The sequence below is a fragment of the Achromobacter aegrifaciens genome, from assembly GCF_902859735.1.
Taxonomy (GTDB): Bacteria; Pseudomonadota; Gammaproteobacteria; order Burkholderiales; family Burkholderiaceae_B; genus Achromobacter; species Achromobacter aegrifaciens.
The window spans coordinates 1-111411 of record NZ_CADIJY010000010.1; the positions used below are offsets into that span (position 1 = coordinate 1).

Consider the following 111411-nt stretch of genomic DNA (forward strand, 5'->3'; position numbering starts at 1 on the left):
CCGCCGCGGGAGCGTCCGCTGCGGGAACGCCCGCCGCGGGAGCGCCCGCCGCTCCGCCCGCCACGACTCCGGCAGGAACCCCGGCCGTGGACGCCGCCGCGCCTCAGCCGGCGCCCGCGCCCGCTGAATGGAAGGTCGAGCTGGATGCCTTCAATCTGCACGAAGGCGAGGTCTACGTCACCGACGCGGTCAGCAAGCTGGACTACGTGATGACCGGCCTGGCCGCGACGGTCGAGGGCGTGGCCCTGCCGCAGGTGTCCGGCCAGCCCATCAATTTGTGGCTGACCATGGACAACAGCACCGACGGCGGCTGGCTGCGCGCCAAGGGGCCGCTGGTCCTGAAGCCGCTGTCGCTGGAACTGGGCGTGCGCTTGGGCAACATTGCGCTGGCGCCCCTGGCGCCGGCCGTGCGCAACGCGGCGCCGATCGCGCTGCTGGATGGCCGCCTGGCCGCCAGCGCGCAAGTTCATGTGAAGGAAACGAACGGCGCGGTGGATGCATCCGCCAGCGCCGTGCAGGCCGACCTGACCCAATTCAAGGCCCGAGACGAATCCCTCAAGCCCGCCGTGGACATCGCGCTGCAAAGCCTGCGCGTGACCGCCGACCGCCTGGCCATGGGTCCGGGCCAGAGCAATTTCACCCTGGCCGCCGCCGGCATCCAGGGCAATGGCAAGCTCGATCTCAAGGGCGCGTTCACGCCGCAGCCGCTGACGGTGAAAACCTCCGTGGACCTGTCGGAACTGAACGTCGCGTCCTTTGCGCCCTATGCGGCCTCCAGCCTGAACGCCACGGTGCGCGCCATCACGCTGGGCGCCAAGGGCAACGCGGAGTTCGCCGCCGCGGCCGGTTCGGCGCCGATGAAGGCCAGCTGGAAGGGCGGCGTCGAAGTCACCGGCGTGGACCTGCAGGACCGAGTCAACAAGGATGACTTCCTGAACTGGAAGCGCCTGGGCTTTACCGGCATGGACATCTCGGTGGCGGGCGACAAGATCGGCGCCAAGCTGGGCGACATCGCGCTCGAGGATTTCTACGGCCGCGTGCTGCTCAACGCCCAAGGCCGCCTGAATGTCATGGACCTGGTGGCGGCTCCCGGCCAGGCCGGGGGCTCCATCACCCAGGACACCCAGACGCCCGGCCGCAGCGCCGCGCCGCCACCCGCCGCGCCCGCCGCCAAGGGGGGCGGGGGCATGCCGGACATCTCGGTTAACAGCGTCACCTTGAACCGCGGCCGCATGACCTTCACGGACCGCTTCGTCAAGCCCAACTACGTGGCCGAGCTCTCCAGCATCGAAGGTTCGATCACGGCGGTGTCGTCCACCAATCCCCAGCCCGCCAAGGTCAAGGTTACCGGGCGCGTCTACACCACCGCGCCGCTGTCGATCAGCGGGGTGGTGCAGCCTTTCGCCAAGTACCTGTCGCTGGACCTGAAGGCTTCGGCCAAGGGCGTGGACCTGCCGCGCTTCAACACCTATTCGGCCAAGTACGTGGGCTACCCCATCAAGCGCGGCAAGCTCTCGGTGGACCTGGAATACAAGATCAAGGACCGCGCGCTGCAAGCCACCAACCATGTGGTGCTGAACCAGCTGACCTTCGGCGACAAGACCAACAGTCCCGACGCGACCAAGCTGCCGGTGCTGCTGGCCGTGGCCTTGCTGAAGGACTCGCGCGGCAACATCGACATCAACCTGCCGATTTCCGGTTCGCTGGACGATCCGGAGTTCTCGGTGGGCGGCATCGTGGTGCGCGTGCTGCTGAACCTGGTGGTCAAGGCGGTGACTTCGCCCTTCAGTCTGCTGGCCTCGGCCTTCGGCGGCGGGGAAGAACTGTCCTACGTGGAATTTGCGCCTGGCAGCGCGGCGCTGACCGAGGACAGCCTGCAGCGCATCGACACGCTGACCAAGGCGCTGACGGACCGTCCGGCCCTGAAGATGGACATCAGCGGCCGCGCCGATCCCAAGACCGACATGGAAGGCCTGCGCCAGGCCTGGGTCGACGCCAAGATCCGCGCCGCCAAGGCCGCGGACGTCGCGCCGCGCGGCAAGAAGCCGAACCCGGCCGGCGTCGAGGTCTCGGGTGCGGAGCGCGCCAAGTATCTGGAAGAGGTCTACGACGACACGGACATCAAGGACAAGCCGCGCAACTTCATCGGCATGTCCAAATCCGTGCCGGCGGCGCAGATGGAGGAGATGCTGCGCAGCGTGGCGCCGGTGGGCGACGAGCAGTTGCGCCAACTGGCCGATGCGCGCGCGCAGGCGGTTTATGAGAAGCTGCAAGCCCAGGAAGGACTCGCGGATCGCGTGTTCATCGTTGCGCCGCAACTGGACGCGGATGGCATCAAGGACGAGGGGCAACCCTCGCGCGTGGACTTCTCCCTGAAGTGAACCAGGCTGGTCCGGAAGGCGGCGTCCAGCCGCCCCTGCCAGCTTTTTGCCAGGAGATTCTCGATGAATGACCAGGACGCGCACTTCGACAGCCTGCTGCCGCCCCTGCGGCTGAACCGGCGGGGTTTCATGGCCACCACGGTGGCGACGGGGTTTTCGCTGGCGGCCGGACAGGCCGTGGCGCAGACCACGATCACCACGGACGTCAACGGCCTTGTCGCCGGCAAGGTGGACATCCCGGTCAAGGACGGCAAGATGCCGGCATACCGCGCGGCGCCCAAGGGCAAGAAGGACCTGCCCACGATGCTGGTGGTGTCGGAGATTTTCGGGGTGCACGAGTACATCCAGGACGTGTGCCGGCGGCTGGCCCACCAGGGCTATCTGGCCATCGCGCCCGAGCTGTTCGCGCGCCAGGGCGATCCGTCCAAGTACACCGAGATCCCCAAGTTGCAGGCGGAAATCATCGGCAAGGTCCCGGACGCGCAGGTGATGTCCGACCTGGACTCGACCGCGGCCTGGGCCACGTCCAACGGCGGCAATCCGGACCGGCTGGGCATCGTGGGCTTTTGCTGGGGCGGCCGCCAGGTCTGGCTGTACGCGGCCCACAACCCGAAGCTCAAGGCCGGCGCGGCCTGGTACGGCCAGTTGGGCGGGCAGCCTTCGGAACTGAAGCCCAAATCGGTGCTGAGCCAGGTGAACGACCTGAAGGCGAAGGTGCTGGGAGCCTATGGCGGCAAGGACGCCGGGATTTCGATGGCGGACGTGGACAAGATGCGGCTGGAACTGGCGCAGGGGCCGGCGGCGGCGAAGGCTTCGCGGATCGATGTGTATCCGGACGCGCCGCATGCGTTTCATGCGGATTATCGGCCTTCTTATCGGAAGGCTGAGGCGGAGCAGGCTTGGACGCGGATGTTGGATTGGTTCAAGCAGAACGGGCTGTGATCTTCGTGGGTTCGTTTGGGTCTTCTTGGGGCTTGTTGGGCGCTATGAGTGCGCACGAGTCTTCGTAGGTCCCACGAGTCTTCGTAGGTCGCCCGTCGTCGCGGGCGGCGTGGCGGCTCGCGCCCACGATTGCGGTCCGGAGCGTTCGCTCCGGACTCCCCCGTCGTCATCTTCGTCAAGGCCTTCGGCCTTTCCTTCAGATTCCCTTGGGCGCATCGAGGTTGCGAGCCGCCACGCCGCCCGCGCCGACGGGCTGCGTGCGTCTTGGCTTGTTGCGTTGCTAGAGCTGTGGTCGGCGGAGAGTCTTGGGCTGCCCGTATTAATCGGCCGCGCGGGCGGCCGATTAATACATACGTCATTATTTGAAGTGTGATTGTGATCGCTGGCGCGCATGCCTCGATTGGATTTCTTCTGGCGTCGCCGTCAGGGGGGAGGGGCGGTGATGGGTGGCGCGCGGCGGGCAGCCGTTTGCGCATGAAGACCCGTACGCGCGCCACCCATCCGGCTTTGGAGTTCAAGTGGCGATTGACTTGCCAACGGGCTTTGATGGGCCGTCATGAAAAAGTGCCCGTGATATCCACGATCACTCCCCACCAGCGCGCAGCGCCATCGGGAATCGCAAGACACCGCGTAAGCCCCCAGAGGCCGCCCGCGCGGCCGGCCGGGGGCGGGCCCCGCAAGATCCATCGCCAAACCCCACCGGCGGCGAGAACCCTAAGCACACCGTTCGTCCTCGGGGCCAGGAAGTTTCAACCAGCAGAGCCAGTCGCGGCGGCGGGGCCAGAGGCGCGGGGCGTCGATAAGCCCGAGGGAATCTGAAGGAACCGCCGAAGGCGGTGACGAAGATGACGAAGGGGAAGTCCGGAGCGAAGGCTCCGGACCGCAATCGTTGCCCCGCGGCTCTGGCCCCGCCGCCGCGACTGGCGTCTCAAGAAGCTGAACCTTCAGAAACAGAAACAGAACCTGCTACTGCGCCTTCTCCCCCGGCAACCCATCACTAACCTCCGCCAACGCCCTCTTCATATCCTCATACTCCATCACCCTCTCCCCCTGAAACCCGCCCAACACCCCCCGGCACCCGTCCACCCCCGATCGCTTCATCTCTTCCATCATCGCCGTTCCCTGCGCCTGTCCCTTCTGGAACAGCCCGTCATACCCGCCCGAAGGAAAGCCATATTCCTGCGCATACTGCAGCAGGTTCTTGCGGGCCGTGGCCTGGTGCTGGGCCAGATCGGGTTCGGAAGCCCCGCAGGCGCGGGCGGCGCCGTTGGAGGCGCCGGCTGCGATGACGAAGGAGTCGTATTGGGCCTGTTCGGCGGCATCGGGAGCCGCCCAGGCCGTGGCGGCCGAGGTCAGCGCCAGGGCCAGGCCGGTCAAGATCTTGCGCATCGATGAATCTCCGCTAGATGCCCGCCAGCCGGCAGCGCGGCGTGCGCGGGCGGTGATTGCAACCACAACATTATGGCAATCAGCCGTTTCGCGCCCGTGTAGCCTTGGTGTGGAGTCGTTTCAGACTGTGCATCTTTCTTTCCCTGACGCTGGCTGGCCAGCAAGGCGGCCGCGCAGGAACTATGATGGAGCCTGTGGGGCGCTCCTGCCCCAATGCATTGCCCCTATTCCTCCTGGAGATCTACATGACGATCAAAGTCGGCGATCGCGTGCCGGACGGCACCCTGACCGAATTCATCGAAACCGAAACCGCCGGCTGCTCGCTGGGCCCCAACGCGTTCCAGGTCGCCGACCTGACCCGCGGCAAGACCATTGCGCTGTTCGCCCTGCCGGGCGCCTTCACGCCCACCTGCTCGGCCAAGCATCTGCCGGGCTATGTGGAACAGGCTGCGGCCCTGAAGGCCAAGGGCGTCGATGAAATCTGGTGCGTGTCGGTCAACGACGCGTTCGTCATGGGCGCCTGGGGCCGCGAGCAGAAGACCGAAGGCAAGGTCCGCATGCTGGCCGACGGTTCCGCCTTGTGGACCAAGGAACTGGGCCTGGAGCTGGACCTGATCCAGCGCGGCATGGGCGTGCGCTCGCAGCGCTACTCGGCCCTGATCGTCGACGGTGTGGTCAAGCAGCTGAACGTCGAAGGCCCCGGCAAGTTCGAAGTCAGCGACGCCGCCACGATGCTGTCGCAAGTCTGATCCCACGCAGTTCCTGTTTTACCGCTTAGCGCAGCGGGCCGCTTTCGTGGCCTGTTGCGCTGCCGCCAGCAGCGGTTGCCGACGCCATGCTCGCCACCATTTCCTCCTTTTCGTCGCTTTACTTCGCGACCTTGCTGATGCTCATCGGCACGGGTCTGTTCAACACCTATATGGGGCTCAGGCTGACAGCGCAGTCTGTCAGCGAGGTGTGGATCGGCGCCCTGATCGCCGGCTACTACCTGGGCCTGGTGTGCGGCGCCCGCCTGGGGCACAAACTCATCATCCGCGTGGGCCACATCCGGGCGTTTGTCGCCTGTGCGGCGGTGGCCACCAGCATGATCCTGGCCCAGACGCTGGTCGAATCCATGCCGCTGTGGCTGGTGTTCCGCGTCATTTCGGGCATCGTGATGGTGACCGAATTCATGGTCATCGAAAGCTGGCTCAACGAGCAGACCGAAAATCACCAGCGCGGGCGCGTCTTCTCCGTCTACATGGTCGTGTCCGGCCTGGGCACCGTGCTGGGCCAACTGGCCCTGACGGCCTATGCCACGCTGGACCTGCGGCCGCTGACGCTGGTGGCCATGTGCCTGGTGCTGTGCCTGGTGCCTATCGCCGTCACCGCGCGCTCGCACCCGCCCACGCCGCTGCCGGCGCCGCTGGACATACGCTTCTTCATGCGGCGCGTGCCGCTGTCGATGACGGTGTTGTTCGTGGCCGGCAACCTTTCCGGCGCGTTCTATGGCCTGGCGGCCGTCTATGGCGCCAAGCATGGCCTGTCCACCTCGCAGGCGGCGATTTTCGTGGCCGCCGCAGTGACCGCCGGCCTGCTGTCGCAATGGCCCATGGGCTGGCTTTCCGACCGCATCAACCGCGCCGGTCTGATCCGCTTCAATGCGCTGCTGCTGGTGCTGCTGCCGGTGGTCATGTGGGGCTGGATCGTGCTGCCGTACTGGGCGCTGGTGGCCATGTCCTGTGTCTTCGGCGTGCTGCAGTTCACGCTGTACCCGCTGGGCGCGGCGTTCGCCAACGATCACGTGGAATCCGAGCGCCGGGTCAGCCTGTCGGCCGTGCTGCTCATGACCTACGGGGTCGGTGCATGCGTGGGGCCGATGATTGCCGGGGTGCTGATGTCCCTGGCCGGCCCCAGCATGTACTACGTGTTCATCTCCGCCTGCGCCTTGATCCTGGTCTGGCATGTGCGTCCCACGCGCGTCACCGGTGCGCATCAGGTGGAAGAAGCGCCCACGCATTTCGTGCCCATGCCGGACACGCTGCAGAGCTCGCCCGCCGCGGCGGTGCTGGATCCGCGCGTGGATCCAGCAACCGACATCGCCATGGAAATGGTGCAGCCCGAAGTGGCGCCGGTGGCAGCCACTGAGCCGCCCGCTGCGGAACCGCCTGGCGATGCCGCGGCGGATGTGGCGGACGACGCGGCCGAAGACGGCCGCCAGAGGCGCACCGGCACCTGAGGCCGGGGTCGCGTCCTTACCAGGGCGCCATCAGCACGATGGCAGCCAGCGCCAGCGCGATGCCCAGCAGGTTCAGCCGGGTCAGCGGTTCGCGGAAGGCCAGTGCGCCGACCAGCGTGCCCAGGGTGATCACGCCCATGTTCATGGACGCGAACACCAGCGCGGGGTGCTCGGGCAGCGACTGGTGCGCGCGGATGTAGGTCAGGATGTTGCCGAAGTTCGCCAGTCCCAGCGCCGCACCCGCGGCCAGGTGCCGAAGCTGGCAGCGCACCCGGCGCCACAGCAGGTAGCAGAGCATCAGCACCCCGGCGATGAGGAAGGCCAGCAGCAGCCCGCCCGCGAAAGCGGTGCCCGCGCGCGCCATCTGCTTGAACAGGATGTCGATGACGCCATACCCCACCCAGACCACCAGCGGCCACAGCCACATGGCGCGGCTGCTTGCGGCCGTGTCCTCGCCCGGCGTCTGCGCGCGGGGGGCGCGGCGCAGCAGGCAGTACAAGGCGCTGGCGGCCAGCAGGGTCGCGGCCAGCTTGCGGCCGCTTACCGGTTCGCCGAACAGCAGGAAGGCCGCCAGCAGCGGGATGAACAGGGACAGGCGCTGCGCCGCGTCGCTGCGCACGATGCCGGCATGGCGCACGGCCGCCGCCATCGCCAGGAACACGCTGGGCAGCAGTACGCCCAGCGCGGCCAGCACCAGCCACGGCGTCTGTGGGGTCAGCAGCGCCGTCGGGTCCGGGCGCAGCACGGCCCAGCAGAGCAGGGCGGCTACCGCATAGTTCATGGCGATGGCCTGGCGCACGTCGACTTGATAGCGCCGCGCCAGCTTCAGCAGCACGGCCACGGTGACGCTGCAGGCGACGCTGGCCAGCAGGTAGAGGAGGCCGGGAGTCAACGGCATGCCGTGGCGTCGTGGTGCGTGTGCTGGGCGGCGTCGATGCGCATGCCCAGGCGCTGCAGCAGGCGCTGGTCGGCTTCCATCTGCGGATTGGCCGTGGTCAGCAGGGCGTCGCCGTAGAACATGGAGTTGGCGCCCGCCATGAAGCACAGGGCCTGCAACGCGTCATCCATGGCTTCGCGGCCGGCGGACAGGCGCACGGCCGCGCGCGGCATCGCGATGCGGGCCACGGCAATGGTGCGCACGAACTCGAACGGGTCCAGGGCTTCGACGCCGGCCAGCGGCGTGCCTTCCACCTGCACCAGGTTGTTGATCGGCACGGACTCGGGATAGGGCTCCATGTTGGCCAACTGGGCGATCAGGCCGGCGCGCTCGCGGCGCGATTCGCCCATGCCGACGATGCCGCCGCAGCACACGTTGATGCCGGCGTCGCGCACCCGGTCCAGCGTGTCCAGCCGGTCCTGGTAGGTGCGGGTGGAGATGATCTTGCCGTAGAACTCGGGCGAGGTGTCGAGGTTGTGGTTGTAGTAATCCAGGCCGGCGCTCTTGAGCTGTTCGGCCTGGCCCTCGCGCAGCATGCCCAGCGTGACGCAGGTCTCCAGGCCCAGGGCCTTCACCGCGCTGACCATCTCGGCCACCGCCTCCAGGTGGTGCGGCTTGGGGCTGCGCCAGGCGGCGCCCATGCAGAAGCGCTGTGCGCCGCCTTCCTGGGCCTTGCGGGCCGCTGCCACCACGTCCGCCAGGGGCATCAGCTTGTCGGCGTCCAGGCCGGTGTCGTAGTGCGAGGACTGCGGGCAGTAGGCGCAGTCCTCGGGACAGCCGCCGGTCTTGATCGACAGCAGGCTGGACAGCTGGATGGCGTTGGGATCGAAATGAGCGCGGTGCGTCTGCTGCGCCCGGAACACCAGATCCATGAACGGCAACTCGTAGAGCGCCATGATGTCGGCGGCGCTCCAGGCGGGGGCGGCGGTCGGTTTGGCGACGGTCGGGACGGGAATGTAGGCGGTCTGCACGGATGGGCTCCTTTCGGTCTTGCGGGGATCGCGCCGCTTGTCGGGCAAGGGCAGGATCGGCGGATCGTAAGAAGCTGCGCAGGGTTTGCGCAATGCAGGCTGCGTGGCCGAAATTAACGGCCTGTTGCTGTGATTTTTGTGGGAAATGGAAGATTTTGAGGGGCGTCGACTTCTAAGTGGCGCACATCTTCGGGGACGCCGGGCAGTCGTTTATTTTGAATCAAATTGTAAATAGTCGGGGGGTGTCAGCCCTTGGCGCGCTTGTTTCGCGTCTGCGCCTGTTCATGCCCGGTGATGCCGCGGTCGCGCGCCCACACAATGGCCGCGCTGCGGCGGTGCACGCCGATCTTGCTGTAGATCGTGGCCACGTGGTTGCGCACCGTGTTGCGCGACAGCTTCAACTGCCGGGCAATGCCCTCGTCGTCATGGCCTTGACACATCAGGCCCAGCACCTCGCGTTCGCGGGAAGTGAGCTGCGCCAGTTCTGCCACGTCGCGGGTGGCGGGCGCCGGCTCACGCAGTTGCGCCAGCTTTTCGATGACGCTGCGGCTGAACCAGGAAGTGTCCTGCATGACGGCCTCGATCGCCGTCAGCAGTTCCGCCTCGGAGCGCTTGCGTTCCGTGATGTCCTGGACCGCCAGCAGTACGCGCGGCTGCCCGCCGATAGTCACGGGTTCGGCCGACAGCAGGCAATCCAGCCGGCTGCCGTCCCGGGCAGCCAATGCCACCTCGCGGTTGCGGGCGCTTTCACCGCGCTTGAGGCTGGCCTCCAGATCTTCGGCGAGCTGGAGCCCCAATCCGGTCAGCGTCTGGCCTATGCCGTCCTGCGCAGAGGCGCCGGCGGCCGTGGCAAAAGCGTCGTTGAGGTCCAGCGCCAGCAGGGTCTCGCCCTCGCAGACGGCCATGGGCACGGGCGCGAGGCGGAATGTCTTGGAGAAGCGTTCCTCGCTTTCGCGCAGGGCCAGTTCGGTGCGCTTGCGGGCCTCGAGGTCGATGAAGGTGAACAGCATGCATGGCTCGCCCTGCATGTCGATGGGTTGGCCCGCGACGATGACGAACTTCACGCTGCCGTCCGCCAGTTTCAACGCGCCCTCGCGCTGCGCAATGGTCTGCCCCTCGTTGAGGCTGGCGATCGCGTTGTCCTTGTCGTCGCCGCCGTCCAGCACGTCCAGCTCATAGGCCGACCTGCCCACGATGGCGTCGCGTGCATAGCCGGTCATCTCCAGGAAGCCCTGGTTCACCTTCACATAGCGCAGGTCGGACAGGCGGCAGATGAGGGCGGGCGCGGGATTGGCGCCGAAGGCGCGCTCGAAGCGTACTTCGGCATTGATCTGCTCAGTCTGGTCATGCAGGATCAGGACGCGGTAGTCGGTCCCGTCGCTGCCGTCCAGGTTCAGACCGCTGGCGCGTATGTTGCGCAGGAACGCGTCATCGTCCTTGCGTTCCAGGTCCAGCAGCAGTTCGTCGAACGGCTCGGCCGCGGCCAGCAGGTCCAGCGGATATTGGCGCGCTGGCACGCGGTGATGATTGCGGTAGCTGAGGCTGTAGCGCTTGCGGTAGCCGGCTGGCGTGCCGCCCAGTTCATCCAGGTTATCGGTGCCATGCAGCTTGAGCGCGCTGGCATTGGCCCAGGCGATGGCGCCGTCCGCTTCGAGCAGGATGATGCCTTCGTTCAGGCCTGCGATGATGCGTTGCAGATGCTGGCGGTGCGGATGGGGAGCGGCGGCGTTCGCGGTCACGTAGTCCTCTTCTTTTCGCAGGGCACGACGCAAAGAGAATGAAGGCGCACTGAAAGGCTGTCCAGATGGCGAAATGGACGAGTCTGAGCGTAGGGGGCAATGGCGGGGAAGATGGCTGCCGCTAGATGATGCGGGCCGGAATGCAAAAAAGCTCCGGAAACCGGAGCTTTCTATGGCTGGCAAGGCCGAGGCGCTTGCGAACTGCGTGATGTGCTTGGCGGAGCGGACGGGGCTCGAACCCGCGACCCCCGGCGTGACAGGCCGGTATTCTAACCAACTGAACTACCGCTCCGCAGCGGTTTACTCTGACTTCTTCAATGCACTGCGGTGTCAAGGCAGTTTGGTACTACATGCCAGAAAGACTGGCGTCCCCTAGGGGATTCGAACCCCTGTACTCACCGTGAAAGGGTGATGTCCTAGGCCTCTAGACGAAGGGGACCTGAACAAAACAGAACTACTTTACTACCGTACTGCTTACTGGTGGAGGTAAGCGGGATCGAACCGCTGACCTCTTGCATGCCATGCAAGCGCTCTCCCAGCTGAGCTATACCCCCCAGGATCCTCGATGCCCCAAACTACAGACAACAAGGTCTCACACTATATAAAGCAAAAAAGCCCCGAAAACGGAGCTCTTGAAAGACTCTGAGCGAGAGCTTTGGCGGAGCGGACGGGGCTCGAACCCGCGACCCCCGGCGTGACAGGCCGGTATTCTAACCAACTGAACTACCGCTCCGCAGCGGCGTACTCAACTACATTGTCACTTCAACTGCATCACTACATACTGCTGCCAGAAGAACTGGCGTCCCCTAGGGGATTCGAACCCCTGTACTCACCGTGAAAGGGTGATGTCCTAGGCCTCTAGACGAAGGGGACTTGGACTTGCAAACTGGTACTGCATCCTTCGCCGTTGACTGGTGGAGGTAAGCGGGATCGAACCGCTGACCTCTTGCATGCCATGCAAGCGCTCTCCCAGCTGAGCTATACCCCCGTCTTTCTAATCAGCCCGTTCAACGTTTTACGAAACCGAACACACGTTTTACCGAGTGCTTTTTCGTAGTTCGTTGCCGGTTTTGTTTAGTGCCGTTGGCGAAGAAACGAGATTATGCACGAACTAAATTGGGTGTGCAAGTCGCGATGAGGCAAAAAGCTAAAAAGTCGTGAAAAAAAGGGGGCTGGAAGGCATTTTAGGGCCGATTTTGCGCTTTTATTGCTCAGCTTGAGCTAGCGTGATTGATGCAGAAATCAAGTAAATCAAAGACTTGTGAGAATGCTATCGTGAGCGGAAATTTTTTTCGTCGATCCGGCATTTTTTGCGCCGGACCCGCACACACGGACATCGCCATGAGCAGCAAGACTTCGTTCCCCACACGCCCGCTGGGCCAGAGCGGCATGGACATCACCCGCATCGGGCTGGGCGCCTGGGCCATCGGCGGCAGCGGTTGGGCGGTGGGGTGGGGGCCGCAGGACGACGCCGATTCGGTGGCGGCGATCCGCCGGGCCGTCGAGCGCGGCATCAACTGGATCGATACCGCGGCGGTGTACGGCCTGGGGCATTCCGAGGAGATCGTGCGCCGCGCGCTGGCGCAGATGGCGCCTGACGCCCGGCCTTACGTGTTCACCAAATGTGGCCTGACCTGGTCTGCGGAACAGCCGCAGGCGATGCCGCGGCGCACCGGCGCGCCGGCGAGCATCCGGCGCGAAATCGAAGATTCGTTGCGCCGGCTGGGCGTCGAACGCATCGATCTCTATCAGATGCACTGGCCGGCGGGCGATGGCACGCCGCTGGAGGTGTACTGGCAGGAACTGCTGGATCTGAAGCGGGAGGGCAAGGTCAGGGCGGTGGGCCTGTCCAACCACAATCTTGCCCAGCTGCAGCAGGCAGAAGCGCTGGGGCATGTGGATACGCTGCAGCCGCCGTTTTCGGCCATTCAGCGCGCCGCGGGCGCGGAGCTGATTCCGTGGTGCGAACGTAACGGCACGGGCGTGATCGTCTACAGCCCGATGCAGTCCGGCCTGCTGACCGGCGCCTTCAGCGTGGAGCGCGCCCATGCTCTGCCGGCGGATGATTGGCGCGCGCGCAACGCGGAGTTCGCCTCGCCCGGCATCGAGCGCAACCTGGCGCTGGCCGATGCGTTCAAGCCCATCGCCGAACGCCACGGCGCCACGGTGGCGGCCGTGGCGGCGGCCTGGACGCTGGCCTGGCCGGGCGTCACGGGCGCGATCGTGGGCGCCCGCAGCGCGGCTCAGGTGAATGGACTGCTGGGCGCAGCGTCGCTGGAACTGGATGGCGATGACATGGACGCCATCGCGGACGCGATCGAGCGTACCGGCGCCGGAAGCGGGCCGCTGCGCCCGCCCGGGGAGAGCGGGGCGCTGCCGGCGAATCTGTTCGCTTGAGGGCGCCTCAGGCGCGACGCGTCTTGCGGCCGCTGCCGAACGCGGCGATCAGCGCCAGGCCGATCAGGGCCAGTGCCGTCTTGTCGCCAAAGCGGGCGTATGGCGTCAGCCCCGTCATGCCTTGCACGGCCACCGGCAGCACACCGGCCTGCAGCGGCGCGAGCTGGGCCGCGACGCGGCCTTTGGCGTCAATGGCGGCGGTGATGCCGGTGTTGGTGGAGGTCAGCATGGGCCGCGCCGTTTCCATGGTGCGCAGCCGGCCGATTTGCAGATGCTGGCGCAAGGCCCAGGAGTCGCCGAACCAGCCCAGGTTGCTCACGTTCACCAGTATCGTCGCGCCCGGTTCGCCGTTGGGGCCGGGTTGCAGCGCGGGCAACAGGTCGGGGCCGAACAGGTCTTCGTAGCAGATGTTGAACGCGATGTGCTGGCCGCCGACCGCGAAGGGCGTCTGGCGTACCGCGCCGCGATCGAAGTCGCCCAGCGGAATGTTCAGCATGTCGACGAACCAGTGGAATCCGGGCGGCACGTATTCGCCCCAGGGCACCAGGTGGCGCTTGTCGTAGCGCATGGCGGTGGTGCCGGCCACGAGCTGTTCGACCGGGGTATTGCCGTCAAAGCCCATGACGCTGTTGGTGTAGCGCTCGCGGCCATTGACGCGGTCGTGCAGCGGCACGCCCATGGCGATGGTGGTATTGCGCTGGGCGGCCAGGTCGCGCCAGACCGCCCAGACGCGCGGATCCAGCTGGTCCTGGAAGATGGGCAGCACGGTTTCCGGCAAGATGATCAACTGCGGCTCGGGCACGCCGGGAGCCGGCGGCATGGCTGCCAGGTCCAGGTGGCGCACCAGGCTCTGGTCGAGCAGGGCGGGGTCGAACTTCTGCGACTGCTCGATGTTGCCCTGGACCAGGCGCACGTTCAGCGGATCGCCGGACGGCGTGGACCAGTCGATGCGGGACAGCGGCCAGCCAGCGGCGGCCAGGGCCAGCGCGATACCGGCGGCCAGGGCGTGGCGCGAGCCAGTCCCGCTTTTGCGCGAGGGCTGCCAGAGGCTGGCGAGGGCCGCGGCGACGAAGGCGGCCAGGAAGGCCATGCCGTGCACGCCAAGCAACGGCGCCCAGCCTGCGATGGGGCTATCGACTTGCGCGTAACCGATATTGAGCCAGGGAAAGCCCGTAAGCAGCACGGCGCGCAGCCATTCGAAGGCCGCCCACATCGCAGCCCAGGCCAGCGTGCCCGACAGTATGCGGGAGGGCGGAGAGCCCGGCTCCAGCGGCGCGTAGCGGCGCGCCAGCGCGCTGGCCGTGGCCGGGAACAGCGCCAGGAAGGCCGACAGCGCCAGCACCGCGGCCACGGCCAGCGGCGCGGCCAGATCGCCGTAGCGGTGCAGGCTGATGAAAATCCAGTAGAGGCCCAGCGAGTAGCTGGCGAAGCTGAACAGCCAGCCGCGCAGCCAGGCCTGTTTCGCCGAGGGCGCATACAGGGTCACGCGCGCAACGATGGCCAGCATCAGGACCTGTGTGGCCGCCAAGGCCCAATCCGGCAGGGGACCGGGCGAAAAAGTCAGGGCGTGCGCGGCGCCCGCCAGCACCAGGCCGGCGGCGCCGCGCAGTTTATGGCTGCGCGGGGACTGGGTCATGCGTCTTCGGAGGAGCGGGGGGCTTGGGGTGCGGCGTTGCGCTTGACGCGCAGCCAGATGGCGCGGCGCGCGTCGCCGCGGGCCACTTCCAGGCGCAGGCCGTCGAATTCGGCGATGTCGCCGCGGCGCGGGATGCGGCCCAGCTGTCCGCCCATCCAGCCGCCGACGCTGTCGTACTCGTCGTCGGGCAACTGGCAGCCGAACACGTCGTTGAAGTGCGAGATGTCGGTGGCCGCCAGGACGCGCCACTGGTTTTCGCCTTCGGGGAAGATCGAGTCTTCCTCGGTTTCGTCGAATTCGTCTTCGATATCGCCGACGATCTGTTCCAGCACGTCTTCCATCGTCACCAGGCCGGAAATGCCGCCATGCTCATCGATGACGATGGCCTGGTGGTTGCGGCTGGCGCGGAACTCGTGCAGCAGCACGTTCAGGCGCTTGGATTCGGGGATGAAGACGGCGGGCCGCACCAGCGTGCGCACCTCGATGCCGGGTTCCAGCATGCAGCGCAGCAGATCCTTGGCCAGCAGGATGCCGATGATGTTGTCGCGATCGCCTTCGTAGACGGGGAAGCGCGAGTGGGCGGTCTCGATGACCGAGGCGACCAGGTAGGGAATGGGCTGCGTGACGTCCAGCAGATCCATGCGCGAACGCGGGACCATGATGTCGCCCACGGTGCCTTCGGACACGGCGAGCGCGCCCTTGATCATCTTGTAGGATTCCGCGTCGAGCAGTTGGCGTTCGTGCGCGGCTTCCAGAACGGCCTTGATGCCTTCGCGGTCCTCAGGCTCGCGGCGCACGAGGGAAAGCAGGCGGTCTAGAAGGGATTTGGCGGCAGGTTTGGAGGAGCGAGCAGGCGTCGCTTCGGGAGCAGGATAAGGGTCAGACATCGTCCGGGAGGACAAGTTATGGAGGGCCCAGCATAACCGATACTGGCCTGCAATTTGTAACGGCGGCCCTCAAAATGAGGGGAACCGCCGCCATCTGCGCCTTGCTGGACGCCATTTTGCGGCAATTTTTGCCGCCGGGCCGCCCCAAGGCAAAAATCGCCCCCTCGGGGGGCAGCAAGCGCCTAAGGCGCGCAGCGTGGGGGCCAATTTTTCTCAGGGTTGACCCGAGTCCGCGCGTCAGGCTGCCACGTAAGGATCGGCGATGCGCATGGCGGCCAGCGTGGCGGTCTCCAGGGCCTCCATGCGCTTGGCGTCGCGGGCCTTGATGTGGTCGTAGCCCAGCGCGTGCAGCACGCCGTGGATGGTGAGATGGGCGGCGTGGTCCAGGAGCGCCTTGCGCTGTTCGCGGGCCTCGCGCACCAGCACCGGCACGCACATGACGATGTCGCCGCGCGCAACGCCCAGCGGATCCACGCCGTATTCGAAGGTCAGCACATTGGTGGCATAGTCGCGGCCGCGGAAGTCGCGGTTCAGGCGCCGGCCTTCGGCCGCGCCAACCAGCCGCAAGCTCAGCTCCGCCGCGGAAAACGCGACCAGGCCGTCGTCGGCCGCGCCCGCCAGCGCGCGTTCGGCCCAGCGGCGCAGGCGCCAGCGGGGCAGGCGGGCTTCCTCGACGCCGTATTGCACGGACAGGGACAGTTCAGGTTTCATCTTCGGCGGCGCGGTCGTAGGCGTCGACGATGCGGGCGACCAGGGGATGGCGCACGACGTCTCGGCTGGTGAATCGGGTGGTGGCGATGCCCTGCACGTCGTGCAGCACCTTCACCGCATGCGCCAGGCCGCTGTCCTGGCCACGCGGCAAGTCCACCTGCGACGGGTCGCCGGTAATGACCGCCTTGCTGCCGAAGCCGATCCGCGTCAGGAACATCTTCATCTGTTCCGGCGTGGTGTTCTGCGCTTCGTCCAGGATGACGAAGGCGTGGTTGAGCGTGCGGCCGCGCATGTAGGCCAGCGGCGCGATTTCGATGGTCTGCTTTTCGAACAGGCGCTGCACCTTTTCGAAGCCCATCAGGTCGTACAGCGCGTCGTACAGCGGGCGCAGGTACGGGTCCACCTTCTGCGCCAGGTCGCCGGGCAGAAAGCCCAGGCGTTCGCCGGCTTCGACCGCGGGGCGTGTCAGCACCAGGCGTTGCACGGTGTCGCGCTCCATTGCGTCGATGGCGCAGGCCACGGCCAGCCAGGTCTTGCCGGTGCCGGCGGGACCGACGCCGAAGGTGATGTCGTGCTTGAGGATGTTGTTCAGGTAGTCGCGCTGGCGCGGCGTGCGCGGACGCAGGTCGCTGCGCTTGGTGCGCAGGGCGATGCTGTCGCTTTCGTCGTCCAGGGCGGGCAGCGGGTCGGCCTCGCGGGCCTGCTCTTCCTTCAGTTCCTGTTCCTGCCGCCCGACGCCGATCTCGACCAGCCCGAGCTGGATGTCGTCGACCGACAGGGCGCGGTGCACGGCCTGTTCGTGGAAGCGGCGCAGTATCCGGCCGGCGAGTTCCGCGAGTTCGCCTTCGATGGTGACTCGGCTGCCGCGGCGCGAGAGCTTGACGTTCATGCCGTCGGCCAGCTGCCGCAGGTTTTCGTCCAGCGGGCCGCAGAGATTGGCCAGATGGGTGTTGTCGCCGTCCAGGGTGACGACGATGGGCATGCTGCGGCGGGCGCGGGAGCGGGGAGTGGTCATTCGGCCTCTTGGGGAGTGCGGTCCACGTCGGCGACCCGGGCGCGCAGCGAATTGGTGTGCGCTTCGGTGATGATGACGTCGACCATTTGTCCGATGAGCCGCGCGGGCGCGGCGAAGTTCACGATGCGGTTGTTCTCGGTGCGGCCCATCAGTTCGTTCGGGTCGCGGCGCGAGGGGCCTTCGACCAGCAGGCGCTGGCGCGTGCCGACCATGTTGCGGGCGATCGTGGCCGCCTGCTCGTTGATCAGCGCCTGCAGGCGCTGCAGGCGGCGCAGCTTCACGTCTTGCGGCGTGTCGTCGTGCAGGTCGGCGGCGGGCGTGCCCGGGCGGCGCGAATACACGAACGAGAACGAGGTGTCGAAGCCGACGTCCTCGATCAGCTTCATGGTCTTTTCGAAGTCTTCCTCGGTTTCGCCGGGAAAGCCCACGATGAAGTCCGAGGACAGCGTCAGGTCGGGGCGGGCGGCGCGCAGGCGGCGCACCACCGACTTGAATTCCAGGGTGGTGTAGCCGCGCTTCATGGCCGCCAGCACGCGGTCGCTGCCGGCCTGCACCGGCAGGTGCAGGAAGGACACCAGCTTGGGCAGGCGGGCGTAGGCGTCCACCATGCGCTGGGTCATTTCCTTGGGGTGCGAGGTGGTGTAGCGGATGCGCTCGATGCCCGGGATTTCGTGCACGTATTCCAGCAGCATGGCGAAGTCGGCGATCTCGTCGCTGTCGGTCATGCGGCCGCGGTAGGCGTTGACGTTCTGGCCCAGCAGCGTCACTTCCTTCACGCCCTGGTCGGCCAGGTCGGCGACCTCCACCAGCACGTCCTCGAAGGGGCGCGAGACTTCCTCGCCGCGCGTGTAGGGCACGACACAGAAGCTGCAGTACTTGCTACAGCCTTCCATGATGGAGACGAACGCCGTGGCGCCGTCCACGCGGGGCGGCGGCATGTTGTCGAACTTTTCGATCTCGGGGAAGCTGATGTCCACCTGCGAGCGGCCTTCGTCGCGGCGGCGCTTGATCAGGTCGGGCAGGCGATGCAGCGTCTGCGGACCGAACACCACGTCCACGTAGGGCGCGCGCTTGACGATGGCTTCGCCTTCCTGGCTGGCCACGCAGCCGCCCACGCCGATCACCAGGTTGGGATTGGTCTTCTTCAGGTGCTGCACGCGGCCCAGGTCCGAGAAGACCTTTTCCTGCGCCTTCTCGCGCACCGAACAGGTGTTGAACAGGATGACGTCGGCGTCTTCCGGGTTGTCGGTGAGTTCCAGGCCCTGGTCGCCGCGCAGCACGTCGGCCATCTTGTCCGAGTCGTACTCGTTCATCTGGCAGCCGAAGGTGCGGATGTACAGCTTGCGGGGGGAGCCGGCGTCCGCGGCGGGGAGGGCGGCGCTGGCGCCGTCGGGCGCGGCGTCGGCGCGCTTGAGGGTGGTTTCTTGCATGATGGTCGCCGTGACGGGTGTAGATCCCGGGGGCAGAGAATGGTAGGAAACCCGGGATTTTAACCCTTGCCCGCATTTGCTTCTTGGTCTGGCGCGCGCAGGCCGTTACGATAGCGTGCTGGGCTGATTTTGCAGCCCAGGAACGTTTCTCATTTCCCGATAGCGGTATCGATGAACAGCAATCCCCTGACGCCTTCGGCGGCCGCTCCCGTATCCGACGCCTCAGCCAGCCTCACGCCGGACCAGTTCCGCAACCCCTTTTCCGCGCTGACCTGGGTGCTGCTGGGCTGCGCCCTGGCGCTGGCCGCCAGCGCGTGCGCGTTGTGGGTGGACCTGCCGCTGGCGGTGTGGATCAAGCAGTCGGTATCTGAAGGCGTGAACGAATCCTTCGAATGGATCGGTGAACTCGGCGAAAGCGGCCCTTATATCGGCGTGGCGCTGGCCTTCTACGTGATCGGGTTGGTCGGCCTGGCGCGCGGCTGGCGCAATCCTGTGCGCATGAGCTACGCCAGCATGGCGCGCGGCAGCCTGCTGATGCTGTCGACCCTGGCGGTCGGCGGACTGGTGGTGCTGGTGCTCAAGCGTTCGGTGGCGCGGGCGCGTCCCGAGCTGTTCTTCGAAAAAGGCATCTACGGGGTGGGCGAGTCGTTCTCGCGCGCCCAGCTGTACAACTCCTTCCCCTCCAGCCACACCTATGCGGCATTTGCCGTGGCAGTGGTGCTGGGCATCCTGGCGCCGCGCTGGCGCTGGGTCTTCCTGCTGCTGGCGGCGCTGGTGGCGATGAGCCGGCTGGTCAACCTGGACCACTATCTGTCGGACGTGATGACGGCCGCGGGCATTGCGGTGCTGGTCGGGCACGTGCTGGCGCCCCGTGTGCTGGGCGCCGGATATCAGTGGCCTCTGCGCGCGCCCTGGCGCTGGTGGAAGAAATAAGGTCTGCTGTTGCGGACGTTGGGTTGTGCTTCGTAGGTCGCCCGCGACGACGGGCTACGTGCGTCTTGGCTAGTTGCGCTGCTGGAGCTGTGGTCGGGGGCGAGTCGTGGGCTGCCCGTGTTGTTCGGCCGCGCGGGCGGCCGAACAACACATACATGATTCCGGCCAGGGGCGGGCTCCAGACTACGCCTTACGCGAAATTCACCACCACGCGCCGGTTGGTGCGGCTCTTTTTCTCGATCTTCGTAACGATCACCGCGCCGATCTCGCCGGTGTTGGCCACGTGCGTGCCACCACAGGGCTGGCGATCCACGCCCGGGATTTCGACGATGCGTATGCTGGCGGTGCCGGCCGGGGGCGCAGCGCCCACGGTACGCACCAGGTCGGGTTCGGCGGCCAGTTCCTCGGGCGTGATGCAGTTGATGCTGACGCCGGTGCGGGCCTGGATCAAGGCGTTCAGGCGTTCGGTCAGGTCGGCCTTGTCCAGCGTGGATTCGGGCAGGTCGAAGTCGACGCGCGCGGAGTCGGGTGAAATGCTGCAGCCGGTCACGGGGGCGGGCACCAGCGCGCCCAGCAGATGCAGACAGGTGTGCAGGCGCATGAGGCGGTGGCGCCGCGGCCAGTCGATGGTCACCGAGACGCGGTCGCCCACTTGCGGTGCGATGCCGCCTTCCAGCACGTGCAGGATGCGCTTGCGGTCTTCGGCGTAGACGGTGTCGGCAAGCGTCAGCGCGCGGCCGTCGGCCAGCGTCAAAGTGCCGCTGTCTCCCGCCTGGCCGCCGCTGCGCGCGTAGCAGACAGTCTCGTCCAGTTCGACGCCCTCGGGGCTGACCGCGATCACGGTGGCCTCGCATCGGTCCAGGTAAGGGTCTTCGTCGAATCGCTTGCGGGTGGCATTCATGTAAAGGGTCTCCGGATGTTCTGGTTTTTTTTGCAAGGCGGGGCGGACGATCAGGCCAGGATCTTCAGGCCACCGGCCGTTTCGATCTGTGCGCTCAGGCGGGGCGGGCCGTCGACCTGTTCCACCTGGATCAGGTGGTCCGCGCCCAGCCAGGCCAGCCCTTGGCGCAGCAGCCCGGCCTGCGGATGGCTGCCGGACAGTTGCTTGAGTGTGAGGTGCTGGCGCGGCAGGCTGACGCCGGGGTAGTCGGCCACGTCCCACTGGATCAGCGTGGGCAGCAGACCGTCGCCGGCCGCATGGCCCGCTTCGCGCCAGGCGGGCAGGCTGCCGTCGTCGGGCACCGTCAGCCGCCAGCGCAACTGCCCGCGTTCCATGGGAATGGCGGGCGGGATGCGTGCGGGATGCTCCGCCTGCATACGCGTCAGATCCAGCGGCGCTTCGACCCGCGCCGCCCAATGCGCCAGGTAGGGACCCTGGGCGATGCGGGCGCGGACGGCGTCCTGATCCAGCCCGAACCAACGTGGCCGCGCAGGCGCCGGGGCCTGAGGATCGATGGCGATGACTTCGAGGTAGATGCCGCCGGCCATGCCCAGCACCCGGTTGTGGGTGCCCATGCGCGGATGCGCGCCGCCGCCCGAGGGGGCGATGCCGAGCAGTGCTGCGACGTATTCGGTGCCGCTGTCCAGGTCCGCGGCGGCGATGACGAGGTGATCGATGACGAGTTTCATGGTCCGGCTATGGTAGCGAATCCGCGCGGATCCGTACCCGTACAGCGCGACGGGGGCGGGCGGTACAGTGTCAGACGCCCAGGTCCCGGCGCTTCAGCACCCGGTCTATCAGGCCCCATTCCAGCGCTTCCTCCGCGCTCATGTAGCAGTCGCGGTCCAGTGTGCGCTCTACGTCTTCGTAGCTGCGTCCGCAGTGCTGGGCGTAGACGCGCGTGACGCGGTCCTTGGTCCTGCGCATTTCCTCGGCGTGGATGAGCACGTCCGAGGCCTGGCCCTGGAAGCCGCCTAAAGGCTGATGCACGTGCACGCTGGCATTGGCCAGCGCGCATCGTTCGCCGGGTTCGCCCGCCATCAGCAGGAACGAGCCCATGGAGCGCGCCGTGCCCATGCACAGCGTGTGCACCGGCGCAGTGATGAACTGCATGGTGTCGTACATGGCCAGGCCGCTGGTGATGACGCCGCCAGGGGAGTTGATGTAGAGATGGATGGGCTTGGTGGGGTTCTCGGATTCCAGGAACAGCAGCTGGGCGCAGACCAGCGCCGACACCGAGTCGTTGACTTCGCCGTTCAGGAAGATGATGCGGTCGCGCAGCAGTCGCGAATAGATGTCGAAGGACCGCTCGCCGCGGCCGGACTGCTCGACCACCATGGGTACGTATTGCATCACGTCCTGCATGGACGAATCTCCTGGGTTGCGATTGCCTTGCGCTTGGGCCGGGTTCAGGCGGCGCGCATGAGGAAGGGGCCGGCGTCGTTGGCGGCTGGGCGCCCGCGGCGTTCGAACCGCGCGTCGTCCAGCGCGTGGATGATGCGCAGGAGCGTGCGGCCGTCGGCGACGGGCCGGATCTGGAAGGTCACCAGGCTTTCGAGGAAAGGCGGCTCCTCGTCGCGCATGCGGTATTGGATTTCTTCGGCAGGCGTCGCGTCCGCGGGTTCGGCGCTGGCCAGCGCCCGTCCAGGCAGCCATTGCTCGCGGAATTCGGGGATGCTGATGGCGCGCCAGACTTTTTCGGGCGGCGCGTCGAGTTCGTATTCGAGCACGATGTCCTGGGGCGGGTCTTGCGGCGCGGTCGGCTTCATTGGTCCATGTCCTTGAGCAGGGCGTTCAGGGCTTCGATGCGGGCCGGCCAGTAGGCGCGGTACTTCGCCAGCCATCCGGCGATGAGCGCAAGCCCGTCGGGGTCGACTTCATAGTTCACGAAACGGCCTTGTTTTTCCTCGCGCACCAGGCGGGCCTTGCGCAGCACCGCAAGGTGCTGCGACATGGCTGGCTGGCTGATCTCCATGCCGACGCGCAGGGCGCTGGCGTTCATGCCGCCGGCGGCGAGCTTTTCGAAGATGGCACGGCGGGTCGGATCGGCCAGGGCCTTGAAGATGTCGGTTTCGAGCATGACAATACATTAGTCAATACTTATGTATTGGTCAAGCGGAAAGCACCCTGTGCGCGTCCGAGAGCCATTTGCGATCGCGGCTGGCACAATGGCGCCGGACCTGCAGTCGGGAGCGACGCCGTGGCTTTTCTTCTATTCCCCGTCTTGTTCGCGGCCAGCCTGCTGATCAGCCTGGCGGCCGGCGCCGTGCATGGCCGGCGTCTTGGTTGGAAGGCCCCGGCTACGCGGCGGTGGCTGTTCGTGGCGGGATGCCTTGTGCTTTCGTATCTGGTCGGCCTGGCGCTGGTCATTCATGACCCGTACTTTGACGACAACGGGGTGCCTGAATTCATTCCGTGGCGTTTCCGCTGGACCTGGGCCTGGCTCTACGCCGGCTTGCTGCAGTTCGCCGTGGTTCCGAGCGGCTTGGCCCTGCGGTTCCTGGCCAGGCGTAAGACGGCAAGCGCCGCGCAATAAAAAACCCGCCGTGATTGCGGCGGGTTTGTCTTCAAGCGGAAACGGATCAGGCGGCTTCGCCTTCCTCGCCTTCCTTCTTGACCGGCTTGACCAGGTCTTCGCGCTTGACGCCCAGCCACATGGCCAGGGCCGCGGCCACGAACACCGACGAGTAGATGCCGAACCAGATGCCGATGGTCAGGGCCATGGCGAAGTAGTGCAGGGTGGGGCCGCCGAAGAACAGCATGGCCAGCACCATCATCTGCGTGGAACCGTGGGTGATGATGGTCCGGGAGATGGTCTGCGTGATGGCGCTGTTGATGACTTCATGCACGTCCGCCTTGCGGTACTTGCGGAAGTTCTCGCGGATCCGGTCCATGATGACCACGGATTCGTTCACGGAGTAGCCCAGCACCGCCAGCACGCCCGCCAGCACCGACAGCGAAAATTCCCACTGGAAGAAGGCGAAGAAGCCCAGGATGATCACCACGTCGTGCAGGTTGGCGATCACGCCGGCGACGGCGAACTTCCATTCGAAGCGGAAGCCCAGGTAGACCATGATGCCGATGACCACGACCAGCAGGGCCATCAGGCCGTTGTGCAGCAGCTCCTGGCCCACCTGCGGGCCCACGAACTCGACGCGGCGCAGTTCGACGCCGGAGTCGGCGGTCTTCAGCGCGGCCATGACGGTTTCGCTCTGCGTGGCCGAGGTCTGGCCTTCCTGCAACGGCAGGCGGATCATGACGTCGTGCGAGGTGCCGAAGTTCTGCACCTGGAAGTCGGTGTAGCCCAGCTTGGAGACCACGCCGCGCACGTTTTCAAGCTGCGCCGTCTGGGCGTAGTTGACTTCCATGACCGTGCCGCCGGTGAATTCGATCGACAGGAGGAAGCCGCGCGTGACGATGAAGAAAACAGCCGCCAGGAATGTGACGAGGCTGATGATGTTCAGCACCAGCGCGTGGCGCATGAACGGGATGGTGCGGTGAATACGGAAAAATTCCATTTTTCGCCTTAGGCTTTATCTGTGGCGGGCGGCCGGGCCGCCCGCGCTCATGTTCAGTTGGTCTTCGGTTTCCAGACTTCACCGATGGAGATCGACGTGAGCTTCTTCTTGCGGCCGTACCAGAGGTTGGCCAGCGCGCGCACACCCACCACCGACGAGAACATCGAGGTCAGGATGCCCAGCACGTGCACCACGGCGAAGCCCCGGATCGGGCCGGAACCGAAGGCCAGCAGCGCCAGGCCCACGATCAGCGTGGTGAGGTTCGAGTCGAGAATGGTGCCCCATGCGCGTTCGAAGCCGTGATGGATGGCTTGCTGCGGACTTGCGCCTGCGCGCAGTTCCTCGCGTATCCGCTCGTTGATCAGCACGTTCGAGTCGATGGCCATGCCCAGCGTCAGCGCGATTGCCGCGATGCCCGGCAGGGTCAGCGTGGCCTGCAGCATGGACAGCAGCGCCAGCAGCAGCAGCACGTTCATGGTCAGGCCGATCGTGGAGAACACGCCGAACAGGTGGTAGTACAGGATGATGAAGGCAGCGATGGCCAGGAAGCCGTACAGCGTCGAGTAGAAGCCCTTGGCGATGTTGTCCGCGCCCAGGCTCGGGCCGATGGTGCGTTCCTCGATGATGGACATGGGCGCAGCCAGGGCGCCGGCGCGCAGCAGCAGCGCGGTGTCGGCGGCCTCTTCGGAGCTCATGCTGCCCGAGATCTGCACCTGGCCGCCGGCGATTTCGCCGCGGATGACCGGAGCCGTGACCACTTCGCCCTTGCCGTTTTCGAACAGCAGGATGGCCATGCGCTTGCCGATGTTGTCGCGGGTGACGTCGCGGAAAATGCGGGCGCCCTTGGAGTCCAGGGTCAGGTGGACGGCGGCCTGCTGGGTCTGCGAGTCGCGGCCGGGTTGGGCATCCTGCAGGTTTTCACCGGTCAGGATGACCTGGCGGCGGACCAGGATGGGACGGCCGTCGCGGTCGTTGTAGCGTTCAAGGCCGAAGGGCACGCTGCCGCCCAGCAACGCGGCCTGCGCGGCGGGGGAGTCGTCGACCATGCGGATTTCCAGCGTGGCGGTGCGGCCCAGCAGTTCCTTGGCCTTGGCCACGTCCTGCACGCCGGGCAGCTGCACCACGATGCGGTCGGCGCCTTGCTGCTGGATGACCGGTTCGGCCACGCCCAGTTCGTTGATCCGGTTGTGCAGCGTGTTGATGTTCTGCTTGAGCGCGGAATCCTGCACGCGGGTGACGGCGGCCGGGTTCAGCGCAGCCATCAGCAGCGGCTTGCCGTTTTCCATGCGCTCGGTGAATTCCAGGTCGGGCAGGCGGCTGCGCAGCGTGGAAATGGCGCGGTCGCGGTCGTCCGTATTGGCGAAGGTGGCGGCAATGGCCATGCCCGAGCGTTCGACGCCGGCCACGTTGACCTTCTGGTCGCGCAACACGGAGCGCACGTCGGCGGCCAGGGAGTCGTAGCGGGCGGTCAGGGCGCCCTGCATGTCCACTTGCAGCAGGAAGTGCACGCCGCCGCGCAGGTCCAGGCCCAGGTACATCGGCTTGGGCGCGAACCAGCCCAGCGCGCGCATCCAGGCGGGCGAAGCGGGCAGCAGGTTCAGCGCGACCGTGTAGTGGGGGTCGCCGGCGACGGTGTTGAGGGATTTGTCGATCAGGTCGCGCGCCTGCAGCTGCAGGTCGGTCGACGTGAAGCGGGCGCGCACGGTGCCGAGCGTGCCGTTCTGTTCGTAATAGACCCCTTCATTGGGGATCTTGGCGTCGGTCAGGATCTGTTCGACCCGGCTCAGCATGGCGGGATCGACCTTGATCGTGGCCTTGGCGCTGGAAACCTGGACGGCCGGGGATTCGCCGTAGAAGTTGGGAAGCGTGTACAGCAGGCCGATGATGACCGCGACCAGGACCGTAATGTACTTCCAAAGGGGATAGCGGTTCATTGCCGGCTACTTCATGTAAAAGTGATGAAAGGGCCGCCCGGGCGGCAAGCGCGGCGGGCGGCGACAGGGCCATCAAGCAACAGGAGCCCGATGGGGGCTCCTGTGGGACGCTTACAGGGCCTTGATGGTTCCCTTGGGCAGCACGGTCGAGACCGAGGACTTCTGCATGATCACTTCGACCGGCTTGTCGGCCAGTTCGGAGACTTCGACGGTGACGTAGCTGTCGTTGACCTTGGTGACCTTGCCGAGCATGCCGCCGGCGGTGACCACTTCGTCGCCCTTGGCCAGGGCGGCGATCAGGTTGCGGTGTTCCTTCTGGCGCTTCATCTGGGGACGGATCATCAGGAAGTAGAGGATCACGAACATCAGGATGATGGGCAGCATGCCCATCAGCGCGTTACCCTCGGGGGCGGCGGCCTGAGCCACGACGAGGCTGGCGGTATCGATAACGGACATTGAATTCTCCTGCGTTTAGTCTGTTTGGGTGTTTGTATCTAGTGTTTTTCTGCGCCCATCCCCGCGCGAGCCATGGATAGGGCAAGCCGACTATTGTATATAGGTCCTGAAATTCTAATCCACCCCCCGCGCCCGGTCTGCCGCGAACTGCGCGCGCCAGGCGTCGAAGCGGCCTTCGGCGATGGCTTCGCGCATTTCCTTCATGATGGTCAGATAGAAATGCAGGTTGTGCAGGGTGTTCAGGCGCGCGCCGGTGATTTCGTTGGCGCGCTGCAGGTGGTGCAGGTAGGCCCGCGAGAAATTCGCGCAGGTATGGCAGCTGCAGCTGGGGTCCAGCGGTCGGGTGTCGTCGCGGTACTTGGCGTTGCGGATCTTGACGTCGCCAAAGCGCGTGAACAGCCAGCCATTGCGGGCGTTGCGGGTCGGCATGACGCAGTCGAACATGTCGACGCCGCGGCTCACGCCTTCGACCAGGTCTTCCGGCGTGCCTACGCCCATCAGGTAGCGCGGCGCCTGGGCCGGCAGCTTGGGCGTGACATGCGCCAGGATGCGCATCATGTCTTCCTTGGGCTCGCCGACCGACAGGCCGCCGATGGCGTAGCCGTGGAAGCCGATCTCCTGCAGCCCGGCCAGGGATTCGTCGCGCAGGGCTTCGTACATGCCGCCCTGGACGATGCCGAACAGGGCGTTGGGGTTCTGCAGGCGGTCGAACTCCTCGCGTGAGCGGCGCGCCCAGCGCAGCGACATGCGCATGGAGCGGGCGGCCTCTTCGACGGTGGCGGGGCGGCCGTCGATTTCATAGGGCGTGCACTCGTCGAACACCATGACGATGTCGGAATTCAGCGAGCGCTGGATGCGCATGGATTCTTCCGGCGTCAGGAACAGCCGCGCGCCGTCGATCGGGGACGCGAACTTGACGCCTTCCTCGGTGATCTTGCGCATGCCTTGCAGGCTGAACACCTGGAAGCCGCCGGAATCGGTCAGGATGGGCTTGTCCCACTGCATGAAGCCATGCAGGCCGCCATGCTTTTCCATGATTTCCGTGCCCGGGCGCAGCCACAGGTGGAAGGTGTTGCCCAGCACGATCTGCGAGCCGATCTCTTTCAGTTCGTGCGGCATCATGGCCTTGACGCTGCCATAGGTGCCCACAGGCATGAAGATGGGCGTCTCGACCACGCCGTGGTTCAGCGTGATGCGGCCGCGGCGGGCGCCGCCGTCGGTGGCGAGCAGTTCGAAATTCAGTCCGGTCATGGGGCGGGGGACTCGATAAACATGGCGTCGCCATAGCTGAAGAAGCGGTAGCGCTCGGCAACGGCGTGGGCGTAGGCGCGGCGTATCGGTTCTACGCCGGCCAGCGCCGACACCAGCATCAGCAGGGTCGACTGGGGCAGGTGGAAGTTGGTGACCAGGGCGTCGATGACGCGGTACCGGTAACCGGGGGTGATGAAGAGGCGGGTATCGCCCTGGGCGGCGGCCAGCGGCAGGCCGGGGGCGGTGCGCCCTTCGGTCTGGGCGGCGGCGGATTCCAGGGCGCGTACGCTGGTGGTGCCGACGGCGATGACCCGGCCGCCGCGGCTGCGGGCGGCGGCGATCGCGTCGACCGTGGCTTGCGGCACGGTGAACCATTCGGCGTGCATGACGTGGTCGGCCAGGTTGTCCACGCGCACCGGCTGGAAGGTGCCCGCGCCCACGTGCAGCGTGACGAAGGCGCGTTCCACGCCCATCGCGGCCAGGCGGTCCAGCGTGGGTTGGTCGAAATGCAGGCCGGCGGTGGGCGCGGCCACGGCGCCGGGCTCGCGGGCGTAGACCGTTTGGTAGCGCTCGTCGTCGCCGGTGTCGGCTTCGTGCGTGATGTAGGGCGGCAGCGGAGTGGTGCCGTGCGCGTCCAGCAGGTCCAGCACGGGGCCTGGGAAGCGGATGTCGAAGAGTTCGCCTTCGCGGCCCAGCACGGTGGCTTCGAAGGCGTCGGCCAGGCGCAGCACCATGCCCGGACCGGGCGACTTGCTGGCGCGCACATGGGCCAGGACGCGGTCGGGTTCGGTGATGCGTTCGACCAGCACCTCGATCTTGCCGCCAGTGATCTTGTGGCCGTTCAGCCGCGCCTTGATGACGCGGGTGTCGTTGAAGATAAGCAGGTCTTGCGGACGCAGCAGCGAGGCCAGGTCGGCGAACTGCCGGTCGTGCAGCTGGCCCGCGCCGTCCAGGTGCAGCAGGCGGCTGCCGGTGCGTTCGGCGGCGGGCGCCTGGGCGATGAGCTCGGGCGGCAGTTCGTAATTGAAATCGGCGACGGTGAGGGGCTGGGACACGCGGCTATCCGTCCGGCAAGGGCGGCAAAAAGAGGGCGGAAACGGGCCAGGCAGGCCCGGGGCAACCCTGTATTGTAAAGCGCCCGCAAGATCGGGCTGCCGGTCCTGGGGACGGATGGGCCTCCCGGCTGGGTTCAGCGCGCCGGGCTCCAGCCCAGCCGGCGCGAGCAATCCGCGGCCGCCGCCGTCAGCGCCCGCACAGGTTCGCCGTCGGCCGACAGGTCGAATCCCCCGTGCAGTCCCAGGCTGGTGATGGCGCCGGCCAGATGACCCTGGGCATCCAGCACCGGCACCGAGGCCGAATTGATGCCGTGCAGCAGGTGACCGCTGACGCTGGCGTAGCCGCGCTTGCGGGTCGCCTGCCACTGGCGGCGCAGCGCGGCGGCGAGATCGGCGGGCGGTTCAGTCGCATCCAGCTTGCGGGCGGCCTCGGGATCATGCGCCTGCAGCGCCTCCCATTCGGACAGCGCCCGCGGCAGGGCCAGGGCTTCGGGCAGCCACGCGGCGAAGACCCGGCCGGTGGCGCTGTTGAGCAGCGGCAGCACCGAGCCCACCCGCACGTTGACGGTCACCGGCAGCCGCGCGTCGCGCCATTGCACGATGGTGGGACCGTGCTGGCCCCAGACCGAGATGAACACGGTCTGGCCGATGGCGGCGCTCAGGCCGTCCAGGCTGCCGGCCGCCAGCTTCACGAAATCCACTTCGGCCAGCGCCGCCAGTCCGGTGTGCAGCGCCTGCGGGCCCAGCCGGTAGCGGGCGCTGGCCGCGTCCTGCTCCACATAGCCGCGCCGCTCCAGCGACACCAGGTAACGGTGCACCTTGGCGCGCGGCATGTCCAGGCTGCGGCCGAGCTCGGAAACGGACAGGGCGCCGCCCAATTCGGCCAGCCGCGTCAGCACGTCCAGGGCGATTTCGGCTGATTGGATCCCCGTGCTGCTATCTGTTGACATGAGTTTGTCTCTTATTAGAATACGTGTATCACTAAAAAATACAGCGCTTGCCAGTCACTGGCAACGTGGAGACCAGCAAGAACGCAGCCGCGCCGCGCTGCGAGGCCGTTCGGACAAACCCGCAGCGGGCCACCGAGGCGCCCGCCAGCCGGGTTCCCCGCCGTATAAACAGAGTTCCACGCCGTAGCGGATCGGCGCAAAGCATAAGACATCCGCGTATCCAAGGAGACTCCGCATGACCCCTCGTCGTACCCTCATGGCCGCCGCGCTGGCCGCCCTGCTGGCAGCGGGCGCCGCGCCCGCGCTGGCCCAGGTGAAAATCGGCGCCACCCTGTCCACCACCGGTCCCCAGGCCTCGCTGGGCATCCCCGAACGCAACACGATCAGCCTGCTGCCCACCGAGATCGGGGGCGTCAAGGTCGAGTACGTGGTGCTGGACGACGCTTCCGACACCACTCGCGCCGTCAGCAATTCCCACAAGCTGATCTCGGAGAACAAGGTGGACCTGATCGTCGGGTCCACCACCACGCCCAACACCATGGCCATGCTGGACACCGTGGCCAGCGGCGCCACGCCGGTGATTACGCTGGCCTCGTCGGCGCGGCTGATCGAGCCCATGGACGACAAGCGCCGCTGGGTGTTCAAGACTCCGCACTCCGATTCGCTGATGGCCGAGGGCATCGCGCGGCATGCGGCGGCCAACGGCGTGAAGAAGCTGGCCTTCATCGGTTTCAACAACGCGCTGGGCGAAACCTTCTGGGTGGAAATCGAGAAGGCGGCCAAGAAGCATGGCATCGAGGTGGTGGGCAAGGAAGCCTTCGCGCCCACCGACACGTCCGCCGTGGCCCAGACCCTGAAGGTGATCGGCGCGGCGCCTGACGCCGTGGTGGTCGGCGCCTCCGGCACGCCCGCCGCGATGCCGGCGCGGGCGCTGCGCGAACGCGGCTACAAGGGCAAGATCTATTTCAACCACGGCGTGGCCAACAACGACTTCCTGCGGGTCTGCGGCGATGCCTGCGAGGGCGCCTGGGTGCCGGTGGGACCGGTGATGGTGGCCGACCTGCTGCCGGATACCAACCCCGTCAAGTCCACCGCCCAGGCCTTCGCCAAGAAGTATGAAGCGGCAAACGGGGCGGGCAGCGTGTCCCTGTTCGCCGCCTATACCTGGGACGTCGGCCTCTTGCTGCAGCAGGCCATCCCGGTGGCACTGAAGACCGCGAAGCCCGGCACGCCCGAATTCAGGGCGGCGCTGCGCGATGCGCTGGAGAACGTCAAGAACCTGCCCACCGCGACCGGCGTGGTCAACATGAGTCCCACCGACCACAACGGGCTGGATGAGCGGGCGCTGGTGATGGCGACCGTGGCTTCCGGCAAGTGGAGGCTGCAGAAATAAGGAGGAAGGCCCCGGCGTTGCGCATGCAATATGTATCTGCTGCGTCCTCAAGAGGCCTTTTTGCTTGTTCGGGGCTGGCGGTGGGAGGGCCTCCCACGCCGCAATTCGTCCAGGTTTTGTATGCTCTCGGTTTTGCAGGACGAGCAACCGGGTGAGCGTGGCATGACGGGACAAGCGTATAAGCGTAGGGGCGGGCTGAAGCGATGGCTGGCCGGCGGGCTGCTGGCCGCGGTGGCGGGCGCGGCCTGGGCGCAGGTGCCCGGCCTGCCGCCCAACGTGGTGAATGCCTGGAAAGCCAGCAAGCTGCCCGACAGTTCCCTGTCCCTGGTGGTGCAGGAGGTGGGCGGGCCGCGCCTGGTGGCGCTGAACGCCAAGGAGTCGCGCAATCCCGCCTCGGTGATGAAGCTGGTCACGACCTGGGCCGCGTTGTCCGAGCTGGGGCCCAACTACGTCTGGCGCACCGAATTCATGACGGCGCCGGGCGCGCGTCCCGACGCCAAGGGTGTGCTGAGCGGCCCGCTGTACCTGCGGGCTGGCGGCGATCCGCAATTCCTGCTGCAGGACCTGTGGGTGCTGCTGCGCGAACTGCGCCTGCGCGGCGTCAAGCAGATCAATGACCTGATCATCGACCGCAGCATCTTCGGCCAGGTCGCGACCGACCCGGGCGCCTTCGACGGCGCCCCGGACCGGGCCTACAACGCCAGTCCGGACGCCCTGATGGTGGGTTTTGGCGCGATGCGGCTGCTCTTCACGCCGGACCCCGCCGCCAATAAATGGGTGCCACTGATCGATCCGCCGCTGCCGGGCCTGAAGATCGAGGGCCGCGTCGAATGGAGCGATGCCCGTTGCCCGGGCCCCCCGGTGGTGACGACCGAGCCGGTGATCACCCAGCAGGGCGTGACCATCCGCGTGAACGGCAAGGTGGCCGGCTCCTGCGGCGAATTCAGCCTGTATCGCCTGGCGCTGTCCCAGCCCGAGTACGCCACCGAAGTGTTCCGCATGCTCTGGAAGGAGCTGGGCGGCACGTTCAAGGGCCAGGTCCGTTCCGGCATGGTGCCGCCCGACGCGGTGGTGCTGGCCTCGCATGATTCGCCCACGCTGGCCGAGGCGATCCGCCAGATCAACAAGCGCAGCAACAACGTCATGGCGCGCACCTTGCTGCTGACCTTGGGCGCCGAGCGCGGCCGCCGGCCCGCCACGGTCTCCAGCAGCGAAGCCGTGGCCAAGGGGCTGCTGGCCAGGCAGGGCCTGGACATGCCCGAGCTGGTCATCGACAACGGCGCCGGCCTGTCGCGCGACGCGCGGGTGTCGGCCGACAGCCTGGCGTCGATGCTGACCGTGGCCTGGAACTCGCCGGTCATGCCCGAGTACATTTCATCCTTTGCGATCGCGGGAGTGGACGGCACGGTACGTCGTCGCCTCAAGGGCGACGGCACGGCGGGCATGGCCCACCTGAAGACAGGCTCGCTGCGCGACGTGCGTTCCATCGCGGGCTACGTGCTGGGCGCCAGCGGCAAGCGCTACGTGGTGGTCAGCATCGTCAACCATGAACAGGCGGGCGCCGTGCGGGCCTTCGACGACGCCCTGATCGCCTGGCTCACTGAACAATAAACATGCCTCCGCCTCGCCGGCGAGTATCTTCGGATCATCCTGCGGGCGGTCAATAACAATTCCCTTCCAAACCGATTACGATCCTCAAATGTGGCTCGACGGCTGGGCGATGCAAAGCGCGCCGCGCCGTCATGGTTCCGCCTGAGGCGAATACCCTGTCTATCAATACTCTGGAGAGTTACGCACATGCCCGTGCACGAAATCCGCCATCCGCTGATCCGCCACAAGCTCGGGATCATGCGCCGCGCCGACCTCAGCACCAAGAGCTTCCGTGAGCTGTCCCAGGAAGTGGGCGCGCTGCTCACTTATGAAGCGTCCAAGGACCTGCCGCTGGCGCCGGCCACCGTCGAAGGTTGGTGCGGTTCGGTGCAAGTCGAAAAGATCGCCGGCAAGAAGGTCACCGTGGTGCCCATCCTGCGCGCCGGCATCGGCATGCTGGACGGCGTGCTCAGCCTGATTCCGGGCGCCAAGGTCAGCGTGGTGGGCGTGGCCCGCAATGAAGAAACGCTGGAAGCGCATACCTACCTGGAACGCCTGGTGGGCGAACTGGACCAGCGCCTGGCGCTGATCGTCGACCCGATGCTGGCCACCGGCGGTTCGATGGTCGCCGCGATTGACCTGCTCAAGCGCGCGGGCTGCAAGGAAATCCGCGCCCTGGTGCTGGTGGCCGCGCCCGTGGGCATCGATACCGTGCTGGCCAAGCACCCCGACGTGCACATCTACACCGCGTCCATCGACGACGGCCTGAATGAACACGGCTACATCATGCCTGGCCTGGGCGACGCCGGCGACCGCATCTTCGGCACCACGCAGAAGACGGAATAGCGGCCGGGGTACGGCCACGAACAAAAACGCCAGCCCGCAGGCTGGCGTTTTGCATTGGGCCCCCGGCCCCTCAGGCTGCCAGACGCTCCAGGCGTCCGTCCAGGTGCTGGCCGAACCACTGCAATTGCGAAGCCAATCCCGCCACTTCGCCCACGATCAAGAGCGCGGGTGAGCGGATCGCGTGTTCGGCGGCCAGGGCCGGCAGCTGTTCCAGCGTGCCCGAGAGCACGCGTTGCTCGGGCCGGCTGCCGTTCTCGATCAGCGCGAACGGCGTGTCGGGCGAACGGCCGTGGGCCAGCAGGCGGCCGGTCAGCAGATCCAGTTGCCCCACGCCCATGTAGAAAGCCAGGGTTTGCTTTTCGCGGGCCAGGGCAGGCCAGTCCAGGTTGTCCTCGTCTTCGCGGCAATGCGCGGTGACCAGGCGGACGGACTGGGCGTGTTCCCGGTGCGTCAGCGGGATGCCGGCATAGGCCGCACAGGCCAGCGCGGCGGTGATGCCGGGCACCACTTCATAACGCACGCCGTGCGCGCGCAGGTATTCCAGTTCCTCTCCGCCCCGGCCGAAGATGAAGGCGTCGCCGCCCTTGAGCCGCACCACGCGGCGGCCGGCGCGCGCGTGCTCGACCATCAGCCTGTGGATGCGGGCCTGGGTGGCGTTATGGTCTTCGCCGGGCAGCTTGCCGACCGATACGCGCTCGGCGTCGCGGCGCGCCAGCGACATGACGTCGGCGCTGACCAGACGGTCGTGCAGGATGACGTCGGCCTCGTTCAGCGCGCGCAATGCCTTCAGCGTCAGCAGGCCGGGGTCGCCGGGGCCGGCGCCCACCAGCACCACGCTGCCGGCGTCGGGCGTTCGCGGCGCCGCCAAGGCCCCCGCCAACGCGGCTTCGGCCTGGGCCGGCTGCTGCTGGCGCAGGAAGCCGGCAACCGGGCCGTCCAGCAGCCAGTCGTAGAAGCGGCGGCGCGCGCCCAGGTCGGGATGGCTGGCGCGGATGCGCTTGCGGTAGTTCGCGGCCAGTCCGGCCAACTGGCCCAGGGTATGGTCGAACAGCGATTCGATGCGTTCCCGGATGCGCCGCGCCAGCACCGGCGCCACGCCGGACGAGGAAATGGCGACGATGACGGGCGAGCGGTCGACAATGGAGGGCACCTGGAAGGACGACAGCTCAGGATCGTCCACCACGTTGCTGAAGATGCGCCGGGCGCCGGCAGCCTCCGAGACGGCGGCGTTGGTCTCGCGGTCGTCGGTGGCGGCGACCGCCAGCCAGACTTCGTCGAGCCAGGCGGGATCGAATCGGCCGGACAAATGGCGGATGCGGCCTTCGGCGGCCAGCGCGGCCAGGGCGGGCGTCAGTTCCGGCGCTCCCACCAGCACGTCGGCGGAGGCTTCCAGCAGGGACAGCGTCTTGCGTTCGGCGACGGCGCCGCCGCCCACCACCAGGACCAGCCTGTCTTTCAAATCGGCAAAAATCGGGAAAAGCTTCATGAATGCCAGCCTCGGGCGTACCCGGCATAGTGTCGTTGGATCATAGGAAGGGGGCTTCATCCCCACAACTTTTGATTTCTTTGTTCCATATAACCAAAGCTTATTAAGTGGCCTTGCCCAGCCACGCGCTCATTTCCACGACCTCCCGCGCGACTTCGCCCAGCCGCTTCTGGCTTTGCATGGCGCGCTGGCGCAACAGGCCGTGGGCCTCATCCTCGGAAATCGCCCGCGCCTTCATCAGGATGCCCTTGGCCTTTTCCACCCATTGGCGGTCGGCCAGGCGCAATTGCGCTTCGCGCAGTTCTTCGCGCCGCGACTTCTCCATGGCGAAGCGCTCGATCGCCACCGTCAGCAGCGGCTCGATGCGTCCGGCAGGCACGTCGCCGACCACGTAGGCCGCGACGCCTGCGCGCAAGGCGCTGCGTATGGTTTCGCGATTGCCGTTGTCGGTGAACATCACGACCGGGCGGTCGCTGTGTTCGCTGGCCACGCATACGTTCTCCAGCGTGTCGCGGCCGGGGGCGTCGCTGTCTATCAACACCACATCGGGTGCAGCTTGGGCGATGGCGGCGGCCAGATCCATGTCCGGCGCCATTTCGGCCACGACATGTACGCCCGCTGCGGCCAGCGTTTGCCGCAGCGACGCCGCGCGTCCCTCGCCATCGTTGAGCAGCATGACCTTGAGCATGAGATTCCCCCTGATGCTTTCAGTCACGCAAGTTCCATGCCATCGTGTTGCGCCGCGCCGGCCGCCAGTCGCGCACAGCCGCGGAGCGCACTCCGCACGCGGATGGTGCGCTGCCGCAACCGGAGGTGCACCAAGTTGGTTCGCACCCTGTTTTCCGTCAACGCGGAGTGCGCGCCGATTGGCGAGGCAGCGTCAGCGGGGGCGCGGGCTGGCGGCCTTTCAGGCCATGTTTTTTTCTTTCTGGCACAGCGTTTGCTTCAGTGAAAGCGGGCGGCCAACGAAGGTTGCCCGACGCAACGCGCCGCGACCTGCGGCAAGGGACAACGACGTTCCGCAGCGCCACCGGATGGGAATCCGGGGCGCGCGGGACGTTTTTTTTTGCCAGGAGCCATGCATGACGCCATCGACCCGTAGCCCCTCCACAGAAGCCGCCGCGGCCGGGGATCTCAGCGCCAACGCCGCACGCCGTAAATGGCTTTGCGGCACGGCGCGCGCGGTGGCCGGCGCCAGCCTGCTGTCGCTGGTCGATCCGCTGGTGCGTGCCGGCGCCTGGGCCGCCGGCACCGACGCGCCCGAGAAGACCGAGGTCAAGATCGGCTTCATTCCGCTGACCGACTGCGCCTCGGTCGTGATGGCTTCGGTGCTGGGCCTGGACAAGAAGCACGGCGTGACGATCACGCCGTCCAAGGAAGCGTCCTGGGCTGCCGTGCGCGACAAGCTCATGAACGGCGAGCTGGACATGGCCCACGTGCTGTACGGCCTGGTCTACGGCGTGCACCTGGGCATAGGCGGGCCGAAGAAGGACATGGCCGTGCTGATGAGCCTGAACCAGAACGGCCAGGCCATCACGCTGTCGAACAAGCTGCTGGCGGCGGGCGTGCGCGACGGCGAATCGCTGGCCAAGCTGATGGCGTCCGACAAGCGCGAGTACACGTTTGCGCAGACCTTTCCCACCGGCACGCACGCGATGTGGCTTTACTACTGGCTGGCGACCTACGGCATCCATCCCATGAAGGACGCCAAGGTCATCACCGTGCCGCCGCCGCAGATGGTCGCCAACATGCGCGTGGGCAACATGGACGGCTACTGCGTGGGCGAACCCTGGGGGGCGCGCGCCATCCTGGACAAGATCGGCTACACCGCCGTCACTTCGCAGGGCATCTGGACCGACCATCCCGAAAAGGTGCTGGGCACGAGCGCGGACTTCGTGTCGCGCCACCCGAACACCGCGCGCGCAGTCACGGCCGCCATCCTGGAGGCCAGCAAATGGATCGACGCCTCGCCCGCCAACCGCCAGAAAACCGCCGAGACCATCGCGGCCAAGTCCTATGTCAACACGGACGCGAGCGGCATCGTCGATCGCATGCTGGGCCGCTATGACGATGGGCTGGGGAAAAGCTGGACGGACGAGCACGCCATGCGCTTCTACGCCGACGGCGCCGCCAATTTCCCGTATCTGAGCGACGGCATGTGGTTCCTGACGCAGCACAAGCGCTGGGGGCTGCTGAAGGAACATCCCGATTATCTGGCGATGGCGAAACAGATCAACCGGATAGACCTCTACAAGCAGGCCGCGCAGGCCGCTGGCGCGGCGTTGCCGGCCAGCGAGATGCGCACTTCGAAACTCATCGACGGCGTGGTCTGGGACGGCAGCAACCCTGCCGCCTACGCCGACGGATTCAAGGTCAAGGCCTGAGCGCCGATACGAAAGGGGCATGCAATGTCTGACGCAACGAGTATGAGCCGCGGCGATGAACTCCTCGCCCTCTGGCGCGAGCGCCTGGAATCCGCGTTGCGGGCCGTGGTGGGGCCCGTGGCGGGCTTCGCACTGTTTGTGCTGGTGTGGCAGGTGGTGGCGATGCGGATACCGGAGATTCCCACGCCAGGCGTGACCTGGCGCGCTGCCGTCGAGCTGTTTTCCGATCCGTTCTACGACAACGGCCCCAATGACAAAGGCATAGGCTGGAACCTGCTGGCATCGTTGCAGCGCGTGGCGGTGGGCTTCGGCCTGGCCGCGCTGGTCGGCATCCCCGCGGGTTTCGCCATCGGCCGCTATGCGGCGGTGCGGGCAATGTTCTCGCCCATCGTCAGCCTGCTGCGGCCGGTGTCGCCGCTGGCCTGGCTGCCTCTGGGGCTGCTGCTGTTCAAGGCGGCCAACCCGGCCGCCATCTGGGCCATCTTCATCTGTTCGATCTGGCCGATGATCATCAACACCGCGGTCGGCGTGGCGCGCGTGCCGCAGGATTACCTGAACGTGGCGCGGGTGCTGAACCTGTCCGAATGGAAGGTGACCACCAAGGTGCTGCTGCCCGCCGTGCTGCCCTACATGCTGACCGGCGTGCGCCTGTCGATCGGCACCGCGTGGCTGGTGATCGTGGCGGCGGAAATGTTGACCGGCGGCACGGGCATCGGCTTCTGGCTTTGGGACGAATGGAACAACCTGAAGGTGGAGCACATCGTCATCGCCATTTTCGTGATCGGCATCGTCGGGCTGCTGCTGGAAACCCTGCTGGTCGCCCTGGCCCGCCGCTACACCTATACCGAGGAATAGCGCCATGAAGAAATACGTACGCATCGAGCGCGTGGGCCAGACGTTCAACACCCGCAAGGGCGCTTTCGTGGCACTGCGCGACATCGACCTGACCGTGGAGCAGGGCGAGTTCATCACGCTGATCGGCCATTCCGGTTGCGGCAAATCGACCTTGCTCAATCTCATCGCCGGCCTGACCCGCCCCACCAGCGGCGTGCTGCTGTGCGCGGAGCGCGAGATCACGGGCCCCGGCCCGGACCGCGCCGTGGTGTTCCAGAACCATTCGCTGCTGCCCTGGCTGAGCTGCTTCCAGAACGTGTACCTGGCGGTGGAGCGGGTGTTCGGCGCCAAGGAGAAGCGCCCGCAGCTGGTCGAGCGCACACGCGCGGCGCTGGACCTGGTGGGCCTGCTGCCAGCGCAGAACAAGCTGCCGCGCGAGATTTCCGGCGGCATGAAGCAGCGCGTCGGCATCGCGCGTGCGCTGGCGATCGAGCCGGGCGTGCTGCTGATGGACGAGCCCTTTGGCGCGCTCGACGCGCTGACCCGTGCGCACCTGCAGGACGAATTGCTGAAGATCGTCGCCAAGACGCACACCACCACCGTCATGGTCACGCACGACGTCGACGAAGCCGTACTGTTGTCCGACCGCATCGTGATGCTGACCAACGGCCCGGCCGCGACCATCGGCGAAATCCTGCCCGTGCCTTTGTCCCGCCCGCGCGACCGCGTACGGCTGGCCAATGACGCGGCCTATCTGGCGTGCCGGGCCGCGGTGGTCGACTTCCTGCATCGCCGCCATGGCAATCCCGAGCGCTCGCAGGCGGCGCTCCAGGCCAACGCGGCGCTGGATGCGGACCCGCAGCCGCTGGCCGAGGCCGGGGCGTCGCGCGCCGCCGCGTAGGGACCGCCATGGATGCGAAGCAGAAGCTGGTGGTGGTCGGCAACGGCATGGCGGGCATACGCACGCTGGAAGAGCTGCTGAAGCTGACGCCCGACCTGTACGAGATCACGGTATTCGGCGCCGAGCCGCATCCCAACTACAACCGCATTCTGCTGTCGCCGGTGCTGACCGGCGAACAGAGCTTGCAGGATATCGTGCTCAACGATGAGGACTGGTACGTCCGCCACGGCATCCGCCTGTTGTTGAACCGCAAGGTCGTGGGCGTCAACCGCGCCCGTCGTACCGTGCTGGCGGACGATGGGTCAGAGACGCCCTATGACCGGCTGTTGCTGGCCACGGGCTCGAATCCGTTCATTCTGCCGGTGCCCGGTAGTGATCTGGACGGCGTCGTCGCCTTTCGCGATATCGGCGACGTGAACCGGATGATAGAGGCGTCCTCGCGCTACCGGCACGCAGTGGTGATAGGAGGCGGCCTGCTGGGCCTGGAGGCCGCCAACGGCCTGGCCGCGCGCGGCATGGACGTGGCCGTGGTGCATCTGGGGGAAGCGCTGCTGGACAGGCAGCTGGACGGCGGCGCCGCGGCCATGCTGCGCCGCGGCCTGGAGGCGCGCGGCCTGAAGTTCCTGCTGGGGCGCCAGACCCGCGAGATCCTGGGCGGGGCCGACGGGCGGGTGCGTGCGCTGCGCTTCGCGGACGGCGCAGAAATTCCGGCGGACCTGGTGGTGATGGCGGTGGGCGTCAGACCCAACACGGAACTGGCCGAACGTTGCGGGCTGCATGTGAACCGCGGCGTGGTGGTCAGCGACACCTTGCAGACCTATGACCCGCGCATTTACGCGGTGGGTGAGTGCGTGAGCCATCGCGGCACCGCCTATGGGTTGGTCGCGCCCTTGTATGAGCAGGCGAAGGTGGCGGCCAACCATCTGGCGCTGCACGGCATTGGCCGCTACGAAGGCAGCGTGACGTCGACCCGGCTCAAGGTCACCGGCATCGACCTGTTTTCCGCCGGCGATTTCGCCGGAGGGCAACAGACCGAGTCGATCACGCTGGCCGATACGCCTGGCGGCGTCTACAAGAAACTGGTGATCCGCGACGACAAGCTGGTGGGCGCCTGCCTGTACGGCGACACGGCGGATAGCGCCTGGTATGTGCGCTTGATCCGCGAGGGCCGGCGCATCGGCGCATTGCGCGAGCGGCTCATGCACGGCGAAGGCGCGGCGGAGGAATAAGGGATGGACGCGCCCATGATTCGCCGGATCGATATCGCGGACGCGGCGCCGCAAGGCGTGCGCGAAGTGGCGTCGGTATGCTGCTATTGCGGCACCGGCTGCGGCGTGCGGGTGCAAGCGCGCGATGGCGCGGTGCTGCGCGTGCGCGGCGACGAGCAGCATCCCGCCAACCATGGCCGGCTCTGCAGCAAGGGCCTGGCGCTGGCGGACACGGTGCGGCGCGATGGCGCGCGTGTGCTGTCGGCGCAATGGCGCGAGACGCGTGCCCACCCCCGGCGCGCCATCGCGCTGGACCAGGCGCTGGATATCGCCGCGGCCAGGCTGGCCGACGCCATCGCGCAGCATGGCCCGGACGCGGTGGGCTTCTACCTGTCGGGGCAGTTGCTGACCGAGGATTACGCGGTCTTCAACAAGCTGGCTCGCGCGCTGGCCGGCACCAACAACATCGACACCAATTCGCGCCTGTGCATGTCCAGCGCGGTCTCGGGCTACAAGCGCACGCTCGGCGCGGATGCGCCACCGGCCTGCTACGAGGACCTGGACCTGGCGGACACGGTGCTGATCGCCGGCTCCAACATGGCCTATGCGCATCCCGTGCTGTTCCGGCGGCTGGAGGCCGCGCGGGCGCGGCGTCCTGGCATCAAGGTGATCGTCGCGGATCCGCGGCGCACCGATACCGCGGCCTTCGCCGATCTGCACCTGCAGCTGGCGCCGGGTACGGATGTGGCCTTGTTCCACGCCATGCTCAATGTCATGGAGCAGGAGGGGTTGCTGGACCACGGCTACATCCAGCGGCATACGGAAGGCTTCGAGCCTTTGATGGCGCGCGCGCGGCGGTACACGCCGCAAGCGGCGCAAGAGATCTGCGGCGTGCCGGCGGAGGACATCGTCCAGGCGGCGCGCTGGTTCGGCGCGGCCGGCGCGGCGCTGTCGCTCTACACCATGGGCTTGAACCAGTCGACCAGCGGCACCGACAAGAACGCCGCCCTGATACATCTGCATCTGGCGACCGGGCAGATCGGCAAGCCGGGGGCGGGGCCGTTTTCGCTGACGGGGCAGCCCAACGCGATGGGCGGGCGCGAGGCGGGCGGCATGGCCACGCTGCTGCCGGGCCACCGCGATCCCGCGTCCGCGGCCGACCGTGAGGCGACGGCCGCACTGTGGGGCGTGGGCGCCTTGCCGCAGGCGCCGGGCGTCACCGCGCTGGAGATGTTCGACGCGGCGCTGGATGGGCGCATCAAGGTGCTGTGGATCGCGGCCACCAACCCGGCGCAGTCCCTGCCAGACCAGGCCCGGGTGCGCGCGGCGCTGGAGCGCGCCGACTTCGTCATCGTGCAGGAGGCGTATGCAGGCACCGAGACCCTGGCCTACGCCGACCTGGTGCTGCCCGCCGCGACCTGGCCCGAGAAGTCCGGCACCGTGACCAATTCGGAACGGCGCATCAGCCGGGTGCACGCCGCGATCGATCCGCCTGGCGACGCGCTGCCGGACTGGCGGCTGGCACAGGAGGTCGCGCTGCGCCTGGCCGCCCGCATGGCCCCGCCCAAGGCGGCGCTATTCGCCTATCGGGATGAAAGCGAGGTCTTTGCCGAACATGCCCGCACAACCGCGGGCCGGGACCTGGATTACAGCGGGCTGGATTACGCGGCGCTGCATGCGCACGGACCGCAGCAATGGCCGTATCGGCAAGGGCAGGGTACTGCGCGCCTGTATGCCGATGGCATGTTCCCCACCGCCAGCGGACGCGCCCGTTTCTGCGATGTGGATTACCGCCCAGTCGCCGAAGCCGCTACGCAGGAATATCCGCTGCGGCTCACCACCGGCCGCTTGCGCGACCACTGGCACACCATGGCGCGCACATCCCTGGCCCGCGCGCTGACGCAGCATGTCGAGGAACCCTGGGTGTCCATGCATCCCGAGGACATGCGCCGGCTCAAGCTCGAAGCCGGCGCGCTGGCCAGGCTGGCATCGCGCCGGGGTAGTGTGGTGCTACCCGTGCAGGAAGACGACTCGCTGGCAGAGGGACTGGTGTTCCTGCCCATGCATTGGGGCAGCGCCTACATGGCGGGACATGGGGTCAACGCGCTGACCAATCCGGCTGCCGATCCCCTGTCGCGCCAGCCGGAACTCAAGCACAGCGCCGTGTCCGCCGAACCGGCCGGCCTGGCGTGGCAGGCTGCGGGCTGGCTGCAGGGCGACAGCGTCGTGTTGCGCGCGCGGCTGGCGCCCTGGCTGCGGCGCTTCGACTACGCGGTCGTGCTGCCGGCGGGCGCGGGTGGCGTGCGGATGCGTCTGGCAGCCCCCGCCGCGCCGTCGGCAGAGGTCCTGGATGCGATGGCGGATGCGCTGGACCTGCGCCTGCCCGACGTGGCTTTCGACGATCCCGCGCGCGGCCAGATGCGCAGGGTGAAGGTGGAGCAAGGCGCCTTGCGCGGCTTTCTGCTGGCAGGCGATCTGCGGGCGCAGGATGCGCTGTTGTCCTGGGCCGGCGGCGGCGATGCGCCGGCCAGCGTGGCGGCGCTGCTGACCGGACGGATTGCGGGCGCGGTCCGCTCGCGCACGGTCTGTGTCTGCAATGGCGTGAGCGAGGCCGCGATCCTTGCCGGCATCGCCCGGGGCTGCGATCTGGCGGCCTTGAAGACTGCGCTGGGTTGCGGCACCGGCTGCGGTTCCTGCGTGCCGGAGATCCAGGCCCTGATCGGCCGCGCCGCGCGCGCCGCCGCACCGGCATAGCCGCCGCCAGCTTGGCTGCGGCCGACACGTTCCGACACGCGCCGCGTCTCGCAACCGGTGTAGTATCAAGCCAGCCATGCGCCAGGCGCGGGCGGTTTTTATCCGGATTCATGGAGTGGCTTGTGACGATGCGAAAAATGGCATCCCTGGTTTTTACGGTGGGCGCGCTGGGCGCGGCCGCTGCGGCGCAGGCCGGCGTGTGCGATGCGCAGTTCATGCATGACGGCGGCGCGGTGCAACTGACCGGCAGCGGCAATCTGGCGCTGGGCGCCGACCTTACTTTCGCCGAAGTTACAAAAAGCAATGGCGACAACTGCCGCGCGCGCGTGCAGGGCGTGGCCACGTTCAGCTATGCGGGCCTGCCCCCGGGCAAGTCCAAGCTGGATTACCTGATGACGGTCAAGGGCGGCCAGGCTACCTTCCTGCGCTATGCCTCCGCGGGCGAAGCGCCCAAGCCTTCCGAAGGCCAGTTCGACCTGCGCATGCTGGGTCTCTTCGCCTATGACGGCAAACTCAGCGCCGGCCAGAAATTGCCTGGCTCGTCGTTCCGCCTGAAGATCGGCAAAGAGGCGCCCGTCGGCGGCCAGCCCAGCACCACGGTGCGCATCGGCGAGAAAACCGTGGGGCAGAAGACTTCGGTGAGCACCGCGCTGGGCGCGCAGTCCTGCCATCCGATTACCTACACCCGCAATTCGGATCCCACCATGGCCACGTTCCAGGGCCTGACCATTCCCATCCCCGGCATGAACACCACCGTGACGGACTGGTACTGTCCGGCGATCAATCTGGTGATGAAGCAGGACATCGATCAGGGCGGCGTCAAATCCGCCGTTGAGATTACGCAAATCAAGTAGCACACCGTAGCAAGCGCGCCGTGTCTCCCGCATGGCGGCTGGTATGATGGTTCCGTCATTGACACACAACAGGAGCTCAAATAATGGCCACGAGAAAATCCGAAGAAGTCGCAAAAGAAAAACTCATCGACAGTGTCAAGTCCAGCCTGAATGACGCCGAAAGCCTGCTGCGCGAAGCTGCCAGCAGCACGGGCGACAAGGCCAACGAATTGCGCGACCGTGCGCTGACGTCCCTGAAGCGCACGCGTGAAGCCCTGTACGAAGCGCAGGACGCCGTGCTGGAACGCGGCCGCAAGGCTGCCCGCGCGACCGATGACTACGTGCACGACAATCCCTGGCAAGCCATCGGCATCGCAGGCGTGACCGGCCTGCTGCTCGGCTTGCTGATCAGCCGCCGCTGATAGGGCAGGACATCCGGGCGGGCGGCGCGGGCGCAAGGCCGTGCTTCCCGCCCGGCGTCCTTCTCAGCCATGGGTCTACGAAAATCTGTTTTCGGCGTTGCCTCCAGCGTGGTCGGGCTGTTGCGCACGCGCCTGGAATTGCTGGCGCTGGAAGCAGCGGACGAAAAGGCGCGCCTGCTCAAGCTCTTGGGCATGGCGTTTGCTGCGCTGCTGTTCCTGACGCTGGCGGTGCTGGTCTTCACCGTCACGGTCGCGGTGGCGTTCTGGCCCACTGAAGACCGCTATCTGGCCCTGGGCCTGTTGGCGGGTTTCTACGGTCTGGTTGGCGTGGCCTTGCTGGTGGCGGTGCGCCGCGGGCTGGTCTACGGCGCGCCGCCGTTCGCGGCCACGCTCGAAGAGCTTGGGCGCGACGCTGAATTGCTGGATCGGGTGCGCGACGCGCAGGACGACGACGAAGCGCAGGCGCGCCGGCGCGAGGAGGGCTGAAGCATGACGAAAAGGTCTCCCACCGTCGACCGCGCCGTGCGCATCGAACTGCTGCGCGCCCGCGCCGCCATCGAACGCGAATCGCTGGCGCAGAGCATCGCGTCCACCGGACGCAAGCTGGAACCGGCCGCGCTCCTCAGGGGGCTGCTGCCGGGTCTGGCTTCCGGAGGCGCATCGCGCTGGGCCTTGCAGGCAATCAGCCTGGCGCGTCGCTATCCCATCGTCAGTTCATCGCTGTCCGCCATGATCATGCGCGGCGGCAAGCGCTCCAAGCTTCTGAAGATCGCCGGCGGCGCCTTTGTCGGCTGGCAATTGTTCAAGGCCTGGCAGAACTCGCGCCGTGATGATGATCTGGACGCTGGCAAGCGCTGAGGCTGCGGCTTCGCCCAACAAAAAACCCGCCATTGTTTTTGGCGGGTTTTTTTATGCTGGGGCTGGCGCAACGTTCTGCTTGCCGATTCGGGCCAGCCAGAAAGCAAAAGCCCCGGCTCCAGGCCGGGGTGGGTATCAGGTCTTACATGATGGGTCGTAGGCTTGCGCCCATTGGAAGCCATCACCAACCTTACGAAGATTGTATGTATTTCCATCGGCCACCGTCAACGGCGACGGCCTGACCCTTCTTCCAGGTTCGGCGATATGCCCCATACATTGCAGTACCGTCCACTGCTGATCGATACGCTCATCACCAACGAACGCATCGGCAGCTATCAGAGCGTATTCCAGCCGGCGAATGACATGGAGCTGGTGGGGGCGTATCTATGGAATGCGCATGCCTGCGGTGCCCTGTACCCCCTGATGGGCGCGGTAGAGGTCACCCTGCGCAACGCCATCGACCAGGCGCTGGTGGCCGACCTGGGACGATTCTGGTGGGCGGGCGGCAAACTACGCTATCGCTCCTTCGCAGCGGGCGTGGACGCGCCGCACGCGGTGCAGGCCGTGCGCGAGAACTTCGCCAAGGCGACCCGCAACCATGTTGCCGAGCAGCGCCGTCGCCATGCCGCGCGCGGCAACGTGACGCCGCAGCACCATGGCATCATCGCCAAGACGGAATTCTCGACCTGGGAGTTTCTGCTGGACGGGGAGTTCATGGGGCGCGGACTGATCTGGCCCAGGCATTTGTCCGCCGTGTTTCGTGGAAAATGGCCGCTACGCCAGGCTGGCGCGATGCTTGCTCATGTGCACGATCTGGTCGCCACGCTGCGCGACTTCCGCAATCGCCTGTTTCACCATGAGCCGGCTTGGAAGCGCTATGGCGTGCTGACCGAGACGGATGCCGTGCAGCACTTGGAGGAAAAGGCGGCAAAGGCAGAACGTCTGCTGGAACTGATCCACCCGGAAAACCTGCGGCTATTGCAGGCCAATGGCCTATTGCGGAATGCGCGACGGGCTTGCTCGTCGGCTGAAATCAGACGCTTTCAGCATCTGGCGCAGACGCATCGGATCAATTCGTTGGCCGTGCTGACGGGATTGGTTGCGCGCAGTGCGCAGGAGAACAGTGCCTTGGTCGCCCGGCTGGATCCAGGGCAGGATCAGCATTTTCTGATCCTGCCCCGCTGAAATCCAGGTTGCATATCGGAGGGGCGCTGCGCCCGCCCGCTGTTTACAGCCCCAGCTGCCCCCACATCTCATCCACCCGCTTCTTGACGTCCGCATCCATGGTGATGGGGGTGCCCCATTCCCGATTGGTCTCGCCGGGCCATTTGTTGGTGGCGTCCATGCCCATCTTGCCACCCAGGCCGGAGACCGGCGAGGCGAAGTCCAGGTAGTCGATGGGCGTGTTTTCCACCAGCAAGGTGTCGCGCACCGGGTCCATGCGGGTGGTCATCGCCCAGACCACTTCCTTCCAGTCGCGCGGATTGATGTCCTCGTCCACCACCACGATGAACTTGGTGTACATGAACTGGCGCAGGATGCTCCACAGGCCGAACATGACGCGCTTGGCGTGGCCGGCATACTGCTTGCGGATCGACACCACTGCCAGGCGGTAGCTGCAGCCTTCCGGCGGCAGGTAGAAGTCCACGATCTCGGGCAACTGGCGGCGCAGCAGCGGCACGAAGACCTCGTTGAGCGCCACGCCCAGCACGGCGGGCTCGTCGGGCGGCTTGCCGGTGTAGGTGGAGTGGTAGATGGGATTGCGCCGCATCGTGATCCGCTCCACCGTGAAGACGGGGAACCAGTCCTGCTCGTTGTAGTAGCCGGTGTGGTCGCCGTAGGGACCTTCCAGCGCCATTTCGTAATCGGTGTTCGGCGGCGGGTTGACGCCTTCGGGCACGACGGGTGCGATGGCGCGCGGGTCGGATGACGGCAGCAGGTGGCCTTCCAGCACGATCTCGGCCCAGGCCGGCACGGACAGGTCGCTGCCCAGCGCCTTGGCAACCTCGGTGCGGGATCCGCGCAAGAGGCCGGCGAACTGATATTCGGACAGGCTGTCGGGCACCGGCGTGACCGCGCCCAGCGTGGTGGCGGGGTCGGCGCCCAGGGCCACGGCGATGGGGAAGGGCGTGCCGGGATGCGCCAGGGCGTGGTCGCGGAAATCCAGCGCGCCGCCGCGGTGCGACAGCCAGCGCATGATCAGCTTGTTGGGGCCCAGCAATTGCTGCCGGTAGATGCCCAGGTTCTGGCGGCGGGCGTTGGGGCCGCGCGTGATCACCAGGCCCCAGGTCAACAGCGGCGCCACGTCGCCGGGCCAGCAGGTCTGGATCGGCAGGCGGTTCAGGTCGACGTCCTTGCCTTCCCAGACGATTTCCTGGCAGGCGGGGCTTTTGACGTTCTTGGGGCTCATGTCCCACAGCGCGGACTTCAGCATCGAGACCTTGGCCAACGCATCGCGCAGGCCCTTGGGCGCTTCGGGCTCGCGCAGCGAAGCGAGCAGTTCGCCGATGTCGCGCAGGGCGCTGACGTCGTCGGCGCCCATGCCGCGGGCGACGCGGGCCGGGGTGCCGAACAGGTTGGCCAGCACCGGCATCTGCGCCGTCTGGCCATTGTGCTGCGCGTTTTCGAACAGCAGGGCAGGGCCCTCCGCACGCAGGACGCGGTCGGATATTTCAGTCATTTCCAGCCGGGTGGACACCGGCGCAGCGATGCGTCTGAGCTCGCCCATGCGTTCAAGTTGGGCGATGAAGTCTCTAAGGTCGCGGTATTTCACTACAGATCCCAGCTATTTGGTTACATATTGGGTAGACAGAGAGGTTAACATTGACTCCCTCTTTTTAACGCAGGAGGTTTTATGCCCGATGCGTCAGTGGCCAGCCTGTTCCGAAGCCTGGCCCAAGGAGTGCACCAATATCTTGCCGAGTCCCTGCGCATTTGCTCCGTTTATCTGGGCATTGCGGTCATTGTGACGGTAAGCATGGGATTCGCCCTGCCTGGTTTGCGCGACCAGGCATTGCAAGTGCACAAAGCCTTGTTGACCGCCCTAGCGCCTACATCCATGCAAACCGGCACCGAATCCGAAGCCGGTTCCGAACTGGGTTCCGACATGTCGTCGGCAATTGCCATGGCCGTTCCTTCTGCTCCCGCCAGCAATGCCACCGGCATGCTGGGGCCCGCCCGTGTCGCGCCTGCGGCGCCCAAGCCCGTTGCGATGAGCGCCACTGGCCCGCAGGCAGAAGCCTTGCGCAACTATATTTCGCGCAAGTACAAGGTCGCGTATGACGCCACCGGCCCGCTGCTGAATACCGTGTACAAGGTAAGCCGCGAAAAGAAGCTGGACCCGCTGCTGGTGCTGGCCGTGATCGCCATCGAGTCCCGCTACAACCCGCTGGCCGAAAGCCACGTGGGCGCCCAGGGACTGATGCAGGTGATGACCAGCGTGCACCAGGACAAATTCGACGCGGTCGGCAAGACCGCGCTGGACCCGGCCGCAAATATCGGGGTCGGAGCCACGATCCTGCGCGATTGCATCAATCGCCGCGGCTCGGTCGATGGCGGCCTGGCATGCTACGTCGGCGCCACCGGACCGGACGACAACGGCTACGGCGCCAAGGTGCAGGCGGAACGCCGCCGCCTGGCGCTGGCCTCCGGGATCGCGCTGGCGCGCGACTGATTCCCGTCCTGGCCTGAATGCAAAGCGCGTCCCTAGGGACGCGCTTTGTTTTTCGCGGTTTGGCTGTCGGACTCAGCCCTGCAGCAGCCGGCCGATGCGGGCGACGGCCTCTTCCAGACGGTCCAGGCCCGTGGCATAGGAAAAGCGCATGGTGTGCTTGCCGTGGGCCGGACCGAAGTCCAGGCCCGGTACCGCGGCCACGCCGGCCTCCAGCAGCAGGCGCTGCGAGAACGCGGCGCTATCCATGCCCAGGTTGGCGATGTCGGCATAAATATAGAAGGCGCCGTCGGGCTTCACCGGCACCTGGATCCCCATGCGCTCGAATTCCGGCAGCAGGTAGTCGCGGCGCTGCTTGAAGGCCTCGCGGCGGTGCTCGAAGGTCTTCATTGCTCCTGGCTGGAAGCAGGCCAGCGCGGCATGCTGGGCCAGCGTGGGCGCGCAGATCGCCAGGCTGGCGGCTATTTTCTCCACCGGCGCCACCATGTCCTCGGGCACGATCATCCAGCCCAGGCGCCAGCCCGTCATGTGGAAGTACTTTGAGAAGCTGTTGATGACGATGACGTCGTCGTCCAGCGTCAGGGCCGAGCGCGGCTGGCCTTCATAGGACAGTCCCAGGTAGATTTCATCGACGATGGCGAAGCCGTCGCGGGCGCGGACCTGCGCCAGCAGCTCGGCCAGCTCGCCATGGTCGACGGAGGTGCCGGTAGGGTTGCTGGGCGAGGCGACCAGCACGCCCTGGGTGGCGGGCGTCCAGTGGCTGGCCACGTCCTGCGCCGACAGCTGGAAGCGCTTGGCCGCCGTGCTGGGGATCAGGCGCGGCACGCCGCCCGCCGCCAGCACGAAATTGCTGTTTGCGGGGTAGGACGGATCCGGCATCAGCACTTCGCCGCCCTGGTTGACCAGCGCCGCGCAGGCCAGCGTCAGGGCGCCGGAGGCGCCCGCGGTGACGATCACGCGAGCCGGGTTGATCCTGGCGCCGAACTGCTCGTGGTAGAACTGGGCGATGGCCTCGCGCAGCGGCGTCAGGCCGGCCGAGGGGCTGTAGCCGCTGAGGCCGGCGCGCGCCGCGCGCTCCAGCGCTTCCACGACCTGGGGGGGCGCGGTAAAGTCCGGTTCGCCGATGCCCAGGCTGATAATGTCCTTGCCGGCCGCCTGCAGCGCTTGCGCCTGCTTGAATAGTTCCATTACCTGAAAGGTCAGGAAGTCATTGGTGCGATGGGCAAGGCGGGGCATCGGATTCTCGAAGGCGTTTGTAGCGAAAAAGGAATTGTAGTCATGCAGCCATCCCGGCGCGCTTTCCTCCTGGGCCGTCGTCCGGCCCGCAGCCCGTGGTCGGCCTTCATGGAGCGGTTGAGCCTGCTCTGTCAGGGATCTGTCCGAGATTCGGGCGAGGCGGGAGAGGGCGGCCCGCGGGGCCTGCTGACGCCGGCGCGCGACGCGGATGTGGCGCACGCGCGCACGCTGTGCGCCGAGTACCGCGTGACGCTGGCGCTGGCGGGCGCCGAAGGGCCTTTCGAGACCGTCCATGGTCCGCTCCTCACGGTGGACCCGTCCGCCATGACCGGCCTGGTGCGCCTGTCCGGCGAAACCGGGCGCTGGCGCGCGCAGCCGGGCACGCCGCTGGCGATGTTGGCGCAGGCCGGGCTGCGCCAGTTCGCCGGCCTGCCCGGGGGCTTGACGCTGGCTGCATGGCTGGCGGCCAAGGCCCACTGGCCCGCCGGGCGCTGCGCCGACTCCGGCGTGGTGGCGCTGGACGTGATGCTGGCTGACGGCATAGAGGAAACGTTGGGGCCGTTCGGCGAGTCGGACGTCCAGCCCTTGCGTTCCGCCACCGTGCAGCGCCTGGTGCCGGCGCTGTTCCAGCTGGCGTCGGGGGGGGACGCCTTCGCCACCCGGGACGGCGAGCATTGGCTGGGCCGCTACCGGCTGGACGCGCTCAAGCCGGAAGCGCCCGCCACCGTCAACCTGGCGCATCTGCTGCTGGGGCACGGCGGCACGCTGGCCTGGGTGCAGTCGGTGACACTGGCAGACGCCGGGCCGGCGCCGCACGCTCCTGCCTGCCCGAACGAGCCGCCGGGGCTGGCTACCACCCGCCTGGACTCTCGGGTGAAGGCCCTGTTCGACCCCGATGGACGTTTTCTCTCATTCCACATCGCGGAATAGCGACAATTTGTAAGCCAGCGCTAACATGGGACGAGCCCGCTTATCCAAGGGGCAGGCGGGCATTGCCGAGGTATCGCGGCGCCCGCCATCGGAATAGAATTCCCCCCTTTCGTGTCACACACTCTAGCCAGTAGCCGCCCCTATGGATGCCAATCTCCGCAAAGCCGCCCTTGAATATCATGAGCTTGGACGCCCCGGCAAAATCTCGGTCACGCCGACCAAGCAGCTCACCAACCAGCGGGACCTGGCCCTGGCGTACTCGCCTGGCGTGGCGGCGGCCTGCGAAGAAATCGTGGCCGATCCGGCCAATGTGTACCGCTACACGGCGCGCGGCAACCTGGTGGGCGTGATCACCAACGGCACCGCGGTGCTGGGCCTGGGCAACATCGGCGCATTGGCTTCCAAGCCGGTGATGGAAGGCAAGGCGGTGCTGTTCAAGAAGTTCGCCGGCCTGGACGTCTTCGATATCGAAATCAATGAGACCGACCCGGACAAGCTGGTCGAGATCATCGCGGGCCTGGAAGCCACCTTCGGCGGTATCAACCTCGAAGACATCAAGGCACCGGAGTGCTTCACCGTCGAGCGCAAGCTGCGCGAGCGCATGAAGATCCCCGTCTTCCACGACGACCAGCACGGCACCGCGATCTGTGTGTCCGCCGCCTTCATCAACGGCCTGAAGGTCGTGGGCAAGGACATCAAGCAGGTCAAGGTGGTGACCTCGGGCGCAGGCGCCGCCGCGCTGGCCTGCCTGGACCTGATGGTGGACCTGGGCCTGCCGCTGGAAAACATCTGGGTCACCGACATCGAAGGCGTGGTCTATGAAGGCCGCACGGCGCTGATGGATCCGGACAAGGCGCGCTTCGCGCAAAAGACCGACGCCCGCAAGCTGGCCGAAGTGATCCAGGGCGCCGACGTGTTCCTGGGCCTGTCGGCGGGCGGCGTGCTCAAGCCGGAAATGGTCGCGGCCATGGGTCCGCGCCCGCTGATCCTGGCGCTGGCCAATCCCACGCCCGAGATCCTGCCGGAACTGGCGCAATCGGTGCGCGACGACGTGGTCATGGCGACCGGCCGTTCGGACTATCCGAACCAGGTCAACAACGTGCTGTGCTTCCCGTACATTTTCCGCGGCGCGCTGGACGTGGGCGCCACCACCATCACCCGTGAAATGGAAAAGGCGGCGGTGTACGCCATCGCCGAGCTGGCGGAAGAAGAGCAGAACGAAGTCGTGGCCGCGGCCTACGGCACCTTCGATATTTCGTTCGGCCCCGAATACCTGATCCCCAAGCCCTTCGATCCGCGCCTGATCGTGCGCATCGCCCCGGCGGTGGCCAAGGCCGCGATGGAAGGCGGTGTGGCGACGCGTCCGCTGGCGGACCTGGAAGCCTACGAAGAGCAGCTGCAGCAGTTCGTGTACCACTCGGGCGCCTTCATGAAGCCGCTGTTCTCGGCGTCCAAGCGCATCGTGCGCGAGGGCGGCCCAGCGCGCATCGTGTTCGCTGAAGGCGAAGACGAGCGCGTGCTGCGCGCGGTGCAGGTGATCGTCGATGAAGGCCTGGCCCGTCCCATCCTGGTGGGCCGTCCGTCGGTACTGCTGACCCGCATCGAAAAGCTGGGCCTGCGGTTGCGCCTCGGAGAAGACGTCGAAGTCACCAATCCCGAATACGATGAACGCTTCCACCAGTACTGGACCACGTACTGGGAGCTGATGTGCCGCCGCGGCATCACCAAGGAAATGGCGCGTGTGGAAATGCGCCGCCGCATGACCTTGATCGGCGCGATGATGGTGCGCCTGGGCGACGCCGACGGCATGGTCTGCGGTTCGGTCGGCGCCTACCATGATCACCTGCGCTTCGTGGACGAGGTCATCGGCCGCCGCCCCGGCCACAACGTGTATGCCGCCATGAACATCCTGCTGCTCAACGAGCGCACGGTGGTGCTGGTGGACACGCACGTCAACGATGAACCTTCGGCCGAGCAAATCGCCGAATTCACCATCGCCGCCGCCAACGAGATGCGCCGCATGTACCTGGCGCCCAAGGTCGCGCTGCTGTCGCGTTCAAACTTCGGTTCGGGCAGTTCGGCCTCGGGCGCGAAGATGCGCCGCGCGCTGGAACTGGTGCGCCAGGCCGCGCCGGAACTCGAGATCGACGGTGAAATGCATGGCGACTGCGCGCTGGACGAAGCGCTGCGCATGCGCATCCTGCCGTCGTCCACGCTCAAGGGTCAGGCCAATCTGCTGGTGTGCCCGAACGTGGACTCGGGCAACATCGCCTACAACCTGTTGAAGACCGCCGCAGGCAGCAACGTTGCGGTGGGTCCGTTCCTGCTGGGCGCCAACGCACCGGTGCACATCCTGACCTCCAGCTCCACCGTGCGCCGCATCGTCAACATGACCGCGATGACGGTGGTCGATGTCAATACGCCGCGTTGACGTGACGCCACCCGGTCCGGCGTGCCCGCGCACGCCGACCGGCCTGGTCCTGACCGGAGGCGGCGCTCGCGCCGCCTATCAGGTGGGCGTGCTCAGCGCCATCATGGAATTGCTGGATCCGGACTGGCATTCGCGTTTCCAGAATCCCTTTCACATCATCTGCGGCACGTCCGCCGGCGCCATCAATGCCGCCGCGCTGGCCTGCCGCGCCGACCGGCCCCATCTGGGCGTGCGCCGCATCCGCCGGCTGTGGTCTTCCCTGAATACCGACATGATCTACCGGGCCGACGCGCCCGGCCTGATCCGTACCGGCGTGCGCTGGCTGGGCCTGCTGTCGCTGGGGTGGATGTACTCGGGCCTGACGCGCAAGCGGCCCCATTCGCTGCTGGACAACAGTCCCATGCAGGCTCTGCTGGAGCGGGTGCTGGACTTCCAGCATCTGCGCACCAACCTGGAAACCGGCGCGCTGTCGGCGTTGGCGATCACGGCCTCGGGCTACACCAGTGGCGAGCACCTGACCTTCTACCAGGCGCACACGCCCATCGAGCCCTGGCACCGCTATCTGCGCCTGGCGTTGCCCACGCCCATCGGCATCGACCACCTGATGGCTTCGTCCGCCATCCCCTTCGTCTTTCCGGCCCGGCAGGTGCAGGTGCACGGCAAGGGGGAGTGGTGCGGCGACGGTTCGATGCGCCAGCTCGCGCCCATCAGTCCGGCCATTCACCTGGGCGCGCATCGCGTGCTGGTGATCGGCACGGGTTTCCGCGACGAAACCCACCCGGAAAACCGCGAAGACTCGCCGCCTTACCCGTCGCTGGCCCAGGTCGGCGGGCATGCGCTGGCCAGCATCTTCCTGGACGGCCTGTCGGCCGACGTCGAGCGCCTGGAGCGCATCAACTTCCTGATGGATCAGTCCGGCCCGGAAGGCGCGCAGCACGGGCATGCGCGCCGCATCGAGGTCCTGACGATCACGCCCAGCCAGTCGCTGGACGTCATGGCGCTGGAACATTTGCAGGATATGCCGGCCCAGGCCCGTGCTCTTTTCCGCGTACTCGGTGTATCGTCCGATCCAGACCGTCCCGGCGGCGGTTCGCTGATGTCCTACCTCTTATTTGAATCCAGCTACACCAAGCGATTGATTGAACTGGGTTATGCCGATACGATGCAGCGTAACGACGAAGTGATCGCCTTTTTCAAGGGGGCTCAGGCATGACGCGCAATGGCCAATCTACTCTGCAGCGGCAACTGATGCGCGGCGGTGCGCTGGCCCATGACGGGCTGGACAAGAAGGCCGTGGTGGACGCCGCCCATGAGCTTGGCCTGGCCCTGTTCGTCGCCAATTGCGATCCTGCCCGCAGCCGTTCCGCGGTGCTGCGCGCCATCGTCAAGGCAGTGGATTTCCCCGAATACTTCGGCGGCAACCTGGACGCCCTCTACGACTGCCTGTGCGATACCGTGCTGGACCACAAGACCGGCGTGGTGCTGTGGCTGTACAAGCTGCATTCGGGCGATCCGGCACTGGAAGAAGACTCGGGCCGCATCGAAACCGTCTGCTCCGACGCGGCCGATTTCGCCCGCGAAAACGGCCGCGTTTTTTCGTATGTCATCGAACACGCCGGACGCCATCCGGACCCCGAGCCCGGGGTAGCGGCAGCGCCCTACGGCGAAGACCACTGACCCGGCCGTTCTACCAGGCCAATAGCGCGCTGGCCGCTGACAGCAGCGCCAGCCCCGCGGTTTCGGTGCGCAGCACCCGGGGGCCGAAGCGCACGGCCTGCACGCCGGCCTCTTGGGCTTGCGCCAACTCCTTGTCCGACCATCCGCCTTCCGGTCCCACCAGCAGGGTCAGCGCCTGCACGCCGGGCGCGGCCCGCAGCGCGCCGGCCAGATCGTCCTGCGCTTCCGGGTGGCACAGCAGGCGCAGGCCGTCCGCGGGCTGCTGCAGCCATTCGGCCAGGGTGAGCGGCGCGTCCACCGCCATCAGCCGGTTGCGGCCGCATTGTTCGCTGGCGGACTGCGCGATGCGCTGCCAATGCGCCACGCGCTTGTCCAGCCGGGCGCCCGACAGTTGCAGCACGCTGCGTTGGGCGGCGATGGGGCTGACGCGCGCGGCGCCCAGCTCCACGGCCTTTTCCACCACCCAGTCCATCTTGTCCCCCGAAGGCAGGCCTTGCACCAGGGTGACGCGTCCGCCCAGTTCGGCCTCGCGCGGCTGGAATTCGCCCAATTGGGCAAAACCAGCCTTGCCTTCCACTTCGAGCGTGGCGGGATACTCGCCGCCCTGGCCGTTGAACAGCGCCACGGCCTCGCCGGCGCGCAGGCGCAGCACGCGCAGCGCATGGTGCGCCAGGGCTTCGGGAAGCGCCACGCGGGCGCCGGTACTCAGGGGGATATCGCAGAAGAAGCGGGGGGCTGACATAAATGTGCGAGAACTGATTTGATGTGGAGAAGGATACTTTTGCCGCCGGGCCGTCCCAAGGCAAAAACGCCCCCTTGGGGGGCAGCTAGCCCGCGCAGCGGGCGCGGCGTGGGGGCACTTGTCCTCAGAAAGCTAGCCTAGCACGGGCCGCCTTATGGCCGATGGCGTCGGGGAAACCCCTGGATGCTAAAATCCCATGCTTCGCAACCTACTCAACTGGCCCCTATTTTGACCGTAGGCCCGCCAGCTTCAAAGAGCCTTCCGAATGAGCAATCCGACCGCCCCTAAACTTGCCTTGGCGGATGCCATCCGCGCCCTCGCGATGGACGCCGTGCAACAAGCGAACTCCGGGCACCCGGGTGCTCCCATGGGCATGGCGGAAATCGCCCAAGCCCTGTGGGCCGGCAACCTGCGTCACAATCCCAAGGATCCCGCCTGGGCCAACCGCGACCGCTTCGTGCTGTCCAACGGCCACGGCTCGATGCTGATCTACGCCTTGCTGCACCTGACCGGCTACGACCTGCCGATCGAAGAACTGAAGAATTTCCGCCAGCTGCATTCCAAGACGCCAGGCCACCCCGAAGTGGGCATCACCCCGGGCGTGGAAACGACCACCGGTCCGCTGGGCCAGGGCCTGGGCAATGCCGTGGGCATGGCGCTGGCCGAAGCGCTGCTGGCTGCTGAATTCAACAAGCCCGGCCACACCATCGTCGACCACCACACCTACGCCTTCACCGGCGACGGCTGCCTGATGGAAGGCATCTCGCACGAAGTCTGCTCGCTGGCTGGCACGCTGAAGCTGGGCAAGCTGGTCGTGCTGTATGACGACAACGGCATTTCCATCGACGGCCACGTGGAACACTGGTTTGCCGACGACACCGCCAAGCGCTTCGAAGGCTACGGCTGGAACGTGATCCGCGGCATCGACGGCCATGACGTCGCCGCCGTGGACGCCGCCATCAAGGCCGCGCGTTCGCAATCGGAAAAACCCACGCTGATCGTCTGCCGCACCGTCATCGGCAAGGGTTCGCCCAACATGGCCGGCACGCACAACGTGCACGGCGCGCCGCTGGGCAAGGACGAGATCGCCGCCACCCGCGCCGCGCTGGGCTGGTCGTCGGAACCGTTCCAGATTCCGCAAGACATTTATGACGGCTGGGATGGCCGCAAGCAGGGCGCCGCCGCCCAGGCTGAATGGCAGTCGGCGTTCGACGCCTACGCCGCCGAATTCCCCGCCGAAGCCGCTGAATTCAAGCGCCGCATGAAGGGCGAAATGCCCGCCGGCTACGCCGAACAGTTCAAGGCGTTCCTGGACGCCACGCTGGAAAAGGCCGAAACCGTCGCCACCCGCAAGGCGTCGCAGTTCGCCATCACCGCGCTGGCGCCGCTGCTGCCGGAAATGCTGGGCGGCTCGGCCGACCTGACCGGTTCCAACTTCACCGACTGGAAGGGCGTTGCCGCCGTCCGCGCCGGCGACAAGGGCATCCAGTTCGGCCGCCATATCAACTACGGCGTGCGCGAATTCGGCATGGCCGCCATCATGAACGGCGTGGCCCTGCACGGCGGCTACCTGCCGTTCGGCGGCACGTTCCTGACGTTCTCCGACTACTCGCGCAACGCCATCCGCATGGCTGCGCTGATGAAGCAGCGCGTGGTCCACGTGTTCACCCACGACTCCATCGGCCTGGGCGAAGACGGCCCGACCCACCAGTCGATCGAGCACGCAGCCAGCCTGCGACTGATCCCCAACCTGTCGCTGTGGCGTCCTTGCGATACGGCTGAAACCGCCGTGGCCTGGAACGCGGCCGTGACGCGCCCGACCAGCATCGGCATGGACGTGCACGACGGCGGCCCGACGGCCCTGTTGCTGTCGCGCCAGAACCTGCCGTTCGTGCAGCGCGACGCCGCCACCGTCGAGGCCATCGCCCGCGGCGGCTATGTGCTGCGCGATGCCGAAGGCGCCCGCGCCGTCATCATCGCCACCGGCTCGGAAGTCGCCATCGCGCTGGACGCGCAGGCGCAGCTGGCCAAGGACGGCATCGCCGTGCGCGTGGTCTCCATGCCCAGCACCGACGTGTTCGACCGCCAGGACGCCGCCTGGAAGCAATCCGTGCTGCCCAAGGGCCTGCCGCGGGTGGCCGTCGAAGCCGGGGTTACCGCCTTCTGGCACAAGTACGTGGGCCTGGAAGGCGCCGTCGTCGGCATCGACCGCTACGGTGAATCCGCGCCGGCCGGCGCACTGTTCAAGTTCTTCGGGCTGACCGCCGACAAGGTGGCCGAGACCGTCAAGCAAGTTTTGTAAAAAGGAGCTTAGTCATGACCATTCGCGTCGCCATCAACGGTTACGGTCGCATCGGCCGCAACATCCTGCGTGCCCACTACGAAGGTGGCAAGAAGCACGATATCGAAATCGTCGCCATCAATGACCTGGGCGATCCCAAGACCAACGCGCACCTGACGCGCTACGACACCGCCCACGGCAAGTTCCCGGGCACCGTCGAAGTCGACGGCGACTTCATGGTCGTCAACGGCGACAAGATCCGCGTGCTGGCCAACCGCAACCCGGCCGAGCTGCCCTGGGGCGAGCTGAAGGTCGACGTGGTGCTGGAGTGCACGGGCTTCTTCACGACCAAGGAAAAGGCCGGCGCGCACATCAAGGGCGGCGCCAAGAAAGTCATCATCTCGGCCCCCGGCGGCAAGGACGTTGACGCCACCATCGTGTACGGCGTGAACCACGGCGTGCTGAAGGCCACCGACACCGTCATCTCCAACGCTTCGTGCACCACCAACTGCCTGGCCCCCCTGGTCAAGCCGCTGAACGACAAGCTGGGCCTGGAAAACGGCCTGATGACCACCGTCCACGCCTACACCAACGACCAGGTCCTGACCGACGTCTACCACGAAGACCTGCGCCGCGCGCGTTCGGCCACCATGAGCATGATCCCCACGAAGACCGGCGCTGCCGCCGCCGTGGGCCTGGTGCTGCCGGAACTGAACGGCAAGCTGGACGGCTACGCCATCCGCGTCCCGACCATCAACGTGTCGCTGGTCGACCTGTCGTTCGTGGCCAGCCGCGACACGACCGCCGAAGAAGTGAACGGCATCCTGAAGGCCGCCTCGGAAGGCGAGCTCAAGGGCATCCTGGACTACAACACCGAGCCCCTGGTTTCGGTCGACTACAACCACAACCCGGCCTCCAGCACCGTTGACGCGTCGCTGACCAAGGTTTCGGGCCGTCTGGTCAAGGTCTCGTCCTGGTACGACAACGAGTGGGGCTTCTCGAACCGCATGCTCGACACCACCGTCGCGCTGATGTCGGCCAAGTAAGCAACACGGCTAGATAGAGGGGACGGATTTGTTTTCCGCGTATGCGGAAAATGGGTTCGTCCCCTTTGTACGCCCATCGTAGGAATCCAAATATGTCCAAGGTCAACACTCTGTCCGCGCTGGCCAAGTCCGGCGCCCTGTCCGGCAAGCGCGTGTTCATCCGCGCCGACCTCAACGTGCCGTTCGACGACGCCGGCCGCATCAGCGAAGACACCCGCATCCGCGCCTCGGTGCCCGGCATCCGCATGGCGCTGGACGCCGGCGCCGCCGTCATGGTCACCTCCCACCTGGGCCGTCCCAAGGAAGGCGTGCTGACCGAAGCCGATTCGCTGGCCAAGGTCGGCCAGCGCCTGTCCGAACTGCTGGGCATGCCTGTGCAGCTGGTGCGCGACTGGGTCGACGGCGTCCAGGTCGATCACGGCCAGGTCGTGCTGCTGGAAAACTGCCGCGTCAACGTCGGCGAAAAGAAAGACGACGAAACGCTGGCCAAGAAGATGGCCGCGCTGTGCGACGTCTACGTCAACGATGCGTTCGGCACCGCCCACCGCGCCGAAGCCACCACCCACGGCATCGCGCGTTTCGCACCCGTGGCCTGCGCCGGCCCGCTGCTGGCCGCCGAACTGGAAGCCCTGGGCCGCGCGCTGCACGAGCCCAAGCGTCCGCTGGTCGCCATCGTGGGCGGCTCCAAGGTGTCGACCAAGCTGTCGATCCTGCAATCGCTGGCCGACAAGGTCGACCAGCTGGTCGTGGGCGGCGGCATCGCCAACACCTTCATGCTGGCTGCCGGCCTGTCCATCGGCAAGTCGCTGGCTGAACCCGATCAGGTCGACCAGGCGCGCGCCGTGATCGACATCATGAAGCAGCGCGGCGCGGCCGTGCCGATTCCGGTGGACGTGGTGTGCGCCAAGTCCTTCGGCGCCGACGCCGAAGCCACCGTCAAGGCGGCCGAAGACGTGGCCGACGACGACATGATCCTGGACATCGGTCCCAAGACCGCGGCGCAACTGGCCGAGATCCTGAAGCAGGCCGGCACGATCGTGTGGAACGGCCCGGTCGGCGTGTTCGAATTCGACCAGTTCGCCAACGGCACCGAAGTGGTGGCGCGGGCGATCGCCGAATCGGAAGGCTTCTCGATCGCCGGCGGCGGCGACACCCTGGCCGCCATTGCCAAGTACGGCATCGGCGAGCAGGTGGGCTATATCTCGACCGGCGGCGGCGCTTTCCTGGAATTCCTGGAAGGCAAGACCCTGCCTGCCGTGGCCGTGCTGGAAGCCCGCTACGCCAAGTAATACGTCTTGCCATGCAAGGCCGAAGCCGCCCCGATGGGGCGGCTTTTTTTATGCCGGCGCCTTGATCCAGGCTGCCCAGGTTTGGCTGGCTTGGTGTAGCCTTGGCGCAAACCGGCGCGCCCCGGGCTCGCTTCATCCCCGATTTCTCCGCAGCACCATGAACCTACGCTTCATTCCCGGCCTCAACAATTTCCGCGGCATCACCCGGGAATCGGCGCGGCGTGACATCACCGCCGGCCTGAGCGTGGCGGCGGTGGCGCTCCCGGTGGGCCTGGCCTATGCCGCCATGATGGGCGTGCCGCCGGTGGCGGGCCTGTGGGCGGCTATCGCCGGGATGCTGGGCTATGCCTTGTTCGGCTCGTCGCGCACCTTGATCGTCGGGCCCGATACTGCCACCTGCACCCTGATTGCCGCCACCCTGACCGGCATGGCGCTGACCACGCCGGAAGACCGGCTGGTGGCCGCCACCGGCATCGCCCTGACGGTGGGGGTGGGCTGCCTGATCGCGCGCGCCCTGCGGCTGGGCGTGCTGGCCAACCTGCTGTCGCGGCCAGTGCTGATCGGTTACATGGCGGGCGTGGCGATCACGCTGGCGTTGTCGCAGTTGAGCGGCCTGACTGGCGTGGGCCTGCGTAACAGCGGACTGGTGCATCCGTTCCTGGAGCTGTCGCGGCGCCTGCCGGAAATCCAGATTCCCACCCTGATCCTGGGCCTGACGTCCTGCGCCTTGCTGGTGGCGGTCAAGCGCTGGCGGCCGAACTGGCCCGGCCCCATCCTGCTGGTGGTGCTGGCCTGCGTGCTGTCCTGGCTGTTCAACTTCCCCGGCCTGGGCATCGCCGTCGTGGGCGAAGTGCCTGCCGGCTTGCCGGCCCTGAGCCTGCCGGTGCGCCTGGAGGGCGTGGACGGCATCCTGCTGGGCGCGGCGGGTGTGCTGGTGGTGAGCTTCTCCAGCGGCATCGTGACGGCGCGCAGCTTCGCCGCACGCACGGGCGAACACGTGGATCCCAACCGCGAGCTGGTGGGCTTTGGCGCGGCCAATATGGCGGCGGGCCTGTTCCAGGGCTTCGTGGTGACGGGCGCGGACTCGCGCACGGCGGTGGGACTGGTGGCTGGCGGTTCTTCGCCGCTGGTCAGCGTCACCGCGGCGCTGGCGCTGGCGGTGGTGGTGAGCCTTTTGAGCGGGCCGCTGTTCTGGCTGCCGCAGGCCGTGCTGTCGGCCATCCTGCTGCTGGCCGCCATCAGCTTGTTCGATGGGCACGCCTTCATGCGCCTGGCGCGCATCTCGCGCATCGAGCTGGCGTTCGGCATCCTGGCCGCGGTGGGCGTGGTGGGCTTTGGCGTGTTGCAAGGCGTGGCCGTGTCGGTGGGCGCCACGCTGCTGTATGCGATGTACGTGTCGGGCAATCCGCGCGACGCCTTGTTGGGCCGTTTGCCCGGCGAAACGGTGTTGGGCAAGCTGCACCTGAATCCCGAGGCCCAGCCGGTACCGGGCACGGTGATCTGGCTGTTCGAGTCTTCGGTGTGGTTCTTCAACGCCGACGCCTTCCGCCGGCGTGCGCGCGAGGTCATCGAGCAGGCAGGCGACGTGCGCTGGTTCGTGCTGGACGCCGAAGCCATGACCCAGGCAGACGCCGACGCGGTCGAGGCGCTGTATGAACTGAAGCATGTGCTGGACGAGCGCGGCATCGCGCTGCTGGTGGCGGGCGGACACGGCCAGTTCCGCACCGCGCTGGAGCGCTCCGGCCTGGTCAAGAAGATCGGCCGCGACAAGATCTTCGGCAGCCCCGAGCAGGCCGTGGAAGCGATCGAACGCTGGCGCCAGGCGCCGCCCGCGGCGCTGGGCTAAGGCGCCCCGGCTGGGCGCCTTGGCTTAATCGATGATGTGGTAGCCGCCGTCGATGTATATCGTCTGCCCCGTCATGCGGCGGGCGGCGTCGGTGGCGAGCCAGGCGGTGGCTTCGCCCACGTCGTCGATGGACACCAGGCTGCGCGCGGGAGCCTTGGACTGGGCGCGGTCCAGCAGCGTATCGAATTCGGCGATGCCCGAGGCGGCGCGCGTCTTCAGCGGCCCTGGTGATATCGCGTGCACGCGTATGCCCTGCGGGCCCAGTTCCGCCGCCAGGTAGCGGGTGGCGGACTCCAGCGCGGCCTTTACCGGCCCCATCATGTTGTAGTGCTCGACCACCATCTGCGACCCGTAGTAGCTCATGCAGAACAACGCGCCGCCGTTGCGCATCAGCGGCTCGGCCAGCTTGGCCATGCGGATGAAGGACCAGCAGGACACGTCCATGGCCTGCAAAAAGCCCTCGCGCGAGCAGTCGGTCACGCGGCCATGCAGGTCGTCGCGCGGGGCGAAGGCGATGGAATGCAGCACGAAATCCAGCTGGCCCCATTCGGCGGCGACGCTGTCGAACACGGCTTCGAGCTGGCCTTCGCGCATCAGGTCCAGCGGCAAGAGCAGCGGCGCCTCCACCTGGCGGGCCAGTGGCTCCACATGGCGCAGGGCCTTGTCGTTCAGGTAGGTCACGGCCAGCTCCGCGCCCAGGGCGTGGAAGGCCTTGGCGCAGCCCCAGGCGATCGAATCCGCATTCGCGATGCCCGTCACCAGGCCGCGCTTGCCCGCCAGCGGCAGCAGCGCGCTCATCGCTGCCTCACCAGTTCCAGCGTGTGCTGGGCGATGATCAGTTCTTCGTTGGTGCGCACCACGTAGACGCCGATGCGGCTGTCGTCGGCCGAGATGCGGGGGCCATGGCGGGCGTTGCGTTCGGGGTCCAGCTTGATGCCCAGCCAGCCCCAGTGCTCGCTGATGGCCTGGCGGATCTCGGCGGAATTCTCGCCCACGCCGGCGGTGAAGACGATGCCGTCCACGCCGTTCATGGCGCAGGCCAGGCCTATCATGCCCTCGGCCACGCGCCAGGCGAAGTACTGCAGCGCCAGCTTGGCCGAGGGCGCGTCGCTGGCCAGCAGTTCGCGCATGTCGTTGCTGATGCCGGACAGGCCCTTCATGCCGCAGTCGTGATAGAGCAGGTGCTCGATCTCGTCATGGGTCATGCCGCGTTCCATCATCCACAGCACCACGCCCGGATCCAGGCGGCCGGGGCGGGTGCCCATGGGCAGGCCTTCCAGCGCGGTGAAGCCCATGGTGCTGTCCACGCTCTTGCCGTGATGCATGGCGCAGGCGGAAACGCCCGAGCCCAGATGGGCCGCAATGATCTTGCCGTCGGCGATGTCCGGCAGCGCTTTCTTCAGGCGCTGCGCGATGTACTCGTAGGACAGGCCATGGAAGCCGTAGCGGCGCACGCCTTCCTGGTACAGCCGTTCCGGCAGCGCGTAGCGGTCGGCCACGTCGGAGTGGCTGCGGTGGAACGCGGTGTCGAAGCAGGCGACCTGCGGAATCCAGGGCCGGCGCTCGCGGATCACGCGGATGGGCGCCAGGTTGTTCGGCTGGTGCAGCGGCGCCAGCGGCGTGAAGGTGTCGAGCTTGGCCAGGATGGCGTCGTCGATCAGCACCGGCTCGGACAGCTCGGGGCCGCCGTGCACCACGCGGTGGCCTACCGCCAGCGGGGCGCCGCCCAGGTGGCCGCTGAGCCAGGTGCCGACGACTTCCTGGCCGTTGGGCACGTCGGGCGCGTGGCTGGGCGCGATTTCGCGTTCGACCAGGGTCTGGCCGGCGGCGTCGCGCACCTTCAGCTTCGGGTGCGAGGTGCCTATGCCTTCGAGCTGGCCGCCCAGGCGCGGGGCCAGCTCCTGCGCCCCGTCGATGTCGTACAGGTAGAACTTGATGCTGGAACTGCCGGCGTTGATGACGAGGATGGTGTCGGTCATGGCGCTGTGATTCCGGATTCCGAGGGGCGCTTCAAGCGAGCGGGCGGGCCTGTTGCTGGGCCAGGTGGTGGGCGTAGATGGCGGCTACCGCGCAGGACGCGAGGCGCGAGCGTGGGCTGTCGGCGCGGCTGGTCAGGATGATGGGCACGCGCGCGCCCAGCACGATGCCGGCTGCCTCGGCATTGGCCAGGAAGGTCAGGTTCTTGGCCAGCATGTTGCCGGCTTCCAGGTCGGGCACCACCAGCACCTGGGCCACGCCGGCCACCGGCGAGCGTATGCCCTTGATGCGCGCGGCGTCGGGGCTGATGGCGTTGTCCAGCGCCAGCGGGCCGTCCAGCAGGCCGCCCTCGATCTGGCCGCGGTCGGCCATCTTGCACAGCGCCGCGGCTTCGATGGTGCTGGGGATGCTGGGGTTGACCTGTTCGACCGCCGACAGGATCGCCACGCGCGGCTCGCCGAGGCCCAGGCCGTGGTGCAGGTCGATCACGTTGCGGATGATGTCGGCCTTGGTTTCCAGGTCGGGAAAGATGTTGATCGCCGCATCGGTGATGAAGAGCGGTTCGGCGTAGGTCGGCACTTCCATGATGAAGACGTGGCTGATGCGCCGGCTGCTGCGCAGCCCGGTGTTGCGCGCCACCACTTCGTGCATGAGTTCGTCCGTGTGCAGGCTGCCCTTCATCAGCAGTTCGGCTTCGCCGCTGCGCACCAGGGCGACCGCGCATTCGGCTGCCGCGTGGCTGTGCGGCGCGTCGACGATGCGCGCATCGCCCAGGTCGAACTTGTGCTCGGCAGCGACGGCGCGGATCTTCTGCTCGGGGCCCACCAGGATGGGCTTGAGCAGGCCCAGGTCGCGGGCTTCGAGCGCGGCCGACAGCGAGGGTTCGTCGCAGGGGTGGGCGATGGCGCAATGCGCCGGCGCCAGCGTCTGCGCGCGCGCGATGAGCCTGTCGTAGTGGGAGGTGGGAGGCAGCGTCATGCGGATTTCGCCTTGGCGGATTTGCGCGCGGGACGCGCGGCGGGTTTGGCGGAGGCGCTACGCTTCTTGGCGCGCACCGGGACGGCAGGCTCGGCCGCGGCCGAGGCCGCTTCGGGCCTGGCCGCCGCAGCGCGCACCGATTTGCGCGCAACGGTCGCCGTTTTCCTGGGCGCCGGCTGTTGAGCCTCCTCACGCTTCTGCGCACGGCGTTCGGCGTACTCGAAGATGCGTTCCATTTCGTCCAGGCTGATGCGGGCGGCCTCGCTCAGGGGCTCGGCGGCTTCCAGCACATGCTTCATGGTGTCCAGCGTTTCGCGGATTGCGGCGGCGGGCGCGTTGTCCAGCAGGTGCGGTATGGCCTGGATGGCGCCGGCGGCGTCCAGGGTCATCATCAAAGCCTGGTCGCGGATGATGTCCTTGAATTCCTGCAACGACAGCGCGGTGTCCGATTCGGCGCGCATCTTGCGGATCAGCGCGTAGCTGCGTTCGTCCAGGCCGCCTTCGGCGCCCGACACATACAGCAGCATGCGGATCGCGGCAACGCGCAGGCCGCCTTCCAGCATCAGCGAACGCAACTCGGCGGCGCGCTCTTCCATGAAGCGGCGGTGCTCGGGCGACACGCCCGGATGCTTGCGCGGCGGGCCGGAGCGCGCGCCCAGGCCGGCCAGGTCCTGCACCAGCGGCGAACCGTAAACGCCCATGAAGGTGCGTTCGTCGGCGGAATCGCGCAGTTCCTGCCAGATGTTCAGGCTGGTCTCGATCAGGTTCGAGAACATTTCCTGGGCCATCAGGAAGGGGTTGTCGGCCGACACCGGCTGGCGGTGTTCGCGCACCTGTTCGGCGACTTGGGCAATCGGCGCGATGGCCGGATTGCGGTCGGAGATCAGTTCATAGGGCAGGCGCAGCGGATGCAGGCGCTGCGACCATTCCGCCGATTGCGGCGTCACCAGGGCGCGCAGCCAGGGTTGCACGAAGCTGCGGTACATGCCCAGGTTGATGTCGGAAATGCGGGCGACGGCGGCGAAGCGGCGGTCGTCCTCTTCGTTGCGCTCGACGATGGCGCGCACGTCATCCAGCGTGCGCTGCTCGAATGACAGCACGTAGTTGCCATAGGCCAGGTCGGCGTTCGGCGTGTCGGGCGTCTTGTCTGCGATCTCCGCCTGGTAGATGCCCGGCGGCAGCACGTCGATCATGTCGATGTTGGACGTGAATTCCTGGTGCTCCTTGCGCGCCACGCTGCCGGACACGAAGATGCCCAGATGGCCGATGCTTTCGTGCACCGCATAGACGATGGTCTGGCCGTGCGCCAGCACTTCGGATTCGTCCTGGTACAGATCGGGGATCCAGCCCAGCGCCTGCGGCGGGGGCGTGATGTTGTCGCCCTTGGAGCAGAACACCACGATGGGCGAGCGGATGTTGCGCAGGTCGATGCGGATGCCGTCCGAGGTCACCAGGCCGGCGGTGGCCAGGCGGTTGCCGACGAACAGGTTGTCGACGATGTACTGGATTTCCGGGCCGTTCAGGAAGACGTGGCCGCCCCACCATTTTTCGAAGCTGAGGTAGCGCTTGGCCTCGGTGTCGACGTTGGAGTACAGGTTGTACTGCTTGGACCACAGGGTGTTGGCCGGATTCAGGTTCTCGAAGTTCTGCACCAGCCAGGCGCCATCGAACTTGCCGTCGCCCAGGTCGCTGGTCAGGGCGGTGAGCCAGCTGCCGCCCAGCAGGCCGCCGGCATAGCGCATGGGATTCATGCCGCGCCAGCCCGCCCAGTAGGACAGCGGCGCGCCCGCCACGATGATGGGGCCGAACAGTTCGGGACGGACCGCGGCGGTCATCATGATCTGCCAGCCGGCCTGGCAATTGGCGACCACCACCGGCTTGCCTTCGGCGTTGGGGTGCAGCGCGATGATCTCTTCCAGGAAGCGCGCCTCGGCCATCATCACGTCCTCGACGGTCTGGGTCGGCATGGGCTGCGGCAGGAAGGTGGCGAAGTAGCAGGGGTGGCCGGCGCGCAGCGCCACGCCGATCTCGCTTTCAGGCTTGAAGCCGCCGATGCCGGGGCCGTGCCCGGCGCGCGGATCGACCACCAGGAAGGGCCGTTTGATGGGGTCGGTTTCCACGCCTTCCGGCGGCTTGATGCGCAGCAGGCCGTAATTGACGGGGCGCGGCAGACAGCGGCCGTCCATGACCAGTTCGGACTCCATGCTAAGCACGTTGGGCGCGCGCTTGGCCATGTGCTCGTGGTACTGGTTGCCACGCTGGCGCATCACATCGGCGTACAGCACGCCGCGCTGCCAGGCGTCCACCGCGTATTCGTAGGCGGCAGTCCAGGGGTTGAAGGGCGGGGCGGGTACGCGATCGTTGCCAGATCCGGCCATGGCGATCTCCTGTAGGTTGCTTGCGGCGGCGGGCCGCCGCGCCGATTCAGAGTGGAACCGGCCGAGTTGACCTCCCCATTACACCGCAACTGATGTTGCGGTGCAACATCAAGCGTCTTGATGCAGGTCAAGCAGTGGCCGATATATCCGTCCCCTTTAGGACTGGTCAGCCGGGCAGCGGTTCAGTCAGGGTCGTGGCACACCGCTTCGATGCGGTTGCCGGAAGGGTCCAGCAGGAAGGCCGCGTAATACTGCGGGTGGTAGTGCTCGCGCAAGCCCGGGGTGCCGTCGTCGCGTCCGCCGTGGGCCATGCCGGCGGCATGGAAAGCGTCGACGGCGGCGCGGCTGGGCGCCTTGAAGCACCAGTGCCGGCGCGCCGCGGGGACGGCTGCGTCATCGGCGAACACGGAGAGATAGCTGTGCTGGCTGCTGCCTGCCCGGCAGCGCTCGCCGTAGCCTAGCGCGTCGGGGCGGTCATAGACCTTGGCCGCGCCCAAGGCCTGCATGACGGCGTCATAGAAGGGGCGGGCGGCGTCCAGGCGGGAAACGGTGATGGAGACGTGATCCAGCAGTTGCATCGCGGCTCCCGGGCGGTTCAGGCGCGCGCGGCGGCGTTGTGCTCCAGCCATTTCTGGACGGAGGGGCGCTGCCACTGGGCGTCGGCGTAGGCGCGCAGGGCGTCGGGCAGGTCGTCCTGGAACAAGCGCTTGATCATGACCGCGAGGTCGGTATCGGCGATGCACCATTCATCGAACAGCGAGGTCCGGTCCGCGCCCAGCAGATGGGCGCCCACGTGGATGAGCTTGGCCGCGGCGGCATGGGCGGCGTCCGACAACGGCAGGCCGGCGGCGCCGTAGAACACGGTTTCCGTGGGGCGTTCCTGACGCAGCGCTCCCAGGTCGCTGCGCAGCCAGGCCTGCAGTTGGCGGGCGCGGGCGCGCTGGCGCAGGTCGCGCGGATACAGCGCCGGGTGCTCGGGGGCGGGGAAGGCGTCTTCCAGGTATTCGGTGATGGCGCTGGATTCGGTCAGGCTGAAATCCGCGTGGGTCAATGCCGGCACCCGCGAGGTCAGCGCGCGGCTTTGGTAGGGCTGCATGCGCTGCTCGCCCGCTTCCAGATCGATGGGGCGCACCTCGAACGGCAGCTGTTTTTCAGTCAGCGCCACATAGGCCGACATGGCGTAGGGGCTGAGGAACAGGGAATCGACGAATAGCGTAAGCGGGGCGCCCAAAATCTAGTCTCCGGTTTGACGGGTAACGGCATGTGCCGCGGCGGCGGGCCGCGGATACGTCAAAGCGTAACGCATCTGCGGCCGGGCTGTCGCGCCGGGGGGCTTCAGTCGACGATGAAGAGCTTGGCGCCGGTCGCGGTGGATGAGCGGTGCGGTTCGGCCTGGTCGGCGACCTGGTAGCTCATGCCCGGCGTCAGCACGAATTGCCGGCCGTCTTCCAGCTCGGTGTGCAGTTCGCCTTCCAGACAGAACAGGATGTGGCCCTTGCTGCACCAGTGGTCGGCCAGGTAGCCGGCCGTGTACTCGACCATGCGCACGCGCAGGTCGCCGAACTGCCGGGTGCGCCAATAGGCCATGCCGGTCTCGCCAGCGTGTTCGGTGCGCTCGACCTCGGACCAGTCGGTGGTGCCGAAGGGGATGTTGCTCATCTTCATGGTGATTCCTGCGTTGTGACGCGGACGCAATGGCGTCCGCCAAAGAATGGAGACTACGCCAGCGCGGGCAGTTTCTTGTGCCAGAACATCGCGCGGCCGGTGGTTTCGTCCAGGGCATAGCCTTCGAAACCGAGCTTGCGGTACAGCCCCTGGGCGACCGCGTTGCCTTCCAGCACTTCCAGGGTGATCTTGCAGCAGCCCAGGTCACGCGCCCGCTCTTCCAGCGCCGACAGCAGGGCCTTGCCCACGCCGCGGCCCTGGAATTTTTCCGCGACGCCCAGGTCGTGCAGATTGAGCAGCGGGCGACAGGCGAAGGTGGAGAAGCCTTCGAGATAGACCGCGACGCCGGCGGCTTCGCCGTCGATGCGGGCCAGCAGCGCCCGCGCCGTCGGGCGGCGGGCCAGTTCGGCGATCAGGTTCTGCTGTGCGTAGGCGGGCAGGGGAGCGTTGCCCCCCATGGGGCCGCTGGCGTACTCGTTCAGCATGGCCAGCACCTGGCGGCCGTGTTCGGGATTGTTGAAGTCTGCGTCGATGATTTCCAGCACGATCTGTTCCTGTGGGCCTGTCGTGGTCGGGGCTGGCGCATCCGGGCGCCAACCGGACATTATGCGCGATGCCCGACGCCTGACAAGGCGCATTGAAAAATCGCCCCATAACCCCTATCTTCTTGATATCCCAGGCCGGACCCGGCGCAACCGGAAGCGGCCGCAACGCTTTGCCAAGGGCTGCACATGGAGTTCAAGGACTACTACAGCATGCTGGGCGTGGAGCGGGACGCCTCCGAAGACGACATCCGGCGCGCCTACCGCAAGCTCGCCCGCAAATACCATCCCGACGTCAGCAAGGAAAGCGACGCCGAAACGCGCATGCGCGACGTCAACGAAGCCTATGACGTGCTGCGCGACAAGGAAAAGCGCCAGGCCTACGACAATCTGGCCGCAGGCGTCTCGCCCGAGGGCAGCTTCCAGCCGCCGCCCGGCTGGGACGAAGGCTTCGAGTTCCACCGCGGCGCCGCGCCCGGCGACGAGGCCCAGTTCAGCGAGTTCTTCTCTTCGCTGTTCGGCGGCCGCAACCGGCGCGGCGGGGCGCAGCAGCAACAGGAATTCCGCGCGCGCGGCGAGGACCACCACGCCGCGATCGAGGTGGACCTCGAAGACGCGCTCAAGGGCGCCACGCGCGACATCAGCCTGCGTTCCATGCAGATGGACGAGCAGGGCCGCCCCCACATGCAGACCCGCACGCTCAGCGTGCGCATCCCCGCCGGCGTGCGCGAAGGCCAGTACATCCGGCTGGCCGGGCAGGGCATGCCCGGCTACGGCGGCGGCGAGAACGGCGATCTCTATCTGGAAGTCCGCTTCAAGCCGCATCCGCGCTACCGCGCCGACGGCCGCGACCTCTACATGACGCTGCCGGTGGCGCCGTGGGAAGCGGCACTCGGCGCCAGCGTGCATGCGCCCACGCCGGGCGGCACGGTCGAAGTGTCGATCCCCGCGGGGTCCGCCAACGGCCGCAAGCTGCGCCTGCGCGGCCGCGGCATTCCGGGCGATCCGCCCGGAGACCTCTACCTGGTGCTGGAGCTGGTGTTGCCGCCCGCCGATAGCGAAGCGGCCAAGGAGGCCTACCGCAAGCTGCAGCAGGACCTGCCCTTCAATCCGCGGCGCCACCTGGGGGTATGACCATGAAAAAAATAGTCGTCACCACCGCCACGGTCGTGGGCAAGTCCCGGCCGCTTTCCGCCGACGACCTGGCCCGCGCCTGCGGCGAGGAAGTCGAATGGGTCGTCAGGCTGGTCGAGGTCGGCATCGTCAATGCCAGCGGTCCCAGGCCCGCTGAATGGCGCTTCTACAGCGCCGACCTGCAACGCGCGCTGGACGCCCGCCGCCTGGTGCGGGATTACGGCGCCGGCCTGGACGCTGCGGCGCTGATCCTGGACCTGAGCCAGGAAGTCCGTCGCCTGAAGGCGCAACTGCGCGCGCTGGGCCTGGAGGACAAGTAGGCTGTGCGCGGGTGGGTAAACTAGCTGGTTGTTGAAGAGACCAGCGGAACACCTTGCAGACCCCTCCAGCCCATGCGCCCGCTCTGGCGGGCAGCGCCCGCATCGACGGCCTGAAATCCTGCCTGCCCGTCATGATCGGCTACTTCCCGGTGGCTGTGACCTTCGGCATCGCGGGCGTGGCCGCGGGCCTGTCTCCGCTGCAGGTGGTGCTGATTTCCGTGCTGGTCTATGCCGGCGCCAGCCAGTTCCTGCTGCTCGCTTCCATCAAGGCCGGCACCCCGTGGCTGTGGGTGGTGGCGCTGTGCTCGCTGCTCAACGCTCGCCATCTGCTGTACGGCCCGCTGTTGTCGCGGTTCCTGCCGGCGGGACTGAATGAGCGCCTGAAGGTCGCCTTCCTGCTCACCGATGAAGTCTTCGCCACGGCTTTCAACCGCTTGCAGACCGTGGAGCCCGCGGGCCGCCAGCGCTGGATGATCGCGCTGGGGCTGGGCGCTTGGCTGACCTGGATCGCCGGCACGGCCGTCGGCGTCTATGCGGGAGACGGCCTGGAGCGCCACTACCCCATGCTGTCACAGGTGATGCGCTTTGCGCTGCCGGCGCTGTTCATGGCCCTGGTGTGCCAGAGCGCGAAGCGCGGCATGGGCCTGCCCATCGTTGCGGCGGTGGCCGGAGCCGGGGCCGTGGCCGCGCTGGGCCATACCAGCCTGGCCATCCTGGCCGGCGCGATCATCGGCTGCGTGGCGTATCGAATGAGGAGGCCCGCATGAACACCGACGGACTGGGTTTCTGGGGCGCGGTGATCGCCATGGCGGCCATCACCTATCTGACGCGCGCCTTGCCCTTCATGCTGTCCGAGCGCAGCCGCCTGCTGCGCCACCTGTCGCGCGAAGGCTCGGCGCTGGCCGCCCTGGGGCCGTCGCTGCTGGCTGGGATCGCGGCTGCGGTGATCGTGCCCGACCTGCTGGCCGCCGGCGACCAGGCGGCGAACCTCGGCCCCTACGCAGGCGGCCTGGTCGTGACCGCCGTGGCGGCCCGCCTGGTCAGCAATGCCGGCGTCGCGGTGCTGCTGGGCATGGCGGGATACGGGGTGTTGCTGGCCTTGGCGGCGTAAGACCCGCGGGGCAAAATGGTCGGACTTCCACGGAGACCGACCATGCTTACGCTTTATCATGCGCCGCGTTCGCGCTCGTTCCGGATACTTTGGCTGCTCGAGGAACTAGGCGTGCCTTACGACACCGAAATGGTGTCCATCCGCGGCACCGACAGCGCGGGCCACATGCCCTCGGACTACATCGACATCCACCCGCATCGCAAGGTGCCGGCCCTGGTGCACGACGGCGTGCCCGTGTTCGAGACGCCGGCAATCGCCCTTTACCTGACCGACCTGTTCCCCCAAGCGGGGCTGGGTCCGGTGGTGGGCGACCCCCTGCGCGGGCCCTACCTGACCTGGCTGGCCTATTCCACCGGCGTGTTCGAACCGGCCATGGCCGAGCGCGCCTTCAAGACGCCGCATCCGGGCGGCGCGCTGGGCTGGGGTTCGGCCGAGGAGGTCGAGCAGGTGCTGACCCGGGTCTTGCAGGCGCGGCCGTTCTTCCTGGGCGACAAGTTCTCGGCCGCGGACATCGTGCTGGGCGGCACCCTGCAATACATGATGCAGGTGAAGGTTCTGCCCGAGACCCCTGTGTTCACCGCCTACGCGGAGCGGCTGGGCGACCGTCCGGCCATGCACCGCGCCTTGCAGCGCGACGGGGACATCGAGGAAGCCTGACGCGGGGCTCCCGCCTTCAAGCGCGGCCGATGCGCGCGCCGAGGTCCGCCTGCCATTCTTGCGGACGGCCCAGGTAGCGGCTGGGCTCCAGCATCTCGTAGACGCCATCGCGCTCCAGTGCCAGGGTGGGAAAACCGCTACCGCCGACCTGCGCCAGCAGCCTGCGGCTGGCGGCGATGTGCGTGGCGGTTTCGGCGCCCTGGGCTGCGTCATAGGCTGCGCGGAAGGCTGCCGGGTCCAGGCCGATGTCGGCCGCCAGGGAGGCCAGTACGGCCGGATCGGCGATGCGCAGCCCCTGTACGTAGTGGGCGCGCTGGATGCGCTTGAGCAGGTTGAGGCCTCGACCGGCCAGCGTCTGCGCGGCCAGGATGGCAGTGGTGGGCGGCTCGGAATCGAACACCGCGCCCTCATCGCGCAACAGGCCGTTGAAATAGTCTTCGCCGAAGGGCTGGCCGGTCAGGCCGGCGATGCGCTCGTCATGCGGCATGACGTAGCGGCGCAGTCTGTCGGTGACCGGCTGGCGGTTGCCGCCCGTCATCATGCCGCCGCCATGCAGCGCGATGTCCAGCCCGGAGACGGCTCGAGCCGCCTCCACCAGCGGCGCGGCGCCATAGCACCAGCCGCAGAGCGGGTCGAAAATGTAATGCAGGGTGGGATTTGAGGTAGCCATGGCGCCATGGTAGACGCGGGCACGGCTGGCAGGAAGCCTGGCGGGATAGCCAGAGTGTTGCATCGGCCGTGCAGATTGCCTGCACGGCCGCGAATCATCAGCCAGCGATCTGCACGCCGATCCAGAACAGGCCGGCGGCCAGCAGCATCGAGGCGGGCAGGGTCAGCACCCAGGCCATCAGGATGTTGCGTACGGTGCTGCCTTGCAGGCCGCTCTTGTTGGCGATCATGGTCCCGGCCACGCCCGAGGACAGCACGTGGGTGGTGGAAACAGGCAGGCTGAAGACGTTGGCGATGCCGATGGCGCCCATGGCGGTGACTTGTGCGGACATGCCCTGCGCATAGGTCATGCCCTGCTTGCCGATCTTCTCACCCACCGTCAGCACCACGCGGCGCCAGCCGACCATGGTGCCCGCGCCCAGCGCCAGGGCGACTGCCACGATCACCCAGAAGGGGGCGTATTCGGTGGTGGCTGTCAGGTCGGCGCGCAGGCGTTGCAGGTCGGCGCGTTCGCGGGCCGGCAGCCCTTCGATGCGCGCGACCTTCTTGGCCGTGTCGTCCAGGCAGAGCAGGTAGCGGCGCACGGAGATGCGCTTCTCGGCCGACAGGTCGGCGTAGTTGGACACGCCGTGCAGATCGGCCTGCAGCGCGGCGATGGTCGGCATGGTCAGTTCGGGGTCGCAGCGGAAGTTGCGCGGCAGTTCGGTGGTCGCGTCCACGCGCTTGAGCGCCAGGTATTCGCCCAGCATGGCTTCATTGCGCTGGTAGAACACGTTCAGGTGGTTGGCGGCGTCGCGGGTGCGCTCGATCTGGTAGGTGGTGCTGTTGGTGTCCAGCACGAAGTTGGCGGGCACGATGCCGATCAGCACCAGCATGATCAGGCCAATCCCTTTCTGTCCGTCGTTGGAGCCGTGCACGAAGCTCACGCCCATGGCGGACAGCACCAGCACCAGGCGGTTCCAGAAGGGCGGATGCTTTTTATTGTCGATGGCGCGGCGCTGTTCCGGCGTCTTGTGCATCTTGGACAGCGGCAGCCAGCGCTTGAGCGCCAGCAGCAGGCCGCCCGCCACCAGGAAGCCGGCCACCGGCGACACCACCAGCGACAGGCCGATGTCGATGGCCTTGCCCCAGTTGACGCCGTCCGCCAGCGGCAGGTCGGTGATCAGCGCGTTGGCCAGGCCCACGCCCAGGATCGAGCCGATCAGCGTGTGCGAGCTGGACGCCGGAATGCCGAAGTACCAAGTGCCCAGGTTCCAGGCGATGGCCGCGGCCAGCATGGCGAACACCATGGCCAGCCCGCGGCCCGTGTCCACGTTGATCAGCAGCTCCACCGGCAGCAGGTGCACGATGGCATAGGCCACGCCCACCCCGCCCAGCAGCACGCCCAGGAAGTTGAATATGCCGGAAAGCACCACTGCCAGATGCGGCGGCATGGCCTTGGTGTAGATGACCGTGGCCACGGCGTTCGCCGTGTCATGGAATCCGTTGATGAATTCGAAGGCCAGGACGAATGTCAGGGCCAGCGCAAGGCTGAGGCCGACCCAGAGGTCTAGGCCGTGGAAGAGGTCGAACATGGAGGCGGGGGAGGTTCCGGCGAGAGGAGCCGATTATTGCAGATTTGTGACCTGTCACTGGTTGCTTGCGGCTACCAAGTGCGGCCAGCTGACCCCGCCCGGGGTCAGAATTTCGAATACTGGAACTCGATTTCCATCGGTTTGCCCAGGTTCGCCGAGGTATCCGCCTGGATCACCATCACCGCCAGGACGCCCAGGTAGAGCAGGCACAGCCACAGGGTTCGTTTCATTGCCGGCCATCCTTCATGGGTAGAACACTTCAGCGATCTTCTGGTTCACGCGCAGCCAGCCCAGTTCCCCCAGGTGCTGTACGTCCCGCAGCATCCCCACCTCGAAGGGGGCGCTGTACATGTCCATGCAGCGCATGGCATAGCGCTGGCACAGCGCCGCGACTTCCCGCTGCACCGGCCCGAAGCGGTCCAGGTCCTTGAACACCAGCGGATGCAGCGGCTGCATGACGAACAGGGCATTGACGCCGCGCTGCCGCAGCAGCGCCATCAGCGCGTCCAGTTCGCGCAGCTCGTCCCGGCCGGTCAGCGGTTGGGGCAGATAGGCGGTCTTGCCGCCCTCGGGAATGCTGCGCAGGTATTTATTGAAGAATTCATCGCGCACGGCGTAGCGGTTGCCGCCCATCAGGGCCTGTTCTGCGCCCTGGGCTTCGGCAGCCAGCGCCTCCCAGTCCACCACCCGGGCGGCCGCGGGCGGCCCCTCGCGCTCGCGCTCGGGGGCAGGCGCTGCGTGGACGGGCGCCCACAGGTTGACCAGCCGCTGGCGGAAGACGTAGGCCTGCTCGGCCGCCATGGACCAGGCGACGCCCGCGTCGCCCTTGGCCTGCAGCCAGCGGACCACCTCCGCCCGGCCCTCGGGCTGCCGCAGCAGGCGGGGCAGCAGCGGATTGGCGTGTTCCTTGAATTCGTCCGGACCCAGCCCGCCGTCGCCGTCGAACCAGCCCGGCGACAGCATCACCACCACGCGCGAGGCCGGCGACAGGTCCTCGGCCATCGCCGCCAGCACCAGCTGCATGCCCAGAGACTGGAATCCCGAATGGCCATAGGCCAGCACAGGCATCTGCAATTCGTCGGCCAGGTAGCGGTACGGCACGAAGCGCAGGTCGTTGCTGGTCAGCTCCGACGAACCCAGGATCACCAGCCTGTCGCCCGTGCGCAAGGCCTGGCTCATGCGGGACAGGTTGCGCGTCTGTTCCTCCAGCGTATTGCCCAGGTTGGGGATGTAGATGCCCGGAGCGGCCGCCGGCACGGGTTCCGTCTTCAGCGCCAGGGAGTGCAGGGCGCCCCATCCGGCGGCCGCCGCCGCGGCCAGGGCCAGCGCCGCCGCCAGCGCATGCTGCCGTAGTGTGCGTTTGAACATGGGGAACCAATGCCGCTCGGGGCCCTCTTTATTGGGATAGGTTTGTTAGCGGATGTTATCGAGCGGACATGTCTGGAACAAGCGCGGGAAAGCGGGGCCAAAGCCGATTCGCCTTTTTGCGACAGGGGCCGCCGCCGGCGCGCTGCCTGCTGACGCGATTCCCGCAGGGAAGGAATGCGATAGCATCGCTCTGGCGGGCCTCTTCTGGATTTCCATGATTGACCTCGCCCACGGCCGCATCCGCGCCGCCCGACAGTTTCTTACCAAGATTGCGCAGCCCATGACCGCCACTACCCGTATCGCCCGCAAGCACCCCGACGAACTGATCGTGGGCCTGGTGTCCGTTTCCGATCGCGCCTCCAGCGGCACCTATCAGGACCTGGGGCTGCCCGCGCTGCGCGAATGGCTGGGCGGCGCCCTGGCCTCGCCCTGGCAGGCGGTGGACCGCCTGATCCCCGACGAACCCGCACGCATTTCCCAGACGCTGATCGAACTGGTGGACGGCTGCGGCTGCGACCTGGTCCTGACCACCGGCGGCACCGGTCCGGCGCGCCGCGACGTCACGCCCGAGGCCACGCTCGCCGTCGGCACCAAGGAAATGCCCGGCTTCGGCGAACAGATGCGCCAGATCAGCCTGCGCTTCGTGCCCACGGCCATCCTGTCGCGCCAGGTGGCGGTCATCCGGGAAACGCCCGCGCACGCCGCCCTTATCGTGAACCTGCCCGGCCAGCCGAAATCCATCCGCGAAACGCTGGAAGGACTGAAGGGCGAGGACGGCGCCGTGCTGGTGCCGGGGATTTTCGCCGCCATTCCCTATTGCATCGATCTTATCGGCGGCCCATACGCCGAAACCCGGCCGGAAGTCATCGCGGCCTTCCGTCCCAAATCGGCCCGGCGCGCGCCGCAGGCTTGACCTGGCGCTGCGTTATATTGGCCGCCCCATCCACCTCCAACCGCTCGAGAGTTCCATCGCCATGAAGGTCCGCACCGCTTTGTCCCTTACTGTCCTGGCAGCCTTGTCGGCCTGCGCCAACGTCAAAGACGTGCGCGACCGCGATCCGGTCTTCTACGGTTCCACCCAACGTACGCCCGAGGACTACACGGCCTGCGTCGCCGAATCCTGGAAGAACCTGGGCATCAATTTCCAGCAGAAGGCGGTGCGCAACGGCTTTGAATTGATCCAGGAGGACAGCCTGGGTGTCGAAGCCGTGCTGACGACCACGCACTGGAAGGGCAAGACCGAAGCGCGCCTGTCCACGCGCATCGCCCGCCGCGACCAAAGCATCATCGAGCCCGCCAACCTGTGCCTGTGAACGCCATGCAGCATCGTCGCGACGTCCTGCGGCTGGGCCTGGCCGCGGCCGCCCTTTGCCTGGGCCTGCCGGCCCGCGCGCAGCAGCAGAGCGGTTTCATCAGCCGCAAGCTAAACGTTCCCGTGCCTGGCGGCGTCGCCGTCCTGGGCCTGGGCAATGCCGAACGCGCGCCCGAGGTCAGCTTCCTGGGCCGGCGCGTGCTGGTCGTGCGTGAAGAGGGCAAGCAGTGGATCGCCGTGGTCGGCATCCCGCTCAGCGTGAAGCCGGGCGAGCAGCAGGTGGATATCAAGGACGCGCAAGGCAAGCGTTCAGTGTCCTTCAAGGTCGGCGCCAAGGAATACAAGGCCCAGCACATCACGCTGAAGAATCCGCGCCAGGTCAATCCGGATCCGGACGACATGAAGCGCATCGAACGCGAGCAGGCCGAGCAGGCCGCCGCCAACCGCGCCTACCGCGCTGGCATCACGCCCAGCAACCTGCTGCTGGATCGCCCGGTGAACGGCGGCCGCCTGTCCAGTCCCTTCGGCCTGCGCCGCTTCTTCAATGGCGAAGAGCGCAATCCGCATTCGGGCCTGGATTTCGCAGTGCCCTCGGGCACGCCGATCAAGGCGCCGGCCGCTGGCGTGGTCGTGCTGGTGGGGGATTACTTCTTCAATGGCAAGACGGTGTTCCTGGACCATGGCCAGGGCTTCGTCAGCATGTTCTGCCACATGTCGGCGATCGACGTGAAGGTCGGCGACGAAGTGCCGCGCGGCGGATTGGTGGGCAAGGTGGGCGCCACCGGCCGCGCCACTGGCCCGCACCTGCACTGGAACGTCAGCCTGAACGACGCGCGCGTCGATCCGGCCATCTTCATCGGGGCGTTCAAGCCCTGATCCTGTCCCGGGATGGGGGCGCGGACCCGCGCCCTCAGGCCGTTGCGGCCTGCTGCGCGATCAGTTGCAGCACGTGCTGATGCACGCGCTCGGCATAGTCCATCTGCTGCCGCACTTCGAGCTGCTCGGCTTCCTGCTCGTCCAGGCAGTTGTCGTACTTGGTCTTGGCCTCGGCGTAGGTCAGGCCGGTATTGCGCAGGCTGTTGATGAAGGCCTCGCGCGACTGATGCAGCAGGCGCAGGCCTTCCTCGCCCTTGACGAATTTTCTTCGCGCCAGGGCAAGCTGGTCAGCGGCGGCTTGCAGATCTTGTGTCAGGTCCATCTTGCTTCATGCTCATCCTGCCGGGCGTCGCGCCGGGCAGAGGGCGCCATTCTTTCATGAACGGGCGCTCCACGCATTACGGCATCGCGCGGCCCAGGTTTAAGGCTGGCGCGAAAAAGGGAGCCGGCGCAGGGCCGGCCCTGTCGCCCTGGCTTAGCGGCGGAATTGCTGGGGACGCTGCGGCGCGGGACCGCGCTCGTCCTTGTGGCGGAAGTTGATGCGGCCCTTGGTCAGGTCATACGGCGACATTTCCAGGGTGACGCGGTCGCCGGCCAGGATGCGGATGCGGTGCTTGCGGATGCGGCCGGAGGCGTAGGCGCCGACTTCGATGCCGTTGTCCAGCTTCACACGGTAGCGGCTATCGGGCAGCACTTCGTCAACGATGCCGTCCAGTTCGATGAGTTCTTCTTTAGCCATTCTTTTCTCCTATCAAAACGCGCAGCCATACCGACGGCATGGCGCGCCGCGCGAGGCGGCAAGCGCGTCGGACCCGAACGGGCGGGTCCAGCGGTTTGAACGTAAAACGTCCGGGCAAGCGCGGGTAAGGGCCACGGCATCCGAAGCGGATGTCTGAAATGACGGATACTCGCGCCGCGTGGGCAGTGTGCGCGCGGTGCGCGGCTTGGTCGCGGCGGCGCGTTTTGCGCAAATCGCCGGAAGAAGCGGGGTGGAGCTTGTGCTGCCAGGCCGCGCAACTATGGAGGTGGAGGCGCGCCCGGTGGCGGAGGGGTTTTTCCGGAAAAATCAGGCACGTCCTGGGTTGCCCCGGAGCATTGCCCGCAGGCGGTACAGGTTGGCACGCAGAGTGACCGAAGCCCGGTTTTTGCGGAAAAATCACGGACTTATGGTACTGCAAAGCGCAATATTTAGCCAGTATTTATCTGTAGCCGCGCTGCGATAGTTGCTGTTCAACGACTCTAGCGAGCCGGGATCCGTTCACGGTATTCGGCTTCCACCCGGTTAAGCACGGACCAGAACGGACCGGGGGCACGGCCGGCCAGGCGGGCTTCGAGCACGCCCAGGTGCACATGCCAGCCGCCAGCCACGTCCACCATGCCGTCACGCGAGGACAGCTTGCGGTGGGTCAGCACCAGGCGCGTTTCCTCGCCCTGAGGCGACAGCTCGAAGGTGACCTCGGAAGGATGGCCGGGGGAGCCGCCCCAGGTGAAAGCCAGCAAATGCGGCGGTTCGCAGCGGGTGATGACGCCTTGCGTGGTGACGCCGCCTTCGTACGGCTTGTAGGCGTCAGGCACCGGTTCTGCTACCGAGGACAGGTCCGCATGCACGAAGCGCAGCGTCACGCCGCCGCCTTCGCGCAGTTCCATGTCGCCGGATGCCAGCCAGCGCCCGCGTTTTTCGGATTCGGTGAGAAAAGCCCAGACCTCGTCGACGCTGGCGGGCAGTATCCGCGTGAAGCGGATGGAGGTGGGGTCCAGAACGACGCCGTGATCACTCATGTGGTTCTCCAGAAGACGCGGCCGGGGACCGGCTGGCGGCGAGCGCGGCTTCCAGCGCGCCCAGCTTGCCCGACCAGAATTGCTCATAGAAGCGCAGCCACTGCATGGCGTCGGCCATGGGTTCGGGATTGAGGCTGCATACGTGCGTGCGGCCGCGGATGGAGCGCCGCACCAGACCGGCGCGTTCCAGGGCCTGCACATGCTTGGAGGCGCCCGCGAAACTCATGCTGTGGGGCGCCGCCAGTTCGCCGATGGTCTGCTCGCCACCGGCCAGGCTGCGCAGCATGTCGCGGCGCGTGGGGTCGGCCAGCGCGCGAAAGACGGCATCGAGGACGGGGGAGGGAATAGATTCAACCATGAGGTTGAATATAGTCTGGCCTCGCCAAAAAATTCAACTACTCGGTTGAATTTTTATGTAACCGCCTGCGGATGGTCTTCTTCCATCGCCCCATACGCATCGGGGTACTGCGGCAGGCCGTCGGTGATGTCGAACCAGGGCGCCTTGCTGGCCACGTGGCAGTGGGCTGCCGGCTTGATGCCCGGGTCGTCGTCCAGCGGACCTAGAGGCAGGCCGTAGACGTCCGGCGTCTGGTCGAAGCGGGTCAGGAGGGGCGTGCCGCAGGCTTCGCAAAAGCCGCGGTAGCTGCCCGGGGACGAGCAGTACCAGGTGACGTGGTTTTCTCCGCGGGTCCAGGCGAAGTCCTTGACCTGGACCGTCGCCCGGCTGCGGAATGCCGCGCCATGCGCCTTGCGGCAGATCGTGCAATGGCAGTTGAGGGCGTCGGTGAGCGGACCCGTGATCTCGTAGGCGACGCGGCTGCACAGGCAGGAACCTTTGATCATGATGAACGCCAGGCTGGTGGGGAATATCCCCAATATACCTGCGGCGCGCCGGGCTGGAGACGGCCTTTGTGACGAACGTCTTTCAGATCGTTCCAGTGTCCCTATTTTCAGCCAAATGAATCGATTCCCAGGTCATCGTGCTGTCATGCCGCGAAAACAGAATGCCGCCATGAACACATCCAAGGGGATTCAACGATGACCTACGCCATCGAAGTACAAGGGCTCAGCAAGAGCTTCCACGCCGGCGCCAAGGCGCTGGACGGCGTGAACCTGCAAGTGGCCGACGGCGAGATGGTGGCCTTGCTCGGCGCCTCGGGTTCGGGCAAGTCGACGCTGCTGCGCCATCTGTCGGGTTTCGTGGCCGGCGACTCGGGCAGCGTGGCCGTAAACGGCCGCATGATCCAGCGCGATGGCCGCCTGAGCCGCGACGTGCGCTCCGCGCGCGCCGGCATCGGTTTCGTGTTCCAGCAATTCAATCTGGTCGGTCGCCTGCCGGTCATCACCAACGTGCTGACCGGGCTGCTGCCGCGCGTGCCGTTGTGGCGCAGCCTGACGCGCTGGTTCCTGCGCGGCGAAGTGCAGCAAGGCCTCGAAGCGCTTGCCCAGGTTGGTATAGACGACTACGCATTTCAGCGCGCATCGACGCTGTCCGGCGGCCAGCAGCAGCGCGCGGCCATCGCCCGCACGCTGGTGCAGAACGCCCGCGTCATCCTGGCCGACGAACCCATCGCCTCGCTGGATCCGGAATCCTCGCGCCGCGTGATGGACACGCTGGCCCAGATCAACCGCGGCCGCAAGGTGGCCGTAGTGGTGTCGCTGCACCAGGTGGACGTGGCCCTGCGCTACTGCCCGCGGGTGGTGGCGCTGCGCCATGGCAAGGTCGTCTATGACGGCCCCTCCGCCGCGCTCACGCCTTCGATGCTGAGCGACCTGTATGGCTCCGAATTGAGCGAACTCCTTCCCGAATATGCGCCGCAAGCGCCGGCCATGCCCGGCATGGCGCCGCTGTCCCGCCTGGCGCAAGCCGCCTGATATCCCGACCCATTTCCCCCCGGAGCCTTCCATGCTACGCAGAACCTTTGTCACCCTGATCGCCGCCGCGGCCCTGTCCGCGCAGGCCTACGCGCAAGACGCCAAGACCCTGAACTTCGGCATCATCTCGACGGAATCGTCGACCAACCTGAAGTCCGTATGGCAGCCGGTCATCGACGACCTGAGCCGCGCGATCGGCGTACCGGTCAAGCCCTTCTTCGCGTCCGACTATGCCGGCATCATCGAAGGCATGCGCTTCAACAAGGTGCAGATGGGCTGGTTCGGCAACAAGTCCGCAATCGAGGCGGTGGACCGCGCCAAGGGCGAGGTGTTCGCCTCCGTCATCGACAAGGACGGCAACCCCGGCTACTGGTCGCTGCTGATCGTCAACAAGGACAGCAACCTGAAGACCCTGGACGACGTGCTCAAGCGCGGCGGCACGCTGAGCTACGGCGCGGGCGATCCCAATTCGACCTCGGGTACGGCTGTGCCCGGCTACTACCTGTGGGCCGCCAACAAGATCGAACCCAAGACCTTCTTCAAGACGGTGCGCGCCAGCAACCACGAAACCAATCTGCTGTCGGTCATCAACAAGCAGGTCGACGTGGCCGTCAACAACACCGAGGCGCTGGAGCGCTATCGCCTGAACACGGGCAAGGATGCCAACGACAGCGTGCGCGTGCTGTGGAAGTCGCCGCTGATCCCCGCCGATCCGCTGGTCATGCGCACCGACCTGCCGGCAGACCTGAAGGTCCGCATCCGCGACTTCTTCGTCAACTACGGCAAGGGCAAGGACGCCGAGCGCGAATTGGCCAACCTGAAGGCGCTGACCTACCAGGGCTTCCGCGCCTCCGACAACCAGCAGCTGGTGCCGATCCGCCAGATCGAACTGGCGCGCGAGAAGGCCAAGGTCGAAGCCGACGCCACGCTGGGCCAGGCCGAAAAGCAGAAACAGCTGGCCGAGCTGGACAGCAAGCTGGCCAGCCTGGGCCAGCCCGCCGCCAAGCAATAAGCCTGCAAGCGGCAAGCCGGCGCGCCGCGGGGCGCGCCGGCTTGCCGCAACTGAAACCCAACTAGCGGATCGCCTTTTCTATGAACGTAGCCATGCAGACCTCCCGCCTTTCCGCCGCGCCGCGCTCCTCGCTGCCAGTCCTGCTCGTATGGGCCGTCGTGCTGGCGTTGCTGGTCATGTCGTGGAAGGGCGCCGACATGCGGCCCCTGGACCTGCTGCGCGATTCGGGCAATATGGCCCAGTTCGCCGCCGACTTCTTTCCGCCCAATTTCCGCGACTGGCGCATGTACCTGGACGAGATGATCGTCACCGTGCAGATCGCGGTCTGGGGCACCTTCCTGGCCATCGTGGTCGCCGTGCCGCTGGGGCTGCTGTGCTCGTCGAACATGGTGCCGGCCTGGGTGTACCAGCCCATGCGACGCCTGATGGACGCGTGCCGCGCCATCAACGAAATGGTGTTCGCCATGCTGTTCATCGTGGCGGTCGGGCTGGGCCCGTTCGCCGGCGTGCTGGCGCTGTGGGTGCACACCACCGGCGTGCTGGCCAAGCTGTTCTCGGAAGCCGTCGAGGCTATCGATCCGCGTCCGGTGGAAGGCGTGCGCGCCACCGGCGCGAACGCGCTGGAGGAAATCGTCTACGGCGTGATTCCGCAGGTGCTGCCGCTGTGGATCTCGTATTCGCTGTACCGCTTCGAATCCAACGTGCGTTCGGCCTCGGTGGTCGGCATCGTCGGCGCGGGCGGCATCGGCACCGTGCTGTGGGAGATCATCCGCAGTTTCCGCTACGCCGAAACCTGCGCCGTGATGATCATCATCGTGGCTTTCGTGGTCATCATCGACATGGCGTCGGCGCGCATCCGGCGCGCGCTCATCTGAGCATGCGCGGGGCCCGGGCGGGCCCCGCGGCCTCAGGCCTGCGGAAGCAGCGCCTGGAACGCAGGCAGCGCCAGCAGGCCCGCCAGCTGCGCGGCCTGCACATCGGCATCCGAAACCGCCGCGCGCGGCATCAGGAAGTTGACGGTGCCCAGGCAGACCCCGCCGTACACCACCGGCACATTGATGACCGAGCGCAGGCCCAGACGCTGGATCGCGTCATGGTCGTCGAAGAATTCGCGGATCGCGTCCTCGCCTTCGCCGACGAACAGCTTTTGCTCCAGCAGGACGTGGCGGCCCCAGGCGGTGCCGCTCTTGTCCTTGCTGCCGCCGGGCGGATAGGCCTCGGGGTTGGAGCTATACAGCCGCAGCACCCGCATGGCCTGCGCGTCATAGCGGTTGACCGTGCACAGCGTGTGCGCCAGCGCGGCGTGCGCATGGGCGTCGATGGCGCGCAAGGCCGCGACCGGATCGGCGGCCGCATAGGCCCGGGCGATGGCGGCCACGCCGGCCTGCGCCGGCGCGGAGGATTGGATGCTCACGGTCATTCGGCGGTGATTCCCAGTTCTTTGATCAGCTTGCCGTACTTGTCGGCGTCGCGCGCCAGGATCTGGCCGAATTGCTCCGGCGTGGTCTCGGTCAGCAGCACGCCCATGTCGCCCATTTTCTTGATGACTTCGGGACGCTTGAGGATCAGGTTGATCTCGCGGTTCAGGCGTGCGGTCAGTTCGGGCGGCATGCCTGCCGGGCCGAAGGCGCCGTACCAGACCGACAGCTCGTAGCCCGGCAAGGTCTCGGCTACCGTGGGCACCTCGGGCAACAGCGGCGAACGCGCTTCCTCGGTGACGGCCAGCAGCTTCAGCTTGTTGTTCTGCACATGCGGCAGGGTCTGCGTGCCGGCGCTGAACAGCACCTGCGTGCGGCCGGCCACGGTGTCCAGCACCGCGGGCGCGCCGCCGCGATAGGGGATGTGCATCATCTTCACGCCGGCGGCTTTCTCGAACAGCGCGGCGCTCAGATGGTTGGTGGAGCCCTGGCCGGCGGAGGCATAGGCCACGGTGCCGGGATTGGCCTTCAGGTAGGCGATGAACTCCTTCACGTTGGACGCGGGGACCGACGGGTTCACCACCAGGGTGTTGGTGACCAGCGCGAGCTCGGCGATGGGCGTGAAGTCCTTCACACCGTCGAACGGCATGCTGGAGTAGAGCGCCTGGTTCATCGTGTGCGTGCTCATCGAGCCCACCAGCAAGGTGTAGCCGTCCGGCTTGGCACGCGCCACGAAGGTGGTGCCGATGTTGCCGGACGCGCCCGAGCGGTTTTCCACGATGACGGGCTGGCCCAGCGACTGGGTCAAACCTTCGGACAGCACGCGCGCCAGGATGTCGGTGGAGCCGCCCGCAGCCCACGGCACGATCAGCGTGATGGGTTTTTCGGGCCACGCGGCGTGGGTGAGCGCGGGCGCGGCCAGCGCCAACCCCAGCGCGAACGAGCGCAGCAGTCGTTTGAATTGCAGTTTCATGGTGTTTACCCCTTTGCTTGATATCCGGTCTGCATGCCGGTTGAATGAAACAGGTTCAGCGGCCGGCGGCATAGCCCTGCATGCCGCGCGGGTTGGCGCCGGCGCGCAGCAGCAGGCCGCCGCCCGCGGCAGGCTCGCGGGTGCAGGCGCTGATGCGGCCTTCGGACCAGTCCGGCCCCACCTTGACCTCGTGGCCCGCCGCGCGCAGCGCCTCCAGCGTGGCGGCCGGCATGCGCGATTCCACGGTCAGCCGGTTCAAGGTAAGGCTGCGCGGCCAGAACGAGCCCGGGAAGTGATCGATATGCCAGGAGGGCGCTTCGATCGCCTCCTGCAGATTCATGCCCATGACATGGCGCAGGAAGAATGCCACCGTCCATTGGTCCTGCTGGTCGCCGCCCGGCGTGCCGAATGCCATGTAAGGCTGCCCGTCGCGCAGCGCGAGGCCGGGCGACAGCGTGGTGCAGGGACGCTTGCCCGGTTGCAGTTGGCCCGGCACGCCTTCGTCCAGCCAGGTCATCTGCAGGCGCGTGGTCAGCGGGAAGCCCAGGCCGGGCACGACGGGGCTGGACGACAGCCAGCCGCCCGACGGCGTGGCGGCCACCATATTGCCGTCGCGGTCGATGACGTCGATCTGGCAGGTATCGCCCACGAAGATCTCGCGCGCCGCCCATTCGGCTACCGGCGGCAGTGCGGCGAAGGTCGGTTCGCCCACGCCGAAGCGGGTGTCGGAGGCAGCCAGGGTGCGCACGGCTGCGTCCAGGTCGGGCAGGCGCGGTGTCTGGCCGCCAGGGCTGCCCGGCAGGAACTCGGACGAAGCGTGCGCGCCGATGCCTGCCGCGCGGGAGCGGGCGTACTCATCGCTGAGCAAAGCGGCCAGCGGCACCTGCGTGCAGGCAGGGTCGCCGTACCAGGCGGTGCGGTCGGCGAAGGCCAGCTTGGCCGCCTCGGCCACGTAGTGCACGAATTGCGGCGAGGTCGGCTCCAGCCCGTCCAGGCCCAGGTGCCGCAGTATCGCCAGTTGCTGCAGGTGGACCGGGCCTTGCGACCAGACCCCGCACTTGGCCACGGTGTAGCGGCCGTATTGGACAGTCAGAGGCTCGTCGTAGGTGGCGCGCCAATCGGCCAGATCGGATTTGCGCAGCAGGCCGCGGTTGCGCTGGCCCGTGGTATCGCGTACCTCGGCCTGCGTGTAATAGTCGTCGATCGCGTCGGCCACGAAACCGCGGTACCAGACCTCCAGCGCAGCGTCGATGCGGCCGCGCCGGTCGGTGCTGCGGGCGTGCGCCTCGTCCAGGATGCGGGTATAGGTGGCGGCGATGGCGGGCGTGCGGAACAGCGCGTCGGGCGCAGGTACGCGGCCGTCCGGCAGCCAGACCTCGCGCGAACTGGTCCATTCGTCGCGGAACAGCGCCTGCACCGCCAGAATGGCCTGCGAGATGCGCGGCACCAGCGGAAAGCCGTTGCGCGCATAGTCGATCGCGGGGCGCAGCACATCGGCCAGTTCCCAGGTGCCGTAGTCGCGCAGCAGGGTCAGCCAGGCGCCGAAGGCGCCGGGTACCGTGGCGGGCAGCAGGCCGATGCCGGGTACCAGGTCCAGGCCCAGGCCGCGGAAATAGGCGGGCGTGGCCAGCGCGGGCGCGGGGCCCTGGCCGCAGAGCGCGCGCATGCGCTGTTCCCGTTCGCTCCAGAGCAGGATGGGCACTTCGCCGCCGGGACCGTTCAGGTGCGGTTCCACGATCTGCAGCGTGAAGCCGCCCGCGACCGCCGCGTCATAGGCATTGCCGCCGCGCTCCAGCACGCTCATGGCCACTTGCGAGGCCAGCCAATGGGTGGAAGAGACCACGCCGAAAGTGCCGCGTATTTCGGGGCGGGTGGTGAAGGATGCGCTCATGAGGCCGGTCCGGGCAGCAGGGGATGCTTGCAGTATAGGGTCATGAAATAACTGATTTTTCCTTTGTTGGCATAATTGAATAACCAATTGGTTATAGGAAAGATCGTGACCTGGGATGCCGCCCGTCTCGCCAACCGTCTCAAGCATCGCCACCTGGCGCTGCTGATCGAAATCGCCAGGCACGGCTCGCTCACGCGCGTGGCCGCCGCGGCCGGCATCAGCCAGCCCGCCGTCACCAAGGCGCTCACGGAGATCGAGGACATCTTCGGCGCGCCGCTGTTCACGCGCACCGGTCGCGGCCTGCAACCCACGCCGCTGGGCGACCTGGCCCTGGTGCGCGCGCGCCACATGCTCAGCGACCTGGACCTGTGGGCGCGCGAGGTCGAGGCCCTGCACGCCGGCCGTTCCGCGCATCTGCAGGTGGGCGTGGTGCCCTACGTGTCCAGCGCCTTGCTGACGGCGGCCATCAGCCGCCTGCACCAGCGCCACGGCGTGACGCTCAGCCTGCACCGCGCCACCACCGACCATCTGGTGCCCATGCTGCGCCGGCACGAACTGGACTGCATCATCAGCCGCGCCACCTCGACCGTGGCGCCGGAGGATCTGATCCACCGCGTGCTGTACCGCCAGCGGCCGCGCCTGATCGCGCATGGCCGGCTTGCGCAGCGGCTGGCGCGGCGCAAGCCGGACTGGGCCGCTGTGGCGGCGATGGACTGGGTGCTGCCGGCGGCCAACACGCCGACGCGGCAACTGATCGTGGAGCATTTCATCCGCGCCGAATTGCAGCCGCCATCGCCGGTGCTGGAGGCGTACTCCACCGACGTGATCGAAGGCATGCTGACGATGAACGAGACCCTCATCTCCGTGGTGCCGGAAGACATCGCGCGCGAACTCTGCCAGCGCGGCAAGCTGGGCATGGTGCCCTGGGACTTCGGCTGGGAACTGCCGCCGATCAACCTGATACGGCGCAAGCGCGAACAGCCGCTCGCAGCGGAGGAATGCTTTTCGGAGATCCTGCTGGATCTGTGCGGAGACGCCGCCGCGCCCTGGGGCCAGGGCGACCCGCGTTGAACGGCGGCGCTAGGCGTTGAGCTTGTCGCGGGCGATGTTCAACAGTGCGGCGGCAGCGGTTTCCGGGGCGGCATCGTTGCTGACGCGCAGCAAGCGGCATTGTGGCGGTACGGGGAATGCCTGCGTCGCCCGCGCCAGGCGCTGCGCGATCTGTTCCGCGCTTTCCCGCCCGCGTCCCGCCAGGCGGCGGACGAGCTGGCCGGGATCAACCGTGACTTCCACGGCGGTCAAGGCCGGGTAGCGCGAGTGCGCCTGTTCCAGGTGCGCGCGCGAGCCGTTGATGATGACCGCGGCGCCGCAGGACAGCCAGGCGTCTATTTCGATGCCGATGCCGTAGTGCAGGCCGTGGCTGGCCCAGCGCAGGGCAAAGCAGCCCAGGGCGGCGCGGCGTCCGAACTCGTCTTCGGTCAGGCTTAGCGCGTCTTCGGTGGCGCCGCTGTCGCGGGTGATGTAGCGATGCGCGACCAGCACGGGCTCATCGCCGCGCAGCTCGGCGCGCAGCAGGCGCAGCAAGGTGTCCTTGCCGCTGCCCGAAGCGCCCATCAGGTAGATCAGCCTGGCGCCGTCGGCGGGAACCGAGGCGCTCATGCCGCCGCCGGTCCTTGCAGATAGCCGGCTCCAGCCGCATCGATGCTGGAACCATCAAAACCGTAGTGCCTCGCCGCGACGAAGTCCGCGCCCGGCGCGGGCTGCACGTAGACGCTGACTCCGGGCACGGCCATGGGCTGCCCGCGCAAGGGATCGGCGAACGCGGCGATTTCGGCCTGCGCTTGCGACAGCGCCTCGCCTTGCAGCTTGCCGGTCAACGTAATGTGGAAGACGTAGGTATCGAATACGTACGGATAGCCCCAGCGCGCCAGCATGGTTTGCTGCGCCGGACTGAGCGATTGCGGTTGGCGGCGCGCGGTTTCCTCGGGCGTGGGCGGCGCGCGCAAGGGATCCAGGTCGCGCACGGCGGCTTCGGCCAGGGCCTGGATCCGCACGCGTCCCTGCGTGTCGGACGCAGCGATGCGCCAGGCCAGGAAGCCGCGCAGCGGTTCGCATTCCAGTTCCAACGAGAACGGCGTGCCGCCTGCGGCCAACTGGCGGGCGGCCGCGTCGACCTGTTCGGGCCTTGCGCCCGGGTTCAGGCGGAAGGGCGGCTTCAGCGTGGCGTGCAAGCCATAGTGGCGCGGCGCTTCGGTCCAGTTGCGCGCTTCCGCGTTCTGGCCCGGCCGCGGCGGCAGCGCCAGGCCGGTGTCGGCGCAACGGCCCAGCCAGCGGCTGCCGTGTTCGCGCCAGGGGCCGGTGGGCGCCAGGTACAGGGCGTAGCGATGGGCGAGGGGCATGGTCAGGCCGCCATGCGCTGGCTGTGGCTGTCGTCGAAGGCGCGCGTGGCGTAACGCAGTTCGCCGCCCACGATCGCGGCGCAGACGCGGGGCAGCCCCGGCACCTGGTCATCCACCACGATGGCGTCGGCGATCAGCCCGGGCGCCAGCGCGCCGCGATCCTTCAGGCCGGCGGCGCGGGCCGGATTCAAGGACACCAGATCCCAGGCTTGCGCCAGCGGCAGCACGCCGTCGTTGGCCAGCTTCATCACCGCGGCCAGCGGGGCGGGGTAGTAATAGTCGGATGTCAGGATGTCGCACAGGCCGGCGCGGACCATTTCGGTGGCGCTGGGCGCGCCGGTGTGGCTGCCCCCGCGCACGACGTTGGGCGCGCCGAAGACCACGGAATCGCCCAGGTCGCGGGCCACGCCGGCGGCCTCGCGGGTCAGCGGAAACTCCGCCACGCCGCAGCCCAGCTGGTGGTAGTAGCGGCGGGTGGCGGCGTCCGGATCGTCGTGCGAGGCCACCTTCAAGCCCGCTTCCTGCGCGCAGCCGGTCAGCTCGCGCATGGCGTCCGCCACCGAATCGGCGGCGGCCATAGCGGCGCGGATCCGGTCCTGGAAGACGTCGAGGTCGCACTCGGCGCGGTTGGCGTACTGCATCAGTTTGCGCTCGTCGCCCAGGCGGCGCGCCATGCTGGGCAGGTGGTCGTTCAGCGCCAGGAAGCGCACGCGGCCGTCGCGTATCCATTGCTGGGCAATATCCAGGCCGCCCACGTGATGGGTTTCGAAGCGCAGGTGCACATAGTGCCGCGCGCCCATGAGATAGCGCATTCTTTCCAGCGCGTCGAACATGCGTTCGGCGTAAGCCTCGCCGCGCAGCCCGCCTTCCCAGGACAGGGTCACGCCATGGAACTCGGTGGTGATGCCGTTGGCCAGCAGCTGGCGGTCCACGTCGAACAGGGCGCTGTCGTACGGAAAGGTCACGCTGGGCCGCGGCATGACTGCGCGCTCGAAGGCGTCGCCGTGCAGGTCCACGATGCCGGGCAACACCAGCAGATCGCCGGCGTCGAACCAGGGCGCGCCCCGCGGCGCCGCGGCGGCGGAGCCTTCGATCAGTCCGCCATGGAACCGCAGGCTGGCCTGTTCGACGCCGCGCGGCGTCAGGATGCGTTGGCCTGTGACACCGGCCAAGGGCGAGGGGGCGTGCGTGTGTGTGTTCATGGCGTGACGTTAGCGGGATTGCATTACAACCAGATGTCTAGATGAGTTAATCCGTTGGCCGGAGTCTTCCGCGCCGCCTGCGCGCGCAGGCGGCGGCCTTGCGTCAGCTGTCGTCCGTCACCATCAGCTGGACCATGTCGCCCACGAAGCGCGCCACGCTATATTGCAGCGGCGAGGCTTCCTGGTCCACATTCAAGGCCTCCACCTGAAGAATGGGGCGGGTCTTGGGCTGGCCCAGCAGGCGGGCGATTTCGGGCGTGGGCAGGGCGGCGGTGATGCGCGACCACTTGCGCGTGTAGTCGCCGATGCCATAGTGGGCATAGACCTTGGAGATCGAGCGCAGCGACGCCAGGCGGTCGGCGAAGTCGGGGAAGCGCTTTTCGTCGAAGAAATGTTCCGAGACGCTGATCGGGCGGTTCTCGGCTTTGCCTACGATCTGCACGCGCAACAGCGGCGCGGTACGCGTCAGGCCCAGGTGCTTGGCGATGTCGCCGGCGCGCAGGCTCTGGCTGCCCAGGACTTCCTGGTGGCCCAGCATGCCCTGGCTGCGCAGGTTCTCGGAAAAGCGCGTGCGCTTGCCGATGGCGTAGTCGATCGCGTGTTCCTGGACGAAGGTGCCGCGGCCTTGTTCGATGCGGACCAGGCCGCCTTGTTCGAGTTCGCCCATCGCGCGGCGGATGGTGTGGCGGTTGACGGAAAACTTGGCGGCCAGCTCGGGCTCGGACGGCAGCTGTTCGCCTGCCGCATAGAGCTTGTTGCGGATATCGTCCGCCAGCGCTTCGCCGATTTGCCGCCAGACGGCGATGCCGGAACCTCTTTCGACCATAGGGTGTGCTCGTGCTGTCACATCAGCTTCATGAAGAATGGCAGTGATTGTGCACCATGCTGCGGCGGCCGCAAAGGCGCTGCGGACGCGCTGCAACTGTCATCAAAAATTCACGCCAGGCTGTTGAACTTCCATTTCGGAGCGATCATACTCCATCCGGTCGTCTAGACGTTTAGAGGAAAAAGATGGATCACCCCAAGACAGGGCAGGATGCGGCGGGCGCGCAACGTGCCGCCTGGATGCGCGTGCTGGCGCTGGCCGATCCGGCCGCGCTGGATGGCGCTTTTTGCGCGCTGGCGGGCAAGCCGGAACACCAGACGTTGCGCCCCGCGCAAACCGGCATGGCCATGGTGCGCGCCCGCAGCGGCGGCACTGGGGCCCGCTTCAACCTGGGCGAAATGAGCGTGACACGTTGCGCGGTGACGATGGGCGAGGGCGTGGTGGGCGTGGCTTATGTGCAGGGCCGCTCGCAGCGCCATGCCGAGCAGGCGGCCGTGGCCGACGCCCTGCTGCAACTGCCGGAATGGCATGACACGGTGCAGGCACAGCTGATCCAGCCGCTGGCCCGCCTGCATGCCGAACGGGTCGAGCGCCAGGCCCGCGTGGCGGCGCAGACCAAGGTGGAATTCTTCACGATGGTGCGAGGCGAGGACTGACATGCAGCAACAGATACAAGCCGCCGCGGCCTCGGGCCGGGCGCTGCTCCCCGGATTCGCGGATCCCGTCGGCGACGCGCAGGCCACGTTCCGCGCCGCGCTGGACGCCATGGCCCACCCGGGTCGCATCCATGAAATCCTGATCGAAACCGGCGTGCCGGCGGGCCTGTCGCCTGCCATGACCGCGCTGCTGCTGACGTTGGTGGACGTGGACACGCCGCTCTGGCTGCCTGAAACCGTCAGCGCGGACGCGATCGCGTTTCTGCGATTTCATTGCGCCTGCCCCATCGTGCCATCGCCCTCGCTCGCGCGTTTCGCCGCGGTGCCGGCTGGCAGCAAGGCGCCGGCGCTTTCGGCTTGCCACCAGGGCGATCCGGCCTATCCCGATCTGTCTACCACCTTGCTGATCGAGGTCGAATCCCTGTCGGGCGGGGAACCCGCCATCCTCAGCGGCCCGGGTATCAAGAGCCAGCAGCTGCTGCATGCGGCAGGGCTGCCCGAGGGTTTCTGGCGCGAGTGGCGTCTCAATCATCAACGGTTTCCGCTCGGTGTCGACGTGTTCCTGACGCACGAGCGTCGGATCTGCGCACTGCCGCGCAGCACGCGCAAGGAGAACTGACATGTACGTAGCCGTAAAAGGGGGCGAACGCGCCATCCTCAATTCCTACCGCATGCTGGACGACTACCGGCGCGGCGACCGCGAAGTGCCCGAGCTGAGCCTGGACCAGATCCGCGAACAGATGCCGCTGGCGGTATCGCGGGTCATGGCGGAGGGCTCGCTCTACGATCCGCAACTGGCGGCGCTGGCCATCAAGCAGGCCGCGGGCGACCTGATCGAAGCGGTGTTCCTGCTGCGCGCCTACCGCACCACCTTGTCGCGCTTTGGCTATACCCAGCCCATCGACACCGGCCGCATGCGCCTGCAGCGCCGCATCTCGTCCACCTTCAAGGACGTGCCTGGCGGCCAGATCCTGGGACCGACCTACGACTACACCCAGCGTCTGCTGGACTTCTCGCTCGAAGCGCAGCGCGAAGCCGACGCCTTGCCGCCGGGCGGCGAGGCGCTGGACAGCGCGATGCCGCGCGTCACCGACCTGCTGGCGCATGACGACCTGATCGACGCGGAAGCCGTGCCCGAAGGCGATCCCGAACCCTTCGACCTGACCCGGCAGCCGCTGGATTTCCCGGCCTCGCGCGCGGCCCGCCTGCAGAACCTGGCGCGCGCAGACGAAGGTTTCCTGCTGTCCATGGGCTATTCGACCCAGCGCGGCTACGGCAATACCCACCCCTTCGCCGCCGAGATCCGCTACGGCGCGCTCGAGGTGGAAATGCACATCGAGGAATTGGGATTCGCCGTCACCGTGGGCGAGATCGAGATCACCGAATGCCAGATGGTCAGCCAGTTCGCGGGCAGCGCCGAGGAAGGCCCGAAGTTCACCCGGGGCTATGGGCTGACCTTTGGCTATGGCGAACGCAAGTCCATGTCGATGGCGCTGGTGGACCGCGCGCTGAAGGCGCGCGACCTGGGCGAACGCGCCGATTCGCCTGCCAATGATCACGAGTTCGTGCTCTATCACAGCGACAACGTCGAAGCCTCCGGTTTCGTGCAGCACTTGAAACTGCCGCACTACGTGGACTTCCAGGCCAATCTTGAACTGTTGCGGCGCATGCGCGCCGAACGCGCCGCGCCCGAGGCCGCGCGCAACGATCTGATGGACGAGGCGGTTTCCCCATGACTACGCAACACGCAACGGTCGAACGCGACGACCACTACAACTTCGCCTATCTGGACGAATCCACCAAGCGCATGCTGCGCCGCGCCTTGCTCAAGGCCGTCGCCATCCCCGGCTACCAGGTGCCTTTCGGCAGCCGCGAAATGCCGCTGCCCTATGGCTGGGGCACTGGCGGCATCCAGGTCACGGCGTCCATCATTGGCGCAAACGACGTGCTGAAGGTGATCGACCAGGGTTCGGACGACACCACCAACGCGATCAACATCCGCCGCTTCTTCGGCCGTGTCACGGGCGTGGCGACGACGGAATCCACTTCTGCCGCCACCATCGTCCAGACCCGCCACCGCATCCCCGAGACGCCGCTGGCGGAAGGGCAGATCATGGTGTTCCAGGTGCCCATTCCTGAACCGCTGCGCTGGCTGGAGCCTTCCGAAACCGAGACGCGCACCATGCACGCGCTGGCCGAATATGGCGGCATGCACGTCAAGCTGTACGAGGACATCGCGCAGCACGGCCATATCGCCACCACCTATGACTATCCTGTCATCGTGAACGGACGCTACATGATGCGGCCTTCGCCCATCCCCAAGTTCGACAACCCCAAGCTGGACCGCAGTCCTGCGCTGATGCTGTTCGGCGCGGGCCGCGAAAAGCGCGTCTACGCGGTGCCGCCCTACACGCAGGTGAAGAGCCTGGACTTCGAGGACCATCCGTTCAGGGTCGAGACCTGGAACGAATGCTGCGACCTGTGCGGATCGCGCGAGAGCTATCTGGATGAAATCATCCTGGACGACGCCGGCACGCGCCGTTTCGTCTGCTCCGACACCGAGTACTGCAACGACCGGCAGGCGCAACAGCAAGCCAACCAGGAGACCGCGGCATGAACGCCCAACCTTTGCTTTCAGTGCGCAACATGACGCGCACCTGGGACGGCGTGCACGGCTGCCGCAACGTCAACTTCGATCTGTATCCGGGCGAAGTCCTGTGCGTGGTCGGCGAGTCCGGTTCCGGCAAGAGCACGCTGCTGTCGGCCGTGTCGTACCAGACCAGGCCGGACGCGGGCAGCGTCTGGTACGACACCCGCGACCAGGGCTTTACCGACCTGGCCGCGCTGCCCGGCGCACGCCTGCGCCTGCTGTCGCGCACCGACTGGGGCTTCGTGCGGCAGAACGCCCGCGACGGCCTGCGCATGCAGGTCAGCGCGGGCGCCAACATCGCGGAGCGGTTGATGGCCGTGGGCGACAGGCATTACGGCGACTTGCGTCAGGCCGCTGGCAACTGGCTTCAGAAGATGGAGATCGACGCGGGACGGCTGGATGACAGGCCCACCTCGTTTTCGGGCGGCATGCAGCAGCGCCTGCAGATCGCCCGCAACCTCGTGACGCACCCGCGCCTGGTGTTCATGGACGAACCCACGGCTTCGCTGGACGTGTCGGTGCAGGCGCGCTTGCTGGACCTGCTGCGTCAGCTGGTGGCCGATCTGGGCTTGGCTGCGATCGTCGTGACCCACGACCTGGCCGTGGCGCGCCTGCTGGCGCATCGGACCCTGGTGATGCGCGGCGGCGAAGTGGTCGAAAGCGGCCTGACCGACCAGATCCTCGACGATCCGCAGCATCCCTACACCCAGTTGCTGGTGTCCTCCATTTTGCAGAGCTGAGCATGCCTGAAAAGACTCCCATGATCGAGGTGCGGGGCCTCGGAAAGATGTTCACCCTGCATAACCAGGGGGGCATGCGCCTGCCCGTGCTGGAGTCGGTCGACTTCGACGCGGCGGCGGGCGACTGCCTGGTGCTGGCGGGACCGTCCGGCACCGGCAAGAGCACCCTGCTACGCTGCCTGTACGGCAATTATCTGGCGACCGAAGGCAGCATCCGGGTCCGCTGGAACGACGAATGGGTGGAGCTGGCCGGCGCCCCCGAACAACGCATTCTGGCCTTGCGGCGCGAGGTGATCGGCTACGTCAGCCAGTTCCTGCGCGTGATTCCGCGCGTGTCGGCGCTGGACGTGGTGGCCGAACCCCTGCGCGCAGCGGGCGTGGAGGCCGACGAAGCCCGCTCCCGCGCAGCAGCCCTGCTGCAACGCTTGAACGTGCCGCCGCGCCTGTGGGGACTGGCGCCCGCCACGTTCTCGGGCGGCGAGCAGCAGCGCGTGAATATCGCACGCGGTTTCATCGCGCGCCATCCCATCCTGCTGCTGGATGAACCCACCGCGTCGCTGGACGCGGACAACCGCCAGGTCGTGATCGCGCTGATCCGCGAGGCCATGGCAGAAGGCCGCTGCCTGCTGGGCATCTTCCACGACGCCGAAGTGCGCGATGCAGTCGCCACGCAGACGCTGGCCTTGCGTCCCGCCCAACCCGCCCTGGCCGACCTGGAGCAATGATGCAGAGCACCTATCTCACCCATGCCCGCGTGGTACTGCAGGACCGCATCCTGGAGGACAGCGCCGTGCTGATCGACGATGGCCGCATCGTCGCCATCGAACCTGCCGGCGCGCGCGCGGACCGCGAGATCGATCTCCGTGGCCAGACCTTGCTGCCTGGTTTGATCGACCTGCATTGCGATGCCATCGAAAAGGAAGCCGAGCCGCGTTCGCGCGTGTTGTTTCCGCTGGATTTTGCCGTGGCCCAGGTGGACCGCCGCAATGCCGCGGCCGGCATCACCACGCCGTATCACGCGCTGTCCTTCGCCAATAGCGAGTGGGGCGTGCGCAACAACCAGACGGCGGCGGAAGTGGTGCGCACGGTGCGCGCCTTCGGCCAGCACAGCCTGGTCGACAACCGCGTCCACTGCCGCTACGAAGTCACCGACGCGTCCTCGGTGGACGTGCTGCGCGCGCTGATGGACGAGGGCGCGGTGGACCTGCTGTCGGTGATGGACCATTCTCCGGGGCAGGGCCAGTTCAAGACGCTGGAGTCCTATCTGCAGTACATGATGGGCAACCATGCCATGAGCCGCGAGCAGGCCGAGGAGGCCGCGCAGGCCAAGACGCGCGCCAAGGATGGCGCGGTGGCGCGGGTGGAGGCGCTGCTGTCGCATGCGCAGGGACTGGGCATCCCCACCGCCAGCCACGACGACGATTCGATCCAGCGCATCGCCACCATGCGCAACCTGGGCGTCGCGATGAGCGAATTCCCGATCACCCTGGATACCGCGCGCGCCGCGGTGTCCTGCGGACTGCCCACCATCCTGGGCGCGCCCAACGTGCTGCGCGGCCAGAGCCAGAGCGGTTCCATGCGCGCCATCGATGCCATACGCGCGGGCGTGGCCAGCTGCCTGTGTTCGGACTACCAGCCGTCGGCGTTGATCGCCGCCGCCTACACGGTGGCGGCTCAGACCGACCTGACGCTGCCACAGGCGGTCGCGCTGGTGACGCTGAATCCGGCGCAGGCTTGCGGCCTGTCCGACCGCGGGCGCATCGCGCCGGGGCTGCGCGCGGACCTGGTGGCGGTGGCGCAAGTGGGCACGCAGCCGCTGATCAGCCATACCTGGTCGGCGGGGCGGCTGGTATTCTCGGCGCACTATCCGCCCGTGCGCGCGAGCGAGCAGCGGGCGTCCGAAAAGCAGGCCGTGGCGGCCTGAACCGGTTCCTGGAGAGAGATGTGTTGCATCCCATCGTGACAGCCGTGGCCTGCAGCCCCACGCACGGGTTCAGCAAGCCGGTGGTGCGGGCCATCATGTTGCTGAAGGGGCTGGGCGTGGAAGGCGACGCCCACATGGGCGTTACGGTCAAGCACCGCTCCCGCGTCAAGGCGGATCCCGCCCAGCCCAATCTGCGGCAGGTCCACCTGATCCACGGCGAGCTGCACGACGAGCTGCAGCTTGCCGGTTTCAACGTGGCCGAAGGCACCATGGGCGAGAACATCACCACCCGCGGCATTGACCTGCTGGGCCTGCCGCGCGGGGCGCGCCTGCATATCGGCGCGGATGCGGTGGTCGAGATCACCGGTCTGCGCAATCCCTGCTCCCAGCTCGACAACTACCAGCAGGGCCTGACCGCCGCTGTGCTGGGCCGCCATCCGGACGGCAGCCTGATGCGCCGCGCCGGCATCATGGGCATCGTGATCGAAGGCGGCACGGTGAGCGCCGGCGATCCCATCCTCGTGGCGCTGCCCGACTTGCCGCATCTGCCGCTGGAGCGTGTCTGAACGCCGTCCGCGCAAGGCCGGCCTGTCGCAAAAACATCGCCGATATGCGCAGCCGGGAGGCCGTGCATCTGGTTAAATGACGGGAAAGGCGCGGCCGCGATTTCCGCGGCGCGCCGGCCCTTTTTCCGGAGTTTGCGATGGCACGATTCAATTTCACCCAGGATCCCGAGGAACCCGATCTGTGGGCGGCGGAGAACGTCGCCGCCGGCAAGGGCCGTCCGTCCATCCACGTGATGATCCAGACTGACGGCGAAGAACCCGACAGCAGCGCGTCCAAGGTGGTCAAGGCCATCATCGACGACCTCGATGACCAGATCCTGGCCGCGGCCGAATTCCTGCTGGAAAACTACTCCTACGAGCACTACAAGAAGCTCGGCCTGGACGACAACCAGCTGCTGCAGGAAGAAACCCCCGAAGCCATGGCCCAGCATGCCGTGCTGCGCGCGCTGTGGCTGTTCGACGAAGACGGCGACGGCTATGAACTGTGGTTCACGCTGCCCTGGGATCCGGTGCACACCTACGACGTGGAATTCGAGGACGGCGCGCCCGTCTCGTGCTCGGTCAACGACTAGGGCGTACAGCGCCTAGGGCCGGTCCAGCTCGAACTTCGTCGCCTGGCTCTGGCCCAGCGAATCGTCATAGCGGTACAGCATCTTCAGGGTCTTGCCCTTGCGGACCGTGTTGGCGGCGGTGTTCTCCAGCACCACGTCGATCTCGCGGCCGACGAATTCGGTGCAGTCGGTATCGGCGCGGGCGCCATCGGGGATGTCCGCGTTCCTGACCTTCAAGCGAAATATCAGTTGCGTCAGTTCCGTACCGTCGGTGCGGTACTGGCGCATCACCACGGGCAGGTTGGCCACGGTGCCGCCCAGCTCGCAGGAAATGCGGGTCCAGGCGTGGGAGGCGGGCGCGGCGGACATCAGGGCCGCGGCTGCCAGGGCGCAGCGCAGGCTAAGGCGTTTCATGGCATGAGGACTGAGCGTGGCGCCCATGCGCGCCGCGCCGGGATGGGAAGCGAAGGGCTTATATGTTGCTCCCCGCCATGGCGCCGGTCAAGCTGGCGCTAGCCATGAAAAAAACGGGCCATGCGGCCCGTTTTTCATTGCCCGCTGCGTCAGGCATTCTGGCGTGCGGCCTGGCCCGCGGGGGCTTCCCCGGCTGCGGCGGACTCGGTATCGGCCGTGTCCTCGCGATTGCCTTCCAGCTTGGAGATCACGGCGGTGGCCAGGCTGTTGCCGACCACGTTGGTGGCGGTGCGGCCCATGTCGAAGAACTGGTCGATGCCCATGATCAGCAGCAGGCCCGCTTCCGGCAGATGGAACATCGGCAGGGTCGCGGCCACCACCACGAGCGAGGCGCGCGCCACGCCGGCCATGCCTTTGCTGGTCACCATCAGCACCAGCAGCAGGGTCAGCTGCTGCGTAAAGCTCATCTGGATGTTGTAGGCCTGGGCGATGAACAGTACCGCGAAGGACTGGTACATCATCGAGCCGTCCAGGTTGAAGGAGTAGCCCAGCGGCAGCACGAAGCCCGAGATGCGCTTGGGCACGCCGAAACGCGTCAGCGCCTCGATGGTCTTGGGGTAGGCCGATTCGCTGCTGGCCGTGGAAAACGCCAGCAGCGTGGGCTCTTTGATCAAACCGCCCAGGCGGAAGGTCGACTTGCCCAGGAACAGATAGCCCACGGCGAACAGAATGGCCCACAGCAGCGCCAGGCCCAGGTAGAACTCGCCTATCAGCTTGCCGTAGCTCACCAGCACGCCCAGGCCCTCGGTGGTGATGGCGGCGGCCATGGCGGCGAACACGCCCAGGGGCGCAAAGCGCATCACGTAGTCCGTCACCCGGAACATGATCTTGGCCAGCTCGTCGATCAGGTTGTAGATGGTGTTGTGGCCCTTGCCGCGGATGAAGGACAGGGCGGCGCCGAAGAACAGCGAGAACACCAGGATCTGCAGGATCTCGTTGTTGGCCATGGCCTCGGCGATGCTGCGCGGGAATACGTGCGTGATGAAGGCCTTGAGCGTGAAGTCGCCCGTCTTCAGGCCTGAGGTCAGGTTCGCGTCCGGCAGCGCCAGGTTCATGTGCGCGCCGGGCTGGAAGATGTTGACCAGCGCCAGGCCCAGCAGCAGCGACAGGGCCGAGGCGGCGATGAACCAGACCATGGCGCGCATGCCGATGCGGCCCACGGCGCTGGCGTCGCTCATGCTGGCCAGGCCGGTCACCAGGGTGGCGAAGACCAGCGGCGCGATGATCATCTTGATCATGCGCAGGAAGATGTCGGTGACGAGACTGAAGTACGAGGCGATCTGCAAGGCCTCTTTCTCGTTCTGCGCGTAGTTGTGGCAGAAATAGCCCACCACGATGCCCAGCACCATGGCGATGCCGATGTAACGCGTCAGCTTCTTAGTGTTCATGATCAAAACGGAAAACAGGGATCGTTTGCCTGGCCCGGCAGGGCGGGCGCGCCGGCAAGAGGCGGGCAAGAGGATCCGGAGAGGGAATGCCAGGGTAGGCCGAGAGGTCCGGGTTTACCCTTGGGGCGCGATCTTAACGCCGCGCACCTGACACGTAGTTGTCAGATCGGGGACGGATAAGGCGGCTTACCCGGGAGCGGCTTCGGGACCGGCGATGTCGAAGTTGTATCAATTTGGAACTGCTGCGCTATCGCTCGCGCTCATGCCAGAATGGGCCGATCCCGGCGTGCGCGGCAGCGGCGCAGGGCAACACGAACAACAGGCCCCTGCGCGGGGCCGCACAAGGAGACCAGGCAATGCCGAAACGCGAATTGTCCGTGCTGGCGTCCGGATACACCTATCTGGAGGGGCTGCGCTGGCACGAAAACCGCTTGTGGGCGTCGGACTTCTATACCGAGCAGGTCATCGCCGTGGACCTGGATGGCACGGTCGAGCAGATCTGCAAGGTGCCGCAGCAGCCGTCCGGGCTGGGCTGGCTGCCGGACGGCCGCCTGCTGATCGCGTCCATGAAGGACCGCAAGCTCTTGCGGCGCGAGACGGACGGCACGCTGGCCGTGCACGCCGACCTGTCGGCGTACACCGGAGGCCCGGTCAACGACATGGTGGTGGATGCGCAGGGTCGGGCCTATGTGGGCAATTTCGGTTTCGACCTGATGGCGGGCGAGCCGGTCCGCAATACCGGCATCGTGCGCGTCGATCCCGACGGCTCGGCGCGCCAGGTGGCCGACGGACTGTGCTTTCCCAACGGTTCGTTCATCACGCCGGACGGCAAGACCATGATCGTCAACGAAACCTTCGGCAACCGCATTTCCGAGTTCGACATCCTGGCCGATGGCGGGCTGGGGCCGCGCCGCGACTGGGCCGATTTCGGCCCCTTGCCGGCCAGCGACGACCTGGGCGTGTTGATCGCCGCCTCCGCCATCGGACCGGACGGCGGCGCGCTGGACGCGGAAGGGGCCTTGTGGGTGGCTGACGCCATCGGCAAGCGCATCGTGCGCGTGGCGCGCGGCGGCAAGATCCTGGAGCAGATCGACACCGGCGAATTCGGCATCTTCGCCGCCGCCCTGGGCGGGCCGGACGGCCGGACCCTGTTCATGGCGGCCGCGCCCGACTTCATCGAGGCCAACCGCCGGGCCAGGCACGAAGGCTGCATCCTGATGACCCGGGTGGACGTGCCGCACGCCGGTCGGCCGTAGGCGCTGCGGTTTCTGGCGCGGCGCAAGCCGCCGCGCCATCGGTCCTTCGGGGGAGCCGAAGGCTGGCCTGAGCCTTTCGTGCTCATCTGAATGGACCGGATACGGGCGGTTGCAAGACCTTTCGTCGAATCCCCCGTAAAATCACCCCATTCAGCAAGTCTTCAATCATCTTTCAATAGACAGTACCTAAGGAGGACCACTCATGGCCCTAGTCTCCATGCGCCAGTTGCTCGACCACGCCGCCGAGCACGGCTACGGCATTCCCGCTTTCAACGTCAACAACCTGGAGCAGGTCCAGGCCATCATGGAAGCCGCTGCGGAGACCGACAGCCCGGTGATCATGCAGGCCTCGGCCGGCGCGCGCAAATACGCGGGCGAAGGCTTCCTGAAGTACCTGATCCAGGCCGCCGTGGAAACCTATCCCCACATCCCCGTGGTCATGCACCAGGATCACGGCCAGTCGCCCAAGATCTGCCAAGGCGCCATCGACCTGGGCTTCTCCAGCGTCATGATGGACGGCTCGCTCAAGGAAGACGGCAAGACCATCGCCGACTACGACTACAACGTCGAAGTGACCAAGAAGGTCGTGGATACCGCCCACAAGCTGGGCGTGACGGTCGAAGGCGAACTGGGCTGCCTGGGTTCCCTGGAAACCATGGAAGGCGACAAGGAAGACGGCCACGGCGCCGACGGCAAGCTGACCATGGATCAGCTGCTGACCGACCCGGAACAAGCCGCCGACTTCGTGCGCCGCACGCAGCTGGACGCCCTGGCCATCGCCATCGGCACCAGCCATGGCGCCTACAAGTTCACGCGCAAGCCCACCGGCGACATCCTGTCGATCTCCCGCATCAAGGAAATCCACGCCCGCCTGCCCAACACCCACCTGGTGATGCACGGCAGCTCCAGCGTGCCGCAGGAACTGCTGGCCGAGATCCGCGAATTCGGCGGCAACATGAAGGAAACCTACGGCGTGCCCGTCGAGGAAATCCAGGAAGCCATCAAGTACGGCGTGCGCAAGATCAATATCGACACCGATATCCGTCTGGCCATGACCGGCGCGATCCGCCGCTTCTTCGCTGAAAACCCGGAAAAGTTCGACCCGCGCGAATACCTGAAGCCGGCCCGCGCCGCCGCCAAGGCGATCTGTGTGGCTCGCTACACCGAATTCGGCACCGCCGGCAACGCCAGCAAGATCAAGGCCCTGCCGCTGACCGAAATCGCCGCGCAATACGCGTCGGGCAAGCTGGCTCAAGTGGTGCAGTAAGCATCTGCCGCAGGCGCATGACGCCAAAAGGCGTCTGGCGCCAAAGCGAAAAAAGGGCGGTCCACCCAGGTGGACCGCCCTTTTTTTGTCTGCGCCGCCGCTAGGGCGCCGGCGAGTTGCGGGGAAAGTGCGGCACGGTACGGTCCACGTGGTGCCAGGACGGGGCCGACTCGGTCCAGAGGGTGGCGCGGGCGCGGAAGGCTTCCGGATCATCCAGCGAACCGGCCCGCACGATGTCATAGCCCATGCCCGCCGAATTGCCGAACAGCGGAGTGCCGCAGTCCGCACAGAAGCTACGCATCACGGTATGGCCGGATTCGCCGCGGTAGCGGTGCTCTTTGGGGCTGCCGCGCAACAGCGTGATGGAGCCGGTCGGGAAGATCAGGGCATGGGCGGGGGCGCCGCCGCTGGAGTACTGGCAGTCCCGGCAATGACAGGTTGCCGCCATGATTGGTTCATCGGTGATGGCGTAGCGGACAGCGCCGCACTGGCAACCGCCGGTCAGGTGTACCTGCGCGTCGGCGTGGGCGCTGCGTTTGGGGGAAGCATCCTGCATACGGCTTTGTCTCCGGCTGGGGTCAGCGCCGTGACGCCAGAGGCGGCCGGCGCGCATCATAGGGGAGGCAAGAGCCTAACCCGGCCGCCGGGTGGCGTCGAGGGGAGGCCCGGCAAAACCTGCCCATTTGCAGTAACCTATGCGCTTCGCAGGACCCGCGCGCCGCGCCGGCCTTGCCCGCAGTTCCCGGATTCCGTTCTACTTCCCGCCCTGGCGCTTGCCCGAGGCGGGAATCTTCATTATTGCCATAGGCCATTCCCGTGACTTCTGCTTTGCATCAATCCAGCATCAAGTCCTTGCCGCTGCTGGGCCGCGGTAAGGTGCGCGACATGTACGCGGTGGGCGACGACAAGTTGCTGATCGTCGCATCGGATCGCATCTCCGCGTTTGACGTGATTCTTGACGACCCCATCCCAGGCAAGGGACAGGTGCTGACCGAACTGACCGAGTTCTGGCTGCAGAAGCTGGCCCACATCCTGCCGAACCACTCCACCGGCATCAAGCCCGAAGACGTGGTCGCGCCGGACGAAGTCGACCAGGTGCGCGGCCGCGCCGTGGTGGTCAAGCGCTTGAAGCCCATCCTGGTGGAAGCGGTCGCCCGCGGCTACCTGATCGGCTCGGGCTGGAAGGACTACCAGGCCACCGGCGCCGTCTGCGGCATCAAGCTGCCCGCCGGCCTGCAACAGGCAAGCCAGCTGCCCGAACCGATCTTCACGCCCGCCGCCAAGGCCGAGTTCGGCATGCACGACGAGAACGTGGACTTTGCCCACGTGGTCAAGGAAGTCGGCCAGGAAATGGCCGAGCGCATCCGCGACGTGACCCTCAAACTGTATGCCGAAGCCGCCAAGTTCGCGGCCACCAAGGGCATCATCATCGCCGACACCAAGTTCGAATTCGGGCTGGACGACGACGGCACGCTGTATCTGATGGACGAAGTGCTGACGCCGGATTCCTCGCGCTTCTGGCCTGCCGACGGCTACCGCGTGGGCATCAGCCCCCCGTCGTTCGACAAGCAATTCGTGCGTGACTGGCTGGAAACCCAGACCTGGGACAAGACCCCGCCCGCGCCGCGCTTGCCGCAGGACGTGCTGGAAAAGACCGCCGCCAAGTACCGCGAAGCCTTGGACCGCCTGGTCGCCTGAACGCTGCCGGGTAAGGAAAGCCCGCTCCCAAGGCGTCTGGATGAAGAAAATCCGGATCGCACTTCGGTTTTGTGGGGCGAGCATCGGAATGGCGCAGGGCAGCCTCGGCGGCTAAAGAACTCCGACATCCGCAAGCTCGAGGCCCTGCCGCTTCGGTGTTGTGAGGCGGGGTTCTTGAGTCGCCGGCGTCCGGACTGCGGGATTCCGATGCTCGCCCCAGTGGGGCTGCGCTTCGGATCCCTCCGTCCGGACACCGGCTTACAGCATCTACCCATGAACGGGTCTGAAGCCAGCGCATTAGGCGACTGCCAGCCGAGGACCCAGGAGCCATCCGAAGCGCAGCCCCATTGGGGCGAGCATCGGAATGGCGCAGGGCCGCCTCGGCGGCTAAAGAACTCCGACATCCGCAAGCTCGAGGCTCTGCCGCTTCGGTGTTGTGAGGCGGGGTTCTTGAGTCGCCGGCGTCCGGACTGCGGGATTCCGATGCTCGCCCCGGTGGGGCTGCGCTTCGGATCCCTCCGCCCGGACACCGGCTTACAGCATCTACCTATGAACGGGGTCCGAGGCCAACGCATTAGGCGACCGCCAGCCGAGGACCCCGGAGCCATCCGAAGCGCAGCCCCACCGGGGCGAGCATCGGAATGGCGCAGGGCAGCCTCGGCGGCTAAAGAACCCTGACGCCCGCAAGCTCGAAGCCCTACCGCTTCGCCCCCAGCAAGTTGGATTTACGTCCAACTTACCGCGGGCGGTCCAGATGGAGCGGTTTTTTCGACCCGAAAAGCGCTTGCCCTGCAAGTGTTATCAGGGCTTTCGATAGGATTTATTGCGAATTGTGACGTTATAATTCCCGGCTGCTTGCATGGGGACGTTCCCCAGAAAGGAGCTCCCAGCATGGTAATGATGTTGCCTTTCCTGACTGGCCTGATCGCGGTGTGGTTCGGCATGCTAGGCAGGCGCCGCCCCTGCGTGACCTTCTGGCTGCTGACGCTGGCGCTGTTCGCCGGCTGGTGCCAGTACCACATGACCAGCCCTCTGGCCTTGTCGTTCTGAGGGCGGGGCAATGATCTTCTCCCGCAATCCCGCGCGCGGCTCGCGCGTCCTCAATGGCCTGGCGCTGCTGGGCGTCACCAGCGCCCTGGGCATGGCCTTCTTCTGGCAGATCGCCTACGACGAGCTGCCTTGTCCGCTGTGCCTGTTGCAGCGCGTGGCGCTGCTGCTTGCGGGCGTGGGCTTCTTGCTGAACATGCGGTTGGGGCCTTCGCCCATGCACTATGCGATGAGCATCGCGGCCGCATTGGGCGGCATGCTGGCCGCCGGCCGGCAAGTGCTGCTGCACATCGCGCCGGGCGATCCGGGCTACGGCTCGCCCTTCCTGGGCCTGCACTTCTACACCTGGGCGTTCATCGCCTTTGCCGCCATCATCGTGTTCTGCGCCGTGATGCTGGCAGTCGACCGCAAATGGGGCGACAACATGCTGCGCAAGCCGGTGTCGGTGCTGGGCGTGCTGGTCATGGCCCTGTTTTTCCTGGTGGCGCTGGCCAATGTGGGCAGCACCACGCTGGAGTGCGGTTTCGGGCCTTGTCCGGACAACCCCGCCAGCTACCAATGGCTGGATTCCGCCTCCGCGACATAGCCCTTGCCGGCGCCGGGTAAAATACCGGGTTTCGCGGCATCCGTCCGCGGTCCTTTGACTTTCCGCGGCCCTGCGCCGCGGTCTCAACTCTACGACACCGGTTATGACAGCCAAGACTTCCGCAGCGGCAGAGGCCACCCCCGTGGTGGGCGTGATTATGGGTTCTTCCAGCGATTGGGAGGTCATGAAGCACGCGGTCACGATGCTGGAGGATTTTGGCGTTCCCCATGAGGCGCGCGTGATCTCCGCGCACCGCATGCCGCAGGACATGGCCGAGTACGGCGCGGCGGCGCATGCCCGCGGCCTGCGCGGCATCATCGCCGGCGCCGGCGGCGCGGCGCACCTGCCGGGCATGATGGCCGCCCTGACCGAAGTGCCGGTGTTCGGCGTGCCGGTGCCGTCCAAGTACCTGCGCGGCGAGGATTCGCTGCTGTCCATCGTGCAAATGCCCAAGGGCGTGCCGGTGGCCACTTTCGCGATCGGCGAAGCCGGCGCGGCCAATGCCGCGCTGCACCTGATCGCTACCCTGGCCGGCACGGACGCGGGCTTGCACAAGAAGCTGGTGGCGTTCCGCGCCCGCCAGACGCAAGCCGCGCGCGACATGAAGGTTCCGCCCGAGGCCTGATCAGAATGACTCAATCGACTGCTTTCATGATCGCTCCCGGCGGCTGGCTGGGATTGCTGGGCGGCGGCCAACTGGGCCGCATGTTCTGCCACGCGGCCCAGAGCCTGGGCTACAAGGTCGCGGTGCTGGACCCGGCCGCCGAATGCCCGGCGGGCATGGTGGCCGACCTGCACATCCAGGCGGCCTATGACGACGAGGCCGGCCTCGAGCGCCTGGCCCAGACCTGTCAGGCCGTCACCACCGAGTTCGAGAACGTGCCCGCGGACAGCCTGCGCACGCTGGCCACGCGCTGCCGCGTCAGCCCGGCCGGAGACGCCGTGGCCATCGTGCAGGACCGCATCGCCGAAAAGACGTTCATTGCCTCGCAAGGCATTGCTGTCGCGCCGCACGCCGCGATCCGCAGCGAAGCCGACCTGCGCGCAGCGCCCCAAGGGCTGTTTCCGGGCATCCTGAAAGTCGCCCGCCTGGGTTACGACGGCAAGGGCCAGGCCCGCATCAACACGCGCGAGGAAGCGCTGGCGGCCTTCGCCGAATTCGGCGGCGTGGCCTGCGTGCTGGAAGCGCTGATGCCGCTGGACTACGAAATTTCCGTGGTGCTGGCGCGCGGCTTCGATGGCGCGAGCGTGGTGTTCCCGGTGGCGCGCAACGTGCACCGCGACGGCATCCTGGCGGTGTCGACCGCGGCGCCGGTGCAGCAGGACGCAGCCCATGCCGAAAGGCAGGCCCGCGCCACGCAGGCCGCGCAAGCCATCGCGCAGGGGTTGGGCTACCACGGCGTGCTGTGCGTGGAATTCTTCGTGCTCAAGGACGGCAGCCTGATCGTCAACGAGATCGCGCCGCGCCCGCACAACAGCGGCCACTACACCATGGATGCCTGCCTCAGCAGCCAGTTCGAGCAGCAGGCGCGCGCCATGGCCGGCCTGCCGCTGGGCGGCTCCGACCTGCTGGCGCCCGCCGTCATGCTGAACATCCTGGGCGACATCTGGTATCCGTCGGCCACCGCCACGGCGCAGCGCGAACCCGATTGGGCCGCCGCGCTGGCCGTGCCAACCGCCAAGCTGCACCTGTACGGCAAGCGCGAAGCGCGCCGTGGCCGCAAGATGGGCCACATCACGATCGTGGCGCCCACGCTGCAGCAGGCTCGCGACGACGCCGCCCGCGTGGCGGCGGCGCTGGGCATGCAGGCTCCCGAGTAAAGCGCGGATTCCATGACTTCCTTGTCCCCGTCAGCGTCCGCCACCGCCGCGGAGATCGCCCACGCCGCCCAGCGCATGCTGGACGGCGAGCTGGCCGCATTTCCCACCGAGACCGTCTACGGCCTGGGCGCGGACGCGGAAAACCCGCAAGCGGTCGCCAAGATCTACGCCGCCAAGGGCCGGCCTTCCAACCATCCCGTCATTGTGCACATCGCGCCGCAAGGCGATCTGTCGTACTGGGCGGCGGAAGTGCCGCAAGAGGCGCGCCTGCTGATCGACGCTTTCTGGCCCGGTCCGCTCACGTTGATTCTCAAGCGCGCGCCGCACATCGTCGACACGGTCAGCGGCGGCCAGGACAGCATCGGCATCCGCTGCCCCTCGCATCCGGTGGCGCAGGCGCTGCTGGCGGCTTTTGCCGCGGGCAAGCCCAACGGGCAGGGCGGCGTCGCGGCGCCATCTGCCAACAAGTTCGGCCAGGTGTCGCCGACGCGCGCCGAGCACGTGCGCAGCGAGTTCCCCGAGGAAGTCGCGGCCGGCATGCCGGTGCTGGAAGGGGGCGCCTCGGAAGTGGGCATCGAGTCCACCATCCTTGACCTGTCGCGCCTGGACCGCGGCGCCGGCCCCGTGCTGCTGCGTCCCGGCCACATCAGCGCCGCGCAGATCGAGGCCGTGCTGGGCGTGCAGGTCTTCGCGCCCGACGCCGCCGCGCCCAGGGCATCGGGCACGCTGAAGGCGCACTACGCGCCGCGCACGGCGCTGGAACTGGCTTCCGACGCACGCCTGCGGGACGTGGTGCAGGGGCAGGGCCTGCCCGAAGGCAAGGTCGTGGTGGTCGCCTACGGCGAGCGCCCCGATGCGCTCGACGCCCGGGTGCAGTGGCAGGGCGTGCCAGCCGATCCGGCGCGCTATGCGCAGGCCCTTTACGGCCTGCTGCGCGACCTGGACAAGCAGGGTTATGCGCGCATCATCGTGCAGGCGCCCCCTGCCACCGATGACTGGCACGCGGTCAACGACCGCATCGGCCGCGCCGCCGCTGCCTTCACGCTGGATACGACGGACCTGTAGGCCTTGCGCCTCAGGCCGCCAGGAACTCCCCGATCCGCTCCACCGCCTGCCGCAACGGCGGCAGGAACTCCTCCGTCAGCCGGTTCAGCGGCACCCGCGCCGCCTTGACACTGACGTTGACCGCGCCGCAGGCCTTGCCGCTGGCCGAGCGCACCGCCACGGAGATGGCGCGCACGTTCAGTTCCAGTTCCTGGTCGACGACGGCGTAGTCCTGCTCGCGGATGCGCGCGAGTTCGGCGCGCAGCTTGTCCTCGGTGACCAGCGTGAATTCCGTGTACGGCTGAAGCTCGGTCGCGGCGAAGTAGCGGGCCAGCGCGGGTTCGGGCAATTGCGCCAGCAGCACCCGGCCGATCGAGGTGCAGTACGCCGGCAGCCTGCTGCCCAGCCCCATCGAGGTCGCCAGCAGGCGGGTCACCTCGGAACGCGCCAGGTACAGCATCTCGTGGCCTTCCATGATGGCGAGCGCGCAGGTCTCGTTGATCGTGGCGCTGAGTTCTTCCAGCACCGGCTGCGCCAGCGACACAAAGGGCGTGGACGAGAAATAGGCGTAGCCCAGGCCCAGGATGCGCGGGGTCAGTACATAGAGCCTGCCGTGCTGTTCGGCGATGCCCAACAGGATCAGCGTGTGCAGGCAGCGCTGTACCACGGCGCGCGGCAAGCCGGCGCGGCGGCTCAGTTCGGCCGCGGTCTGCGGATGGCGGCGGGTGCCGAAGGCGCGGATCACATGCAGCCCGCGCGCCAGCGTCAGCATGTAATCCGGATCGCCGCGCAGCTGGTCGGGATGGTCTTCCGCTGCGAGCGGCGCGGCGTAGCCGGGCGGCGGAAGATTGGGCCGCATCAGGCTGCGCGCAATGGCGCGCCGGTGCGCGCCTGGAGGGCTGAGAGGGTCATGCCGTCGATCATATCCCGAACCAGCAGCCCGTCCGGCGTGACCTCGATGACGGCCAGGTCGGTATAGATGCGGTCCACCACGCCAGCGCCCGTCAGCGGATAGGTGCAGCGCTCGACGATCTTGGGCTCGCCGCTTTTGCTGTTGTGTTCCATCATGATGTAGACGCTGCGCGCGCCCACCGCCAGGTCCATCGCGCCGCCCACGGCCGGCGCTTCCCCGGCCTTGGCCAGCGACCAGTTGGCCAGGTCGCCGTTGGCGGCGACCTGCATGCCGCCCATGACGCAGATGTCCAGATGGCCGCCGCGCATCATCGCGAACGAATCCGCATGATGGAAATACGCGCCGCCTTCCAGCAGGGTCACGGGCTGCTTGCCGGCGTTGATCAGGTCCAGGTTGATGTCGGCCTCGGCGGGTGGCGGGCCCATGCCCAGGATGCCGTTTTCGCTGTGCAGCACGATCTCGCGGCCGGCGGGCAGGTGGGCGGCCACCAGCACCGGCATGCCGATGCCCAGGTTGACATAGCTGCCGTCGGGAATGTCCTGGGCCA

111 protein-coding genes, 6 tRNA genes and 1 pseudogene (1 of these 118 only partly in view) are annotated in these 111411 nt (G+C 67.1%); 58 read left to right on the forward strand and 60 right to left on the reverse strand.

Going from position 1 to position 111411, the window contains the following annotated elements; translation table 11 throughout:
* Window positions 1-2381, forward strand: a 2381-nt coding sequence (locus HV766_RS22670) for a DUF748 domain-containing protein (RefSeq protein ID WP_175181890.1), incomplete at its 5' end; no start/stop codon positions are given.
* 63 nt (window positions 2382-2444) lie between these two features.
* Complete coding sequence (locus HV766_RS22675) at window positions 2445-3323, forward strand: dienelactone hydrolase family protein (protein WP_175181891.1); 879 nt, start codon at window positions 2445-2447, stop codon at window positions 3321-3323.
* A gap of 966 nt (window positions 3324-4289) precedes the next feature.
* Here the strand turns inward: HV766_RS22675 and HV766_RS22680 are convergent.
* Window positions 4290-4712 carry a hypothetical protein gene (locus HV766_RS22680; RefSeq protein ID WP_175163597.1) on the reverse strand — a complete coding sequence of 141 codons (423 nt, stop codon included), beginning with the start codon at window positions 4710-4712 and terminating at the stop codon, window positions 4290-4292.
* Window positions 4713-4957: 245 nt separating this feature from the next.
* On the opposite strand from HV766_RS22680, the gene HV766_RS22685 reads away from it, so the two are divergent.
* Together HV766_RS22685 and HV766_RS22690 are read left to right on the forward strand one after the other, a co-directional pair.
* Window positions 4958-5461 (forward strand): peroxiredoxin, encoded by a 504-nt coding sequence (locus tag HV766_RS22685; protein ID WP_054451571.1) that lies wholly within the window; start codon window positions 4958-4960, stop codon window positions 5459-5461.
* 86 nt (window positions 5462-5547) lie between these two features.
* Window positions 5548-6930, forward strand: a complete 1383-nt coding sequence (locus tag HV766_RS22690; protein ID WP_054451570.1) for an MFS transporter — start codon at window positions 5548-5550, stop codon at window positions 6928-6930.
* A 16-nt stretch (window positions 6931-6946) separates the two neighbouring features.
* Here the strand turns inward: HV766_RS22690 and HV766_RS22695 are convergent, their stop codons facing one another.
* The 9 genes from HV766_RS22695 to HV766_RS22735 form a co-directional block, all read right to left on the reverse strand.
* Window positions 6947-7822 (reverse strand): EamA family transporter, encoded by an 876-nt coding sequence (locus tag HV766_RS22695; RefSeq protein ID WP_175181936.1) that lies wholly within the window; start codon window positions 7820-7822, stop codon window positions 6947-6949.
* The gene (bioB, locus tag HV766_RS22700; RefSeq protein WP_054452235.1) at window positions 7819-8838 is read right to left on the reverse strand and encodes a biotin synthase BioB; all 1020 of its coding nucleotides are present in this window, start codon (window positions 8836-8838) and stop codon (window positions 7819-7821) included. The genes HV766_RS22695 and bioB overlap by 4 nt, the downstream gene beginning before the upstream one ends.
* Window positions 8839-9083: 245 nt before the next feature.
* The gene (locus HV766_RS22705) at window positions 9084-10577 is read right to left on the reverse strand and encodes a PAS domain S-box protein (RefSeq protein WP_175181892.1); all 1494 of its coding nucleotides are present in this window, start codon (window positions 10575-10577) and stop codon (window positions 9084-9086) included.
* A gap of 215 nt (window positions 10578-10792) precedes the next feature.
* A tRNA-Asp gene (locus HV766_RS22710) sits at window positions 10793-10869 on the reverse strand.
* Between the two features lie 71 nt (window positions 10870-10940).
* A tRNA-Glu gene (locus HV766_RS22715) sits at window positions 10941-11016 on the reverse strand.
* Window positions 11017-11055: 39 nt separating this feature from the next.
* Window positions 11056-11131 (reverse strand) — tRNA-Ala (locus HV766_RS22720).
* Between the two features lie 102 nt (window positions 11132-11233).
* Window positions 11234-11310: transfer RNA gene (locus HV766_RS22725), tRNA-Asp, on the reverse strand.
* Between the two features lie 64 nt (window positions 11311-11374).
* Window positions 11375-11450: transfer RNA gene (locus HV766_RS22730), tRNA-Glu, on the reverse strand.
* A 39-nt stretch (window positions 11451-11489) separates the two neighbouring features.
* Window positions 11490-11565: transfer RNA gene (locus HV766_RS22735), tRNA-Ala, on the reverse strand.
* A 353-nt stretch (window positions 11566-11918) separates the two neighbouring features.
* Between HV766_RS22735 and HV766_RS22740 the strand changes: the two genes are divergently transcribed.
* Entirely contained in the window at window positions 11919-12974 is a 1056-nt protein-coding gene (locus HV766_RS22740; RefSeq protein ID WP_175181893.1) for an aldo/keto reductase, read from the forward strand.
* 7 nt (window positions 12975-12981) lie between these two features.
* On the opposite strand, the gene lnt is transcribed toward HV766_RS22740, so the two are convergent.
* The 5 genes from lnt to miaB form a co-directional block, all read right to left on the reverse strand.
* Window positions 12982-14610, reverse strand: coding sequence for an apolipoprotein N-acyltransferase (lnt, locus tag HV766_RS22745; RefSeq protein WP_175181894.1), 1629 nt, complete (start codon window positions 14608-14610; stop codon window positions 12982-12984).
* The gene (locus HV766_RS22750; protein WP_054451565.1) at window positions 14607-15497 is read right to left on the reverse strand and encodes a CorC family transporter; all 891 of its coding nucleotides are present in this window, start codon (window positions 15495-15497) and stop codon (window positions 14607-14609) included. The genes lnt and HV766_RS22750 overlap by 4 nt, the downstream gene beginning before the upstream one ends.
* Before the next feature lie 237 nt (window positions 15498-15734).
* Window positions 15735-16208 carry an rRNA maturation RNase YbeY gene (gene ybeY, locus HV766_RS22755; protein WP_175181895.1) on the reverse strand — a complete coding sequence of 158 codons (474 nt, stop codon included), beginning with the start codon at window positions 16206-16208 and terminating at the stop codon, window positions 15735-15737.
* Window positions 16198-17223, reverse strand: a complete 1026-nt coding sequence (locus HV766_RS22760; protein ID WP_054451563.1) for a PhoH family protein — start codon at window positions 17221-17223, stop codon at window positions 16198-16200. The genes ybeY and HV766_RS22760 overlap by 11 nt, the downstream gene beginning before the upstream one ends.
* The gene (gene miaB, locus HV766_RS22765; RefSeq protein WP_054451562.1) at window positions 17220-18653 is read right to left on the reverse strand and encodes a tRNA (N6-isopentenyl adenosine(37)-C2)-methylthiotransferase MiaB; all 1434 of its coding nucleotides are present in this window, start codon (window positions 18651-18653) and stop codon (window positions 17220-17222) included. Before miaB ends, HV766_RS22760 begins: the two co-directional genes overlap by 4 nt.
* Window positions 18654-18824: 171 nt before the next feature.
* Between miaB and HV766_RS22770 the strand changes: the two genes are divergently transcribed.
* On the forward strand, window positions 18825-19586 hold the full coding sequence (locus HV766_RS22770; RefSeq protein WP_175181896.1) for a phosphatase PAP2 family protein: 762 nt from the start codon (window positions 18825-18827) through the stop codon (window positions 19584-19586).
* 190 nt (window positions 19587-19776) lie between these two features.
* Here the strand turns inward: HV766_RS22770 and HV766_RS22775 are convergent, their stop codons facing one another.
* The 5 genes from HV766_RS22775 to HV766_RS22795 form a co-directional block, all read right to left on the reverse strand.
* A complete protein-coding gene (locus HV766_RS22775; RefSeq protein WP_175163586.1) occupies window positions 19777-20487 on the reverse strand; it encodes an alanyl-tRNA editing protein in 711 nt (236 codons plus the stop codon).
* Between the two features lie 50 nt (window positions 20488-20537).
* A complete protein-coding gene (locus HV766_RS22780) occupies window positions 20538-21215 on the reverse strand; it encodes a VOC family protein (protein ID WP_054451560.1) in 678 nt (225 codons plus the stop codon).
* A gap of 70 nt (window positions 21216-21285) precedes the next feature.
* On the reverse strand, window positions 21286-21891 hold the full coding sequence (locus HV766_RS22785) for an ATP-dependent Clp protease proteolytic subunit (protein WP_054451559.1): 606 nt from the start codon (window positions 21889-21891) through the stop codon (window positions 21286-21288).
* Between the two features lie 44 nt (window positions 21892-21935).
* Window positions 21936-22295, reverse strand: a complete 360-nt coding sequence (locus HV766_RS22790) for an SRPBCC family protein (RefSeq protein WP_054451558.1) — start codon at window positions 22293-22295, stop codon at window positions 21936-21938.
* Window positions 22292-22606, reverse strand: a complete 315-nt coding sequence (locus HV766_RS22795) for an ArsR/SmtB family transcription factor (RefSeq protein ID WP_054451557.1) — start codon at window positions 22604-22606, stop codon at window positions 22292-22294. The genes HV766_RS22790 and HV766_RS22795 overlap by 4 nt, the downstream gene beginning before the upstream one ends.
* A gap of 120 nt (window positions 22607-22726) precedes the next feature.
* Here HV766_RS22795 and HV766_RS22800 point away from each other — a divergent pair, with 120 nt between their 5' ends.
* Window positions 22727-23062 carry a hypothetical protein gene (locus tag HV766_RS22800; RefSeq protein WP_175181897.1) on the forward strand — a complete coding sequence of 112 codons (336 nt, stop codon included), beginning with the start codon at window positions 22727-22729 and terminating at the stop codon, window positions 23060-23062.
* A 46-nt stretch (window positions 23063-23108) separates the two neighbouring features.
* Here HV766_RS22800 and secF read toward each other — a convergent pair whose 3' ends face one another.
* From secF to HV766_RS22830, 6 genes are all read right to left on the reverse strand, one after another.
* Entirely contained in the window at window positions 23109-24044 is a 936-nt protein-coding gene (gene secF, locus HV766_RS22805; RefSeq protein WP_175181898.1) for a protein translocase subunit SecF, read from the reverse strand.
* A 53-nt stretch (window positions 24045-24097) separates the two neighbouring features.
* Window positions 24098-25978, reverse strand: coding sequence for a protein translocase subunit SecD (secD, locus tag HV766_RS22810; protein WP_054451554.1), 1881 nt, complete (start codon window positions 25976-25978; stop codon window positions 24098-24100).
* Between the two features lie 111 nt (window positions 25979-26089).
* Window positions 26090-26434 (reverse strand): preprotein translocase subunit YajC, encoded by a 345-nt coding sequence (gene yajC / locus HV766_RS22815; protein WP_054451553.1) that lies wholly within the window; start codon window positions 26432-26434, stop codon window positions 26090-26092.
* A gap of 114 nt (window positions 26435-26548) precedes the next feature.
* Window positions 26549-27685: a tRNA guanosine(34) transglycosylase Tgt gene (gene tgt, locus HV766_RS22820; RefSeq protein WP_054451552.1), complete on the reverse strand. Its 1137-nt coding sequence runs from the start codon at window positions 27683-27685 to the stop codon at window positions 26549-26551.
* Window positions 27682-28740, reverse strand: a complete 1059-nt coding sequence (gene queA / locus HV766_RS22825; protein WP_175181899.1) for a tRNA preQ1(34) S-adenosylmethionine ribosyltransferase-isomerase QueA — start codon at window positions 28738-28740, stop codon at window positions 27682-27684. Before queA ends, tgt begins: the two co-directional genes overlap by 4 nt.
* Window positions 28741-28874: 134 nt before the next feature.
* Window positions 28875-29690 (reverse strand): IclR family transcriptional regulator, encoded by an 816-nt coding sequence (locus tag HV766_RS22830; protein ID WP_054451550.1) that lies wholly within the window; start codon window positions 29688-29690, stop codon window positions 28875-28877.
* A 235-nt stretch (window positions 29691-29925) separates the two neighbouring features.
* Between HV766_RS22830 and HV766_RS22835 the strand changes: the two genes are divergently transcribed.
* The 3 genes from HV766_RS22835 to upp all read left to right on the forward strand — a co-directional run bounded on the left by HV766_RS22835 (window position 29926) and on the right by upp (window position 33519).
* Complete coding sequence (locus HV766_RS22835) at window positions 29926-31083, forward strand: ABC transporter substrate-binding protein (protein WP_054451549.1); 1158 nt, start codon at window positions 29926-29928, stop codon at window positions 31081-31083.
* 162 nt (window positions 31084-31245) lie between these two features.
* Complete coding sequence (gene dacB, locus HV766_RS22840) at window positions 31246-32694, forward strand: D-alanyl-D-alanine carboxypeptidase/D-alanyl-D-alanine endopeptidase (RefSeq protein ID WP_175181900.1); 1449 nt, start codon at window positions 31246-31248, stop codon at window positions 32692-32694.
* Window positions 32695-32880: 186 nt separating this feature from the next.
* Complete coding sequence (upp, locus tag HV766_RS22845; RefSeq protein WP_054451547.1) at window positions 32881-33519, forward strand: uracil phosphoribosyltransferase; 639 nt, start codon at window positions 32881-32883, stop codon at window positions 33517-33519.
* Window positions 33520-33589: 70 nt separating this feature from the next.
* Here upp and cysG read toward each other — a convergent pair whose 3' ends face one another.
* Both cysG and HV766_RS22855 read right to left on the reverse strand, forming a co-directional pair.
* A complete protein-coding gene (gene cysG, locus HV766_RS22850) occupies window positions 33590-35005 on the reverse strand; it encodes a siroheme synthase CysG (protein WP_175181901.1) in 1416 nt (471 codons plus the stop codon).
* 103 nt (window positions 35006-35108) lie between these two features.
* Window positions 35109-35720, reverse strand: a complete 612-nt coding sequence (locus HV766_RS22855) for an ANTAR domain-containing response regulator (protein ID WP_225588907.1) — start codon at window positions 35718-35720, stop codon at window positions 35109-35111.
* Window positions 35721-36087: 367 nt separating this feature from the next.
* On the opposite strand from HV766_RS22855, the gene HV766_RS22860 reads away from it, so the two are divergent.
* The 10 genes and pseudogenes from HV766_RS22860 (at window position 36088) to HV766_RS22905 (ending at window position 46384) form a co-directional block, all read left to right on the forward strand.
* On the forward strand, window positions 36088-37389 hold the full coding sequence (locus HV766_RS22860; protein WP_175163578.1) for a CmpA/NrtA family ABC transporter substrate-binding protein: 1302 nt from the start codon (window positions 36088-36090) through the stop codon (window positions 37387-37389).
* A gap of 24 nt (window positions 37390-37413) precedes the next feature.
* On the forward strand, window positions 37414-38244 hold the full coding sequence (gene ntrB, locus HV766_RS22865) for a nitrate ABC transporter permease (protein WP_054451543.1): 831 nt from the start codon (window positions 37414-37416) through the stop codon (window positions 38242-38244).
* 4 nt (window positions 38245-38248) lie between these two features.
* Entirely contained in the window at window positions 38249-39124 is an 876-nt protein-coding gene (locus tag HV766_RS22870; protein WP_125473315.1) for an ABC transporter ATP-binding protein, read from the forward strand.
* A gap of 8 nt (window positions 39125-39132) precedes the next feature.
* Window positions 39133-40335, forward strand: a pseudogene (locus HV766_RS22875) (NAD(P)/FAD-dependent oxidoreductase); the annotation flags it as partial.
* Between the two features lie 21 nt (window positions 40336-40356).
* On the forward strand, window positions 40357-43086 hold the full coding sequence (locus tag HV766_RS22880; RefSeq protein ID WP_175181903.1) for a nitrate reductase: 2730 nt from the start codon (window positions 40357-40359) through the stop codon (window positions 43084-43086).
* Between the two features lie 128 nt (window positions 43087-43214).
* Window positions 43215-43940: a hypothetical protein gene (locus HV766_RS22885; RefSeq protein ID WP_082400762.1), complete on the forward strand. Its 726-nt coding sequence runs from the start codon at window positions 43215-43217 to the stop codon at window positions 43938-43940.
* An 83-nt stretch (window positions 43941-44023) separates the two neighbouring features.
* Window positions 44024-44341 (forward strand): ElaB/YgaM/YqjD family protein, encoded by a 318-nt coding sequence (locus HV766_RS22890; RefSeq protein WP_013395739.1) that lies wholly within the window; start codon window positions 44024-44026, stop codon window positions 44339-44341.
* A gap of 69 nt (window positions 44342-44410) precedes the next feature.
* Complete coding sequence (locus HV766_RS22895; RefSeq protein ID WP_054451540.1) at window positions 44411-44827, forward strand: phage holin family protein; 417 nt, start codon at window positions 44411-44413, stop codon at window positions 44825-44827.
* A gap of 3 nt (window positions 44828-44830) precedes the next feature.
* Complete coding sequence (locus HV766_RS22900; protein WP_175181904.1) at window positions 44831-45199, forward strand: hypothetical protein; 369 nt, start codon at window positions 44831-44833, stop codon at window positions 45197-45199.
* Between the two features lie 171 nt (window positions 45200-45370).
* Window positions 45371-46384 carry a CAAX protease gene (locus HV766_RS22905; RefSeq protein ID WP_254593352.1) on the forward strand — a complete coding sequence of 338 codons (1014 nt, stop codon included), beginning with the start codon at window positions 45371-45373 and terminating at the stop codon, window positions 46382-46384.
* Window positions 46385-46427: 43 nt separating this feature from the next.
* On the opposite strand, the gene ubiD is transcribed toward HV766_RS22905, so the two are convergent.
* Window positions 46428-47972, reverse strand: coding sequence for a 4-hydroxy-3-polyprenylbenzoate decarboxylase (gene ubiD / locus HV766_RS22910; protein ID WP_054451538.1), 1545 nt, complete (start codon window positions 47970-47972; stop codon window positions 46428-46430).
* A gap of 81 nt (window positions 47973-48053) precedes the next feature.
* Between ubiD and HV766_RS22915 the strand changes: the two genes are divergently transcribed.
* On the forward strand, window positions 48054-48872 hold the full coding sequence (locus tag HV766_RS22915) for a lytic transglycosylase domain-containing protein (protein ID WP_054451537.1): 819 nt from the start codon (window positions 48054-48056) through the stop codon (window positions 48870-48872).
* A 72-nt stretch (window positions 48873-48944) separates the two neighbouring features.
* Here HV766_RS22915 and HV766_RS22920 read toward each other — a convergent pair whose 3' ends face one another.
* On the reverse strand, window positions 48945-50105 hold the full coding sequence (locus HV766_RS22920) for a pyridoxal phosphate-dependent aminotransferase (RefSeq protein ID WP_175181905.1): 1161 nt from the start codon (window positions 50103-50105) through the stop codon (window positions 48945-48947).
* Between the two features lie 42 nt (window positions 50106-50147).
* On the opposite strand from HV766_RS22920, the gene HV766_RS22925 reads away from it, so the two are divergent.
* The 4 genes from HV766_RS22925 (at window position 50148) to HV766_RS22940 (ending at window position 55143) form a co-directional block, all read left to right on the forward strand.
* A complete protein-coding gene (locus tag HV766_RS22925) occupies window positions 50148-51035 on the forward strand; it encodes an FAD-binding protein (protein ID WP_175181906.1) in 888 nt (295 codons plus the stop codon).
* Window positions 51036-51177: 142 nt separating this feature from the next.
* A complete protein-coding gene (locus HV766_RS22930) occupies window positions 51178-53466 on the forward strand; it encodes an NADP-dependent malic enzyme (RefSeq protein WP_175181907.1) in 2289 nt (762 codons plus the stop codon).
* The gene (locus HV766_RS22935; RefSeq protein WP_082400761.1) at window positions 53447-54679 is read left to right on the forward strand and encodes a patatin-like phospholipase family protein; all 1233 of its coding nucleotides are present in this window, start codon (window positions 53447-53449) and stop codon (window positions 54677-54679) included. Before HV766_RS22930 ends, HV766_RS22935 begins: the two co-directional genes overlap by 20 nt.
* Window positions 54676-55143: a barstar family protein gene (locus HV766_RS22940; protein WP_054451534.1), complete on the forward strand. Its 468-nt coding sequence runs from the start codon at window positions 54676-54678 to the stop codon at window positions 55141-55143. The genes HV766_RS22935 and HV766_RS22940 overlap by 4 nt, the downstream gene beginning before the upstream one ends.
* A 10-nt stretch (window positions 55144-55153) precedes the next feature.
* On the opposite strand, the gene HV766_RS22945 is transcribed toward HV766_RS22940, so the two are convergent.
* Window positions 55154-55885 (reverse strand): 16S rRNA (uracil(1498)-N(3))-methyltransferase, encoded by a 732-nt coding sequence (locus HV766_RS22945; protein WP_175181908.1) that lies wholly within the window; start codon window positions 55883-55885, stop codon window positions 55154-55156.
* Between the two features lie 265 nt (window positions 55886-56150).
* Here HV766_RS22945 and tkt point away from each other — a divergent pair, with 265 nt between their 5' ends.
* The 4 genes from tkt (at window position 56151) to HV766_RS22965 (ending at window position 62347) form a co-directional block, all read left to right on the forward strand.
* Complete coding sequence (tkt, locus tag HV766_RS22950) at window positions 56151-58187, forward strand: transketolase (RefSeq protein WP_054451532.1); 2037 nt, start codon at window positions 56151-56153, stop codon at window positions 58185-58187.
* 14 nt (window positions 58188-58201) lie between these two features.
* Window positions 58202-59212: a type I glyceraldehyde-3-phosphate dehydrogenase gene (gene gap, locus HV766_RS22955; protein ID WP_013395726.1), complete on the forward strand. Its 1011-nt coding sequence runs from the start codon at window positions 58202-58204 to the stop codon at window positions 59210-59212.
* Window positions 59213-59304: 92 nt separating this feature from the next.
* Entirely contained in the window at window positions 59305-60501 is a 1197-nt protein-coding gene (locus tag HV766_RS22960; protein WP_175181909.1) for a phosphoglycerate kinase, read from the forward strand.
* 157 nt (window positions 60502-60658) lie between these two features.
* Window positions 60659-62347, forward strand: coding sequence for a SulP family inorganic anion transporter (locus tag HV766_RS22965; protein WP_175181910.1), 1689 nt, complete (start codon window positions 60659-60661; stop codon window positions 62345-62347).
* A gap of 24 nt (window positions 62348-62371) precedes the next feature.
* Here the strand turns inward: HV766_RS22965 and fabI are convergent, their stop codons facing one another.
* The 8 genes from fabI to HV766_RS23005 all read right to left on the reverse strand — a co-directional run bounded on the left by fabI (window position 62372) and on the right by HV766_RS23005 (window position 69890).
* Complete coding sequence (gene fabI, locus HV766_RS22970; RefSeq protein WP_175162113.1) at window positions 62372-63145, reverse strand: enoyl-ACP reductase FabI; 774 nt, start codon at window positions 63143-63145, stop codon at window positions 62372-62374.
* Entirely contained in the window at window positions 63142-64326 is a 1185-nt protein-coding gene (locus tag HV766_RS22975) for an acetate/propionate family kinase (RefSeq protein WP_054451528.1), read from the reverse strand. Before HV766_RS22975 ends, fabI begins: the two co-directional genes overlap by 4 nt.
* Window positions 64327-64357: 31 nt before the next feature.
* A complete protein-coding gene (locus tag HV766_RS22980; RefSeq protein ID WP_054451527.1) occupies window positions 64358-65302 on the reverse strand; it encodes a phosphate acetyltransferase in 945 nt (314 codons plus the stop codon).
* Entirely contained in the window at window positions 65299-67680 is a 2382-nt protein-coding gene (locus HV766_RS22985; RefSeq protein ID WP_175162111.1) for a DUF3141 domain-containing protein, read from the reverse strand. Before HV766_RS22985 ends, HV766_RS22980 begins: the two co-directional genes overlap by 4 nt.
* A 182-nt stretch (window positions 67681-67862) precedes the next feature.
* On the reverse strand, window positions 67863-68258 hold the full coding sequence (locus tag HV766_RS22990) for a VOC family protein (RefSeq protein ID WP_175162109.1): 396 nt from the start codon (window positions 68256-68258) through the stop codon (window positions 67863-67865).
* Between the two features lie 17 nt (window positions 68259-68275).
* Window positions 68276-68911 carry a glutathione transferase gene (gene yfcF / locus HV766_RS22995; RefSeq protein WP_054451524.1) on the reverse strand — a complete coding sequence of 212 codons (636 nt, stop codon included), beginning with the start codon at window positions 68909-68911 and terminating at the stop codon, window positions 68276-68278.
* Window positions 68912-69015: 104 nt separating this feature from the next.
* Window positions 69016-69345 (reverse strand): DHCW motif cupin fold protein, encoded by a 330-nt coding sequence (locus HV766_RS23000; RefSeq protein ID WP_054451523.1) that lies wholly within the window; start codon window positions 69343-69345, stop codon window positions 69016-69018.
* A 53-nt stretch (window positions 69346-69398) separates the two neighbouring features.
* Complete coding sequence (locus HV766_RS23005) at window positions 69399-69890, reverse strand: GNAT family N-acetyltransferase (RefSeq protein WP_119451052.1); 492 nt, start codon at window positions 69888-69890, stop codon at window positions 69399-69401.
* Between the two features lie 186 nt (window positions 69891-70076).
* Between HV766_RS23005 and HV766_RS23010 the strand changes: the two genes are divergently transcribed.
* Genes HV766_RS23010 through HV766_RS23030 form a run of 5 tightly spaced genes read left to right on the forward strand, consistent with a single transcriptional unit; the run spans window position 70077 to window position 73109 of the window.
* Window positions 70077-71021, forward strand: a complete 945-nt coding sequence (locus tag HV766_RS23010; RefSeq protein WP_175181911.1) for a DnaJ C-terminal domain-containing protein — start codon at window positions 70077-70079, stop codon at window positions 71019-71021.
* 2 nt (window positions 71022-71023) lie between these two features.
* Window positions 71024-71341 carry a chaperone modulator CbpM gene (locus HV766_RS23015; RefSeq protein ID WP_054452227.1) on the forward strand — a complete coding sequence of 106 codons (318 nt, stop codon included), beginning with the start codon at window positions 71024-71026 and terminating at the stop codon, window positions 71339-71341.
* A gap of 53 nt (window positions 71342-71394) precedes the next feature.
* Window positions 71395-72108, forward strand: coding sequence for an AzlC family ABC transporter permease (locus HV766_RS23020; RefSeq protein WP_119451054.1), 714 nt, complete (start codon window positions 71395-71397; stop codon window positions 72106-72108).
* Window positions 72105-72452, forward strand: a complete 348-nt coding sequence (locus tag HV766_RS23025; RefSeq protein ID WP_054451519.1) for an AzlD domain-containing protein — start codon at window positions 72105-72107, stop codon at window positions 72450-72452. The genes HV766_RS23020 and HV766_RS23025 overlap by 4 nt, the downstream gene beginning before the upstream one ends.
* Window positions 72453-72494: 42 nt before the next feature.
* Entirely contained in the window at window positions 72495-73109 is a 615-nt protein-coding gene (locus HV766_RS23030; protein WP_054451518.1) for a glutathione S-transferase family protein, read from the forward strand.
* Window positions 73110-73125: 16 nt separating this feature from the next.
* Here HV766_RS23030 and HV766_RS23035 read toward each other — a convergent pair whose 3' ends face one another.
* The 4 genes from HV766_RS23035 to HV766_RS23045 form a co-directional block, all read right to left on the reverse strand.
* Window positions 73126-73779 carry a DsbA family protein gene (locus tag HV766_RS23035; protein WP_175181912.1) on the reverse strand — a complete coding sequence of 218 codons (654 nt, stop codon included), beginning with the start codon at window positions 73777-73779 and terminating at the stop codon, window positions 73126-73128.
* Window positions 73780-73876: 97 nt separating this feature from the next.
* Window positions 73877-75352, reverse strand: a complete 1476-nt coding sequence (locus tag HV766_RS23040) for an inorganic phosphate transporter (protein ID WP_054451517.1) — start codon at window positions 75350-75352, stop codon at window positions 73877-73879.
* A 104-nt stretch (window positions 75353-75456) separates the two neighbouring features.
* A complete protein-coding gene (locus HV766_RS30310) occupies window positions 75457-75582 on the reverse strand; it encodes a hypothetical protein (RefSeq protein WP_008162923.1) in 126 nt (41 codons plus the stop codon).
* A 13-nt stretch (window positions 75583-75595) separates the two neighbouring features.
* Window positions 75596-76720 (reverse strand): D-alanyl-lipoteichoic acid biosynthesis protein DltD, encoded by a 1125-nt coding sequence (locus tag HV766_RS23045; protein WP_175181913.1) that lies wholly within the window; start codon window positions 76718-76720, stop codon window positions 75596-75598.
* A gap of 280 nt (window positions 76721-77000) precedes the next feature.
* On the opposite strand from HV766_RS23045, the gene mog reads away from it, so the two are divergent.
* From mog to HV766_RS23060, 3 genes are all read left to right on the forward strand, one after another.
* Window positions 77001-77633 carry a molybdopterin adenylyltransferase gene (gene mog, locus HV766_RS23050; protein ID WP_054452223.1) on the forward strand — a complete coding sequence of 211 codons (633 nt, stop codon included), beginning with the start codon at window positions 77001-77003 and terminating at the stop codon, window positions 77631-77633.
* Between the two features lie 61 nt (window positions 77634-77694).
* Complete coding sequence (locus HV766_RS23055) at window positions 77695-78033, forward strand: hypothetical protein (protein WP_054451515.1); 339 nt, start codon at window positions 77695-77697, stop codon at window positions 78031-78033.
* A 5-nt stretch (window positions 78034-78038) separates the two neighbouring features.
* Window positions 78039-78908 carry a peptidoglycan DD-metalloendopeptidase family protein gene (locus HV766_RS23060; RefSeq protein ID WP_054452221.1) on the forward strand — a complete coding sequence of 290 codons (870 nt, stop codon included), beginning with the start codon at window positions 78039-78041 and terminating at the stop codon, window positions 78906-78908.
* Window positions 78909-78942: 34 nt separating this feature from the next.
* On the opposite strand, the gene HV766_RS23065 is transcribed toward HV766_RS23060, so the two are convergent.
* The 5 genes from HV766_RS23065 to HV766_RS23085 form a co-directional block, all read right to left on the reverse strand.
* Window positions 78943-79230, reverse strand: coding sequence for a hypothetical protein (locus tag HV766_RS23065; RefSeq protein WP_054451514.1), 288 nt, complete (start codon window positions 79228-79230; stop codon window positions 78943-78945).
* A gap of 153 nt (window positions 79231-79383) precedes the next feature.
* On the reverse strand, window positions 79384-79647 hold the full coding sequence (infA, locus tag HV766_RS23070) for a translation initiation factor IF-1 (protein ID WP_013395703.1): 264 nt from the start codon (window positions 79645-79647) through the stop codon (window positions 79384-79386).
* 500 nt (window positions 79648-80147) lie between these two features.
* Window positions 80148-80687, reverse strand: coding sequence for an SRPBCC family protein (locus tag HV766_RS23075; RefSeq protein ID WP_054451513.1), 540 nt, complete (start codon window positions 80685-80687; stop codon window positions 80148-80150).
* A complete protein-coding gene (locus HV766_RS23080; RefSeq protein WP_175181914.1) occupies window positions 80680-81045 on the reverse strand; it encodes an ArsR/SmtB family transcription factor in 366 nt (121 codons plus the stop codon). Before HV766_RS23080 ends, HV766_RS23075 begins: the two co-directional genes overlap by 8 nt.
* Before the next feature lie 53 nt (window positions 81046-81098).
* A complete protein-coding gene (locus HV766_RS23085; protein WP_054452219.1) occupies window positions 81099-81530 on the reverse strand; it encodes a GFA family protein in 432 nt (143 codons plus the stop codon).
* A gap of 195 nt (window positions 81531-81725) precedes the next feature.
* Here HV766_RS23085 and phnC point away from each other — a divergent pair, with 195 nt between their 5' ends.
* The 3 genes from phnC (at window position 81726) to phnE (ending at window position 84449) form a co-directional block, all read left to right on the forward strand.
* Window positions 81726-82562, forward strand: a complete 837-nt coding sequence (phnC, locus tag HV766_RS23090) for a phosphonate ABC transporter ATP-binding protein (protein WP_175162104.1) — start codon at window positions 81726-81728, stop codon at window positions 82560-82562.
* Between the two features lie 31 nt (window positions 82563-82593).
* A complete protein-coding gene (phnD, locus tag HV766_RS23095) occupies window positions 82594-83574 on the forward strand; it encodes a phosphonate ABC transporter substrate-binding protein (RefSeq protein ID WP_054451508.1) in 981 nt (326 codons plus the stop codon).
* A gap of 80 nt (window positions 83575-83654) precedes the next feature.
* Window positions 83655-84449 (forward strand): phosphonate ABC transporter, permease protein PhnE, encoded by a 795-nt coding sequence (phnE, locus tag HV766_RS23100; protein WP_054451506.1) that lies wholly within the window; start codon window positions 83655-83657, stop codon window positions 84447-84449.
* 32 nt (window positions 84450-84481) lie between these two features.
* Here the strand turns inward: phnE and HV766_RS23105 are convergent, their stop codons facing one another.
* The 3 genes from HV766_RS23105 to HV766_RS23115 are packed head-to-tail and all read right to left on the reverse strand — an operon-like array spanning window position 84482 to window position 87856.
* Complete coding sequence (locus tag HV766_RS23105; protein WP_175181915.1) at window positions 84482-84994, reverse strand: GAF domain-containing protein; 513 nt, start codon at window positions 84992-84994, stop codon at window positions 84482-84484.
* On the reverse strand, window positions 84991-85965 hold the full coding sequence (locus tag HV766_RS23110; protein ID WP_054451502.1) for a Bug family tripartite tricarboxylate transporter substrate binding protein: 975 nt from the start codon (window positions 85963-85965) through the stop codon (window positions 84991-84993). Before HV766_RS23110 ends, HV766_RS23105 begins: the two co-directional genes overlap by 4 nt.
* 55 nt (window positions 85966-86020) lie before the next feature.
* Entirely contained in the window at window positions 86021-87856 is a 1836-nt protein-coding gene (locus tag HV766_RS23115; RefSeq protein ID WP_175181916.1) for a gamma-glutamyltransferase family protein, read from the reverse strand.
* Between the two features lie 105 nt (window positions 87857-87961).
* Between HV766_RS23115 and HV766_RS23120 the strand changes: the two genes are divergently transcribed.
* The gene (locus HV766_RS23120; protein WP_175181917.1) at window positions 87962-88927 is read left to right on the forward strand and encodes a LysR family transcriptional regulator; all 966 of its coding nucleotides are present in this window, start codon (window positions 87962-87964) and stop codon (window positions 88925-88927) included.
* Window positions 88928-88936: 9 nt separating this feature from the next.
* Here HV766_RS23120 and phnN read toward each other — a convergent pair whose 3' ends face one another.
* The 4 genes from phnN to phnF all read right to left on the reverse strand — a co-directional run bounded on the left by phnN (window position 88937) and on the right by phnF (window position 92283).
* Window positions 88937-89515 (reverse strand): phosphonate metabolism protein/1,5-bisphosphokinase (PRPP-forming) PhnN, encoded by a 579-nt coding sequence (gene phnN, locus HV766_RS23125; protein WP_054451494.1) that lies wholly within the window; start codon window positions 89513-89515, stop codon window positions 88937-88939.
* Complete coding sequence (locus HV766_RS23130) at window positions 89512-90255, reverse strand: DUF1045 domain-containing protein (protein ID WP_119451062.1); 744 nt, start codon at window positions 90253-90255, stop codon at window positions 89512-89514. The genes phnN and HV766_RS23130 overlap by 4 nt, the downstream gene beginning before the upstream one ends.
* A 2-nt stretch (window positions 90256-90257) precedes the next feature.
* Window positions 90258-91457, reverse strand: coding sequence for an alpha-D-ribose 1-methylphosphonate 5-triphosphate diphosphatase (locus tag HV766_RS23135; RefSeq protein WP_119451063.1), 1200 nt, complete (start codon window positions 91455-91457; stop codon window positions 90258-90260).
* Window positions 91458-91560: 103 nt separating this feature from the next.
* Window positions 91561-92283: a phosphonate metabolism transcriptional regulator PhnF gene (gene phnF / locus HV766_RS23140; protein WP_175181918.1), complete on the reverse strand. Its 723-nt coding sequence runs from the start codon at window positions 92281-92283 to the stop codon at window positions 91561-91563.
* Window positions 92284-92468: 185 nt separating this feature from the next.
* Between phnF and phnG the strand changes: the two genes are divergently transcribed.
* From phnG to HV766_RS23185, 9 genes are all read left to right on the forward strand, one after another.
* On the forward strand, window positions 92469-92939 hold the full coding sequence (gene phnG, locus HV766_RS23145) for a phosphonate C-P lyase system protein PhnG (RefSeq protein ID WP_088142251.1): 471 nt from the start codon (window positions 92469-92471) through the stop codon (window positions 92937-92939).
* Window position 92940: 1 nt separating this feature from the next.
* The gene (gene phnH / locus HV766_RS23150) at window positions 92941-93558 is read left to right on the forward strand and encodes a phosphonate C-P lyase system protein PhnH (RefSeq protein ID WP_054451484.1); all 618 of its coding nucleotides are present in this window, start codon (window positions 92941-92943) and stop codon (window positions 93556-93558) included.
* 1 nt (window position 93559) lies between these two features.
* Window positions 93560-94675, forward strand: coding sequence for a carbon-phosphorus lyase complex subunit (locus tag HV766_RS23155; RefSeq protein WP_054451483.1), 1116 nt, complete (start codon window positions 93560-93562; stop codon window positions 94673-94675).
* On the forward strand, window positions 94672-95556 hold the full coding sequence (locus tag HV766_RS23160) for an alpha-D-ribose 1-methylphosphonate 5-phosphate C-P-lyase PhnJ (protein WP_175181919.1): 885 nt from the start codon (window positions 94672-94674) through the stop codon (window positions 95554-95556). Before HV766_RS23155 ends, HV766_RS23160 begins: the two co-directional genes overlap by 4 nt.
* Window positions 95553-96329: a phosphonate C-P lyase system protein PhnK gene (phnK, locus tag HV766_RS23165; protein WP_013395684.1), complete on the forward strand. Its 777-nt coding sequence runs from the start codon at window positions 95553-95555 to the stop codon at window positions 96327-96329. Before HV766_RS23160 ends, phnK begins: the two co-directional genes overlap by 4 nt.
* A 2-nt stretch (window positions 96330-96331) precedes the next feature.
* Window positions 96332-97054 (forward strand): phosphonate C-P lyase system protein PhnL, encoded by a 723-nt coding sequence (gene phnL, locus HV766_RS23170; protein ID WP_054451479.1) that lies wholly within the window; start codon window positions 96332-96334, stop codon window positions 97052-97054.
* A complete protein-coding gene (locus HV766_RS23175; RefSeq protein ID WP_054451477.1) occupies window positions 97054-98253 on the forward strand; it encodes an alpha-D-ribose 1-methylphosphonate 5-triphosphate diphosphatase in 1200 nt (399 codons plus the stop codon). Before phnL ends, HV766_RS23175 begins: the two co-directional genes overlap by 1 nt.
* A gap of 23 nt (window positions 98254-98276) precedes the next feature.
* On the forward strand, window positions 98277-98819 hold the full coding sequence (locus tag HV766_RS23180; protein ID WP_175181938.1) for an MOSC domain-containing protein: 543 nt from the start codon (window positions 98277-98279) through the stop codon (window positions 98817-98819).
* 137 nt (window positions 98820-98956) lie between these two features.
* Complete coding sequence (locus HV766_RS23185) at window positions 98957-99391, forward strand: hypothetical protein (protein ID WP_175181920.1); 435 nt, start codon at window positions 98957-98959, stop codon at window positions 99389-99391.
* Window positions 99392-99403: 12 nt separating this feature from the next.
* On the opposite strand, the gene HV766_RS23190 is transcribed toward HV766_RS23185, so the two are convergent.
* Together HV766_RS23190 and HV766_RS23195 are read right to left on the reverse strand one after the other, a co-directional pair.
* Complete coding sequence (locus HV766_RS23190) at window positions 99404-99784, reverse strand: hypothetical protein (RefSeq protein WP_225596846.1); 381 nt, start codon at window positions 99782-99784, stop codon at window positions 99404-99406.
* A gap of 149 nt (window positions 99785-99933) precedes the next feature.
* Window positions 99934-101232 (reverse strand): dicarboxylate/amino acid:cation symporter, encoded by a 1299-nt coding sequence (locus HV766_RS23195; protein WP_225591305.1) that lies wholly within the window; start codon window positions 101230-101232, stop codon window positions 99934-99936.
* A 356-nt stretch (window positions 101233-101588) separates the two neighbouring features.
* Between HV766_RS23195 and HV766_RS23200 the strand changes: the two genes are divergently transcribed.
* Together HV766_RS23200 and fba are read left to right on the forward strand one after the other, a co-directional pair.
* On the forward strand, window positions 101589-102488 hold the full coding sequence (locus HV766_RS23200; RefSeq protein WP_175181922.1) for an SMP-30/gluconolactonase/LRE family protein: 900 nt from the start codon (window positions 101589-101591) through the stop codon (window positions 102486-102488).
* A gap of 202 nt (window positions 102489-102690) precedes the next feature.
* Window positions 102691-103755, forward strand: a complete 1065-nt coding sequence (gene fba / locus HV766_RS23205) for a class II fructose-bisphosphate aldolase (protein WP_013395676.1) — start codon at window positions 102691-102693, stop codon at window positions 103753-103755.
* Window positions 103756-103855: 100 nt separating this feature from the next.
* Here the strand turns inward: fba and HV766_RS23210 are convergent, their stop codons facing one another.
* Window positions 103856-104311 (reverse strand): GFA family protein, encoded by a 456-nt coding sequence (locus HV766_RS23210; protein ID WP_175181923.1) that lies wholly within the window; start codon window positions 104309-104311, stop codon window positions 103856-103858.
* Between the two features lie 260 nt (window positions 104312-104571).
* Between HV766_RS23210 and HV766_RS23215 the strand changes: the two genes are divergently transcribed.
* The 6 genes from HV766_RS23215 to HV766_RS23240 all read left to right on the forward strand — a co-directional run bounded on the left by HV766_RS23215 (window position 104572) and on the right by HV766_RS23240 (window position 109972).
* The gene (locus HV766_RS23215) at window positions 104572-105453 is read left to right on the forward strand and encodes a phosphoribosylaminoimidazolesuccinocarboxamide synthase (RefSeq protein ID WP_049075485.1); all 882 of its coding nucleotides are present in this window, start codon (window positions 104572-104574) and stop codon (window positions 105451-105453) included.
* An 891-nt stretch (window positions 105454-106344) separates the two neighbouring features.
* The gene (locus tag HV766_RS23220) at window positions 106345-106503 is read left to right on the forward strand and encodes a DUF5993 family protein (protein WP_367648236.1); all 159 of its coding nucleotides are present in this window, start codon (window positions 106345-106347) and stop codon (window positions 106501-106503) included.
* Between the two features lie 10 nt (window positions 106504-106513).
* Window positions 106514-107086 (forward strand): disulfide bond formation protein B, encoded by a 573-nt coding sequence (locus tag HV766_RS23225; RefSeq protein ID WP_119450582.1) that lies wholly within the window; start codon window positions 106514-106516, stop codon window positions 107084-107086.
* Between the two features lie 103 nt (window positions 107087-107189).
* On the forward strand, window positions 107190-107711 hold the full coding sequence (gene purE / locus HV766_RS23230; RefSeq protein WP_054451468.1) for a 5-(carboxyamino)imidazole ribonucleotide mutase: 522 nt from the start codon (window positions 107190-107192) through the stop codon (window positions 107709-107711).
* A 5-nt stretch (window positions 107712-107716) separates the two neighbouring features.
* Entirely contained in the window at window positions 107717-108907 is a 1191-nt protein-coding gene (locus tag HV766_RS23235) for a 5-(carboxyamino)imidazole ribonucleotide synthase (protein WP_054451466.1), read from the forward strand.
* A gap of 12 nt (window positions 108908-108919) precedes the next feature.
* The gene (locus HV766_RS23240) at window positions 108920-109972 is read left to right on the forward strand and encodes an L-threonylcarbamoyladenylate synthase (RefSeq protein ID WP_175181924.1); all 1053 of its coding nucleotides are present in this window, start codon (window positions 108920-108922) and stop codon (window positions 109970-109972) included.
* Between the two features lie 10 nt (window positions 109973-109982).
* On the opposite strand, the gene HV766_RS23245 is transcribed toward HV766_RS23240, so the two are convergent.
* Both HV766_RS23245 and HV766_RS23250 read right to left on the reverse strand, forming a co-directional pair.
* Window positions 109983-110810, reverse strand: a complete 828-nt coding sequence (locus tag HV766_RS23245; protein WP_054451462.1) for an IclR family transcriptional regulator domain-containing protein — start codon at window positions 110808-110810, stop codon at window positions 109983-109985.
* Window positions 110810-111411, reverse strand: partial view of a 3-oxoacid CoA-transferase subunit B gene (locus HV766_RS23250; RefSeq protein WP_175181925.1) — the 3' portion only. It continues 40 nt past the right edge of the window; 602 of the gene's 642 nt are visible here — the last part of the coding sequence; its start codon lies beyond the right edge, outside the window; its stop codon occupies window positions 110810-110812. The genes HV766_RS23245 and HV766_RS23250 overlap by 1 nt, the downstream gene beginning before the upstream one ends.

Bases quoted from the DNA above. Each gene is read 5' to 3' on its own strand.
- HV766_RS22675 (WP_175181891.1), top strand. From the start codon at position 2,445: ATGAATGACCAGGACGCGCACTTCGACAGCCTGCTGCCGCCCCTGCGG.
- HV766_RS22680 (WP_175163597.1), bottom strand. From the start codon at position 4,712: ATGCGCAAGATCTTGACCGGCCTGGCCCTGGCGCTGACCTCGGCCGCC.
- HV766_RS22685 (WP_054451571.1), top strand. From the start codon at position 4,958: ATGACGATCAAAGTCGGCGATCGCGTGCCGGACGGCACCCTGACCGAA.
- HV766_RS22690 (WP_054451570.1), top strand. From the start codon at position 5,548: ATGCTCGCCACCATTTCCTCCTTTTCGTCGCTTTACTTCGCGACCTTG.
- HV766_RS22740 (WP_175181893.1), top strand. From the start codon at position 11,919: ATGAGCAGCAAGACTTCGTTCCCCACACGCCCGCTGGGCCAGAGCGGC.
- lnt (WP_175181894.1), bottom strand. From the start codon at position 14,610: ATGACCCAGTCCCCGCGCAGCCATAAACTGCGCGGCGCCGCCGGCCTG.
- HV766_RS22750 (WP_054451565.1), bottom strand. From the start codon at position 15,497: ATGTCTGACCCTTATCCTGCTCCCGAAGCGACGCCTGCTCGCTCCTCC.
- ybeY (WP_175181895.1), bottom strand. From the start codon at position 16,208: ATGAAACCTGAACTGTCCCTGTCCGTGCAATACGGCGTCGAGGAAGCC.
- HV766_RS22760 (WP_054451563.1), bottom strand. From the start codon at position 17,223: ATGACCACTCCCCGCTCCCGCGCCCGCCGCAGCATGCCCATCGTCGTC.
- miaB (WP_054451562.1), bottom strand. From the start codon at position 18,653: ATGCAAGAAACCACCCTCAAGCGCGCCGACGCCGCGCCCGACGGCGCC.
- HV766_RS22770 (WP_175181896.1), top strand. From the start codon at position 18,825: ATGAACAGCAATCCCCTGACGCCTTCGGCGGCCGCTCCCGTATCCGAC.
- HV766_RS22775 (WP_175163586.1), bottom strand. From the start codon at position 20,487: ATGAATGCCACCCGCAAGCGATTCGACGAAGACCCTTACCTGGACCGA.
- HV766_RS22780 (WP_054451560.1), bottom strand. From the start codon at position 21,215: ATGAAACTCGTCATCGATCACCTCGTCATCGCCGCCGCGGACCTGGAC.
- HV766_RS22785 (WP_054451559.1), bottom strand. From the start codon at position 21,891: ATGCAGGACGTGATGCAATACGTACCCATGGTGGTCGAGCAGTCCGGC.
- HV766_RS22790 (WP_054451558.1), bottom strand. From the start codon at position 22,295: ATGAAGCCGACCGCGCCGCAAGACCCGCCCCAGGACATCGTGCTCGAA.
- HV766_RS22795 (WP_054451557.1), bottom strand. From the start codon at position 22,606: ATGCTCGAAACCGACATCTTCAAGGCCCTGGCCGATCCGACCCGCCGT.
- secF (WP_175181898.1), bottom strand. From the start codon at position 24,044: ATGGAATTTTTCCGTATTCACCGCACCATCCCGTTCATGCGCCACGCG.
- secD (WP_054451554.1), bottom strand. From the start codon at position 25,978: ATGAACCGCTATCCCCTTTGGAAGTACATTACGGTCCTGGTCGCGGTC.
- yajC (WP_054451553.1), bottom strand. From the start codon at position 26,434: ATGTCCGTTATCGATACCGCCAGCCTCGTCGTGGCTCAGGCCGCCGCC.
- tgt (WP_054451552.1), bottom strand. From the start codon at position 27,685: ATGACCGGACTGAATTTCGAACTGCTCGCCACCGACGGCGGCGCCCGC.
- HV766_RS22830 (WP_054451550.1), bottom strand. From the start codon at position 29,690: ATGTCAACAGATAGCAGCACGGGGATCCAATCAGCCGAAATCGCCCTG.
- HV766_RS22835 (WP_054451549.1), top strand. From the start codon at position 29,926: ATGACCCCTCGTCGTACCCTCATGGCCGCCGCGCTGGCCGCCCTGCTG.
- dacB (WP_175181900.1), top strand. From the start codon at position 31,246: ATGACGGGACAAGCGTATAAGCGTAGGGGCGGGCTGAAGCGATGGCTG.
- upp (WP_054451547.1), top strand. From the start codon at position 32,881: ATGCCCGTGCACGAAATCCGCCATCCGCTGATCCGCCACAAGCTCGGG.
- cysG (WP_175181901.1), bottom strand. From the start codon at position 35,005: ATGAAGCTTTTCCCGATTTTTGCCGATTTGAAAGACAGGCTGGTCCTG.
- HV766_RS22860 (WP_175163578.1), top strand. From the start codon at position 36,088: ATGACGCCATCGACCCGTAGCCCCTCCACAGAAGCCGCCGCGGCCGGG.
- ntrB (WP_054451543.1), top strand. From the start codon at position 37,414: ATGTCTGACGCAACGAGTATGAGCCGCGGCGATGAACTCCTCGCCCTC.
- HV766_RS22870 (WP_125473315.1), top strand. From the start codon at position 38,249: ATGAAGAAATACGTACGCATCGAGCGCGTGGGCCAGACGTTCAACACC.
- HV766_RS22880 (WP_175181903.1), top strand. From the start codon at position 40,357: ATGGACGCGCCCATGATTCGCCGGATCGATATCGCGGACGCGGCGCCG.
- HV766_RS22885 (WP_082400762.1), top strand. From the start codon at position 43,215: ATGCGAAAAATGGCATCCCTGGTTTTTACGGTGGGCGCGCTGGGCGCG.
- HV766_RS22890 (WP_013395739.1), top strand. From the start codon at position 44,024: ATGGCCACGAGAAAATCCGAAGAAGTCGCAAAAGAAAAACTCATCGAC.
- HV766_RS22895 (WP_054451540.1), top strand. From the start codon at position 44,411: ATGGGTCTACGAAAATCTGTTTTCGGCGTTGCCTCCAGCGTGGTCGGG.
- HV766_RS22900 (WP_175181904.1), top strand. From the start codon at position 44,831: ATGACGAAAAGGTCTCCCACCGTCGACCGCGCCGTGCGCATCGAACTG.
- HV766_RS22915 (WP_054451537.1), top strand. From the start codon at position 48,054: ATGCCCGATGCGTCAGTGGCCAGCCTGTTCCGAAGCCTGGCCCAAGGA.
- HV766_RS22920 (WP_175181905.1), bottom strand. From the start codon at position 50,105: ATGCCCCGCCTTGCCCATCGCACCAATGACTTCCTGACCTTTCAGGTA.
- HV766_RS22925 (WP_175181906.1), top strand. From the start codon at position 50,148: ATGCAGCCATCCCGGCGCGCTTTCCTCCTGGGCCGTCGTCCGGCCCGC.
- HV766_RS22930 (WP_175181907.1), top strand. From the start codon at position 51,178: ATGGATGCCAATCTCCGCAAAGCCGCCCTTGAATATCATGAGCTTGGA.
- HV766_RS22935 (WP_082400761.1), top strand. From the start codon at position 53,447: ATGTCAATACGCCGCGTTGACGTGACGCCACCCGGTCCGGCGTGCCCG.
- HV766_RS22940 (WP_054451534.1), top strand. From the start codon at position 54,676: ATGACGCGCAATGGCCAATCTACTCTGCAGCGGCAACTGATGCGCGGC.
- HV766_RS22945 (WP_175181908.1), bottom strand. From the start codon at position 55,885: ATGTCAGCCCCCCGCTTCTTCTGCGATATCCCCCTGAGTACCGGCGCC.
- tkt (WP_054451532.1), top strand. From the start codon at position 56,151: ATGAGCAATCCGACCGCCCCTAAACTTGCCTTGGCGGATGCCATCCGC.
- gap (WP_013395726.1), top strand. From the start codon at position 58,202: ATGACCATTCGCGTCGCCATCAACGGTTACGGTCGCATCGGCCGCAAC.
- HV766_RS22960 (WP_175181909.1), top strand. From the start codon at position 59,305: ATGTCCAAGGTCAACACTCTGTCCGCGCTGGCCAAGTCCGGCGCCCTG.
- HV766_RS22965 (WP_175181910.1), top strand. From the start codon at position 60,659: ATGAACCTACGCTTCATTCCCGGCCTCAACAATTTCCGCGGCATCACC.
- fabI (WP_175162113.1), bottom strand. From the start codon at position 63,145: ATGAGCGCGCTGCTGCCGCTGGCGGGCAAGCGCGGCCTGGTGACGGGC.
- HV766_RS22975 (WP_054451528.1), bottom strand. From the start codon at position 64,326: ATGACCGACACCATCCTCGTCATCAACGCCGGCAGTTCCAGCATCAAG.
- HV766_RS22980 (WP_054451527.1), bottom strand. From the start codon at position 65,302: ATGACGCTGCCTCCCACCTCCCACTACGACAGGCTCATCGCGCGCGCG.
- HV766_RS22985 (WP_175162111.1), bottom strand. From the start codon at position 67,680: ATGGCCGGATCTGGCAACGATCGCGTACCCGCCCCGCCCTTCAACCCC.
- HV766_RS22990 (WP_175162109.1), bottom strand. From the start codon at position 68,258: ATGCAACTGCTGGATCACGTCTCCATCACCGTTTCCCGCCTGGACGCC.
- HV766_RS23000 (WP_054451523.1), bottom strand. From the start codon at position 69,345: ATGAAGATGAGCAACATCCCCTTCGGCACCACCGACTGGTCCGAGGTC.
- HV766_RS23010 (WP_175181911.1), top strand. From the start codon at position 70,077: ATGGAGTTCAAGGACTACTACAGCATGCTGGGCGTGGAGCGGGACGCC.
- HV766_RS23015 (WP_054452227.1), top strand. From the start codon at position 71,024: ATGAAAAAAATAGTCGTCACCACCGCCACGGTCGTGGGCAAGTCCCGG.
- HV766_RS23025 (WP_054451519.1), top strand. From the start codon at position 72,105: ATGAACACCGACGGACTGGGTTTCTGGGGCGCGGTGATCGCCATGGCG.
- HV766_RS23030 (WP_054451518.1), top strand. From the start codon at position 72,495: ATGCTTACGCTTTATCATGCGCCGCGTTCGCGCTCGTTCCGGATACTT.
- HV766_RS23035 (WP_175181912.1), bottom strand. From the start codon at position 73,779: ATGGCTACCTCAAATCCCACCCTGCATTACATTTTCGACCCGCTCTGC.
- HV766_RS23040 (WP_054451517.1), bottom strand. From the start codon at position 75,352: ATGTTCGACCTCTTCCACGGCCTAGACCTCTGGGTCGGCCTCAGCCTT.
- HV766_RS30310 (WP_008162923.1), bottom strand. From the start codon at position 75,582: ATGAAACGAACCCTGTGGCTGTGCCTGCTCTACCTGGGCGTCCTGGCG.
- HV766_RS23045 (WP_175181913.1), bottom strand. From the start codon at position 76,720: ATGTTCAAACGCACACTACGGCAGCATGCGCTGGCGGCGGCGCTGGCC.
- mog (WP_054452223.1), top strand. From the start codon at position 77,001: ATGACCGCCACTACCCGTATCGCCCGCAAGCACCCCGACGAACTGATC.
- HV766_RS23055 (WP_054451515.1), top strand. From the start codon at position 77,695: ATGAAGGTCCGCACCGCTTTGTCCCTTACTGTCCTGGCAGCCTTGTCG.
- HV766_RS23060 (WP_054452221.1), top strand. From the start codon at position 78,039: ATGCAGCATCGTCGCGACGTCCTGCGGCTGGGCCTGGCCGCGGCCGCC.
- HV766_RS23065 (WP_054451514.1), bottom strand. From the start codon at position 79,230: ATGGACCTGACACAAGATCTGCAAGCCGCCGCTGACCAGCTTGCCCTG.
- infA (WP_013395703.1), bottom strand. From the start codon at position 79,647: ATGGCTAAAGAAGAACTCATCGAACTGGACGGCATCGTTGACGAAGTG.
- HV766_RS23075 (WP_054451513.1), bottom strand. From the start codon at position 80,687: ATGAGTGATCACGGCGTCGTTCTGGACCCCACCTCCATCCGCTTCACG.
- HV766_RS23080 (WP_175181914.1), bottom strand. From the start codon at position 81,045: ATGGTTGAATCTATTCCCTCCCCCGTCCTCGATGCCGTCTTTCGCGCG.
- HV766_RS23085 (WP_054452219.1), bottom strand. From the start codon at position 81,530: ATGATCAAAGGTTCCTGCCTGTGCAGCCGCGTCGCCTACGAGATCACG.
- phnC (WP_175162104.1), top strand. From the start codon at position 81,726: ATGACCTACGCCATCGAAGTACAAGGGCTCAGCAAGAGCTTCCACGCC.
- phnD (WP_054451508.1), top strand. From the start codon at position 82,594: ATGCTACGCAGAACCTTTGTCACCCTGATCGCCGCCGCGGCCCTGTCC.
- phnE (WP_054451506.1), top strand. From the start codon at position 83,655: ATGAACGTAGCCATGCAGACCTCCCGCCTTTCCGCCGCGCCGCGCTCC.
- HV766_RS23105 (WP_175181915.1), bottom strand. From the start codon at position 84,994: ATGACCGTGAGCATCCAATCCTCCGCGCCGGCGCAGGCCGGCGTGGCC.
- HV766_RS23110 (WP_054451502.1), bottom strand. From the start codon at position 85,965: ATGAAACTGCAATTCAAACGACTGCTGCGCTCGTTCGCGCTGGGGTTG.
- HV766_RS23115 (WP_175181916.1), bottom strand. From the start codon at position 87,856: ATGAGCGCATCCTTCACCACCCGCCCCGAAATACGCGGCACTTTCGGC.
- phnN (WP_054451494.1), bottom strand. From the start codon at position 89,515: ATGAGCGCCTCGGTTCCCGCCGACGGCGCCAGGCTGATCTACCTGATG.
- HV766_RS23130 (WP_119451062.1), bottom strand. From the start codon at position 90,255: ATGCCCCTCGCCCATCGCTACGCCCTGTACCTGGCGCCCACCGGCCCC.
- HV766_RS23135 (WP_119451063.1), bottom strand. From the start codon at position 91,457: ATGAACACACACACGCACGCCCCCTCGCCCTTGGCCGGTGTCACAGGC.
- phnF (WP_175181918.1), bottom strand. From the start codon at position 92,283: ATGGTCGAAAGAGGTTCCGGCATCGCCGTCTGGCGGCAAATCGGCGAA.
- phnG (WP_088142251.1), top strand. From the start codon at position 92,469: ATGGATCACCCCAAGACAGGGCAGGATGCGGCGGGCGCGCAACGTGCC.
- phnH (WP_054451484.1), top strand. From the start codon at position 92,941: ATGCAGCAACAGATACAAGCCGCCGCGGCCTCGGGCCGGGCGCTGCTC.
- HV766_RS23155 (WP_054451483.1), top strand. From the start codon at position 93,560: ATGTACGTAGCCGTAAAAGGGGGCGAACGCGCCATCCTCAATTCCTAC.
- HV766_RS23160 (WP_175181919.1), top strand. From the start codon at position 94,672: ATGACTACGCAACACGCAACGGTCGAACGCGACGACCACTACAACTTC.
- phnK (WP_013395684.1), top strand. From the start codon at position 95,553: ATGAACGCCCAACCTTTGCTTTCAGTGCGCAACATGACGCGCACCTGG.
- phnL (WP_054451479.1), top strand. From the start codon at position 96,332: ATGCCTGAAAAGACTCCCATGATCGAGGTGCGGGGCCTCGGAAAGATG.
- HV766_RS23175 (WP_054451477.1), top strand. From the start codon at position 97,054: ATGCAGAGCACCTATCTCACCCATGCCCGCGTGGTACTGCAGGACCGC.
- HV766_RS23185 (WP_175181920.1), top strand. From the start codon at position 98,957: ATGGCACGATTCAATTTCACCCAGGATCCCGAGGAACCCGATCTGTGG.
- HV766_RS23190 (WP_225596846.1), bottom strand. From the start codon at position 99,784: ATGAAACGCCTTAGCCTGCGCTGCGCCCTGGCAGCCGCGGCCCTGATG.
- HV766_RS23195 (WP_225591305.1), bottom strand. From the start codon at position 101,232: ATGAACACTAAGAAGCTGACGCGTTACATCGGCATCGCCATGGTGCTG.
- HV766_RS23200 (WP_175181922.1), top strand. From the start codon at position 101,589: ATGCCGAAACGCGAATTGTCCGTGCTGGCGTCCGGATACACCTATCTG.
- fba (WP_013395676.1), top strand. From the start codon at position 102,691: ATGGCCCTAGTCTCCATGCGCCAGTTGCTCGACCACGCCGCCGAGCAC.
- HV766_RS23210 (WP_175181923.1), bottom strand. From the start codon at position 104,311: ATGCAGGATGCTTCCCCCAAACGCAGCGCCCACGCCGACGCGCAGGTA.
- HV766_RS23220 (WP_367648236.1), top strand. From the start codon at position 106,345: ATGGTAATGATGTTGCCTTTCCTGACTGGCCTGATCGCGGTGTGGTTC.
- HV766_RS23225 (WP_119450582.1), top strand. From the start codon at position 106,514: ATGATCTTCTCCCGCAATCCCGCGCGCGGCTCGCGCGTCCTCAATGGC.
- purE (WP_054451468.1), top strand. From the start codon at position 107,190: ATGACAGCCAAGACTTCCGCAGCGGCAGAGGCCACCCCCGTGGTGGGC.
- HV766_RS23235 (WP_054451466.1), top strand. From the start codon at position 107,717: ATGACTCAATCGACTGCTTTCATGATCGCTCCCGGCGGCTGGCTGGGA.
- HV766_RS23240 (WP_175181924.1), top strand. From the start codon at position 108,920: ATGACTTCCTTGTCCCCGTCAGCGTCCGCCACCGCCGCGGAGATCGCC.
- HV766_RS23245 (WP_054451462.1), bottom strand. From the start codon at position 110,810: ATGCGGCCCAATCTTCCGCCGCCCGGCTACGCCGCGCCGCTCGCAGCG.